At 42.9% G+C, this 115343-nt stretch carries 91 protein-coding genes, 1 tRNA gene, 1 other RNA gene and 2 pseudogenes (1 of these 95 running past the window's edge); 15 read left to right on the top strand and 80 right to left on the bottom strand.

Translation table 11 applies throughout. The features are described from left to right. The 10 genes from AC3E6G_RS07410 to AC3E6G_RS07455 form a co-directional block, all read right to left on the bottom strand. Positions 1-1254, bottom strand: a 1254-nt coding sequence (locus tag AC3E6G_RS07410) for an Ig-like domain-containing protein (RefSeq protein WP_490700747.1), incomplete at its 3' end; no start/stop codon positions are given. An 82-nt stretch (positions 1255-1336) separates the two neighbouring features. Continuing rightward, the gene (locus tag AC3E6G_RS07415) at positions 1337-7597 is read right to left on the bottom strand and encodes a G5 domain-containing protein (RefSeq protein ID WP_490700748.1); all 6261 of its coding nucleotides are present in this window, start codon (positions 7595-7597) and stop codon (positions 1337-1339) included. Positions 7598-7898: 301 nt separating this feature from the next. Continuing rightward, positions 7899-8102, bottom strand: a complete 204-nt coding sequence (locus AC3E6G_RS07420) for a hypothetical protein (RefSeq protein WP_490700749.1) — start codon at positions 8100-8102, stop codon at positions 7899-7901. A 316-nt stretch (positions 8103-8418) separates the two neighbouring features. Beyond that, entirely contained in the window at positions 8419-8913 is a 495-nt protein-coding gene (locus AC3E6G_RS07425) for a beta-class carbonic anhydrase (RefSeq protein WP_490700750.1), read from the bottom strand. 144 nt (positions 8914-9057) lie between these two features. Further along, positions 9058-9753: a TIGR00266 family protein gene (locus tag AC3E6G_RS07430; protein ID WP_006595479.1), complete on the bottom strand. Its 696-nt coding sequence runs from the start codon at positions 9751-9753 to the stop codon at positions 9058-9060. A gap of 79 nt (positions 9754-9832) precedes the next feature. Then, positions 9833-11197: a DNA repair protein RadA gene (gene radA, locus AC3E6G_RS07435; RefSeq protein ID WP_490700812.1), complete on the bottom strand. Its 1365-nt coding sequence runs from the start codon at positions 11195-11197 to the stop codon at positions 9833-9835. A gap of 13 nt (positions 11198-11210) precedes the next feature. Beyond that, a complete protein-coding gene (locus tag AC3E6G_RS07440) occupies positions 11211-11783 on the bottom strand; it encodes a histidine phosphatase family protein (protein WP_490700751.1) in 573 nt (190 codons plus the stop codon). Further along, the gene (locus tag AC3E6G_RS07445) at positions 11728-12174 is read right to left on the bottom strand and encodes a dUTP diphosphatase (protein WP_490700813.1); all 447 of its coding nucleotides are present in this window, start codon (positions 12172-12174) and stop codon (positions 11728-11730) included. Before AC3E6G_RS07445 ends, AC3E6G_RS07440 begins: the two co-directional genes overlap by 56 nt. 296 nt (positions 12175-12470) lie before the next feature. Further along, on the bottom strand, positions 12471-15419 hold the full coding sequence (pgfM1, locus tag AC3E6G_RS07450) for a glycosyltransferase PgfM1 (protein ID WP_490700752.1): 2949 nt from the start codon (positions 15417-15419) through the stop codon (positions 12471-12473). A 668-nt stretch (positions 15420-16087) separates the two neighbouring features. Further along, the gene (locus AC3E6G_RS07455) at positions 16088-16777 is read right to left on the bottom strand and encodes a gamma-glutamyl-gamma-aminobutyrate hydrolase family protein (protein WP_490700753.1); all 690 of its coding nucleotides are present in this window, start codon (positions 16775-16777) and stop codon (positions 16088-16090) included. A gap of 202 nt (positions 16778-16979) precedes the next feature. On the opposite strand from AC3E6G_RS07455, the gene AC3E6G_RS07460 reads away from it, so the two are divergent. Further along, positions 16980-17996: an NAD(P)H-dependent glycerol-3-phosphate dehydrogenase gene (locus tag AC3E6G_RS07460; RefSeq protein ID WP_048691428.1), complete on the top strand. Its 1017-nt coding sequence runs from the start codon at positions 16980-16982 to the stop codon at positions 17994-17996. A 61-nt stretch (positions 17997-18057) separates the two neighbouring features. Continuing rightward, entirely contained in the window at positions 18058-18969 is a 912-nt protein-coding gene (galU, locus tag AC3E6G_RS07465) for a UTP--glucose-1-phosphate uridylyltransferase GalU (RefSeq protein WP_195550584.1), read from the top strand. A 360-nt stretch (positions 18970-19329) separates the two neighbouring features. Here galU and AC3E6G_RS07470 read toward each other — a convergent pair whose 3' ends face one another. The 14 genes from AC3E6G_RS07470 to AC3E6G_RS07535 all read right to left on the bottom strand — a co-directional run bounded on the left by AC3E6G_RS07470 (position 19330) and on the right by AC3E6G_RS07535 (position 34349). Continuing rightward, positions 19330-21939: a C69 family dipeptidase gene (locus AC3E6G_RS07470; RefSeq protein ID WP_195550583.1), complete on the bottom strand. Its 2610-nt coding sequence runs from the start codon at positions 21937-21939 to the stop codon at positions 19330-19332. 242 nt (positions 21940-22181) lie between these two features. Next, positions 22182-22856: a rhomboid family intramembrane serine protease gene (locus AC3E6G_RS07475; protein ID WP_195550582.1), complete on the bottom strand. Its 675-nt coding sequence runs from the start codon at positions 22854-22856 to the stop codon at positions 22182-22184. Then, entirely contained in the window at positions 22840-23379 is a 540-nt protein-coding gene (locus tag AC3E6G_RS07480) for a 5-formyltetrahydrofolate cyclo-ligase (protein WP_125374620.1), read from the bottom strand. The genes AC3E6G_RS07475 and AC3E6G_RS07480 overlap by 17 nt, the downstream gene beginning before the upstream one ends. Before the next feature lie 12 nt (positions 23380-23391). Then, positions 23392-24525 carry an N-acetyldiaminopimelate deacetylase gene (locus tag AC3E6G_RS07485; RefSeq protein WP_195550581.1) on the bottom strand — a complete coding sequence of 378 codons (1134 nt, stop codon included), beginning with the start codon at positions 24523-24525 and terminating at the stop codon, positions 23392-23394. A gap of 62 nt (positions 24526-24587) precedes the next feature. Then, a complete protein-coding gene (gene dapD, locus AC3E6G_RS07490; RefSeq protein ID WP_195550580.1) occupies positions 24588-25286 on the bottom strand; it encodes a 2,3,4,5-tetrahydropyridine-2,6-dicarboxylate N-acetyltransferase in 699 nt (232 codons plus the stop codon). A gap of 106 nt (positions 25287-25392) precedes the next feature. Next, entirely contained in the window at positions 25393-26373 is a 981-nt protein-coding gene (locus AC3E6G_RS07495; protein WP_195550579.1) for a hypothetical protein, read from the bottom strand. A gap of 21 nt (positions 26374-26394) precedes the next feature. Further along, complete coding sequence (locus AC3E6G_RS07500) at positions 26395-27132, bottom strand: hypothetical protein (RefSeq protein ID WP_490700754.1); 738 nt, start codon at positions 27130-27132, stop codon at positions 26395-26397. A 10-nt stretch (positions 27133-27142) separates the two neighbouring features. Further along, positions 27143-27874, bottom strand: coding sequence for a hypothetical protein (locus tag AC3E6G_RS07505; RefSeq protein ID WP_195550577.1), 732 nt, complete (start codon positions 27872-27874; stop codon positions 27143-27145). Positions 27875-28224: 350 nt separating this feature from the next. Next, complete coding sequence (locus tag AC3E6G_RS07510) at positions 28225-29028, bottom strand: hypothetical protein (RefSeq protein ID WP_195550576.1); 804 nt, start codon at positions 29026-29028, stop codon at positions 28225-28227. Positions 29029-29049: 21 nt separating this feature from the next. After that, positions 29050-30258, bottom strand: coding sequence for a hypothetical protein (locus tag AC3E6G_RS07515; protein ID WP_195550575.1), 1209 nt, complete (start codon positions 30256-30258; stop codon positions 29050-29052). A 184-nt stretch (positions 30259-30442) separates the two neighbouring features. Continuing rightward, positions 30443-31792, bottom strand: a complete 1350-nt coding sequence (locus tag AC3E6G_RS07520; protein WP_195550574.1) for a glucose-6-phosphate isomerase — start codon at positions 31790-31792, stop codon at positions 30443-30445. 405 nt (positions 31793-32197) lie between these two features. Beyond that, positions 32198-32283: signal recognition particle sRNA small type (ffs, locus tag AC3E6G_RS07525), an RNA gene on the bottom strand. A 41-nt stretch (positions 32284-32324) separates the two neighbouring features. Continuing rightward, on the bottom strand, positions 32325-32837 hold the full coding sequence (gene tadA, locus AC3E6G_RS07530; RefSeq protein WP_049474207.1) for a tRNA adenosine(34) deaminase TadA: 513 nt from the start codon (positions 32835-32837) through the stop codon (positions 32325-32327). A 219-nt stretch (positions 32838-33056) separates the two neighbouring features. Then, the gene (locus AC3E6G_RS07535; RefSeq protein ID WP_490700755.1) at positions 33057-34349 is read right to left on the bottom strand and encodes an adenylosuccinate synthase; all 1293 of its coding nucleotides are present in this window, start codon (positions 34347-34349) and stop codon (positions 33057-33059) included. Positions 34350-34645: 296 nt separating this feature from the next. Here AC3E6G_RS07535 and gshAB point away from each other — a divergent pair, with 296 nt between their 5' ends. Beyond that, positions 34646-36901: a bifunctional glutamate--cysteine ligase GshA/glutathione synthetase GshB gene (gene gshAB / locus AC3E6G_RS07540; RefSeq protein WP_023024633.1), complete on the top strand. Its 2256-nt coding sequence runs from the start codon at positions 34646-34648 to the stop codon at positions 36899-36901. A gap of 252 nt (positions 36902-37153) precedes the next feature. On the opposite strand, the gene AC3E6G_RS07545 is transcribed toward gshAB, so the two are convergent. Further along, positions 37154-37282 (bottom strand): hypothetical protein, encoded by a 129-nt coding sequence (locus AC3E6G_RS07545; RefSeq protein WP_003002006.1) that lies wholly within the window; start codon positions 37280-37282, stop codon positions 37154-37156. A gap of 111 nt (positions 37283-37393) precedes the next feature. Here AC3E6G_RS07545 and hslO point away from each other — a divergent pair, with 111 nt between their 5' ends. Then, positions 37394-38266, top strand: coding sequence for an Hsp33 family molecular chaperone HslO (gene hslO, locus AC3E6G_RS07550; protein ID WP_490700756.1), 873 nt, complete (start codon positions 37394-37396; stop codon positions 38264-38266). Next, positions 38253-39233, top strand: coding sequence for a tRNA dihydrouridine synthase DusB (gene dusB, locus AC3E6G_RS07555; RefSeq protein WP_490700757.1), 981 nt, complete (start codon positions 38253-38255; stop codon positions 39231-39233). Before hslO ends, dusB begins: the two co-directional genes overlap by 14 nt. A gap of 319 nt (positions 39234-39552) precedes the next feature. Here dusB and AC3E6G_RS07560 read toward each other — a convergent pair whose 3' ends face one another. From AC3E6G_RS07560 to AC3E6G_RS07605, 10 genes and pseudogenes are all read right to left on the bottom strand, one after another. Next, positions 39553-40350 carry an NUDIX domain-containing protein gene (locus tag AC3E6G_RS07560; protein WP_195324221.1) on the bottom strand — a complete coding sequence of 266 codons (798 nt, stop codon included), beginning with the start codon at positions 40348-40350 and terminating at the stop codon, positions 39553-39555. Continuing rightward, positions 40351-41133 (bottom strand): nicotinamide riboside transporter PnuC, encoded by a 783-nt coding sequence (pnuC, locus tag AC3E6G_RS07565; RefSeq protein ID WP_490700758.1) that lies wholly within the window; start codon positions 41131-41133, stop codon positions 40351-40353. It lies immediately after the preceding gene. Positions 41134-41145: 12 nt separating this feature from the next. After that, positions 41146-42204: an AAA family ATPase gene (locus AC3E6G_RS07570; protein WP_490700759.1), complete on the bottom strand. Its 1059-nt coding sequence runs from the start codon at positions 42202-42204 to the stop codon at positions 41146-41148. 202 nt (positions 42205-42406) lie between these two features. Then, positions 42407-43141 (bottom strand): hypothetical protein, encoded by a 735-nt coding sequence (locus AC3E6G_RS07575; protein ID WP_485762163.1) that lies wholly within the window; start codon positions 43139-43141, stop codon positions 42407-42409. 161 nt (positions 43142-43302) lie between these two features. Beyond that, a complete protein-coding gene (locus AC3E6G_RS07580) occupies positions 43303-43707 on the bottom strand; it encodes a DUF4430 domain-containing protein (RefSeq protein ID WP_490700760.1) in 405 nt (134 codons plus the stop codon). Continuing rightward, complete coding sequence (locus tag AC3E6G_RS07585; RefSeq protein WP_490700761.1) at positions 43688-44176, bottom strand: ECF transporter S component; 489 nt, start codon at positions 44174-44176, stop codon at positions 43688-43690. The genes AC3E6G_RS07580 and AC3E6G_RS07585 overlap by 20 nt, the downstream gene beginning before the upstream one ends. Positions 44177-44187: 11 nt before the next feature. Then, positions 44188-46617 carry an ATP-dependent Clp protease ATP-binding subunit gene (locus tag AC3E6G_RS07590; RefSeq protein ID WP_490700762.1) on the bottom strand — a complete coding sequence of 810 codons (2430 nt, stop codon included), beginning with the start codon at positions 46615-46617 and terminating at the stop codon, positions 44188-44190. Between the two features lie 7 nt (positions 46618-46624). After that, positions 46625-47083, bottom strand: coding sequence for a CtsR family transcriptional regulator (locus AC3E6G_RS07595; protein WP_125335067.1), 459 nt, complete (start codon positions 47081-47083; stop codon positions 46625-46627). 231 nt (positions 47084-47314) lie between these two features. Beyond that, positions 47315-51004 carry an alpha-L-fucosidase gene (locus AC3E6G_RS07600; RefSeq protein WP_490700763.1) on the bottom strand — a complete coding sequence of 1230 codons (3690 nt, stop codon included), beginning with the start codon at positions 51002-51004 and terminating at the stop codon, positions 47315-47317. Positions 51005-51109: 105 nt separating this feature from the next. Then, positions 51110-57892, bottom strand: a pseudogene (locus AC3E6G_RS07605) (Ig-like domain-containing protein). Between the two features lie 269 nt (positions 57893-58161). Here AC3E6G_RS07605 and AC3E6G_RS07610 point away from each other — a divergent pair. Beyond that, positions 58162-58632 carry a COG2426 family protein gene (locus AC3E6G_RS07610; RefSeq protein ID WP_490700764.1) on the top strand — a complete coding sequence of 157 codons (471 nt, stop codon included), beginning with the start codon at positions 58162-58164 and terminating at the stop codon, positions 58630-58632. An 83-nt stretch (positions 58633-58715) separates the two neighbouring features. Here the strand turns inward: AC3E6G_RS07610 and tsf are convergent, their stop codons facing one another. Both tsf and rpsB read right to left on the bottom strand, forming a co-directional pair. Further along, positions 58716-59756 carry a translation elongation factor Ts gene (gene tsf, locus AC3E6G_RS07615; protein WP_125335075.1) on the bottom strand — a complete coding sequence of 347 codons (1041 nt, stop codon included), beginning with the start codon at positions 59754-59756 and terminating at the stop codon, positions 58716-58718. 79 nt (positions 59757-59835) lie between these two features. After that, complete coding sequence (gene rpsB, locus AC3E6G_RS07620) at positions 59836-60618, bottom strand: 30S ribosomal protein S2 (protein ID WP_048716695.1); 783 nt, start codon at positions 60616-60618, stop codon at positions 59836-59838. Positions 60619-60930: 312 nt separating this feature from the next. Between rpsB and AC3E6G_RS07625 the strand changes: the two genes are divergently transcribed. Both AC3E6G_RS07625 and AC3E6G_RS07630 read left to right on the top strand, forming a co-directional pair. Beyond that, a tRNA-Cys gene (locus tag AC3E6G_RS07625) sits at positions 60931-61001 on the top strand. A gap of 120 nt (positions 61002-61121) precedes the next feature. Beyond that, on the top strand, positions 61122-61841 hold the full coding sequence (locus AC3E6G_RS07630) for a hypothetical protein (RefSeq protein WP_490700765.1): 720 nt from the start codon (positions 61122-61124) through the stop codon (positions 61839-61841). Positions 61842-62088: 247 nt separating this feature from the next. Here the strand turns inward: AC3E6G_RS07630 and nusG are convergent, their stop codons facing one another. The 3 genes from nusG to rpmG all read right to left on the bottom strand — a co-directional run bounded on the left by nusG (position 62089) and on the right by rpmG (position 63150). Then, on the bottom strand, positions 62089-62625 hold the full coding sequence (gene nusG, locus AC3E6G_RS07635; RefSeq protein ID WP_006595435.1) for a transcription termination/antitermination protein NusG: 537 nt from the start codon (positions 62623-62625) through the stop codon (positions 62089-62091). A gap of 186 nt (positions 62626-62811) precedes the next feature. After that, a complete protein-coding gene (gene secE, locus AC3E6G_RS07640; protein WP_048716699.1) occupies positions 62812-62988 on the bottom strand; it encodes a preprotein translocase subunit SecE in 177 nt (58 codons plus the stop codon). Positions 62989-62997: 9 nt separating this feature from the next. Next, positions 62998-63150, bottom strand: coding sequence for a 50S ribosomal protein L33 (gene rpmG, locus AC3E6G_RS07645; protein WP_006595433.1), 153 nt, complete (start codon positions 63148-63150; stop codon positions 62998-63000). A gap of 125 nt (positions 63151-63275) precedes the next feature. Between rpmG and ypfJ the strand changes: the two genes are divergently transcribed. Then, on the top strand, positions 63276-64196 hold the full coding sequence (gene ypfJ, locus AC3E6G_RS07650; protein ID WP_490700766.1) for a KPN_02809 family neutral zinc metallopeptidase: 921 nt from the start codon (positions 63276-63278) through the stop codon (positions 64194-64196). Positions 64197-64524: 328 nt separating this feature from the next. Here ypfJ and pbp2a read toward each other — a convergent pair whose 3' ends face one another. Continuing rightward, the gene (gene pbp2a, locus AC3E6G_RS07655) at positions 64525-66756 is read right to left on the bottom strand and encodes a penicillin-binding protein PBP2A (protein WP_490700767.1); all 2232 of its coding nucleotides are present in this window, start codon (positions 66754-66756) and stop codon (positions 64525-64527) included. Positions 66757-66939: 183 nt separating this feature from the next. Here pbp2a and AC3E6G_RS07660 point away from each other — a divergent pair, with 183 nt between their 5' ends. Then, positions 66940-67815 carry an RluA family pseudouridine synthase gene (locus tag AC3E6G_RS07660; protein WP_490700768.1) on the top strand — a complete coding sequence of 292 codons (876 nt, stop codon included), beginning with the start codon at positions 66940-66942 and terminating at the stop codon, positions 67813-67815. Between the two features lie 698 nt (positions 67816-68513). Here AC3E6G_RS07660 and AC3E6G_RS07665 read toward each other — a convergent pair. From AC3E6G_RS07665 to AC3E6G_RS07815, 31 genes and pseudogenes are all read right to left on the bottom strand, one after another. Then, positions 68514-71547: pseudogene (locus AC3E6G_RS07665) on the bottom strand (pneumococcal-type histidine triad protein); the annotation flags it as partial. 8 nt (positions 71548-71555) lie between these two features. Further along, on the bottom strand, positions 71556-72491 hold the full coding sequence (locus AC3E6G_RS07670) for a metal ABC transporter solute-binding protein, Zn/Mn family (RefSeq protein ID WP_490700769.1): 936 nt from the start codon (positions 72489-72491) through the stop codon (positions 71556-71558). A 180-nt stretch (positions 72492-72671) separates the two neighbouring features. Continuing rightward, a complete protein-coding gene (locus AC3E6G_RS07675; RefSeq protein ID WP_490700814.1) occupies positions 72672-72770 on the bottom strand; it encodes an LPXTG cell wall anchor domain-containing protein in 99 nt (32 codons plus the stop codon). 105 nt (positions 72771-72875) lie between these two features. Beyond that, positions 72876-76043 carry a GBS Bsp-like repeat-containing protein gene (locus AC3E6G_RS07680; RefSeq protein WP_490700770.1) on the bottom strand — a complete coding sequence of 1056 codons (3168 nt, stop codon included), beginning with the start codon at positions 76041-76043 and terminating at the stop codon, positions 72876-72878. Between the two features lie 115 nt (positions 76044-76158). Further along, positions 76159-77214, bottom strand: a complete 1056-nt coding sequence (locus AC3E6G_RS07685; RefSeq protein WP_455166536.1) for a glycosyltransferase — start codon at positions 77212-77214, stop codon at positions 76159-76161. A 10-nt stretch (positions 77215-77224) separates the two neighbouring features. Further along, entirely contained in the window at positions 77225-78217 is a 993-nt protein-coding gene (locus tag AC3E6G_RS07690) for a stealth family protein (RefSeq protein ID WP_490700771.1), read from the bottom strand. Beyond that, positions 78214-79314 carry a UDP-galactopyranose mutase gene (gene glf, locus AC3E6G_RS07695; RefSeq protein WP_490700772.1) on the bottom strand — a complete coding sequence of 367 codons (1101 nt, stop codon included), beginning with the start codon at positions 79312-79314 and terminating at the stop codon, positions 78214-78216. Before glf ends, AC3E6G_RS07690 begins: the two co-directional genes overlap by 4 nt. A 10-nt stretch (positions 79315-79324) precedes the next feature. Beyond that, the gene (locus AC3E6G_RS07700; protein ID WP_490700773.1) at positions 79325-80740 is read right to left on the bottom strand and encodes a flippase; all 1416 of its coding nucleotides are present in this window, start codon (positions 80738-80740) and stop codon (positions 79325-79327) included. Then, positions 80737-81891 carry a polysaccharide polymerase gene (locus tag AC3E6G_RS07705; RefSeq protein WP_490700774.1) on the bottom strand — a complete coding sequence of 385 codons (1155 nt, stop codon included), beginning with the start codon at positions 81889-81891 and terminating at the stop codon, positions 80737-80739. Before AC3E6G_RS07705 ends, AC3E6G_RS07700 begins: the two co-directional genes overlap by 4 nt. 33 nt (positions 81892-81924) lie before the next feature. Next, complete coding sequence (locus AC3E6G_RS07710) at positions 81925-82995, bottom strand: glycosyltransferase family 2 protein (protein ID WP_490700775.1); 1071 nt, start codon at positions 82993-82995, stop codon at positions 81925-81927. After that, entirely contained in the window at positions 82995-83960 is a 966-nt protein-coding gene (locus AC3E6G_RS07715) for a DUF6625 family protein (protein ID WP_490700776.1), read from the bottom strand. The genes AC3E6G_RS07710 and AC3E6G_RS07715 overlap by 1 nt, the downstream gene beginning before the upstream one ends. Further along, positions 83957-84598, bottom strand: a complete 642-nt coding sequence (locus tag AC3E6G_RS07720; RefSeq protein WP_490700777.1) for a DUF1919 domain-containing protein — start codon at positions 84596-84598, stop codon at positions 83957-83959. The genes AC3E6G_RS07715 and AC3E6G_RS07720 overlap by 4 nt, the downstream gene beginning before the upstream one ends. Before the next feature lies 1 nt (position 84599). Next, a complete protein-coding gene (locus AC3E6G_RS07725; RefSeq protein WP_490700778.1) occupies positions 84600-85748 on the bottom strand; it encodes a glycosyltransferase family 4 protein in 1149 nt (382 codons plus the stop codon). 2 nt (positions 85749-85750) lie between these two features. Then, the gene (gene cps2T / locus AC3E6G_RS07730; protein ID WP_490700779.1) at positions 85751-86923 is read right to left on the bottom strand and encodes a beta 1-4 rhamnosyltransferase Cps2T; all 1173 of its coding nucleotides are present in this window, start codon (positions 86921-86923) and stop codon (positions 85751-85753) included. 37 nt (positions 86924-86960) lie between these two features. Next, entirely contained in the window at positions 86961-88334 is a 1374-nt protein-coding gene (locus tag AC3E6G_RS07735) for a sugar transferase (RefSeq protein WP_490700780.1), read from the bottom strand. Between the two features lie 19 nt (positions 88335-88353). Continuing rightward, positions 88354-89049, bottom strand: a complete 696-nt coding sequence (locus AC3E6G_RS07740) for a tyrosine-protein kinase (RefSeq protein WP_490700781.1) — start codon at positions 89047-89049, stop codon at positions 88354-88356. 12 nt (positions 89050-89061) lie between these two features. Then, a complete protein-coding gene (locus tag AC3E6G_RS07745; RefSeq protein ID WP_061564484.1) occupies positions 89062-89757 on the bottom strand; it encodes a Wzz/FepE/Etk N-terminal domain-containing protein in 696 nt (231 codons plus the stop codon). A gap of 42 nt (positions 89758-89799) precedes the next feature. Next, positions 89800-90531 carry a capsular polysaccharide biosynthesis protein Cps4B gene (cps4B, locus tag AC3E6G_RS07750; protein WP_061564485.1) on the bottom strand — a complete coding sequence of 244 codons (732 nt, stop codon included), beginning with the start codon at positions 90529-90531 and terminating at the stop codon, positions 89800-89802. Further along, on the bottom strand, positions 90524-92002 hold the full coding sequence (gene cpsA, locus AC3E6G_RS07755) for an LCP family glycopolymer transferase CpsA (RefSeq protein ID WP_048690230.1): 1479 nt from the start codon (positions 92000-92002) through the stop codon (positions 90524-90526). Before cpsA ends, cps4B begins: the two co-directional genes overlap by 8 nt. Positions 92003-92173: 171 nt before the next feature. Then, on the bottom strand, positions 92174-93040 hold the full coding sequence (locus AC3E6G_RS07760; RefSeq protein ID WP_061564486.1) for a hypothetical protein: 867 nt from the start codon (positions 93038-93040) through the stop codon (positions 92174-92176). A 150-nt stretch (positions 93041-93190) separates the two neighbouring features. Next, complete coding sequence (gene cls, locus AC3E6G_RS07765) at positions 93191-94726, bottom strand: cardiolipin synthase (protein WP_490700782.1); 1536 nt, start codon at positions 94724-94726, stop codon at positions 93191-93193. Between the two features lie 265 nt (positions 94727-94991). Further along, complete coding sequence (locus AC3E6G_RS07770; protein ID WP_490700783.1) at positions 94992-95456, bottom strand: SP_0198 family lipoprotein; 465 nt, start codon at positions 95454-95456, stop codon at positions 94992-94994. Positions 95457-95577: 121 nt separating this feature from the next. Beyond that, a complete protein-coding gene (locus tag AC3E6G_RS07775; protein ID WP_490700784.1) occupies positions 95578-96825 on the bottom strand; it encodes a bifunctional folylpolyglutamate synthase/dihydrofolate synthase in 1248 nt (415 codons plus the stop codon). A gap of 176 nt (positions 96826-97001) precedes the next feature. After that, a complete protein-coding gene (locus tag AC3E6G_RS07780) occupies positions 97002-97313 on the bottom strand; it encodes a DUF1292 domain-containing protein (RefSeq protein WP_006595405.1) in 312 nt (103 codons plus the stop codon). A gap of 17 nt (positions 97314-97330) precedes the next feature. Next, positions 97331-97750 (bottom strand): Holliday junction resolvase RuvX, encoded by a 420-nt coding sequence (gene ruvX / locus AC3E6G_RS07785; protein WP_023027379.1) that lies wholly within the window; start codon positions 97748-97750, stop codon positions 97331-97333. Beyond that, entirely contained in the window at positions 97750-98016 is a 267-nt protein-coding gene (locus AC3E6G_RS07790; protein ID WP_006597020.1) for an IreB family regulatory phosphoprotein, read from the bottom strand. Before AC3E6G_RS07790 ends, ruvX begins: the two co-directional genes overlap by 1 nt. A gap of 141 nt (positions 98017-98157) precedes the next feature. After that, entirely contained in the window at positions 98158-98709 is a 552-nt protein-coding gene (locus AC3E6G_RS07795) for an SP0191 family lipoprotein (protein WP_490700785.1), read from the bottom strand. A gap of 11 nt (positions 98710-98720) precedes the next feature. After that, positions 98721-99314: an SP0191 family lipoprotein gene (locus AC3E6G_RS07800; protein WP_490700786.1), complete on the bottom strand. Its 594-nt coding sequence runs from the start codon at positions 99312-99314 to the stop codon at positions 98721-98723. 184 nt (positions 99315-99498) lie between these two features. Beyond that, positions 99499-99897: a transcriptional regulator Spx gene (gene spx / locus AC3E6G_RS07805; RefSeq protein ID WP_006595399.1), complete on the bottom strand. Its 399-nt coding sequence runs from the start codon at positions 99895-99897 to the stop codon at positions 99499-99501. Positions 99898-99984: 87 nt separating this feature from the next. Beyond that, positions 99985-101127 (bottom strand): recombinase RecA, encoded by a 1143-nt coding sequence (gene recA / locus AC3E6G_RS07810; protein WP_006595398.1) that lies wholly within the window; start codon positions 101125-101127, stop codon positions 99985-99987. 120 nt (positions 101128-101247) lie between these two features. Further along, positions 101248-102516: a competence/damage-inducible protein A gene (locus tag AC3E6G_RS07815; protein WP_006595397.1), complete on the bottom strand. Its 1269-nt coding sequence runs from the start codon at positions 102514-102516 to the stop codon at positions 101248-101250. Between the two features lie 376 nt (positions 102517-102892). Between AC3E6G_RS07815 and AC3E6G_RS07820 the strand changes: the two genes are divergently transcribed. Next, complete coding sequence (locus AC3E6G_RS07820) at positions 102893-103930, top strand: S66 family peptidase (protein WP_490700787.1); 1038 nt, start codon at positions 102893-102895, stop codon at positions 103928-103930. A 54-nt stretch (positions 103931-103984) separates the two neighbouring features. Here AC3E6G_RS07820 and AC3E6G_RS07825 read toward each other — a convergent pair whose 3' ends face one another. The 3 genes from AC3E6G_RS07825 to mutL are packed head-to-tail and all read right to left on the bottom strand — an operon-like array spanning position 103985 to position 107121. Then, positions 103985-104548, bottom strand: a complete 564-nt coding sequence (locus AC3E6G_RS07825; protein ID WP_314836924.1) for a DNA-3-methyladenine glycosylase I — start codon at positions 104546-104548, stop codon at positions 103985-103987. A 9-nt stretch (positions 104549-104557) separates the two neighbouring features. After that, entirely contained in the window at positions 104558-105151 is a 594-nt protein-coding gene (ruvA, locus tag AC3E6G_RS07830) for a Holliday junction branch migration protein RuvA (protein ID WP_314369308.1), read from the bottom strand. 20 nt (positions 105152-105171) lie between these two features. Further along, a complete protein-coding gene (mutL, locus tag AC3E6G_RS07835; RefSeq protein ID WP_314836925.1) occupies positions 105172-107121 on the bottom strand; it encodes a DNA mismatch repair endonuclease MutL in 1950 nt (649 codons plus the stop codon). Between the two features lie 252 nt (positions 107122-107373). On the opposite strand from mutL, the gene AC3E6G_RS07840 reads away from it, so the two are divergent. Next, positions 107374-107811, top strand: coding sequence for a LytTR family DNA-binding domain-containing protein (locus tag AC3E6G_RS07840; RefSeq protein WP_048691882.1), 438 nt, complete (start codon positions 107374-107376; stop codon positions 107809-107811). Next, positions 107808-108266: a DUF3021 domain-containing protein gene (locus tag AC3E6G_RS07845; protein ID WP_314836926.1), complete on the top strand. Its 459-nt coding sequence runs from the start codon at positions 107808-107810 to the stop codon at positions 108264-108266. The genes AC3E6G_RS07840 and AC3E6G_RS07845 overlap by 4 nt, the downstream gene beginning before the upstream one ends. Positions 108267-108611: 345 nt before the next feature. Here AC3E6G_RS07845 and mutS read toward each other — a convergent pair whose 3' ends face one another. Further along, positions 108612-111155 (bottom strand): DNA mismatch repair protein MutS, encoded by a 2544-nt coding sequence (gene mutS / locus AC3E6G_RS07850; RefSeq protein WP_314836927.1) that lies wholly within the window; start codon positions 111153-111155, stop codon positions 108612-108614. Between the two features lie 106 nt (positions 111156-111261). Next, positions 111262-111705 (bottom strand): arginine repressor, encoded by a 444-nt coding sequence (gene argR / locus AC3E6G_RS07855; RefSeq protein ID WP_048789902.1) that lies wholly within the window; start codon positions 111703-111705, stop codon positions 111262-111264. Between the two features lie 102 nt (positions 111706-111807). Between argR and argS the strand changes: the two genes are divergently transcribed. Together argS and AC3E6G_RS07865 are read left to right on the top strand one after the other, a co-directional pair. Beyond that, complete coding sequence (gene argS, locus AC3E6G_RS07860) at positions 111808-113496, top strand: arginine--tRNA ligase (RefSeq protein WP_006595387.1); 1689 nt, start codon at positions 111808-111810, stop codon at positions 113494-113496. 166 nt (positions 113497-113662) lie between these two features. Further along, entirely contained in the window at positions 113663-113908 is a 246-nt protein-coding gene (locus AC3E6G_RS07865) for a hypothetical protein (RefSeq protein WP_006596982.1), read from the top strand. 87 nt (positions 113909-113995) lie between these two features. Here AC3E6G_RS07865 and nrdI read toward each other — a convergent pair whose 3' ends face one another. From nrdI to glgP, 3 genes are all read right to left on the bottom strand, one after another. Continuing rightward, a complete protein-coding gene (gene nrdI, locus AC3E6G_RS07870; RefSeq protein WP_123160721.1) occupies positions 113996-114463 on the bottom strand; it encodes a class Ib ribonucleoside-diphosphate reductase assembly flavoprotein NrdI in 468 nt (155 codons plus the stop codon). A 55-nt stretch (positions 114464-114518) separates the two neighbouring features. Continuing rightward, positions 114519-115031, bottom strand: a complete 513-nt coding sequence (locus tag AC3E6G_RS07875; protein WP_006595384.1) for an ABC transporter permease — start codon at positions 115029-115031, stop codon at positions 114519-114521. Positions 115032-115204: 173 nt separating this feature from the next. After that, on the bottom strand, positions 115205-115343 hold the 3' portion of the coding sequence (glgP, locus tag AC3E6G_RS07880) for a glycogen/starch/alpha-glucan family phosphorylase (protein WP_006595383.1). 2120 nt of this gene lie beyond the right edge of the window; only the last 139 of its 2259 coding nucleotides appear in the window; the start codon falls outside the window, past its right edge — the gene reads right to left on this strand; the stop codon is at positions 115205-115207.

The raw sequence follows: 115343 nt of genomic DNA on the forward strand, positions 1-115343 counted from the left end.
GGTTGCTTCTTCGCTTGATGAAGTAGTTGTAGTTGGTTCCGGAGTTGTAGTTGTTGTAGTTGTTGGTTCCGGAGTTGTGGTGGTTGTAGTTGTTGGTTCCGGAGTTGTGGTGGTTGTAGTTGTTGGTTCCGGAGTTGTGGTGGTTGTAGTTGTTGGTTCCGGAGTTGTAGTTGTTGTAGTGGTTGGTTCCGGAGTTGTAGTTGTTGTTGTAGTTGTTGTTGTTGTAGTCGTTGTGGTTGTAGTCGTTGTGGTTGTAGTTTCCCCTTCACCTTCACCAGACGCAGTATAGATGAGTGTTTTAGCAGGGTAGCTACGTTCGTTAGGGAAGTTTTCAGCTTTCCACTTGATGACGTTGTTAACTACATCACCTTTTTTCTTAGCTTCAGTCAACTCAGTAGTGTACTCCAAGTACATTGGCCAGTTCCAGTTGTCACCAAAGTTGATAGTGAAACCAGTAATTTGACCTGCAGCGTTCTTAGTATATACAGCTTTCTTAGAGAAGTTGTCAGTTGGGTCAAGTTTTGTAAGTTGTTCTTCGCTTTCGATAGCTTTAGGTTGAGTTGCGTAACGTACAGCACGAAGGCTTCCTTCTACCAATACTTGTCCGTCAGCAAGCTCATCTGTGATAACCATCTTGTTCAATTTGTCTTGACCAGCGTTCAAGATAACTTTCCACTTGATACGTTTTGGATTTTGTGGATCTTGGTATCCATACTTGTATTCGTATTGACCAATTGCAGTAGAATCTGGATCATATGTCAAATTATAAGTTTGCTCACCATACTTGAATGTCTTTTTACCAGACTCAGTTACAGTACTAGCATTTACAACCACATCGTATTTCAATGACATTCTCTTATTGTTAGGATTTTTAGAGAAATAGTCAGTGAACGTTACTGTTGTTTTACCAGTAGCTGGGTCAGCAACTGCATTACCAATGATTTCAGATCCGTTTTTGATTGGGAATTCTGACTTAACTGGCCAGTTCAATTCTTTTGGCAAGTCAAGAACAAGTGTATCACCTGCATTGATTGCTTGAGAATCTGGGAAGGTAATATTGTTTGTAGCTTCCATGGCTTGACCTCTGCCTACTTTTGTATCAGCAGTAATGGCTTTACCATCGAGGGTAATAGTCGTGTTGTTGGTATAGTTTGTAACTTCGTCAGCAAAAATCGTTGTTACGACTGTCAAAGCCAAAACTAGTACACTAAAAAACGCTAAAACTCGCTTAATGCTCGTTTTTGTGGTTTGCATAATAAACTCCTTATTATTAATTTTTTATCATTGTAACATAATTGTTTCACTTTGCAAAGTATTTTTTATCTTTTTTCACTTATCATTCGTTTTTTTGACGATTGAAAAAACCAAGAGTGATAATTGAGAGGATAAAGCCCATGATAGAAAGGATCCAACTCTCTTCTGCACCTGTATTCGGCAAGCGATTTTCTTGGATTTCCCCACTATCTTTTTGGCTATTTATTATAGATTCAACTTTGGTTTCCGCTTTTGGATTTGTTGAAACATGATTGAGCTCCTCAACTTTATGACCAGGTTGATCCTGAGATTGGTCGTTTTTCTCGTTCTTCTTCACTACTTTTGTACCAAGTTCAGTAATTTCATGAACGGGTTCTTCGATTAGTGTCACTTGGATTAATTCCTTCTTGATGACACGACCATCTTGAATAGTCAAACGGTATTTGTATTGACGCTTACCTGTCTTGCCTTCTTGCAAGAGGGAGACTGTCCCTTCTGCTTTATTAGGATTCTCGACGATCCTCTTTTCAAAGGCGACGACTTCTATCTCAATTAGCTCCTCTGTTGTAATAGTAGGAAGTTGTTTAGTTCCAACTAAGATTACACGAGAAACTGCCTTTCTGATAACCTTGGTATCTACCAATGTAGAAGAGAGTTCTTCATCATTGAAGTAGTGTTTTTCAAAAGTCTTATGGATCAGTCCATCTTGGCCTTCTTGGAAGACTCTAGTTTCACCTTCTGCTAAGCTTTCGTCATTGCGATATTCTGTCTGATAAGTAATGACCTCATCCTCAGTCACCAAGACTGTACGCTCAACTCCAGTACCCACTACAACAACTTTGTTAACAGGTTGAGTCGTGATGACAGTTCTTAGATGCTCACGTTGAGTTTCTTTACCATTGACATAGGTTACTTGATAGTAGTCAGTTTGACTTCCTTCTTGGCCTTCTACTTCGACCAAACGATAGGTCACAGGCTTAGACTTATCTTCCCGAACGATGGTGTTGTATGGGATTCCACTTGTGAAGCTGATCTCCTTGGTTTCAGTAACTTGAGAACCGATATGGATAATCTGTTCGAGTGCTGGACGCAACTCTTTGACGCTAATCAAGTCCGTCTTGACTAAGATGCCATCTTTATAAGTAAGCTGATAAATTTTTTCTACTAAGCCAGCACGACCTTCTTGAACAAGCTTACGTTCACCTTTTGGCAGGTTTTCATCAATAACAGTAACTGTTCTAAAGTTAGTCTCTTCAGTTCGCGTTTCCTTCTTCACTTTAACATTTGGAACATGTTTTGTCCCTACTAAAATGATGGTCGGAACTGCTTCTCTGACAGTTTTACTTTCGATCAATTTTGAAGAACGTTCTTCGTCATTGAAGTATTGTTTCTCGATCGTCTTACGGATCAATCCATCCTGACCTTCTTGGATGATCTTTGTTTCACCCTCTGGAAGAGTGTCGTCATTACGGAACTCAGTCGAACTTGTGATTCGCTCTTCCTGAATTTCAAATATTATACGCTCGATTCCAGAACCTTCAACTAAGACTTTATTGACAGGCTGAGCTGTAATGACTGTTCTAAGGTGTTCACGCTTGGCTTCCTTACCATTGACATAAGTTACTTGATAGTAGTCTGTTTGAATTCCTTCTTGCCCCTCTACTTCAACAAGGCTGTAGCCAACTGGCTTGGTCTTGTCCTTACGAATAATGACATTGTAAGGGATTGGACTTGTCGTGTTGATTTCTTTGGTTTCAGTGACTTGAGTACCAATATGGATAATCTCGTCTTGGACTTTCTGAATTTCCTTGCTACTGATCAAGTCTGTCTTAATCAAGACACCGTCTTTGTAGGTTAGTTGGTAGACTTTTTCAATGAGACCAGTTCGTCCTGCTTGGACCACCTTCGTTTCACCTTTTGGTAGGTCTGGATCTTCGACGCTTTGAGTCTTATAGGCAATCTTCTCAGTCTGAGTATCCTGCTCTACCTTGATGGTCGGTACATGTTTTGTACCTACTAAGATGATCGTTGGAGTTGCTTCTTTGATCAGTTTGCTTTCTACTAATTTCGTAGAACGCAATTCGTCATTGAAATATCGTTTTTCGATTGTCTTACGAAGGAGTCCTTCCTCGCCAACTTGGGTAATCTTCGTTTCACCTTCTGGAAGTGTGTCATCGTTGCGATACTCAGTTGTACTTGTGATCTTGTCTTCTTGAATTTCAAAGAGAGCACGTTCTACTCCGGCACCTTCGACAATCACCTTGTCAACGGCTTCTTTAACGACTGTTGTCTTGAGGTGTTCACGTTTGGTTTCAGTACCATTGATGTAGGTTACTTTATAGAGGTCTGACTTCTCACCATCTTGACCTTCTACCTCAGTCACTCGGTAGCCAATTGGCTTCGTAGTGTCTTTACGAACCTTAATGGTAAATGGAATTGGACTTGTCTCGCTTGCTTCTCTAATTTCTTTGATACGAGTTCCAACTTGGATGATCTCATCTACTGGATCTGTAGTGATGTTAGATTCTACAAATGTACGAGATGTCTCTTCTCCATTCACTTTCGTTACAGAGTAACGATTTGTTTTCTGACCTTTCTTACCTGGTTGGATAACCTTAGTTGTTCCTGCAGGAAGTTGATCCGAAAACTCTTTGAGAGTATTGTAATCGATTGACTCTGTCTCATCTACAAGCTCAGTTGTTTCCACGATAGGTGTCGCATTTCCGACACGAACGACACGATTGACAGCATCTGTAATCTTGTGCTCCGATACAATAGCACGGCCAATCTCATTACCATTCTTATAGCTTACCAAGAATGTACGGATAATTTGTCCTGGACTTCCTTCTTCCTCGACAACACTTTCTCCTGCTGGAAGTGTCTTGTCAGCGATATAGACTGTCTTGAATGGAACATCAATCTGCTCGTCCACTGTACGTTCTGTCATCTTAGAAGTACCGATTACTGTGATTTCATCAACAGCTTTTGGATCTTCCACTTTAGAGATTTCTTTACGAGCAACTTCAACATCATCCTCATAGGTGACTTCATAAGTTGTTGTTATTGTACCTGGTGAGCCGACCTGAGTAATCTTGTTGTAACCCTCTGGTTGGGTTTCATCTTTTTCAATAACCTTGTTGAAGTCTTTTTCTTCGACGACAACTACAGATCTCACTGATACAACCACACCTAGGCCTTTAACAATGATCTTATCCTTCTTCTCTTTAAGGATATTTTCATTGACCAAGCTACGGTCAACAAGTTCATCATTGAGGTAAGTCAGTTTGTATTGCTTTTCAATTCGACCTTTCTCACCGTCTTGACGGACTTCTTCGTAACCTTTTGGTTTCGTATAGTCATATTCGATGACTGTTTCAAAGTCTACATCTTTGATTTCAGTAGTGTATTCTACTTTTTCTACTGCACTACCAACTGTGATAATGCGTTTAACTGGCTGGTCAATCACTGTTTCAGACGTCAAAGTCTTACCAGCTTCCTTACCATTCAATTTTCTGATTTGGTAAGTTTTTTCAACAGAACCATTCTTACCAGCTTGATTTTCAAATTGATAAGTCTTTGGTTTTGTTGGATCCGTTCTGATCTCTGTTTCGTATTCAACAGTTTCTTTCTCAGTAACAGTTTCAAATGTTTCTGTCGCTGTACCAATCAAGATAATCTCTTTTGTAGGCTCTAAGATTGTTTCTTCAGAGATAATCTGACGTCCTACTACTGTATCACCAACTTTGGTAATCTTGTATACATTAACTTTCTTACCAGCGACACCTTTTTGAACAGTCTCCTTAAATCCGATAGGAAGTTCATCTGTCTCACGAGTTTCGATGATGTACTCTGTTGTTGTCGTTGTACGAAGTGTTTCAACCGTTTTATCTCCAACGATATCCACTGGAGCTAATGGTTTGCCATCTAGAGTGTTACGTCCGAGGAAGACATTATGACTCTTGGCATTTAAGTTCACCCACTCACCATTATATAGTCTAAAGAAACCATTTTTGTTTGGTGTATCTGCGATGAATTTGTTATCTGTAGCTGTTACTTTAACACTGTCGTTGAGACGGTTGATACCAAAGAAAGCTTGCATCAAGTCTTTAATAACTGCTCCGTCTGTTTTACGAGTGACATCGTAACGTTGCCATGGCTCATTGTCTTTATACTTGAAGGTATTGCTATTAACATCAATAGTAGCTGCGTTTGTGCTTTCAATAGCGACCGCATTCTTCCATCTTGATTTGATTTTCGATACAGTCAACTCATTGTTGTCAATATTGACACTTCCTCTAGTCTTAGTAAATGGTACTTTTATAACCTTGTTGACACGTTTTCCAGTAGTACGGTCAATAACACTTGCTACATAAGTTGTATCATCATTGATGTAAATCGGTAACTGCTTGATGTCATCTACTTCAATCTTGTTTCTTGAAATAGTGATGTCACCTGAACCGCCACCTTCAACACCTCTAGATGCTTGGGCTGTATTATTGTTAACAGAGATGATATAGTCTGTCGAATCACCAGTGATAGTGTTTCCTTCAATATTTAGACTATAATCATTTGAACTTTCGTTGTTTCTAAAGAGAATACCAAATGTTCCTAGTTGTCCATTTTCAAATGATTTTGTTAAACCTTCAATGGTGTTATTTGAAATGACATAACGACCTTTATCAAGAGGTTTGGTCCATTTATGGTTTTTCTCATTTGTCAGGATAGAGATGGCTGTGTAACCACGGTAACGAGCTGGATCATCATCATCGTTTTCCAACTTAGAGTTTGGATCTTGTGTTACCTTGTTGTTACGGATAATGACATCCGTCATTGGATTGGCACGGTTATAGACCTCAATACCATTCAAACGGTCTCCGAGCGAAACGTTGTTTTCGATGAGGATCTTATTCCCGTCATGGATATCCAATCCTTTACGGTAGTTGTAGTTGGTATAGTTTCCAGTATAGGTAATACCATCATTGTAAGATCCTGCCATTGAGGCTGCACCATATCCGGTACCACCGTCCAACACATGACCATTGTAAGATAAGATATTATTGTCTACAACGAAGTTTCTTTGGTAACCGAACATAACACCCGCAACACGGTTGTTATGAAGGAAGGAGTTGGTTACCTTGTTACCGTCCATGATTGGAACATCTGGATCTCCGATAGACTTGACTTCGTTTGAAACCTTTTCAGAGATACTGCTATAACGGATTGGTCTTCCATTGCTATCATACTCTTGCGCTGTTGCCTTGCTTGAACTAAAGAAGACACCGGCTCTGTTGAATTTCATGGCACGAACATCATTGATCGTAACATTTGAAGAATCGTTTACATAGATACCGTTTGATCGTCCAAAGTATGATTTCCCTTTACGGTAAAACTCATTATCTTTGGTGTAGTCTGACGAATCATAAGCATGCTCAACTGTTAAACGACCTACAGTAAAGTTATTCTTATTTTGAATGAGCACTGCAGACTCGTAACGGTTGTCCGTCAAGTTTGTTTCAGGATCGTGTTCTCCGTCTTGCTTCTTATTAAATAAGATTTTTGTGTTGTTACGACTTGGACCACTACCAATCAAACCTTTTACATTGGCATAGTTTTCATCAATAACCAAGGTATTCTTCAGCAAAACTGTCCCTGATAGCATAACAGAAGCGCCACCCTCAACCTCGTTGGCCGCAGAGAGCGCCTTTTTGATTGCTTCACTCGCTTCAACTTTTCCTGTCGTATCAAGACCAAAATCTGTTGCTTTTACATATTTACCGTAATCCGCATCATCGTATACTTTTGTATTGCTAGCTGCAGCTCTTCTACGACGAACTTTAGGAGTTGCTGCCGTTTCAGCTTCATTTGTACTTGTATCGGAAGGTGTAACCGAAGCAGGAGTTGGAGCTTCCTTCTTTTCTACACTATTAAGAGTTAGATCGGCTTTACTATCTTTATTAAGACTTGTTTCGGCTTCACTGTCTTTATTAAGAGAAGTTTCGGCTTTACTATCTTTATCAGAAGAAGAGGCTTCCGTCGAAGTGTTCTTAGCATCCTCCTCAGAACTTTTTGTTTCCTTTTCTGTTAATGCTGGAGCTACATATTTCTTATCTCCCTGATCAACTGCCGGCTTTTCTTCTGAATTTGGCTCTGTAACTGCTCTAGTTTCAGATTCTGGAATAGAAACTGTCTTATGCAATGCTGGCTGGTTTTCATCTTGATTCTTAATAAGACTTTCATTTGAATTTTCAAAAGAATCCGCACTGGCTTTTACCTGGCCTAACTGAAATGTTGTTAACACCCCAATTGCTAACAAAGAGTACTTGGTTGTTTTTTTAATATTCATGAAACCTCCTCTTTCATTTAATTCTTCCCACTTTTCTCAGTCTATACGTTTCAACTTAACCAACCCTTTGATAAAGATTCAATCACTTATAAGGTGGATAGAAATGGATTTTACTTTAATAATACTTATTGTTTGATAGAAAGTCAACTATTTTATTCTATAAATTTTTACCCAAAAGACTTCCTTTTCTATTTTCCTTTTATCCTCTATAAAATGGAAGAAAGTTCACTATTTAGCTTCTATCAACCTCCTATTAAATAATATAAAGCTGCCGTATATAACCGACAGCTTTATTCAAATGTCATTTGAGTTGTAAAAGCATAAACCATAGAAATGGGTAACTAATGACAACCCCAATAATTGTCCCAACAATTCCTACTTCTCCTAATTTTAGAAAGAGCGCTTCAGTCGAAAATCTAAGCAAATTAAACAAAACGACAATAAAGTAGGATCCTAACAGCAACCATAAATAGTTCATGTTGGCTACATTCTTGATTTTTTTCATTTAAACCTCCCGTAATTATAAAATGATTTACCATAAACTGAAGAACTTGCCAATTTAAATATAATTAAAGGAGATAATTTTCGACTGCAGATTTCTCTTTAGAATCGATTAATAAAAAAAGAGTCTGGGACAATAGTCCTAGCCTCTTAATTGTTTTTGGATTGTTGAGCAAGACGCAGTGGCTGAGTGGACTCTACTACGCCGATTTTATCAGCTTTTACAGCCCTACTCAACTGTGCGGAGGTGGGACGACGAAATCGAATTCTAACGAATTACCCATTTCTGTCCCACTCTCTCCCATAAAAAGATAAAATTCTTATGTCACCTCAGTGATCAATCCCGTATCGACATCATAGACAGCTCCTGAGATAATGACATCATCTGGAATGAGTGGCGAGGCTTTCAATAGTGCGACATCTTCTCGGACGCTCTCGTAGATATCTTGAAAAGGCAGGAAATCTTGATTCCCAACATCAACTCCCAGTTCCTTCTTCAGATGCTGACGGAATCCTTCATTCTCAAAGGTTTGCGCTCCACAGTCTGTGTGATGTAAGACGACGATTTCTCGGGTTCCCATCTGTTGCTGAGAGATGACCAAAGAGCGAATCATGTCCTCTGTCACGCGCCCCCCTGCATTCCGCAAAATATGGGCATCCCCCAAAGCAAGTCCCAGTGCTGGTGCGACGTGAAGACGAGAATCCATACAGGTCACAATGGCCACTTGCGTTTTCGGTTTGATGGGGAGATGGAGATCCCCGTGTAATTCAACATAGGCTTGATTGGCTTTTAAAAAATTCTCAAAATAGGACATAGGAACTTCCTTTCTGGTCGATAAATAGTTTGAAATCCAAATTATTTACTCTCTATCTTACCATCTTTTTCCCAGATTGTCAGTTGGTAGCCTACATGAAAAAAGAGAGTAAAAGCAAACCAACTTCTACTCTCCTTTCTTATCCTATGATCGTTTTGGTAAATAGCGGTTCAGCAGGCCAGCAAAGGTTTGAAGGTTGAGACTTTGAACATAAATCTCACCAGTCCCTCTAAAGGTATTGACCACTCCCTCACCTGTTCCAATGGATTGCCAGAAACCATTTTCCAAGTGGATATTATAATCCAAAGACTGGCTCCAAGCAACGACATGGGCATTATCGATGGTAATTTCTTGATTGTTTAGCTCGATTTTTTTAATAGAACCGTAAGCATTCACCAAGAGAGTCCCTTGACCTTGAGTTGTCATGACGAAGAATCCTCCCTGGCCACCAAAGAGAGCCTTACCGATCGATTGGGTTTCCATTGTATAGTAAGCTGTACCATCAAGTGCAAGGAAGGCACCATCGTTCAATCGATACTGCTTTTCGCCCAAATACAGTGGTACAACCTGACCTGGTGAGTCGGGCGCCAACGCTAGATAAGCATTATTAGACTGGGCGAATACCTGGGTAATAAAGGTACTTTCACCCGAAACCATTGACCGCCCAACGGCTTTTACAAAGCGTCCCACACCGGAGCCACTTGCATTTAATTTGGTGTTGAGGGTCACATTAGGTGTATGGTAGACCATACTCCCTCGCTGAATATAGACAGTCTCACCTTGATTGAGAGATAGCTCGACCAAAGGGAACTGCACATTGTTATCTGTAAAAAATTGCATGATCATTAACCCCTATCCTTAAGTAAGTATAGACAAAGTATAGCACAGGAAAAATCTTTTCGCAAACGGTTTCAAAAAATCATTGAGAAAAGACTTTTTTCAAAACCTCTCCTACAGTGGAGACCGACATCACTTGAATGCCATTTGGGATCGTGATGCCTTGGAGAGAATTTTTTGGCGCATAAATCTTAGTGAAACCAAGTTTGGCCGCTTCGTTAATCCGCTGCTCAATCCGAGTCACGCGACGAATCTCCCCAGTCAAGCCAATCTCACCGATAAAGGCATCTTGGGGATTGGTTGGAAGCTCCTTGTAGCTAGAAGCAATGGCCACCGCTACGGCTAAGTCAATGGCTGGTTCATCCAGTTTAACACCACCAGCTGACTTGAGATAGGCATCCTGATTTTGGAGAAGAAGTCCGCAACGCTTCTCTAAAACAGCCATAATGAGACTGACCCGATTAAAGTCAAGACCTGTCGTTGTCCGCTTGGCATTTCCAAATACGGTCGGAGTCACCAAGGCCTGGACTTCAGCCAAGATTGGTCTACTTCCTTCCATGGTGACGACAATGGCAGAGCCCGTCGCCCCATCCAGGCGTTCTTCTAGAAAGACCTGACTCGGATTGAGAACCTCAACCAGCCCACCTGATTGCATCTCGAAGATCCCGATCTCATTGGTCGAGCCAAACCGGTTCTTGACCGCTCTCAGGATCCGGAAGGTATGGTGGCGTTCCCCTTCAAAGTAGAGCACCGTATCCACCATGTGCTCTAACATCCGAGGACCTGCCAAGGTTCCTTCCTTAGTCACATGGCCCACGATGAAGATGGCGATGTTATTGGTCTTGGCCAGCTGCATAAGCTCAGCGGTTACCTCTCGCACTTGAGAAACCGATCCTTGAACTCCTGAAATCTCAGGAGACATAATGGTCTGGATAGAGTCGATGATAAGGAAGTTAGGCTGGATGCGTTCCACTTCTGCTCGCACGCTCTGCATATTGGTCTCAGCATAGAGATAAAACTCACTGTCAATATCCCCCAAGCGCTCTGCACGGAGTTTAATCTGCTGAGCAGATTCCTCACCACTGACATAGAGGATCGTTCCTACTTGAGACAGCTGGGTCGAAACTTGTAAGAGAAGGGTAGATTTCCCAATCCCTGGATCTCCCCCGATGAGGACGAGACTTCCTGGTACTACACCTCCACCAAGAACACGATTAAACTCCTCCATCTCGGTCTTGGTTCGATTGACGTTGATCGAAGTCACCTCAGCCAGTTTCATGGGCTTGGTTTTCTCACCTGTCAAGGACACTCGTGCATTCTTAACCTCTGCGACCTCGACCTCCTCGACAAAGGAAGACCAAGAACCACAGTTGGGACAGCGCCCTAGGTACTTGGGTGAGTTATAAGCACAATTTTGACAAATAAATGTCGTTTTTTTCTTAGCGATACGATACCTCTTTCTAAATCTCTATCTCACACTCAATTACTTGGCAAAAATCGATCGTTTCATTCGGTACAAATTGGCGGATGAGCATGCGATGCGTGACCACTACAACCTTCTGATAGTCGCTGTACTTAGCCATAGATTCGATAAAACGAGCTCTCATCTCCTCGGCTGTTTCATATTGAATCGGGCTATGTGGAAGGAGCTTTCCATTATTTTCTAGAAAGAGAGTCCGGGCTTTTTCAAAATTCTCTACTCCACTTTCTAAGACCTGCCATTCGTGCAATAAAGGCTCTACTCTCAAAGGTAGACCAGTAGCACAAGATACGTAAAAAGCCGTTTCTAATGCTCGCGTCACTGCAGAAGACACCAGTATATCAGCTGAGCCAAGTAAAGGATTTTGACAAAGTTCCTGAGCTTGTTGTCTTCCTTTCTCAGATAAGGGTGCCAAATCCATTCCGAATCCAGTATAGAAGCGTTCCTCTAACTCGCGATAATCTGGCTCTCCGTGACGCACAAAGATAATCTTCATCTTAGTGCCCTGTCGATCCAAATCCACCAGTACGAACTCCGTCTGCCTCGTCGCCATCTGCGATTAAGAAAGGGGCAAAGACAGCCTGAACCACACGTTCACCAACTTCAAGAACAACTTCCTGGTCGGTAATGTTTTTCATCTGAGCAAAGATATGGCCTTCATTGCCTGGATTGCCATAGTAGTCTCCATCAATAACCCCCACAGAGTTGATCAAGACCAGGCCTTTTTTGCGAGGATTAGACGAGCGGTCGTAGAGATAAAGCACCTCCATCGGCTGCATATAGGCCTTGACCCCAGTTGGCACGAGGACAATCTCCCCTGGTGCAATCACCGTGCGCTCTGCTACCTTTAAGTCATAGCCAGCTGCATGGGCTGTCTCCCGTTTTGGCAGCAAGTCCTGATTGGTATAGGTTGATACAAGTTCAAATCCACGAATTTTTGTCATCATAATTCCTCTTTCATTCTAAATAGTTTTTATCTCTTCTATTATACCATCACTTTTTTGAAAAGCGTTCCTCCAATTCTATTATTCGTAATGTTTCAATAAAAAAGTGCATAGATATTAGGCCCTCCACCCACAAAAATGAGACACAAGAAAAACACTCCTGTTAAAAATCTAGTAAACTAGAAATGAACTGCACCCCAAAAGTTAGATTTTTTCTGTCTAACTTTTGGGGTGCAGTTCAAAATGTGGTGTTTATCTGAGCCTAACATCAATGGCTTTTTCTGTCTAGCTTAATTTTACAAATTGGGGGTTTTAAAAATAATGGAACTTCTTTTTAGTAGCATCTCTCTTTTCTTAATGAATAACAGTACTATTAGACTTAAAACGGTCATCCCCAACCCAAGGGTGGACCATTTTTGCTTGAAGACAAATTCTACTTTATGTTTGCCTGGTGAAATTGGAAAAGATAGAAAACTATCCCATGATTTTTTCGTTTTAATAGGTTTACCATCAACCTTGACCTTCCATCCTTCATTGTATGGTATAGAAGTCATCATAATAGTACTCCCATCTGTAATGTTCACCTTACCAACTATGTGTGTGCTATTGAACTGCTCAACATTCAATTCTTGATTTTTTCTAGAATGAAGTGTTTCATTTATCTTTTCAACATCAGCTCTATATATTCCCAAATGAGATAAATCGATATCATCAAACTTGAATCGGAATTCAATAACCGATTCCTTTTGTGAGGTTCGATCTGTGATCTGCCAAATTTGCCTTTGAGAGAAAACAATTAAATTACTTATCAAATCACCGTTTACTGAAACTGTATAGCCATTTTTACCAGTTAGTGTTTGTGGAGAAAATAAATAATAAGTATTATCAGTTTGAGGTGTAAACTTATAGCGGATTACTCCTTCTTTCGTATTATCTTTTCTCCTATAGACGTATTCTCCGTTGTCCTTATTTTCTTTGACAACTTCTACATTTTCCACCTCAATATTAAAACCTAAAGGTGTAAAATAATCAACATAACCAGGACTTTCAACTGAAACACCCTTCATCGCATTTAAAATTCTATTTTGGTTGTTTATAGCATCATTTTTGTTGAATTTTAAGTCACCCACAAGGTTATTTGTTCCATATGCAATAGAAAAAGAATTTGGATTTTCACGAACGATGTACCGTTCATCCTCATAAACCTTTTTAGTAAAATATCGGTCCATATCATAACGATTCGTATATCGAGTGAATTTCATTTTCCCAGATTGAGTTTCGTTCTGCTTATCAGCTCCATCTTTGAAATCCATATAGTATCGAACACCATACAGTGCATCTGTTAACGGAGTTCCATTCGCATAAATTGTTGAGAAATATCCCCCTATATTTCCCATATATGAAAAATGATCAATTGTTGATTTTTCAAGAGTTGAACTAAAGTTCTCTAAACCAGGGTATGTTAAAAGTGAAGGACTTGTCCTAGAATATGCAAAGGTAGAGGCCATACGATAGAATTTATTATCAGCATTTTCTTTAACATGATCCGTCACTCGTTTCACTGAAGTAGTTGCATCTACAAACTGATCAATTTCATTATAGTAAAAACCAACTTGAGCTAAATATGCATTATAACCTAACTCAAAAAATGTCATTCCATACAACAAGATAACCACTACTTTAGACATTTTAGGCTTAATGGAAAAAATTACAAAGACATATGTGCAAAGTGTTAAACAGATTTGTGAGAATAGGAAACCTTTCATGGCCAAGATAGCTGAAATTAGGATTAACACACTCGTTACAATAACTCTTGTTACCTTCTTTTCCAAATTATCTTTTGACAACTTCCAGTTTAGATAAAATATTACACTAGCACTCATTATTACAAACAATAAAATTAATTGTAAGTGACTAGATATAATCAGAGTAACACTCTCAGGTTGCAGTTGTTTTATATAATTGAAAGTTGCATTGGACAAGTAGGAGCACGCAGCCACCAAAAGAATAAGTGAAATCACTTTTCCTTTTTTAGAAATCTCAACTCCTTCTTTTAGTGCTTGAAATGCCAAGACTAGCATAAAAAGCGAAAACAGCCAAGAAAAACGATAAAAGAATCCTAATGGCATTTGGCCCATATGCCAAATTTTATTTACAAATTCATTTACAAATGAGATAAAGAAAACAAAAGTAACGACACCCGCAGACCATTTCTTTATACTACTAATTTTTTTACATAAAAAATATAAAATAAATCCGACGAATCCAAAGGCACCTATATATATATTCGGTAGGCTTGGCCCCATTACCCATGCTCCCGAATCAAATCCACCAATTGTTAACTTCGATAAAATATCCAGAGGCTTAATCATTAAATCTAATGAGAAAGTCATTCCTGGGTTATAACCACCTCTGCTTTCGAGAAGACTTGATAAAATAGGCAGTAAACTTACAGAAGCCAAACCACCCCCAATAATTGAATAACCCAATGCTCTAATTAGTGGGCGAAAATAGTTCAATATCTTTATCTTAAAAGATCCTTCTACACTTAATTTAGGTGATACATAAAAACAAGCATACAACACTATAAAAATAGAGGACATATATCCCATATAGAACTGGAAGAATAGCATCAACCCTAGCAAAATAGAGTATTTAATGCCCCGACCTCCGTCTAGCAGCTCTTCCAGATAAGCGATGACTATTGGAAGCATAATCATAGCATCATAAAATATTACATTCATCTGATAAGCTACTAACATACCAGATAAAGCATACGCTGTAGATAGCAAGGGAACAAGATACTTCTTCGAACTCAATCCTTTGTATCGCTTAATCAATAGAAAAGCAAATGCTAAACCTATTGCTCCGTATCTCAGCCAAATAATGAGGAATATGGCAAGTCCATAAAATTGAAATGGGGTAATAATAAAAATCAGATTAAAAGGACTCAGCAAATAATATCCAACTAATCCTGCCATTGGTCCCCCAAGTGACTGGGTAAACGAATAGCTCAGATTAGAGAAATCTCCCGATAAAACTGAATTCTTCAATAATCCAAAAAAACTAATGTACTGTTGTCCAAAATCAACAGACATTAAGCTCCTGTTTCCAAATGGATACAATCCAATTATGGCCCATACAATAAGCATGATTAGCATAGGAAAAAAAGCACTTAAAAAATACAGTACTTTTTTAGGATGCTTATCCATGAATCGTCCAAGATAGTTAAATAATGATAACATCTTACATTCTCCTAATTTTCATAATAACTTCATTCATTTAACAAATAAATCAATTCACTCCATTGCTCCCTAATATGATGGAAAAACAATAATATATCTCTCATTTCACCTCAGTAATTGATCTTATATCGACACATAGACAACTCCTGAAATACTGAATTCTTTTAGAACCAAGACTTTTAAAAGTTCAGATTCAACAAACTGTGTGGGATAAAACTATGCAAGAAATAATCATTGCTTACATTTCTAGTTTAATTGAGAGATAGAATTTTCTGCGTAATCGGCATATAATTGATCTACTTTTAAAAACTTTCAAAGTAAAGTACAGAAACGTCCTTTATTGTCAGTGAAATAGTTTGCTTGTCAAAATTTTCACACTTTATCTTACCATTTTTCCCAAAAATTGTCAGCTGTTTTAAATCTGCCTATCCAAAATACTCCTTTTAAACTTCACCAATACTTATATCTCCAATTAAGTCATCATTTTGAACTAAAATATTCCCGATACTACTATTCGTATTATTTCTGACAAACACACAAAAGCCCCCTCAAACGAGGAGACTTTTGCAGGAGATTATATGAAAAAAGTAAACTGTATCAAACAAAGTTAGGAGGTCTTTGTTGATGAGACTAGTTTACCTCTTTCTCCTTAAAAAATCCTAAAGAGTTTACAATTCTTGTAAAAGATAGCGGAAGAGTTCGAGATTGCCTTTTTCTTCTTTAACAAGAAACTCTGGATGCCACTGCAAGCCAATGATGCGATGACCATCTACTGCTTCGATGGCTTCAATGGTCTGATCGCGTGGGTCAATGGCTGTCACTCGAAAGTTAGGCGCCAAGTCCTTGATGCTTTGGCGATGAACAGAATTAATCTGGCTGGCTTGTCCAAAGAGACGCTCCACCACGCTACCTTTTTTGGTCTCAATGGAATGAGAAGTGCCAAAAGGAAGACCTTGCCAGTGCCCTTCCACTTCTTGATGGAGAGTCCCACCAAAGGCCACATTGACCAACTGAACTCCTCGGCAGATGGCTAGGACCGGCTTATTTTGACGGACTGCTTCTTTTAGTAAGGCCAATTCAAACTGATCGCGCTCGAGATTGTAGTCATCACTCTCGATAGCGATCTCTTCTCCATAAAAGCTAGGATGGACATTTTGCCCCCCACTGAGGATAAGCTTGTCCACTGTTTCGATATAATCTTTTGCAAAAGATGGGTCTCCCACTGGGATGATCATAGGAAGGCCACCTACTTGCTTAATGGTTTCCGCAAACTTACAAGATACAGACGAATGGATATTTTTTCCATCTGGATCCACTGCACATAGATTGGCAGAGACTCCAACAATCGTTCTACACATGGCCTTCCCTCCTTTGATATTTCTATTCCCTATTTTATCATCCCGCCCTTAGAGCGTCTAATATGTATTTTTTAAGGGCCTGATAAAATTTTTTTATCACCGAAATCATAATTGTTTTCCCTTAAAATCTTCCTATGTCAAGTGAGTTTTTTTCCTTTTAGTATGGTAAAATAGAAATGAAATCTTCACGAAGGAGAATACTATGGATAAACAAACCGTTGCGGTCATCGGTCCTGGTTCTTGGGGAACTGCCCTTTCTCAAGTCCTCCACGATAATGGCCATGAAGTGCGGATCTGGGGAAACGTCTCAGAACAAATCGACGAAATCAATCAAGAACATACCAACAAACGCTACTTTAAGGATGTCCTGCTAGATCCAGGGATCAAGGCTTACCACAACTTGGATGAAGCCCTTTCTGGAGCAGATGCTGTCCTCTTTGTCGTCCCAACCAAGGTGACCCGACTCGTTGCCAAGCAAGTAGCTGAACTCTTGGACCATCCTGTTAAGGTCATGCACGCATCCAAAGGATTAGAACCAAACAGTCACAAACGGATTTCTCAAATCTTAGAAGAGGAAATTCCTGCTTCTCTACGTAGCGAGATTGTGGTCGTGTCTGGTCCAAGTCACGCTGAAGAAACAATTGTTCGCGATATCACTCTGATCACAGCAGCTTCTAAGGATTTAGAAACAGCTCGTTACGTTCAAGAGCTCTTCAGCAACCATTACTTCCGCCTCTATACCAATACAGATGTAATTGGGGTAGAAACGGCTGGAGCCTTGAAAAACATTATCGCAGTCGGAGCTGGAGCCCTCCACGGACTCGGATTCGGAGACAATGCCAAGGCTGCCATCATCACGCGCGGACTAGCTGAAATTACCCGTCTAGGAGTGAAACTTGGGGCTAGCCCATTGACCTATAGTGGACTATCGGGAGTTGGAGACCTGATCGTGACAGGAACTTCGATCCACTCTCGGAACTGGCGAGCTGGGGATGCCCTTGGTCGCGGTGAAAAACTAGAAGATATCGAAGCCAACATGGGCATGATCATCGAGGGGATTTCCACCACTAAGGCTGCCTACGAACTGGCCCAAGAGCTTGACGTCTATATGCCGATCACACAAGCCATCTACCAAGTGATTTATGAAGGGCAAGACATTCGTGAAGCTATTAACTTCATGATGAACAATGAATTTAAAGAAGAAAATGAGTGGAACTAAGGGATCGTTCCTTACCAATTAGATTACCAACCAATTATTCTTTAGTTAGAAAGGAATTATTATGACAAAAGTTAGAAAAGCAGTCATTCCTGCGGCCGGACTTGGAACTCGTTTCCTACCTGCAACCAAAGCCTTGGCCAAAGAAATGTTGCCAATCGTGGATAAACCAACCATCCAATTCATCGTTGAAGAAGCCCTTAAGGCTGGCATCGAAGATATTCTCGTTGTCACTGGTAAGTCAAAACGTTCGATCGAAGACCACTTCGACTCAAACTTCGAACTTGAGTATAACCTCAAGGAAAAAGGAAAAAATGATCTGTTGAAACTGGTCGATGAAACTACCAGGATGCGCCTCCACTTCATTCGTCAAAAACATCCGCGTGGCCTTGGAGATGCTGTCCTTCAGGCCAAGGCCTTCGTTGGGAATGAGCCTTTCGTTGTAATGCTGGGTGATGACCTCATGGATATCACAGATGATACAGCTACTACTCTCACCAAGCAATTGATGAATGACTATGACGAGACACATGCTTCAACCATTGCCGTCATGAAAGTTCCCCATGAAGAGGTTTCTGCCTACGGAGTCATTGCTCCTCAAGGGGAAGGCATCAACGGACTGTATAGCGTCGAAACCTTTGTCGAAAAACCGTCACCTGAGGAAGCACCAAGTGACCTTGCCATTATTGGTCGTTACTTGCTAACTCCAGAGATCTTCCAAATTTTGGAAAACCAAAAACCAGGCGCTGGAAATGAAATCCAATTAACAGATGCTATTGATACCTTAAACAAGACCCAACGAGTATTTGCCCGTGAGTTTAAAGGCAGACGCTACGATGTGGGGGACAAGTTTGGTTTCATGAAAACATCTATTGATTATGCCTTGAAACACCCACAGGTTAAAGATGATCTCAAACAATACATCATCAACCTTGGAAAACAATTAGAAGAAACAGGAAAAGGTACCGAGGAGTAAAAGATCCTCCCCCCGACTTTTCGACTATAAAGCAAAGAGACCGGACTAGATGTCCGGCTTCTTTCTATTTAGTACATAAAAAAACTCAGCTGATTCTTCAAAAAATAAGAAAAATTTATTTTTTTTTGAGTCATTGAAGAAGGAACTGGAACTTTCCGCTGTGAGAAAAGTACTTGAACCATTGGTGTTTCAAGTACTCGGGAGTTTTGGAACCTTAGATCCAAAACTAAGTCATGGAATTTCTTCGAAGTTCGCTGACGTCCGTACTCACCTAAGGAAAGTTTCTAAGATCACTTTATATTCAATTTGAAAGACCGGACAATACGTCCGGCCTCTTTTCATTTCTTAAAAAGTTGCTTTTTAGGCTTTGTTCTGTTTTCGTTTTTCTACATAGAAGGCAAATCCAAGTGCACTAATCAAGACACCTCCGATGATACCAACCATTGAAATGGTTTGTCCAGTAGATGGCAATTTCTTGCTTTCTGTCTTTTCTTCTACCTTGGCTGCTGTTTTGTAAACAACTCCATAAGATGAGAAGTGATTGGTTGTGAAGGTTACCTTGCTCTTGTCTTCATTCAGGCTGAACTGGTAAGTCTCAACCTTGCCATCTTCTCCAATGCCTACAACAGATTCTACTTCTTTAGTAGGATCAACTGGCATGGTCACCACAGTTGGGCTGAATTGATGAACGGCTCCATTTTGATTTGACAACTGAATGTCATAAATCTTATAATCTTTACCTTTAAGAGCTTGGACATCCTTCAAAACAGCAACTGCCAAATTAAAGCCACCTTGGGCAAAATCTGGGTTTTGCAGGGTGATTCCAGTAACAGGATCTACTAAAATATAGGAATTCGTCGGAAGAACTGGACGATTGTTTGTTGTTGGAGCAGGGACAATCTTAGTTGATGTGTTTACATTCTTGTTTGGATCGGTACTTGGTTGTGGTGGCTTGATTTCGTCCTTGCTTGGTTTAGTAGTTGTAGTTGTTGTCGTGGTTTCTTCCTTACTTGGATCGGTAATTGGCTCACTTGTCGTAGTTTCTTCCTTACTTAGATCGGTAATTGGCTCACTTGTCGTGGTTTCTTCCTTACTTGGATCGGTAATTGACTCACTTGTCGTGGTTTCTTCCTTACTTGGATCGGTAATTGGCTCACTTGTCGTGGTTTCTTCCTTACTTGGATCAGTAATTGGCTCACTTGTCGTGGTTTCTTCCTTACTTGGATCGGCAATTGGCTCACTTGTCGTGGTTTCATCCCTACTTGGATCGGTAATTGGCTCACTTGTCGTGGTTTCTTCCTTACTTGGATCGGTAATTGGCTCACTTGTCGTGGTTTCATCCCTACTTGGATCGGTACTTGGAGCTGTTGTCGTGGTTGCGTCCGTTGGATCCTTGTAATCATCTGGAAGAGATGCCCGATATGGATCATCCGTTCTACCTGCTTCTTTCAAGGTAGCTGAAAGTTCAGCTTCATATTGTTTAAATTGTTTGAACAGACGTTCAGAACGCGCTATTGCTTCGGCAGTCACTTGATCCTCTGCCCCTTTTGCAGCTGCTTCATCAGCTTTCAAAGCAGCATATTTTGCATCACTCACTTTTTGTTCAATAATGAGCTGTTCTTCTAGTGCTTTCCAGTGATTTTGGATAGATTTTCCAAAGAGATCTTGGTTATTGATGGCCATTTGGTCGATGTGCCAAACTGTCCAATACCATGAATTTGGATCATAAGTAGCTGTTTGAGGTTTAAAGGCTTCGTAAGTATCTTTTACGTTTCCATAGAACGGAACATAAGGGGTATTCCGTGAAGGACCCATTCCTAGCCAAACTGTACCACCAAATGATTTTGGAAGGTTTGGATTGATTTGATAGACATGGGCATCGATAACATTTTCGTTTCCTAAAGCATATTTATATTGGTCTTTACGAACAGTATCGTTGCTACCATCATCACCTTGCTTCTTAACACCAATTTGATCATCTGGTACAAAGCGTCCATTCAAGTGTTCAAAACGATTCCGTTGCAATGCAAAAGCATCTTCTAAGGTGTATTTTTTGTTTGGATCGGTTGGCGAACGGAAGAGCTCATACTCATCATCCTCATAAGTAACTTTAGAGTCTGGATCTAGCAAGGTGATTCCTGCATAGGTCCGTGAGCGGTCTCCTTCAGCATATTTCTCTGGGCCATAAGATTTAGCAATATGGAAGTTGCCATCTTTATCAGTCTTGTAGTTGCCAGATTCCTTGGCTACTTTTTCAACATCTTTAGAGGCAATGACATTTTCAGTATCATTCAAATCAACATGACCTAGGTAGTAGGTATTTGCAAAGACTGCGTACTTATCTTCTGGCACCTTCACCGCTACATATTGGTGACCAGAAAGAATTTCCATATACCAAGTTTCATTTTGGTCTGCAAAGACCACCACGTTTCCTTCAGCTGAACCTTTTTCTTCGATAACTTTAGCCAGTAATTCAACCCCTTCACGGGCAGTTTTAACACGTGGTAAGATAACATCTAGCATAGCTGATTCTGGAAGTCCGTCAGCTTTCAAAGGATCCGTTGTCAAGACCTTCTTATTTGGGATAGCTGTCACTGTCGCAGTCATGGATACTCCGGCCTCATTAAAACCGTGTTCCCCGAAAGCACCATTGCTACCGTCACCACGAGCAGAGTCATAAGCAGCTGTGTATTTCATTTCGTTGGCAGCATGCGGGTAGGTGAATCCGTTGGATTCATCCTCGATTTTATCTCCCTCATTATAGTTCTTGGCATCGACAACAACATAGTTTTTGTTGTGTTTTCCGCCATTTGGATAATAAGGATAGTCCTCAGTCCGACCAAAAAGGGTGGTACCATCCTTGGTTAACTGGCGACCAATAATAAACCCACAGCAGGCCTGAACGGCTTGAATTGGTAGGAGTAAGAACGTCATCGCTACCAAAGCTAGTTTAAACAACCATTTCTTCATCGCAAATCTCCTTTTTGCTTATTTTATGTCCTCAAGCGTTTTTTGGACACAAGAAGGTTTTATATACCACCAGTCTACTCCTTTCCAATCAACATTGCAAGCGCTTTCTTTTTTACATTTTTATTCATTTATTTGTGATATTTCTAGCTTTCTATATCATTTTTAAGAGATATATACAAAAAAACTGAGACTTCACTCAGTTTTCAGATAATTTACAAATGTGCTACAAATCCTTGGAAAGCCTAAAATATAAGAGCCCAAGCATATAGAAGACCTGCAACAGCTGTATAAAGGAACAGAGCTCCCAAGCGCCAGCTTTTTTTCACACTATCTCGCTCACCATAGACAGGAAAGACAAAGGCTAGAATCCCTCCTCCTACCAAGCCCCCTAAGTGACCTGCTAGACTAATCCCGGGCATAAAGCTAAAGAGGATATTGATCAGGATCAAGGAAGTATAACTTTGGCTCAGATACTGAATGTAGGGACTCCGAGCAATAAAACGTAAACTGGCAATGGCCCCAAAGATACCGAACAAGGCGGTAGAATCCCCTGCTGCGACGACTTCTGGAGAAAAGACCAGGACAAAAAGATTGCCCATCAAGCCGGATAAGAGGTAGAGGGCTAAGAAGGCCTTTGATCCAAATAAATCTTCTGCGATTCTTCCGAGGAAATAGAGGGTAACCATGTTTAAAACAAAGTGTTGCAAGCCAATATGAACAAACATGGCAGCAAGCAAACGCCAGCTCTGAATCGGGTCTACTTGGATTTCATCTCCTAAGACACCCCCAAAATCATAAACAGTTTGGACAGATTCATAGTCAAAACCACGAAGTAGCAACATGGATAGAAAAACGCCAGTTGTTAATAGAAGCAAGCTACTGGTCACTGGGTATTTCTTATCAAATAGTTGATTCATCCACAAGAACCTCCTTAACAGGGACATCATGGGGAGCAGGTGTAAAGTCTACTTCTTGGCAAGCATAGATGGTGCTGACGGTCGCCCCGTCATAATCTGCCAAATAGCGATCGTAATAGCCTCCTCCATAACCCAGCCGATAGCCATCCTTTTGAAAGGCTACTCCAGGAACATGGATCAAATCAATCTCCGACTTATCGATTGCTTGGCTCCCATCCTCTGGTTCCAAGAGGCCAAAAGATGTTTGTTTCAACTTCTGCGAATCATAGGCCACAAATTCCATGCGTCCTTTTGGATAGGTTTTTGGAATGACGACCTGCTTGCCATCTGCTTGAACTGCGGCAATCAGAATACTCGTATTCACCTCATGCGGGAAGGACAAATAGGTCGCTATAACACTTGCTTCTTGGTAAGCTGACAAAGAGCGTAAACGCTGGATCAAGGCTTGATCGGCCCTTCGCTTGGTCTCCGACTCCAAACCTCTCATCTTCTTCAACACACTTTTTCGAATACTTGCTTTCATTTCCATCTTTCTTTATTGGTTAGCTTTCATTTGTAAGAAAGGACTAATGGCCTTTACACCGAAGGACAGGGCTTCTTCCTTGGGACTCATCTGAGGGTGGTGGAGGGCATAAGGACTGTCCACTCCCAACCAGAACATGACCCCATCCACTTTTGACAAGAGGTAACCGAAATCCTCTCCGGTCATCGCAGGCAGGATATCAATCAAGGTGACATCTTCTGCTTGATCAAAGAAGGTCATCAGTTCATCTGCCAAGTCTGGATTGTTTTCCACCGGCAAATAGCCCCCTTGCTTGAGTTCTAGCTCTAAGTCCATATCAAAAGTCGCCGCAACCCCTCTCGCAATCGTCTCGAGTCGCTTCTGGGTCAAGAGGTTCATTTCCTTGGTCAGAGTCCGAATCGTCCCATGCAAAAAGGCCGTCTCTGCAATGACATTATTGGTCGTCCCCGCATGCATGGAGCCGAAAGTCACAACTGCTCCCTCGATAGGATCGACATTGCGGCTAACAATGGTTTGAACCTGGGTGACAAAATAGCTAGCAGCGACCAGGGCATCCTTAGCTTCATGTGGAAAAGCGGCGTGTCCACCTTTTCCTTTAAAGGTCAGCTTCACTTCACAGGTCCCTGCAAAGAGCGTCCCCCGATTGGTCGCAATCTCACCTACCTTTAAGTCTGGTCGGACATGGAGGCCGTAGAATTGATCAGGCAGCCAGTCTCCAAAGGCACCATCTTCATACATGAGCATGCCTCCGGCTTCATTTTCCTCGGCTGGTTGAAAGAGGAACAAGAGATTGTTCTTAGGCTGTTCTTGAACCAGTTGCTCCAGCAAGCCCAAGGCTAAGGTCATATGAACATCATGGCCACAGGCATGCATCCGACCTTCGTGACGAGAGGCAAAGTCAAGACCAGTCTGCTCAACAATGGGCAGTCCATCGATATCCGTCCGCCAGCCAATGGTCTTTTCGGGATTGGATCCCTTCAGAAAAACCAGGATCCCCGTCCGCCAGGTCCGCTGCTCGACGAACTCTTTTCCCTCGGTGATTTCTGCGATGCGCTCCAAGAGATAGGCTTGTGTTTTAAATTCTTCTAGTCCAATTTCTGGGATTTGATGCAGGTCCCGTCGAATCTTTACTAAATCAAGTGTCATATCCGTCTTCCTCTTTTGAGAAGAAGCCGAGGTATCCCCCAGCTTCCTACTTCTATACTCTCTTAAAGGTTACGCAAGGCATCCTCAAGGGCTGTTTTTTGTTGCGTCTGCTCGTCAATAGTCTTAATCACGCGCGCAGGTACACCAGCTACTACCACATTTTCAGGGACATCCTGGGTAACAATCGCACCCGCCGCTACGACAGAGCCATTACCAACTTGAACTCCTTCGATGACGACAGCATTGGCTCCCACCAAGACGTTATCCCCGATTCGGACTGGTTCTGCAGAGGCTGGCTCAATGACCCCAGCTAGGACCGCTCCTGCTCCGATGTGGCTGTTTTTACCAACTGTTGCACGGCCACCAAGAATGGCTCCCATGTCGATCATGGTCCCTGCACCAATTTCAGCACCGATATTGATGACGGCTCCCATCATGATCACCGCATTGTCTTCAATAGTCACCTGATCTCGAATGATCGCACCCGGTTCAATCCGAGCATTCAAATAACGCTTGTCCAGCAAAGGTACCGCCGAATTGCGACCATCTTGCTCTACGATATAATCTTTATTTTCTGTTAAGTTGACAAGAAGGGGCTCAATCTCTTTCCAGTCTCCAAATAGGACATTGCCTAGTTTCACAACGGATGCCGGAAGATCTCCTGCCAGTTCCCCTTCAAAAGTTACTTTAACATTGGTTTTCTTCTCTGCATTGCCGATAAAGGCGATAATCTCTTGTGCAGTCATTTTTTGTGCAGTCATGGCAATACCTCTTGTTCTATGTAGTCAGTCCTCTAGGAAGATAGGCTCCTTTTGAACTCTTTGATTTTACTATTATAGCATAATTTAACGGACACATTAAATCACGCTATGGTTTCTTTTTAACAGCTATTCCTTTTAGATACCACTGCTCGGAGTTTTCCTCGAAATTTAGGGAAACTAGTTCATTGTCTACTGTTGAATAGGAGAGGGTGCAGGAGTATACTTTCTGAGAAGATGAGATGGAAAAATGTGTGACTTCAGGAGTTCCCATTTGAGAAATAACGTCATGAATTTCCTGTCCATCTTGAGAAAAGAGAGCTCTAAATTCTTCTGTTGTTTTGGTCGGTTCTCCTAAAGAATTACCGTAATATCCCATATAGATATTAGTGACCCTATACTCATTGTCATGTCCCATTAGATTAAAACTGACATTTCCACGATTATCCGGTAGTTCATATTGTAAGGTAATTCCCCGATTGTCTGCACTTACATTAGAAAAAAAACCTCTTTTGGCTTTTCCATACTGATTCACAAGTTCTTCTGCGGTCACATTGGATAATTTATTTTTTTGACTGAGAACTAATAACTCGTCAAAATTAAAGTCACGAATCCCATTATCTCCATCTATATAGGGGGAATTATCGGCAGTCAATTGTCCCGATTTCATATCTGACTCACTCTTCTCTTCCTTTGTTGAGCTAGAAGATTCTGATGTTTGGCTAGAGGAGGCAGATGATTGTTTAGAGGATGTCGAACTGAAAGAATGACGGTCCTGTTTCTTACTTACTGGGGTATCCTGCTCTGTCTTTTGGGAAGATTGACTCACATAGCCAATTACCCCAATTATAAAAGTAAAGAGAAGAACCACCCCCACGCCAGCTACTAGAAGAGAACCGAAGTGAGGCAAGCCTGATCCACGAAAAGCGTCCTCACGGACACTTCTCTTCACTCCTTTTTGATAGCTCCGAAGACTGGGACTTTCAAAAGCTTCTCCTTCAGGTCCACGATCCGAAAAGACTTCAGACACTTCCCGATTCCTACTTGGGAACCTAGACCATTCTCTTTGAATCTGTCTATCTTTTTCCATTCCATTTTCCCTTTTATTTACTTACATTTGTTTTTTAGGATCTAGTTGACTCTTACGCAACAAGTAATAAGAATCCTCTACCTGTTCAAGCTCCAATAAATATGTTTTTCCCTTCTCATCCTGATAGGACAGTTGAAAGCCTTCCCGATCAGGGCCGATTTGGCGTCGGACAAGGGACTGCAAGCCCATATAGCTACCTAGAAGTGCCTTCAAATCTATCTTTTCTCCAGGTTCTAAGCTCTGATAAACTCTTTCTGAAAAAACTTTTTTCCCATCCCGATTGAGATTGGCCAGACTCGCATCGATCTCTTCTAACAGATAGCTACCATCAACCCCCTTGCTAAAAAGCAAACGGATGGATGAGCCCTTCCCTCTGTCGTCCCATCGATAGAGCAAGGAGAGACTGGGTTGCTTGCTTGCTGCAGATTGAATGAGGACTTTCTCTTGCGGATGTCCCATCTCCTTCAGAAGGGTCTCCAGGCGACTTCCAGTCTGCTTTAGGCTATCGTTTTGGTTCTTTATCGATAGAGGGAAATGCTCGATCTGATCCAAGGTCCATGGCGAATCCTTTTTTTCATTCGTTTCTTTCAAGAGTCGCTCCCCTTGAAATTCTTTCGCTTTAAAAGTTGATAAGTTCCTTATTTCATTTATGGCTGTAGAATTTTTCGGCGGATGACTAAGGACCTCTAGACCCATCCCTAAGAGGAGCGCTAGCAGCAGGAGACCAGGAACTTTTAACTTCTTGATGACTGTATCCATTTACTCCTCCTTATTCGACCTTGACTAGATGATAGCGAGCATCTTTTTGGGGTTGCAAAGTGAGAAAGACCAGACCCTCTTGTGCACGGTAGGTCAAAACCAAAACTGTCTTTCCATCCTTATGATTCAAAAGCAATGATTGTGGCAAGCCGACCTTTTGTAAAATGTCTTCTAGTTTCATGCCTGTTTTCTCTTTCCCACTAGCAAGACTGGTCAGGACCGCCTTTTTCAGCTGTTTACTTTCTAAATTGTGCTTAGAGCTTGGTTGATAGCCCTGAATAGCGGTCAGATAGTAACCATCCCTCATATGGGTAAATTCAAATTGGTATCTATCTCGACCATCTTGTGTCGTCCCATAGCTGAGCCGAAGGAGCTGCGTTCTAGCTTTTGATTCAAGCCGAGCCTGCTTGGCTCCCCCTAATTTTTCGACCAGGGTCTCTGGGGTCGTCCCCTTGGTGCTTGGCACAAGAGTCGCATCTCCTATTTTAAACTCCAGCAATTTCTCCAAATTCACCCCAACTTCTGGGAGATCTGATTTCGCTAGGAAGTCCTTCAGATAGACTTCTTCCTTACTAAAGGTCACTTGCCGGTCTGGACTTAGCTGGTCTTGTGGTCTCCCAGAAGCAGCGAGTCCATAGCCTACTCCCAGCATTCCGAGAATCCCTATAATAATCCCTCTTTTTTGGATGAAAGCTAAGAGGGTCTTCAGATGTTTTCTTGTTATTTCCTTTACATTATCCATTCTGCAATCGTATCTGTATCCCTTTCCTTCCAACTGTTTACCCCTGTTTCCTATGGTAACATATCCTACTATACCATAAATAGCCCGTCCTCGCTAGAATAGAGAAGAGGCTGGGACAAAAGTCCTAGCCTCTCAATTGTCTTTGGATTGTCGAGCAAGACGCAGTGGTTGAGTGAGCTCTACTACGCTGATTTCATCAGCTTTTACAGCCCTACTCAACTGTGCGGAGGTGGGACGACGAAATCGAATTCTAACCAATTACCGATTTCTGTCCCACTCTCTTTTTCTAGCATTAAGAAAGTTGATTTTTTCTCTTCCCCTACCATTATGAGGCAGAAAAGCGACCGATCTTAGTCATCGCCTTTTTTAGCAAGAAGGAAATCTCCATCTGATTGTTTCACAAAAGTCAACTTATATTGGTCTGTCGTTGAGGATTTAAAACGGATTGTCATGGTAGTAACAATATCGTGAGTTTTATAGTCTTCATCAGCAGACAAAGAGAGAGAATAAATAGTATTATCTTTCAAAACTTCCTTGTAAGAAACGCCATCCTTACCAGTTTTGGTATCCCCGACTTTAAGCTTGTCATAGTAAGAAGAGGTCATGAAATTGTCCTCAGCTTCGTTATAATCCCCTGAATAATAGAGGTCCTGTAAATAATAGGTATCTCCCTCTTTCTTAAAGGTCAATCTCATATCACGAACGGTATGGTATTGAGAATAGGTATCATCCTGATCTTCTTTTAACTCGCCCCACTCTAGATCAATGAGATCTCTTCTAAATGAACCTTGTAAGGCTTTTCCGTGTTTATCCACAACATCTTCAATGGATGTTCCCAAATTTGAAGTTGAGTAAGTACCAAGCTCGAGATCAGCCAAATCAGTAATGTTCCATGTAAAATCAGTATCTTCTGGATCAATATACTTTCCAGACTGATCGCGTTTTGATTCCCCTGCATCAGCTTTCGGATGAAGGGCAGGATAGGAACTTTTAGCACTATTTGCTGCACCCATAGAATGGCCGACGAAGAGACCGATAATGACTCCTAAGACAGCAAAACCACTAATACAAGCAATTAACAGACCTTTCCCTGGCTTCTTCTGATCACCAGTTTCTGGCACACCAAATGGTGCCTGTGATTGATTCGTATTCATCTTTCATCTATCTCCTCTATATTAAAAACGTTCTGGACCAATGTATAAGAAGTCCCCATCTGGTTGTGCTAAGAAGCGTAATGTCTTATAATCGTCTCCCACTTTAAGGTTGATCTTTGCAACCACTCGAGTAGAGTCATACTCTTCTCCATCAGCAGTGATTTTTGTCTCTGTACCAATTTGAACATTTTGTTTATGTTTTTTCAAAACTTCTAATAAGGAGGTTCCACCTTTACCAGTTTTCTTATCTCCTTTTTTCAGATTTTTGAATTCTTTCGTGCTCATCTCACGTTCGTTTGAAGTATCTTCATCTTCATCGTCTTCACTAGCATAGACTTCTTCCAAGTTAAAGGCTTCTACAGATTTCAAATAATAGTTACCATCCACTTTTTCAAATCGGAAATAAATATTTTGGTGAGAGGCGTTCTTTGCACGATCCCAAGTAAGAGTCATGCCTTTCTTTTCATATTCGACACTAGTAGCCAATCCATACGTATCAACAATCTGATCAGCAGTCAAGCCATAACCGTCCTTGTTGCTGTAACTTAATGCTGCAAGGTCTTTAAGGGTCCAAGTAAAGACAACCTCATCCTTTTCTGTGGTGAAGCCCTTCTTTGTCTTCTTTGCTTCTTCGCTGGCACGATCTAATCGTTTGGTACGTTTAGCATCTGCTTGAGGTTTAGATGAATGTCCCCAGAAATAACCAGCTCCGCCACCAATCAAGCCACCAAGAAGGAGTGCAAGAATAGAAAAGACAACAAATTTCGTCCATACACCCTTCGGATTTGGCTGAACATTCCATTGCGATTGGAAGGCTTGAGGGGTCCCTTGTTGATAGAAAGGATTGTTTTCTACCTGAGGAGCTTGGTTTTGGAAAAATTGTTCCTGTCCTCCAGTTTGTGGTCCTTCTACTGGAGAAGACTGTTGGAAGCCTTGCGCTCCTGGTGCACCAAATGGCTCATAAGCTGTTTGGCCATTTTGTACTCCAAAAGGGTCTTGGAAGTTTTGGCCCATTGAATCTTCAAGAGGTTCTTGAGCAGCCTGCCCCCCTTGTGCTCCAAAAGGGTCTTGGACGGTTTGACCCGTTTGGGCTTCAAGAGGTGGTTGAACAGTTTGTTCGTTTTGTGCTCCAAAAGGTTCTTGAACAGTTTGTCCCTCTTGTGTTCCAAAAGGCTCTTGAACAGTTTGTCCCTCTTGTGTTCCAAAAGGTGTCTTGTCTTCTGTTGTCATAATCTCTCCTTTACTAACAACCTTCGCTCATCGTTCTTTCTACTTTTTTGTGATCATAGTTTGACGTGCAAAGTATAAATATAGTAGTTCTACTATATCATAAAACAGTCTATTTTTCCACCTCATTCTGAGATATGGAAAGCGATTAAAAAACGACCTCTTTCGAGATCGTTTTGTCTGTCTATTAAAGACGAGCGTTGAGTTCTTTGCTCAATTCTTCAAATCCTGGTTTACCAAGAAGGGCAAACATGTTACGTTTGTATGCTTCAACACCTGGTTGGTCAAATGGGTTGATCGCATTCAAGTAACCTGAAAGGGCGATAGCCAATTCGAAGAAGTAGATAGTGTATCCAAGAGTGAAGGCATCTTGCTCAGGAAGAGTCACGTACATGTTTGGTACGTCACCGTCAGTGTGGGCAAGAAGAACACCATCAGTCGCTTTTTTGTTAACGAAATCAACGTCTTTTCCTTGGAGGTAGCCAAGTCCGTCAAGGTCTTCTTCCAAAGTAGGGATGATCACATTCTTACGAGGTTTGTCAACGCGGACAACTGTTTCAAACATGATACGAGTTCCTTCTTGGATAAATTGACCCAATGAGTGCAAGTCTGTTGAGAAGTTAGCTGAAGTTGGGTAGATACCTTTTTGATCTTTCCCTTCTGACTCACCAGCCAATTGTTTCCACCATTCTGAGAAGTATTGAAGAGATGGCTCGTAGTTTACCAAGATTTCAGTCGCATAACCTTTACGGTAAAGGATGTTACGAACTGCTGCATATTGGTAAGCTTCGTTTTCTGAAAGTTTGTCTAAAGTGTAGTCTTTACGAGCAGCGTTCGCACCTTCCATAAGGGCTTTGATATCTGCACCTGATGCTGCGATTGGAAGCAATCCAACTGCTGTCAATACTGAGAAGCGTCCACCGATATCATCTGGAACTACAAATGTTTCCCAACCGTTCGCATCTGCTTCAACCTTAACAGCACCTTTTTGGCGGTCAGTAGTTGCGTAGATCCGTTTGTTAGCTTCTTCTTGACCGTATTTCTTCACCAAGAGTTCTTTAAAGACACGGAAAGCGATGGCTGGTTCAGTTGTTGTACCTGATTTAGAAATCACATTGACTGAGAAGTCTTTATCTGCAACATACTCTACTAAGTCAGCAAGGTAAGTTGATGAGATTGAGTTTCCAGCATAAAGGATTTGTGGAGCTTTGCGTTCTTCTTTTGTTTGCAAGTTTGCAAAGTGGTGGTTCAAGAAGTCAATGGCAGCTTTCGCTCCAAGGTATGATCCACCAATACCGATAACGACCAAAACATCACTGTCTGCTTTGATTTGCTCAGCAGCTTTCAAGATGCGGTCAAATTCTTCGCGGTCGTAGTTTTCAGGAAGGTCCAACCAACCCAAGAAGTCGCTACCAGCACCAGTTCCTTTACGGATCAATTCGTCTGCTGCTGTAACTTGTGCTTGCATGTATTCCACTTCATGTGGTGCAACAAATTTGTCTAATACTTTTGAATAATCAAATTTAATATGTGACATAGTATTCCTCCAATATTTCTTCTCCTCTATGATATCGCTTTACAGGGATTTAATCAAGGGAAACCATCTTGTAAAACGTTTTCATTTGCTAATTTTTTATTTTCACAAATCAAGAAACGACGCAATAGCAATCGTTTGCATATACGGACTTATTTTAAGCGGAACAGACAAAAAAGAAGCTTCTTCCGAAACTCCATTTTCACGCTATTATTCTTTGAAACCGCTAATGAATTTCAAGATGACGCTAGTGAGTGATCGGCTACAGGTCTCGTAAATCCTATGGGTCAGATCTCCTCCTGCAGACTTGACTCTCTATATATTTCGGAACGTAGTTCTCGCTTTGCTCGAACTGCGTCAATGTACCTAAGTTCATCCGCGTCCGTTGGACTTGATTCACTAAGGTACATAGAAAAAGAGCACACAGTTCACTTCGCTTAGGGCTGCTGGATTCCTCCCCTGACCCGCTTCACGCAGAACTGTTGCTCCGATAGGTATTATAACATAATTTACTGAATTTGCAAAGGTCCGGTTTTTATTCTTGTGTTTCGGCCTTAGCTGCGAGCTTGGCTTGTTTTTTTCGTTCTCGGCCTTGGCGGAAAAAGGTCTGCATAATGGCTGCACATTCTGCTTCCAAGATTCCTGTTTCTACTTCCACCCGGTGATTGAGACGTTCATCTGTCAAAATGTCGTAGAGACTCCCTGCTCCACCAAACTTCTGATTGGTCGCACCGTAGACTACCTGAGGGATCCGGGCCAGCCCGATGGCACCACTGCACATGACACAGGGTTCAATGGTCACAAATAGGGTGGTATCCAGCAAACGCCAGCTCTCTTCGTGCTGATTGGCTTCTTCGATCGCCATTACCTCCGCATGCATGACCGCTCGCTGCAATTCTTCTCGCGCGTTGTGCCCACGTCCAATGATCTCGCCGTCTTTGACAATGACACAGCCAATAGGAATTTCCTCATGGGCCAAGGCGATCTCTGCCTCTTTTAAAGCCTCTCGCATAAAAGCTTCTTTCTCTTCTAGGGTATAGTCTCTCACTTGTACACTCACTTACTTTTTATGTTCTTGTTCTATTATATGATGAAGCCAGAAAAAAAGCCACCAATGGGTGACTTCTTATAGGGAGATATTATGAAAAAAAGTTTGGATTCTAAACAAAGTTGGGAGGTCTTTGTTTATGGTCTTAGTATAGACCTTGTGTCTTAAAGTAAGCTTAAGACTCAAAAAAGTTGAGAGAGACTCCCAACTTTTATTGAATTATTTACTTGACCAGACACTTTCAAGGATATTGGTTTGGTCACGATCTGGTCCGACTGAGAAGGTTGAAATGCGCACACCAACCAACTCACCGATACGGCGGACATAGTTGCGGGCATTTTCTGGAAGCTCATCCAAGTGACGCACACCGGTGATGTCTTCTGACCAACCTGGTAATTCTTCATAGATTGGTTTGCAACGTTTGAGTTGCTCCAAGCTTGCTGGGTAGTAGTCGATGCGTTCCCCATCCAAGTCGTAGGCTACACAGATTTTTACCGTGTCCAATCCTGACAAAACGTCGATCGAGTTCAAGCTAAGGTTGGTAATTCCTGACACACGACGGCTATGGCGCATCACAACTGAGTCAAACCAACCCACACGACGAGGACGACCTGTTGTCGTACCATACTCATGACCGACTTCACGGATCCGGTCACCCACTTTATCGAAGAGCTCCGTAGGGAATGGTCCATCACCAACACGGCTAGTATAAGCTTTACATACACCGACCACCTTATCAATCTTGCTTGGGCCGACACCTGATCCGATCGTCACCCCACCTGCGACTGGGTTTGAAGAGGTTACAAATGGATAGGTCCCTTGGTCGATATCCAACATAACCCCTTGGGCTCCTTCAAAGAGCACGCGCTTGCCGTTGTCCAAAGCATCGTTCAAGATGACGGAAGTATCGGTTACATATTGTTTGATTTGTTGACCATATTCATAGTATTCTTCGAAGATATCGTCAAAGGAAAGAGCCTCTGCTTCATAGAGTTTGGTAAATTGACGGTTCTTTTCTTCCAAGTTGATGCGCAGGCGTTCTGCAAAGACGTCGCGGTCCAAAAGATCCGCGATCCGGATTCCCACACGCGCAGCCTTGTCCATGTAAGCTGGTCCAATCCCTTTGATGGTCGTTCCGATTTTGTTGTCCCCTTTTGACTCTTCTTGGAGACGGTCCAATTCGATGTGGTAAGGAAGGATGACATGGGCACGGTCAGAAATGCGAAGGCTGTCTGTTGATACCCCTTCTTCATGGAGATAAGCCAACTCTTTGACCAATGATTTCGGGTTGACAACCACCCCATTTCCAATCACAGAGATCTTTTCAGGGAAGAAGATACCAGAAGGAATCAAGTGCAACTTGAACTTTTTGCCATCAATCACGATGGTGTGACCGGCATTGTCCCCACCTTGGTAGCGAGCAATGACTTCTGCATTGGCTGATAGGAAGTCTGTAATCTTCCCTTTTCCTTCATCTCCCCACTGGGTTCCTACAACAACTACTGATGTCATATCTTTGTCTGAGCTATATAGCTCGTCCTTTCTTGAAAAGCAGGCAGGAATCTCACCTGCGATTATGTTTTATACCTCATTATATGAAAAATTTGTCAATTTTTCAAGGAGGGTTCATCATTTCATTTGTTTTTTCTCTTATGTAGACGAATTACATTTTTACAAAATATGTATTTTCTGAATTTTAGTACTTAATTTAAAATAAAAGTTCGGAATTTTTGTAAAATCGTAGCGGAAATTTGCTTTCTTTTTCCGTTTGTAATAGACTAAAATAACTACCATAGGACGGTGAAACGATGACGATTAATCAATTACTGCAGAAACTGGATACATCAAGCCCTATTCTCCAAGCGACCTTTGGTCTGGAGAGGGAAAATCTGCGAGTGACAACTGATGGACACTTAGCTCAAACTGCTCATCCGAGTCAGCTTGGTTCCCGCAATTTCCACCCGACCATCCAAACAGACTTCAGCGAACAACAACTGGAACTAATTACACCTATTGCTCACTCTACTAAGGAAGCGCGGCGCTTACTGGGAGCTATCAGCGATGTGGCAGGCCGCTCAATTGACCAGAGTGAATGCCTGTGGCCTCTGTCCATGCCACCGCAGCTGACTGAAGAAGATATTATCATCGCCCGTCTGGAAAACGAATACGAACGCCACTACCGAGAGGGTTTAGCGAAAAAATATGGCAAAAAACTACAGGCCATCTCTGGCATCCACTACAACATGGAGCTAGGGAAAGATCTGGTCGCTGCTCTCTTTCAAGTCAGCTCCTATCATTTACTCAAGGACTTTAAAAATGACCTCTATCTCAAACTGGCTCGAAACTTTCTGCGTTTCCGATGGCTCTTAACCTATCTCTACGGTGCTGCTCCTCTGGCAGAAGCCGGCTTCTACAGTCAGGAATACCCGCAGCCTATCCGCTCTTTTCGCAACAGCGACTATGGCTATGTCAATGACGAGAATATTCAGGTGTCCTACACTTCTTTGGAGCAATATGTAACCGATATTGAAAACTACGTTCAGTCTGGCGAGCTCAGTGCTGAAAAAGAATTTTACTCAGCCGTTCGCTTCCGTGGACAGAAGCACAATCGCGCCTATCTGGAGCAGGGTATCACCTATCTGGAATTCCGCTGCTTCGATCTCAATCCTTTTGACCATTTGGGCATTAGCCAAGAGACCTTAGATACTGTCCATCTCTTTTTACTGGGCCTGCTCTGGCTAGATGATGTAGAAAATGTTGATGCAGTATTAAAAGCTGCCCATGATTTGAACCAGAAAATTGCTTGTAGCCACCCGCTGACTGCCCTGCCAGATGAGGCAGACAGCTCAGCCCTTCTCCAAGCCATGGAAGAGCTCATCCAGCATTTTGAACTGCCAACTTACTATCAAACTTTGCTGGACCAGATGAGAGAGGCTCTCTTACATCCTCAGCTGACACTGTCAGGACAGCTCCTGCCCCATATCCAGCAAGATTCCTTAACAGCTTTTGGTCTAGAAAAAGCAGAAGAATACCACCGCTATGCCTGGACTGCTCCTTATGCCCTCAAAGGCTACGAAAATATGGAGCTGTCCACCCAGATGCTACTCTTTGATGCTATTCAAAAGGGGCTAAATGTCGAAATTTTAGATGAAAAGGACCAATTTCTCAAGCTTTGGCATGGTAGTCATGTAGAATATGTCAAGAACGGCAATATGACCTCCAAGGATAACTATGTCATCCCTTTGGCCATGGCCAATAAAACAGTCACCAAAAAGATTTTGGCAGCAGCTGACTTTCCCGTTCCGGCTGGAGCAGAATTTTCTTCTCTAGAAGAGGGACTGGCCTACTACCCTTTGATTAAGAACCGAGAAATTGTTGTCAAACCCAAGTCAACTAACTTCGGACTGGGCATCTCTATCTTCCAAGAGCCAGCTAGCCTGGAAGCTTATCACAAGGCTCTGGAGATTGCTTTTTCAGAAGATGTCGCCGTCTTAGTGGAGGAATTTATCGCTGGAACGGAGTACCGCTTCTTTGTCTTAGACGGACAATGCCAAGCAGTCCTCTTGCGAGTGGCGGCCAATGTCGTCGGAGACGGTCAGCATACCGTGAGAGAATTGATTGCCATCAAAAATGACAATCCTCTGCGGGGCCGAGATCATCGTTCACCGCTTGAAATCATTGAACTGGGGGACATTGAACTGCTCATGCTGGACCAGCAAGGCTATGGACCAGATGATATCCTGCCTGCTGGAGTCAAGGTTGACTTGCGGCGCAATTCCAACATTTCTACTGGCGGAGACTCGATTGATGTCACAGACAGCATGCACCCATCTTATAAGGAACTCGCTGCGGACATGGCAAAGGCTATGGGAGCCTGGGCCTGTGGCGTTGATCTCATCATCCCTGACAGCTCTGCTATTTCCACAAAGGAAAATCCCAACTGTACCTGCATCGAGCTCAACTTCAATCCTTCTATGTATATGCACACCTATTGTGCTGAGGGGCCGGGACAAAGCATTACTCCGAAAATACTAGCTAAACTTTTCCCAGAAATGGACCTATAAAGTAAGAAAACGCAGAAGATGTCTCTGCGTTTTTGTTTTGTAACCGAGGTAGAGTTTTAAATGATAACCTAAAAAGATTAAGCATGGTCCTCCTACAAGTTTAAAATAGCAAGTCATTTGCTGTAAAATCATCCTCTAACAAGCAAATTTCAAACCTCTCCTGCATATAGCAGAGGAAATCTTCCCTTTTTCCCAAAAAGAATCATAGGCCGCGAATACAAGGCTAGTATCATCTGAACAAGTTCCAGCCAGTTACTGTTGGCTTCCATAGCCCACCATCTCAATCGCTTTAAAACTGCCTCGGGTTAAAAATTCATACGGAACCCCTAATGCATCAGCTACCGCCAAACCATAGACTGCCGCTTTCAAAGATTGGTTCATGCTAGCCTCCTTTGTTTTATTATACTATTTTTGGTCTTAAAATTCTTCCTAACCCCAAAAAACAAGCGCAGGCCTGCGCCTGTTTTTCTATTTTGTGTTAAAATAAAAGATATGGACAAAATTATCAAAACTATCTCAGAAAGTGGCTCTTTCCGTGCCTTTGTACTAGACAGTACAGAGACCGTGCGAGCAGCCCAAGAATACCATCAGACACAAGCAAGTTCAACAGTGGCCCTTGGGCGCACCCTGATCGCTAGTCAAATTCTCGCAGCCAATGAAAAGGGAAACACCAAGATAACGGTGAAAATCCTCGGTACTAGCTCACTGGGTGCTATTATCACCGTGGCAGATACCCAAGGGAACGTCAAAGGCTACGTGCAAAATCCTGGAGTGGATATCAAGAAGACAGCGACCGGTGAAGTCGTGGTCGGACCATTCGTCGGAAATGGGGAATTCTTAGTCATCACCGACTACGGCACAGGCAATCCTTACCACTCCATGACGCCTCTCGTCACTGGAGAAATCGGTGAAGACCTAGCTTATTACTTGACTGAAAGCCAACAAACGCCATCTGCAGTTGGACTCAATGTCCTACTTGATGAAGAAGACAAGGTCAGGGTAGCCGGTGGTTTCTTGGTACAGGTCTTGCCAAATGCCAAGGAAGAAGAAATTGCCCGTTTCGAAAAACGGATCCAAGAAATGCCAGCCATTTCTACCCTTTTAGCATCTGACGACCATATTGAAGCCCTTCTTGCTGCTATCTACGGTGACGAACCATACAAACGTCTCTCAGAAGAAGAGATCCGCTTCCAGTGTGACTGTAGCAAGGAACGCTTCATGAATGCCTTGGCAAGCTTACCAGCCAAAGACCTTCAAGAAATGAAGGACGAAGACCATGGTGCGGAAATCACTTGCCAATTCTGTCAGACAACCTACCACTTTGATGAAAACGACTTGGAGGAACTCATTCGTGACAAATCTTAATACACCTTTTATGATTGGGAACGTCGAGATCCCAAACCGGACGGTCCTAGCCCCCATGGCCGGTGTGACCAACTCAGCTTTCCGAACCATTGCGAAAGAACTCGGAGCTGGCCTTGTGGTCATGGAAATGGTCTCTGACAAGGGGATCCAATACAATAACGAAAAGACCCTGCATATGCTCCATATCGATGAGGGAGAAAATCCAGTATCGATTCAGCTCTTTGGTAGCGATGAAGACAGCCTGGCTCGCGCAGCTGAATTTATCCAAGAAAATACCAGAACTGATATCGTGGATATCAACATGGGCTGCCCCGTCAATAAAATCGTCAAAAACGAAGCGGGTGCCATGTGGCTCAAGGACCCTGATAAGATTTACTCTATTATCAACAAGGTTCAATCCGTCCTTGATATCCCCCTCACTGTTAAAATGCGGACAGGTTGGTCGGACCCTTCTCTAGCAGTTGAGAATGCCCTCGCAGCCGAAGCTGCAGGTGTCTCTGCCCTCGCTATGCACGGACGGACCCGGGAACAAATGTATACAGGTCATGCGGATCTTGAGACCCTTCACAAGGTTGCACAAGCTTTGACCAAGATTCCATTTATTGCTAATGGTGACATCCGGACGGTGCAAGACGCTAAGCAACGGATTGAAGAAGTTGGTGCAGATGCGGTCATGATCGGCCGTGCTGCTATGGGGAATCCTTACCTCTTCAATCAAATCAATCACTATTTTGAAACAGGAGAAATCCTGCCTGATTTGACTTTCGAAGACAAGATGAAGATTGCTTATGAACACTTGAAGCGCTTGATCAATCTCAAGGGTGAGCACATTGCCGTTCGTGAATTCCGTGGACTTGCCCCTCACTACCTTCGTGGCACCTCAGGCGCAGCCAAACTCCGCGGAGCCATCTCGCAAGCTAGCACTCTAGCTGAGATTGAAGAACTTCTTCAATTAGAAAAAGCTTAATGACAAAAAAACAGCATCGAAATATTGATGCTGTTTAAAATATGTACTAACTATTTTTAACATAAAATAGCTAGCTGGTTTTTCAAAAAAAACTGACTTAATTTTTTTAGTCAGTTAAGTAAATCTAAAACTTTCCGCTGTGAGAAAAGTGCCTGAAACACAAATGTTTCAGGCACTCGGAATTATTGAGACCTTAGGCTCAATAATTAGTCATGGAACTTCGAAGAAGTTCGCTGACGTCCGTACCCACTTAAGGAAAGTTTTTAGAAGAACTTATCTTCATTTGACAGCATCAACTTTTTGATGCTGTTTTTGTATCTTATTGATCCGCTTGAGATTCGCTTTCTTTCCAGCGATAGGTCTTGCGTGGTTTTTTCTTAGGTACCCGCTTGACACCCACTTCTTCAACGTAAGAGCCATAGGTCACAAGGAAATTATTGGTCAAAATTTCTTTATCTGGATGGATTAAATTCACCAACTCGGTTGCTTCGTATACGGTGAAAGGCTCTTCTAGAAGATGGAGGAAGGTTGGATTCCAAGCCAAGCGCCCTTGGATCCGCTTGATGGATTCTTGGACAATCTCATAGTGGTCAAAGGCGAAATCTTCAGCTGTCAAGACACGGCCATCTAGAGAACATTCCCCATGTTTGAAGTCCACATCGAGAAAGAGAACTTCTTTGGCATCATCTCCAGCTCGGACCATATCTACTGCTTCAGCTGGCAAATAAACCAAGTGAGCAATGGTAATGACCCAACCCCGAGGGTCCCGACCAGGAGTAGAAACTGTCATTAGTTGCTCGACCTTTTGAGGGGTCAATTCTAGTCCAACTTCTTCCTGGACTTCACGGATACAAGCCTGGATAGCATCTTCATGCTTTTGCAAGAATCCTCCAACCAAGGCCACCCGATGCTGACAAGGATGCGTTTTCCGACGAATCACTAAGAGTTTTAGGCGCCCCTCCACAAAGCAGTAGGCCACCATATCTGCTGTCACACTTGGATTTTCATAGGTGGGGTGATCCTGCTCCTTATACCAACGAAGGAATTCTTCCTCGCTGACGACCGTCTCGTAGTATTCCTTTTCATTCATCCCTTCCGGAATGCTGATTGTTGCCATCTAAGCAACCTCCTTTTTCACTGCTTTACTCCATTGGTACCAACCAACCAAACTATTGAGGGTGTAGACCCAATACATTCCCTGAATATGGATACTTTCTCCCCACCAGAGGTAGATACTGAAGAGGTTGGTCGCAATCCAGAAAATCCACTGTTCGCGATAGAGACCGGTCATGAGAAGTTGACCGACTCCATTGGTCGCATCTGTCACACTATCACGGAAAGGTCGAGCGCTGTGGATGCTTTTATAAGCATAACCCATCCCTATCCAAATGAGAGCAGTTAGGACCAAATACTTGATCCATTCCATTAAGGTTAATTTCTTGGCCTCAAAGTGAGACTCTTCTGCTCCTCCTTGGTCATTGATCCGATTCGACAACCAGACATAGAGACCGATTGGTTGCATCACGAAGAAGTACAAGGTTGTCAGAACTTCTCCATAGAAGTTTTTGTTCAAGGCTAGGATGAGGTAAATCGCTGAGTTAACTGCTCCAAAGAGATAGTTACTAGCCCGACCTTCTGCTACTAGTATAACACAAACGATTCCTGTCCAGGAGGCAAAGAGCCCTAACCAATCGTGACTTGCTTCCTGATTGGTAAACTCTAAGACAAAGGGCACGCTAGATAAAGCAAGCAAATAGAGCCATTGTGTCAAAGTGCGACCAGCGAATAGGTCTTTCCAAAGGAGTTTCATAATCCCTACGAAGCCACGTTTGCCAGCTTCTCGATGGACATTTTTTAAATGCTCCCCAAATGTTTGAATTTTTTCTTGTAGTCGTTTCATGCTGCTTCTCCTTTAATCAGCTTGATAAATCGTATCGATGACACGTTTCGCTTCTTCATAATTCCCCAAGTAGTCTTGCCCGAGATAGGCTGTAGGAATATCCGAGAGGTATTGATGGCGGAGCTGATCCAGGTGATTTGAAAAACTGTTGCGAATTTCATCATCTGCCATGGTCATATCACGGAAACCATCATTGACATAGGATCCAATGGGTTGAACAAATAAGATTAAATCCCACTTTTCCTTAGCTAGGATACTGACGAATAGGTTGTCAAAGGTATCCGTCATACTGGTCTCTTGGCCTTCTACTGCCATATAGTAGTCGTAATAGCCCTTGGTCACTAGCGAATTCGTATCCGCAATCACTAGCCCTCGATTGGCGCTACTATCGATTAATTTAGAAGTCTGATCGTATTGCCCCAACAAGAGGTAATAGTAATCTTTTGGTGTTAGTTCATCATCCCGTACATTGTTTCTAATTTGATACTCACGAGCATATTCTAAGCTCACTGGCGCATCATAGAAACGGGCCAAATCCTTTGCCAAGGTCGTCTTCCCGTTACTGGCACTCCCCATAATGAGGACTTTCTTCGTAAACTGACGACGGAAGGGTTGGGCAATGTATTTCCAATACTTGCTCGGGTTCTCTCTGATGAGGGTTCCTGAAATGCCAAACTGACGCTCCTGCAGGCGAGCTTCAAAACCTCGCGCTTCCAGTTCTTCTTGGTAAGTCTTCTCTCCAACAAAGAAGATCAGTTCTTCTTTCTCAGAATCATATTGAATCGTTTCTAAGGCTGTTTTCAACCAAGGTTCCCATCCCAAGGGATAGCGAGGAAGGTCTGTCTCGTCTAATTTATAAATTTGGGTAAGTTCATCATTTGAAAAACCTTCTCGAATATAGCGAAAACGTTTCTGCAAAGGAAGGCCAACTTCTTCTCCTCGGTCACCTTTGTAACCAGAGACTATCACACAAACGCGGTCGCATTGGCGTTTTGCCCGTTGAATTAAATCAATATGCCCTTGATGAAGGGGGGCAAACGTTCCAAATACTACTGCCACTTTTTCTTTCATCTAACTGGCTCCTTTATCATAATGTCAAAACATGTTTTGCTTATGATTTTATTATAAACTATAATTTCAATCTGTCAATACCTTTTTATAAAAAAATATATTTTTATAAAATAAAAATTAAAAAGATTCAACTCTGTATGTTATTATACAGAATTGAATCTCTGATTTCAATCATTTTTTTAATTTTCTCATTGGCGAGCCATTATTCCCGAACCAAGGCATGCGCATGGCCATTTTCTGTCACTTGAACACTTGCCACTTGACCATCTTGACCGACAACTATATCCAAGCTAGCCGCAGATCCATCTTGGGCGGAAATCAAGCCAGCATGGTAATGGCCTTGATCCAAGTTGTATTCATAGCTTCCAATTGTATAGCCCACTGCATCGCCACCCGGAGTTTGAATGGTTACTTGTCCACCTTGTCCGATGCTTACGCCTGTATCACGACCGTCGGTCCAACTACCTGCTGCTCCTGAATAATCTCCTGAGGCATAGCTCAAGACACCTTTATAGCGTGGGTTCTCTGTCTTAGAGGCTTGCTCTTTGGCAGTTGTGCGACCTTCCTCCAAGCTAGGACGTTTTGGTTTTTCAGGTGCTGGGGTCACTGCTGGTTTTGTTTCTTTGCTAGGACTTGGGGCCAGGCCTTGATTGGCTTCTGGAAGTCTTGGTGTCACCGGAGTTTCTTGGCTCGCTTGTGTTTCGCTCGAAGCGATGGCAGGAGTTTGTGCTACCTCAGCGCTTTGTTGACTTTGTGTGGTTTTGCTTGTGGTCTTTTTCTCTTCCTTTTTACTAGTAGAGCTTTGTTTCACTTGCGCAATTTTACTAGTTGAAGATGGACTGGTTTCCTTTTTCTTTTCTGATCCACAGCCGCTTAAGAGAAGAGCAGCTGTTAGAGCAAGGGTAGATAGACTAAATAAGGTTCCTTTCGTTTTCATGGCAATACCTCTCTTTTGTAACATTTGTTACATTTTGTAATATAATTGTAACATTCATCTATAGGGAAGTCAAGAGGATTTACAAGTCTTATAAAAATAGAAACTAGTTTCAAAAAAAGAGTGAACAAATGGAGCCCTACTCCAAGCATTCACTCTTTTTCTTATTGATAAACTTCTTGATAAAATTCGATGGTATCTCCATCTTGGACAGTCGTTTCTGCTGCCCCTTTTGGTGCCATCTCTCCATTGATCTTGTACATCCAATAGAGTCCCTTGCTTTCATCCTGGGCTACGCCATCGATCGAGGTGATGAGGCCGCTCTTCTCCTCAATCTTGTAGTTAGCTTTCAGGACTTCCATCAGGTTGGCTTTTTCAGCAACCTTCAAGGTCTTGCTTTGAGCTTCTTGCCCTTCAGGGGCGATACTGACCGTAATGGTAATTTGTTTTTCTTTGGCTACTTGTGAGCTAGAAGATGAGCTTTCCGTAGTCGATGGTGTACTTTGTCCGCAACTGACCAATACAAGAGCTGCTAGGACAGCAAAGAAGCTATAAAGTGTTTTTTTCATGATACAATCTCCTAAATACTACATAAAGTAGAGGGTAAAAACAGGCGGTGGAAAGGGCGTGGGCTAGGTTAAAGCTAAAGCCATTCACCAGTGCGTAGGTCCACCAAGGCATGTGATAGAGGACAGCATAAACACTATCAATCAACATCCCGTAGAGAAAGGATAAAATGCCGGCCACCAGGGTTTGGACTTCCAAAGACAAGTGGCGATAAAGCCCCCGCCAAAGAGTCAAGAGGAAGGCAAAGGCCAGTATCTGAGCGAGCACCACTGGACTCATCCCCAAGAGAAAAGCCGAGGTAAACATGGTGACCGCCATCACCAAACAGGCAAATTGCCAATCTTCAAATAGCACCAGTAAAAAGAAAATGGCACTAATGGGTTGGACATTGGGCAAGAAGGCAAAGGCTTGTCTCAGTACCACACAGAGGGCTGCTAAGAGGGTGATTCGGGTCAAGCGTTTGAGAGGCACTGCATATCCTCCTAGTCAATCGTGAAGTTAAGCTGACCAGACTTGACACCTACCTTGAGGGTTTGCCCTTCAGCCACTTCTCCTCTCAAGAGGATCTCTGCCAAGTAGTCTTCCACCTGGGTCTGAATGGTCCGGCGCAAAGGACGTGCTCCCATCTCTGGATCATATCCGTGAGTCGCCAGCCATTTAAGGGCAGACGCTTGGAATTTCAGAGTAATGCCTTTCTCTGCTAGAGATTGAACCAATGGTTTCACCATAATCTTGACAATCTCATGCATTTGATCACTGGTCAAGCTATGGAAGACAACCTTCTCATCAATCCGGTTGATAAACTCTGGTCGATAGGCCTTCTTCAACTCTTCGAAGATGCGTTTCTCCATATTGGCTTGGTCAAAGCGAATACCCTTGGCTCCAAAGCCAACTGTCTTATCATCTCGTAAAGCGGTAGCTCCCAAGTTTGAGGTCATGATAATAATAGTATTGGAGAAATCTACTTTGCGTCCCTTGCTGTCGGTCAAGACACCGTCATCCAATACTTGCAAGAGAACGTTAAAGATATCTGGATGGGCTTTTTCCACCTCATCAAACAAGAGGACTGAATAAGGTTTGTTGCGGACTTTTTCCGTCAACTCGCCCCCTTCTTCATAACCGACATAGCCTGGAGGGGCACCGTTGAGACGACTGGCCGCAAATTTCTCCATGTATTCACTCATATCAAAGCGGATCAAAGCGGACTCGTCATCAAAGAGGACTTCAGCCAGCGCCTTCGCCAGCTCGGTTTTTCCGACCCCAGTCGGACCGAGGAAGAGGAAGGAACCAATTGGCCGTTTGTGAGACCGAATTCCCGACTGATTACGGCGGATCGCTCGGCTGATACTTGAGACAGCCTGATCCTGACCGATCACGCGCTTATGAAGTTCTGCTTCCAATTCAAGGTATTTCTTAGCTGCTGTTTGGGTTAGTTTCTCCACAGGAATGCCTGACAATTGACTAAGCGTCTTTAGGATATCCTCTTCCTTGACTTCTAGCTGGTAGCCTTTTGGACTGACATCTTCTTTTAGTAACTGAGCAACTTTTTTCCATTGCCCCTTGAGTAAGGCTTGATCAGCAGCTGTCAAGTCGGACTGAAGACCGGCTTGAGGCCCCTTGTTTTGCACGGTCGCTGCCGCCTCATCTAAGAGGTCAATGGCGGAGTCAGGCAAGAGGCGACTGGTTAAATAACGATTGGCATAGACAACAGCTGTCTCAATAGCCGCATCCGTAATATGAACACGGTGGTGACGTTCATAGGTCTTCTTGAGCCCTTGCAAAATCGCAATGCTATCTGCAACAGAGGGTTGCTCAATCAAGACCTTAGCAAAGCGGCGTGACAGAGCAGCGTCTTTTTCAATGTGTTTTTGGTATTCTTCTTGCGTAGTGGCTCCTACGGTCCGTAGGGTTCCACGGGCCAAGGCTGGCTTCAAGATATTGGCCGCATCCAAGGTGGAGTCAATCCCAGAGCCAGAGCCCATAATAGTATGGAGCTCATCAATGAAGAGGATGATATGGCCATCTTCTTCGATATCATTGATGATGTTGTTCATCCGCTCTTCAAAATCTCCACGGAACCGCGTCCCTGCGACAACATTCATCAAGTCCAACTCTAAGACCCGCATCTTAGCCAGCTCCGTCGGGACATCTCCGCTGGCAATCCGTTGAGCCAAGCCCAAGGCTAGAGCGGTCTTTCCGACACCAGCATCCCCGACAAGGACCGGATTATTTTTCGTTTTGCGGCTCAAAATCTGAATCATCCGCGAGATTTCTTGACCTCGACCAATCACCGGTTCCAAACTGCCATTGCGAGCCATTTCTGTCAGATCTCGGGTATAGTCTTCCAAACCACCGCTGGTAGAGGCTGGCATGCCCATCATATTTCCCATGGTTTGACGATTGGGTTGCTGGGCCCGATAGAGCGAACGAATGGCCTTGACAGCTTCCTTGTCCCAACCTGCTCGTTGTTCCAAACTCTTCCGAAGCTCGACGATTTTAATGCCCTCTTCCTGATCATCATAGCGGAAGCCGACATACTCCAATACTTGAGAAGCCAAGGCTCCCCGTTCTAAAAGAAGCGCCAAGAGGACATGCTCTGTTCCAAGACTTTTGGCATGGACTGCCTGGGCAATCTCTTGGGAACGTTTCATGATTTCTTCGACACGGAAAGAAAAAGGAAATACCTCATAGCGGCCATCCCGTTGGTAGACTTGACCCGTAATGTGCTCAGCCGCATCTTGAAAATCATCAATCTGCATAGGATAGTCACTTAAGACGGAACCAGCTACACTATAAGGATTATTGGCTAAGGCTACTAGGATATGCCAGGTATCTAGCGTTTGGGACTCAAAATGACCCGCCAAGATTTGAGCGGCTTCAATCGTTTCTAATAGGGCTTTTGAATAGTTCATAAGGAGATTACATTCCCTTTCTATCGACTTGTTGGATAATTTTTCGTAGGATATTGGCTCTTAAGCGATGGGCTTCACTTCCCAGAACCTCGTCTGTTGTCGTCACTGACAAAAGCTCTGCCTCTCTCTTTGTAAGGAGTTTTTCTTCAAATAGCATTTGAAGGATATCGCCAAAAACAGTCTGACTGATTTGTTCTCCGATGCTTGCGCCAAGCTCTTCTAGCATCTGGTGTTGATCTGAAAATTGGACCTTGCCAATCCGGATGTAACCTCCGCCTCCACGCTTGCTCTCTACGATATAGCCTCGACTTTCGGTAAAGCGGGTCTTGATCACATAATTGATTTGACTAGGAACAACTTGGAAAACATCCGCTAATTCGCTTCTCTTGAGCTCTGCGATGCCTGCTTGAGCCAGTAGCGACTTGATATAGGCCTCAATGCTATCTGATGTATTTTTACTTGCCATGATGCTCCTTTCTAACCTTTTCATTCTAGATAAGCTCTCTGCTTTTCAGAGTATCAAAAATGGTCTCACCATCCATGATGTCATTCTTGACCTTATCTGACTATTATACAATTTTTGCGCCTGTAAATAAAGCAAAGACTACGTCGAGATAGAATCTGAAGACCCCTTGTTGCTAGCCAGAAGGAGGCAAAAAAAGAGGCTAGCTATTGCTAACCTCTTGTAGAAGGGACTTTAGGATTTCCGACGAGCGTATTTCACTCTTCCGCCTAAGAAACCTAAGCCGAGTAGTCCGATCCAAGCTAAGAAACTTGCCTTCTCTGATCCTGTCTGTGGCAGTTTTTCTTGGGACTGCACAGGGTCTGGATTTACGGCTTCTACCACAGGAGAAGGAGGAGTCTCTTTCGAAGCAGTCGGTTTCAAAATTGGAGCAATTCCACTTTCTTTTTTGTCTTCTGGAGGAAGGAGCTGTTTTGTTTCTTGTGAATCTTCACTAGGACTTGTTGGTAGCGGCACTTCGGGAATCATAGGAGCTTCTTCTACTTCCTTCGTCCCGACTTCCGTAATCTGATCCTGGGCCCCCACTTCGACAAAGGCATCGACTTCTGTCCGAATTTCTTTGCCTTCTTCTTGTCGAACCTCAATCAATTTCAATCGGCGTCCGACCTTCCCTGCTTGAAGGATCCGGCTTTCGCCCTTGGCCAAGTCCTTGTTCTCACGTGTTTGACTTTCAAATGGAATTTCTTCTGCTTCGATGAGAAGTTCTGGCTTTTCAAGAACCAAATCCCGAACACCTTCGTCTGGGCGTGTCTGCGTCAGCGGTTCATAATTGTGAACATCTCCTAAGATGGTTTCAAGGGCTTCGACTTGATTAGCTGCAGCAACCAAATCTGGTCGCTCTTGATCCAACAACTGAGTCAAGTCCGTCAATTGTCCTTGAACCGTCGGTTTGAGATCTGCTTTCAAGCGATCGAGAGAAGTAGCCTTGATCTTTTCTACTCCTTCTCTGATGATCTGTTGCAGCTCTTCTTGACTGAGCAACTGACTATCTTTCCCTGATAGGATAAATCGGTCTACCTGGATGGCTCTGGATGATTGAGGGTCATTGAGGGCTGGATCCAGATGCAGACGTAGCTGGTGGTAGCCTTTTGCTAGACCTTGTAGATTGACCAAACTCTGGTCGAGCTTGCGTTGATCTCCGTAGCCACTGAAATAATGATCGCCTTCGATCTCATAATCATGACCACGCCCTTCTTCGAAGGCTATTTCTTTTCCATCCAGAGTGACGCTGTAGAGACCATGGCTTGGATCGACCACTCCTCGGACCTCCACGCCTGTTCCCTTAAAGGTAATGGTCACTTCAATGTGTTTCTTGCCTTCTTCATCGGTCACTTGGTTAAAGCTGGACCAAGATTCTGTGCCATTTGAGAAGTTTGTATTGTCTGTCTCGTGCTGCCAACCCTCACTGTAATGCAGTTTCGGATCTTGGTCATCTACTTCCTTGCGATTTTCTGGCAACTGGTCCTCGTTCATCACTTGGACTGTCAGTTCTGGAATAAAGCCGACCAGACTTCCTTGATCCGGATGGAGCAATTTGACCTTAAAGTCATAGACGTCGGTCGCTTTCCCTGCAAAATCAAGGGTTGGAACTTGGACTGTTTTTTCTGTCTCGCCATCTGCGAACTCAAGGGTGACGTTGGTATCTTTGTAGACCTTGCCATGAACCCCTGTTCCTGGTTCTGTGATCAATTTAAGACTGGCACTTCCTTTAGAGCCACCTTTTCTCTTGACGACGACTTGCGCTGGGTCGCCTTTCTTAACAGCTAGGGTTGGCTGAGCAAACTCAAAGAGACCCTTTTCTTGGTTGTTAAGGGCATAAATCCCTTCCGTTGCGATCGCATCCCCCTTGCTATTGACCAAGGTCAAGGTATGGGATCCTGCTGCCAAGTCCGGTGTTTCATAGACCTTTTGACTGCGTTTGCGGCTTGGGCTTTGGGTATTGACCGTCGCTAGTTTTTGGCCATCGACATAGACATCCATTTCCCCATGACCAGGATCGACAGTTGCGACGACATAGGCCTTGGTGCCTTCAAATTGATAGGTCACCGAAGCTCCTTTCTCCTTGGTCCACATAGAGGTGCCTCGAACGCCTTCTCCCTCTTCATTCCATTGGCCATTGGCCCGCTCAGCAGTCCGGTCAGAATGATAAGTCAAACCAAGCGGATAACCATCGGTTTCTTCAATGCTAGCTGGCGTCTTATAGACAGAGACTCCGTTCAAGATTGGAGTAGCTTGGGCATCGGTGATGGACACCCGGATATAGCGACTATCAACTGGTTGCCCTTTGATCAAACGGCGATATCCTACGGTTGAACCAGCCCCAAAAGGAACCCATTGACCATTCACAGCCACATCAATGTTGAAACCAGAAATCCGTTGGCCTTTCTCGATCGTTTCCTTGAGCTCTACCACATCAAAGTGTTGCTCTTTTCCAAGATCGAGGACAAAAGAGCCGGTCTTGGCATCATCTGCAGGTGCCCAACTGGTCTTTTCATCCCCATCTGTCAAATGGCTGGCTGAATAATGAGCATTGCGTCGTGTCGAGTCAGCTTCGACCAAAGCTCCTGCCGCATAGTCCACACTGTAGAGCTGGTCCAAGGTCTGACGGAATTCTTTCAAACGGGCTACATCGGCATCCGCAAATTTCCCATCTTGATTGGGTGGAATATTAAGCAAGAGCGGGGTTCCACGGCCGACTGATTTGAAGTAAATATCCATCAATTCGCGCAAGGACTTAGGCTCTTGATTGTCATGGTAGAACCAGCCGGAGCGAATAGAAACATCCGCTTCTCCCACTGAGTATTGCTTCCCTTCCGGATCCCCGTGATTGAGATAGCTATTGGATGGATTGTTGCGGATCTTATCTGGATTGACCTTATGCCAAACTGGATCTCCAGCAATTCCCTTTTCATTTCCAATCCAACGAACATTGGTGGGCTCAGCTGAGAAGATGGCAATGTCCCCTTGGGCCTTACGAATGGCATCAAACCACTTATCGAAGGTATAAGTGACTTTTTGAGCCCCATCGCCCCGCGCTCCATCCATCCAGACTTCTACGAACTTGCCCTTGTTTCCATATTTTGGATCTTCAAGGATTTCTTTGAGCTGGTTGAGATAGTATTCATTGTATTGGTCCTCTGTATCCACATGGTAGAGCGGGCTGTGAGCATCCCAAGGCGAGAGGTAGACCCCCATATCCATGTCATACTTGCTGGCAGAAGCAGAAACCTCGGCTAGGATATCGCCTTTTCCTTCCTTCCAACCGCTTTTAGCAATGGTATGGTCAGTGTATTTAGAAGGGTACAAGAGGAAGCCATCGTGGTGCTTGACGACCATGATGGTTCGTTTAAAGCCAGCATCCTTGAGTGTTTTGATCCACTGATCGGTATCCAGATGCTCTGGATAGAAATAATAAGGGTCTTCTTTCCCATCTCCCCACTCACGATCATAGTAAGTATTCATCCCAAAGTGGATGAAAGCTGCTAGTTCTTCGCGGTGGTATTGCATCTGAGCCTTGCTTGGAAGTGGTCCATAATCCGCAATATCAGGCTCCTCATCTAGAGAAGTGGCTGGTTGGCTTGCTTCTGTCCCTTGGCTAACTGCGCGATTTTCTTTCTCACTAGTAGCTGGTGAGGGCTGTTCTGATTCTTCTTGGTGCTCGTTCACAGTTTTCTCCTCCTTTCCTTGATCTCCTGCATTGCTCGTTTCGACCCGTTCTTCGCGAGTTTCACTCCTCTCAGCTTGTTCCTCTGCGTAACTGGTAGTCACTCCTAAAAAACAAGTCGCTACGACTACAGAGCAGACGCCTACTGAGAGCTTGCGAATGCCAAATCGATTTTTCTTATCAACTAATCTTTTTCCCATACTCTATTCCTTTATGTCATCAGGTAAAGAGGGTGGAGACTTTCCCCATCCTCTTTCTGTTACCTGTGAACTTTTCACCGTTTTTTACTAGTTTCTCTAGCTGTTTTATTTGGCCTTATTGGCTCTTTTTTTCTGATCGTCCAGCACAGCACTGGCAAGGCCTGCCGCTAGGATTCCAGCAACGAGGCTTGCGACGCTTTCTTCCGTTCCCGTATTTGGTAATCTACCTTCGGAAACTGAAGTTGCTGAAACTGCTGGTGTTTGAGCTGTTTTCTCGACTTCCTTCCCTGCTGCATCTGTCCCTTCCTGACGCACTGCTTTGACCTCAAGAGATGCTTGAGGAGTTGGGGTAGCTACTGGTCCTTCAGAGCCATGAGGATGTTCTGGGTTCGGAAGCGGTTGTGGTTCTGGTTGTGGCTGCGGTTGTGGTTCTGGCTGCGGCTGCGGCTCTGGTTGTGGAGTATCTGGAAGCACTTCTTTCGTGCCCACCTCTGTGATTTCTGCCACTGGATCTAGCTCTACAAAGGCATCTAGTTCCTTCCGGCTTTCCACACCATTTTCTTGAGAGACTTCCACCAAGCGCAATTTGCGGCCTTTTTGACCTTCTTGAACCACACGTTTCTCACCTTTTGGAAGTTCCGCATTTGGACGTTCTAAGCGTTCAAAGTCCATCTCTTCTGGCTCAATCACCAACTCTGGTTTGGTGTGGACCAGATTCTTGACCCCTTCTTCAGGAATGGCTGAGCCTGTAGGTGCTTTTGCGGAGAGAGAAAGTTGATATACTTTTTCGAGCTTGCCATCTTCTGAGACAACCTTGACAAGCACAGGGGCATTGGCACTTTTAGCATCTACGACCGTAACGGCTGTTCCATTCTTACCTTGTGCCGAAACGATTGGACGTTCTCCCTCATACTCTAGATGATATTCTGTCACATCTGGGTTAAAGCCTTCTAGGTCTTTGCCATTCACTTGGATGGTGACATCAGTTGTTGCCTGGGCCTCTTCTGTTGGAGCATAGGCGCTCAATTCAACGATTCCAATTCCTTTTAGATTTTCATCACGGACCATTCTTAAACGGATGGCTTTGGTTCTAGTTTCATTGAAGCTGAGGTTAGAGATATAACCAGGCTCAAAGGCATAATCCAAGCTATACGGGATTTCTTCCCAGTTAGAGGCCTGGTTAAATGGATGATCTGGAAGATTCTTCAGATTGCCGTAATCATCTGGGACATCAAAGTCTGGACCAATGTAGCGTTCAAGAACAGTTTTCGTTGGCAGACCTGTTTCCTGATCTGCAAAGAAGTCGACTGCTACTTTATTGACTAAGCGCTCTGTTACTTGACCATTTTTCTTGAAGATGAGACCAGCAAACACTTCTGTTTGATCCGGCTCTCTCTTCCAGTTGGTCCAACGGTAGTACTCGTTGTAGCCACCATCATTGATGTAATCGATATAGTCGATTTGATTTGGATCGAGATCGTTGGTTTCACTAGCAAATGCTCTGGTATCCTCTGCATTGTAGTCACGGTTCACAGAGAGGATTTCTCCTGTCTTTTCGGACACCCGGACGGTCAGCTGAGCTGTCAGATCATAGCCAATGACTTTTCCTTCTAACGTGAAGCTGCCTTCATGAGAAAGTGCATCAGCTGGGATAGCCTGCCAGTCCACCGTAAGTTCCTTGCGTTCATAACCTGTGTCCCCTTTGAAGTAGACACCTACTGTAGATGGTAGAACCAGATCTTGACCGACTTTCACAAAACGTCTGCCTGCTTCTACTGCTACTGGAGTAGCTTGTTTCAGTTTTTCTGCATCACTTGTGAGATAGAGGCGGTATTCTTGTAAGATAGTACCATCTTCTGCTTTATGGATGACACGGATTGGCTCACCTTCATGGACGCTTGGCACAACCGTTGCAAGACCGTGATGGCTAGCTGTCGCTTCCACTTGTGGATAAGCCCGATCACGCGCATCGATGTAGTAATCGGTCACACTTGGATTAACTCCTGGTAAAACCTCACCGTTGACACGAATGGTCACCTGGCTCTTTTCTTCTGCCGCCACCTTATTGGCAAAGATCTGAATCTCTGAAATAGAGCTTCCACGCTTGCCTTCTGGTGTCTTCATGCGGATCCGAACGGCATAGGTGTCGACTTTATCAAAACTGAAATGATTCATCTTGCCAGCTGCTACCGGTTCTTCAACGGTTAGGTTGCTGACTTCTTTCCAGTTGGCTGGATTGTTAAATGGATGGTCTGTTTCGTCTTTAACACGATTTGGATTGCTTGGAACAGTTGGGATTTGTTCCCCTGTATAGTACTCAATCACATATTCACTTGGAGCCCCAACGCCGTGGTCTTCATGGAAACCAACATGGAGGTTGTCCACTGCTCGCTTGGTCAAGATACCAGAATCCCCAAACAAGATACCAACAGAATCTTCCGCATTGTCACGGCCCCAGTTGGTCCAACGGTTAGCTGGAGCATCGGTAAAGGAGATGACCTTATCATTGACCTTAGCAACTGGATCCGCATCGTTAGAGTCACTTGCAAAAGCGAGTGGCAAGACTGATCCTGTCCATTGCTCTGCTACGTTGGCCCCCTTGACTGTGTTTGCGGAAACACGAATATGAAGACGGGTTGGAAGATCCGTTCCTTCTACACGACCAGAGAGGACAACTTCTCCTTCTTTGGCCAAGAGTTGCGGATCGACCGCATCCCATGCCACCTTAGCAGTATAGATCTTACCATTAGAGTGATAGGTCCGCACGCTTTCTGGAAGGGCTGGTTTTTCTCCGACTGGAGTGGTGGTGCTGACTTCTTCTACAGCGATAATGCCTTCAACTGTGACTTGGGCTTGGGCTTCTTTTTCCACACCTTCTACATGACCTGTGATTGTAAAGCTATGGTAATCCTTGACTTGATCTGCTGTCACGGCATCCCAGGTCACACGTTTTTCTTTCGGGAATACCTTGTCATACTCGACCAAGACTGTCTCTGGAAGAGCTGGCAAAACATTTCGATCCGTACTAATCCGTACAGGACGCACCTTGACAACCGTCTTTTCTTCAGGATTTGGCGTGATGGTAAAGGTGACTTCTCCCGTTTGTCCTTGGAAGCTAGCTTCTAAATGAACCAATCCTGCTTCCCGTAGTTCCAAACCTTTCTTGCTTGCGACCGCTTTTCCTTGGCTACCAGCTCTTGTCTTCACATCGATTTGATCTGCTTTGAGACTTGCCTGGCTACCATCTTGGTAATGGGCAATGACTTCAAGTGGTACCGTTTGGTCTTCCTTGAGTTCCTGTCCTTCTGGCAGACGCAATTCTAGGCGCTGGATCTGTGGACTTTCTTCTTGGAATTGGATAGCATAGGTCTGGACAGCTCCCGTATCCTGAGCAATCACAAAGATTTGAGCTTTCAAACCATTTTCACGGCTAGCTTGTAGGACCGTCACTTGGGCATTTTCTGCACTTGCTGTGACTTGACCAGGCTCTTGCCCATAAGTCAATGGGCGGAAAATAGTATGGTTGCCACTACCAAATTTTGGAAGGGCTACTCCATCTAGTTGCACGGTTGGTTTCTTAGCCTTGCTGACTGTTCCACCTGCAACCACTAGAGTCGCTTGGACGGTTTCCCCATTGCCTAGGTGTCCTTTCGCTTTCAAGCGAGCACCTGGTGTGGACAACTGATCTTCTTGACCAGCTTCCAAGGTCCATTGATCAACTTCATAGCTAACTGTCCGGCCATCTGTGAAGACCAATTGCACAGTCTTATCCACTGTCGCTAGATCTGCTCCCTGTGGGATTTGTTTGATAACTGGAAGGACTTGTTCCACGCCGATCACATCGACCAGAGCTTCGACCGTGCGTCCTTGAACATGACCTGTCACACGGACTTGGCCAGCACGGCTATAGTCTGCCGCATCCCATTCGACGGCTTCTTCTTGGGCCTTGCCATCGCTATAAACAACAGATACGTGACTTGGAAGTTCAGGATTTTGTCCCAAGTACACTTGAGTCCGAACCGGTTCGACTCCCAAAACAGAGCGTTCTGCTTGGTCCTTCTTACCTGTAAAGAGGCTGACTTGGTCTGATTGCAAGCGGTCTGAGTCTGCATACAGGGTAAAGGCACCTGCTTGCTCAGTCGATTTGACAATGACAACCCCTTTGCCGTTAAAGGCCCGACGTTGCCATGAGCCATCTTCCTGCGCTTTGTAGCGTTCACGGCTGGCTTGTTCCCCATTATCGACACCGACAATTTGGCCTTGGCCATGCAAATGGAAATGCACCAAATTATTGGCAGTTGGGACGACACGACCTGCTTCATCGACGATTTCATAGGTAATATAGGTCAAATCTTTACCGTCTGCCGCAATGGCGTGTTCTTCTTTCAGCAGGCGAACACCGGCTGGCTTCCCAGCTGTCTCGATCTGATCACGTGCGATTACTTCGCCTGCTTCGTTGCGCGCAATAGCTTCTACTTTACCTGGTACATAAGGAACCAACCACTCTAGATAGAGTTCATTCGGATTTGCCCCTTCTTGGTAGGTCCGGCCATCTGCTGTGGTCTTCTTGGTAAAGGTCTTGACCCCTTGTGATTCCCCATTGACAATCAATTCCACACTGTGGGCATTGGAGAAGGCACGAACAGGAATCCGACCTTCTTCATCCATGACACGATTGGCTAATTCTGGATTGTCCCAGTTCCAATGTGGTAAGAGATGAACCATTGGATGTTTCTCAGCCGATACCCATTGACTTTGGTAAAGGTAAAAATCATTCTTTGGAAGGCCGGCAGTATCGACAATACCGAAATAAGAACTTTTCACAGGTGTGTCATTTTGGTTGTGCCATGGTGTTGGCTCGCCGATATAGTCCGTACCTGTCCAGATAAATTGTCCTGCATAGCCGGCATGATCGCGGTCAAAGGTCCAAGAGGCTGTCGCTGTCCGACCCCAACCAACCCGGTCATTGCCATAGTCTGATTGTTCATAATGGCGGTCTTCTTGGTTGCTTCCGACCCACTCTCTTTCAGGATGGTAGTAAGAGCCCCGCGTCCGCGTTGCAGAAGAGGTTTCAGAACCATAAATGAGCCAGTTTGGATGTTTAGCGCGTAGGCTTTCATAGTTGGCCTCTGAGTAGTTAAATCCAACCGCATCGAGCTCTGCCGCTACCTTTTCATGTCCTCCTGATCCATCACCAAAGCGGAATTTATCAGCTCCCATGGTGACATAGCGAGTTGCATCCACTTCCTTGATGGTCTTGACCAGACGACGAACGGTTGCGACAGACTTATCAGATCCATCTGCTTCACCGACTTCGTTACCGATTGACCACATCACAATAGAAGGATTGTTCTTGCCTCGCTCTACCATGGTCCGAAGGTCATAGTCAGACCACTTATCCCCTTTTCGAGCTTCTGGATGCGTTGCATCCTTTTCAAAGAATCGACCGTAATCGTATTGTTTCTTGCCACCATACCAGGTATCAAAGGCTTCTTCTTGGACCATCAAGCCCAACTCAGCCGCAATTTGCAGGGTTTGTTCACTCGCTGGGTTGTGGGTCGTCCGGATCGCATTGACCCCCATGTCCTTCATCTGTTTGAGACGGCGGTATTCAGCCTTGTAATTTTCCTCAGCTCCGAGGGCCCCATGGTCATGGTGAAGGGAAACACCGTGGAATTTCGTAGCCGCTCCGTTAAGGAAGAAGCCCCCTTCTGGTGTCCAGTTGAGATAGCGATAACCAAAACGTTCCTTTTGCACATCGACCAATTGCGAATCCCGATAGACCCGTGTATACAGAGTATAAAGGGCTGGGTTATTGGTTTTGACATCCCAGAGAGTTGGTTTTTCAACATGAAGGGTATGAGACAGGTTGATCTCTTGACCAGCCAAAACGGATTGCACTTCACTGCGCACCTTTTCACTGACCACTTGACCATTTTGATCGACGATTTCGTATTCCGCATACACACTGTGGGCTTGATCATCTTGGTTGACAATACGACTCTTCACAAGAGTATCGACTGCCCCATTCTGTTGTTCTTCTAACTTTGGACTAGTGATGGTGGTCCCATACTTAGCCACATGAACCTTATCCGTCACACTGAGTTTGACATCACGATAAATCCCACTTCCAGAATACCAACGACTACTTGGCTGTTGGTTGACCACATGAACCGCGATGGTGTTTTCACTTCCATCCGCATTCAAATAAGGGGTAATATCATAAGAAAAGGCATTGTAGCCATTTGGATAATGACCCACAAATTGTCCGTTTACATAGACTTTCGAATCCATGTAAACTCCACCAAATTCCAAACGCACCTTCTTATCTAGATCTTTGTCATCCAAACGGAAGGTCTTGCGATACCAAGCATCCCCACCGTTTAATTGTCCCCCTTCATTTTGAGCCGGAGAATTGTGATCGAAGTCAAAGAAGATTGACCAATCATGTGGCAAATCTAATTTTTTCCAGTTTTTGACATCCACCTGGCGACCTTCTGCACCAGGAGCTGCATTTAACTTGAAATACCAGTCCTTATTAAAATCTCGTTCGCGATCTTGCACCATGTCCTCCGCTACTTGTTTTTGATCCTTCGCAGCCTCTTCAGTAGCCCCAGCAGAACGTTCACTTGTTTGAGGTTCCACCTGTGGCTGTTCTACTTCTTTATACTCCTGCACAGGAATACCAACAACAGAATTCTACTGGGTGACTACTACTTTTTCAGCAATCTCATCACCTTCCTCTTCTGCCACTCCTGCTTTTTCATTCACTTGAGCCAGGGCTCCCTGTACTCTGAAAAAAGAAACACCGATGAGGACCGTAAAAGCTCAAACCGTTAGTTTTCGAATACTACATACACTACACTTCTTAAAAAACAACTTAGTCAACAATACCTATAATTTAATAATTGATACAGTAAATATCTTCAAAGTACTCAAAAATGTACCGAATCTCACATTATAACTATACCAAATAATAAAGGTTAAACAAGGGATGTAATGGACAGTCTTTAGTTTGATCAAAAAGAACTATAATTTGTAGAGAATAGATAATATTCTTCGTTTTTTAATTCTGAAATACTAGATTTTTAACTTGAATAGTTGTGAATTTATATAAGATAAGGTAGAATGGAAAGGATGAATTGAAAGGATGACACATGAACTACATTATTACTTTTTTGATCTCCATGATTCCTCTGGTAGAACTTCGTGGAGCTGTTCCCTACGCCATCTCTAGCGGAATTCCTCTTTGGCAAGCCCTCCTGATTGGGGTCGTTGGCAACATGCTTCCTGTCCCTATTATTTTCTTTTTCGCTCGCCATATCCTGGAATGGGGGAAAGATAAGCCTGTTATCGGGAACTTTTTCACTTGGTGTCTCAACAAAGGCCATCGTGGAGGACAAAAATTAGAAGAAGCTGCAGGGGATAAGGGAATCTTTTGGGCCCTACTCTTGTTCGTCGGTATTCCCTTACCAGGAACTGGAGCCTGGACTGGAACCCTCGCCGCATCTATTCTGGACTGGGATTTCAAACGGAGCGTCCTTGCTGTCATGTTGGGAGTTGTCCTAGCAGGCCTCATTATGGGATCTCTCTCGCTCCTCTTCGGACTAGATACCTTTGCGCATTAATAGCAAAAGGACTGAAACATCTGTTTCAGTCCTTTTCATCTTACAAAAAAAGAGGTTTCCATCGAAACCTCTTTTTTTAATTCTTAGTTGTTAAGAGCTGCTGCCATTGTAGCTGCAACTTCTGCTTCAAAGTCATTTGAAGCTTTTTCAATACCTTCACCAACTTCAAAGCGAACAAATTCAACAACTGAAGCATTTACTGATTCAAGGTAAGCTTCCACTGTCTTGCTGTCATCCATGATGTAAACTTGTGCAAGAAGAGTGTAGGCTTGGTCAACTTTCGTGTTGTCCAAGAAGAAGCGATCCATTTTACCTGGGATGATTTTATCCCAGATTTTTTCTGGTTTACCTTCAGCTGCCAATTCAGCTTTGATATCTTCTTCAGCTTGAGCGACAACTTCGTCAGTCAATTGAGCTTTAGAACCATACTTCAAGTGTGGAAGAGCTGGTTTACCAACCATTGCACGGCTTTCGTTGTCTTGGTCGATCACGTGGTTCAATTGTGCCAACTCATCTTTCACGAATTGCTCATCCAATTCTTTGTATGAAAGAACGGTTGGTTTCATTGCAGCGATGTGCATTGAAATTTGTTTAGCAAGTGCTTCGTCTCCACCTTCGACAACAGAGATAACACCGATACGTCCACCGTTGTGTTGGTAAGCACCAAAGTGTTGTGCATCTGTTTTTTCAAGCAAAGCAAAACGACGGAATGAGATTTTTTCTCCGATTGTAGCAGTTGCAGATACGTATGCTGCTTCAAGAGTTTCACCTGAAGGCATTGTCAATGCAAGAGCTTCTTCGTTGTTAGCTGGTTTACCTTCAGCGATGACTTTCGCAGTTGCGTTTACCAATTCAACGAATTGAGCGTTTTTCGCAACGAAGTCAGTTTCAGCATTTACTTCAACTACTGCTGCAACGTTACCATTCACATAAACACCAGTCAAACCTTCAGCTGCAACACGGTCAGCTTTCTTAGCTGCTTTAGCCATACCTTTTTCGCGAAGCAATTCGATTGCTTTTTCGATATCGCCTTCAACTTCAACCAATGCTTTCTTAGCGTCCATGACACCAGCACCAGATTTTTCACGCAACTCTTTAACAAGTTTAGCTGTAATTTCTGCCATTTTGTTTCTCCTATATTTTTTTAAAAATAGGAGAGCCGGGCTAAGCCCCGCCCTCCTAGGTAATTACTATTTATACGAATTAAGCGTTGTCGCCTTCAACAACTTCAACGATTTCTTCGATTGAATCTGCTTGAGTTTCAGTTGCTGCCAATTCAGCTTCAACTGATGCAACTGCATCTTCACCTTGACGTCCTTCGATAACAGCGTCAGCCATTTTCGCAGTGATCAATTTAACAGCGCGGATAGCATCATCGTTAGCTGGGATGATTACATCGATATCGTCTGGGTCAGTGTTAGTGTCGACCATCGCTACAACTGGGATACCCAATTTCTTAGCTTCTTTAACAGCGATTTGCTCTTTGTGTGGGTCAACAACGTACATTACGTCTGGGATACGAGGCATATCTTCGATACCACCCAAGAATTTTTCAAGACGAGCGCGTTGTTTGTTAAGAAGTGCAACTTCTTTCTTAGGAAGAACGTCGAAGATTCCTTCTTCTTCCATGCGTTTGATTTCTTTCAAACGAGCGATACGTTTTTGGATTGTTCCCCAGTTAGTAAGGGTACCACCCAACCAACGGTGGTTGATGTAGTATTGACCTGAACGAACAGCTTCTTCAGCAACAGCTTCAGCAGCTTGTTTCTTAGTACCAACAAACAATACAACTGCGTCGTTTGCAGCAGCTTCACGCATGAAGTCATATGCTTGGTCAGCGTATTTTACAGTTTGTTGCAAGTCGATAACGTGGATTCCGTTACGCTCAGTGAAGATGTACTTAGCCATCTTAGGGTTCCAGCGACGAGTTTGGTGACCGAAGTGTACACCAGCCTCAAGAAGTTGTTTCATTGAAATTACTGCCATGAGTAAATTCTCCTTTTTGTTTTTTCTCCTCTCCCAGACGTCAGCTTGCAACACGACCACAAGGGCAACGGTGCCACAATGGTTCCAGGATGAGTATTTATTGCTTTACGCAACTTTATTAGTATAGCAGATTTAGAAGCTTTTTGCAAGTCATTTGAGAGAAATTCCTAGACTTTCCTGCTTTTCTTCAGGGCTCTCCCTCCTTCCTTTATGTTTTTCTGCACGATTCTCATTCTTTCCCTTTCATAAGCCTTTTGTCCGAAATTTTTTCTTGACCTTATCTGATTTTTAAGATAAAATAGAATATGTTGTGGCGGTATAGCCAAGTGGTAAGGCACGGCTCTGCAAAAGCTTGATCGTCGGTTCAAATCCGTCTACCGCCTTCACAAACAAATATCAACGAGCCCAGCAATGGGCTTTTTTGATACCATCACTTGATTGGACCGTACCAGCGCTTCTTTGCGAGCGATTCTGTTCTCCACTCATGAAAGGAAAAGATAATTATGAAAAAAGTTACCTTATATGCTCTCAGCATCCTCTCATTGGCCATGCTGGCTGCTTGCCAACCGGCTGCACCAGAGACTCACCAAAGAAAACCTCTTGTGAGCAGTTCTAAAAAAACCTCTAAAAGCTCTAAGAGTTCTAGAAGTTCATATTCTAAAAAGTCAACCAGCAAAAAGGATTTTTCATCAGGCTTCAGTAAGGATGATTCTTATAGCTCTTCAGACTCTAACACGCGCGAGGATCCTAATTATACAATGAGCTTGATGGACCAAGGAGAGTCACTGGAAGCTATCGGGGATATCCCTGAAATGCCAAAATGGGCCGCCTTCAAAGAGATTAAAGTGGAAATCCTTGTCGGGAATGAAGCCCTTGCCCCTACTACAAAAGATGAAGCCATCAGCAAGTTAGGTCCTACTGATTCCTCTTCTGGCAATGATGGTTACTGGCATGGAGATGGCTCTGCTATCTTGATTGATTTTAATGAAAAAGGTCAAGCCACTAACAAAATTGCCACCTTGCCTAACTCTAAAAAGGTGACGAATCTCAAGGATATTCAACCTGGAATGACGGCTAAAGAAGTAATTGAAAAGCACGGCCGTCCAGAAACTGTTTTCGTCTTTGGCTACGCGACTATCTTTACTTGGAAAGGTGAAGACGGGAAAGACTACTCTGTCGGTTTTGACAAAGAAACAGTCTTCCAAGTCTCTGAACCTGCATAAGAACCCCTTCTCAACAAACACAAATCCTCCAAGACCAGCGTCTTGGAGGGTTTCTTTGAATAAGGGGATGGGACAAAAGTCCTAGCCTCTCAATTGCCTTTAAATTGTCGAGCAAGACGCAGTGGTTGAGTGGGCTCTACTACGCTGATTTCATCAGCTTTTACAGCCCTACTCAACTGTGCGGAGGTGGGACGACGAAATCGAATTCTAACGAATTACCGATTTCTGTCCCACTCTCTTTCATTCCTTACAATTCTGCGATTTGATTGAGGTTGACTTCTGCCACAGTGTCATTTCCAAACATGGTGATGATCATTTTCACCTTGTTGTTATCGATTTCTGTGATCTTACCAGTGTAATCTGCAAAGGCCCCATCGATAATGCGTACAGTATCTCCCACCTTCACATCAATGTTGAAATCTTGAACTGTTTGTCCCATCGAAATCAAGATGTTGCGGATTTCATCTTCCAAAAGTGGAGTTGGTTTTGAACGGTTCCCGTGAGATCCCACAAATCCAGTAACGTTTGGTGTGTTCCGAACGACAAACCAAGCTTCATCGGTCATGACCATTTCTACCAAGACATAACCAGGGAAGCGATTTTCTTCGATTTCTTTTGTTTTCCCATTCTTCTCAATTTGCACAGTTTGAGTAGGGATTTCCACACGCAAGATGTTTTCCAACATATTATATGTTTGTGCGCGTTGAAGAAGGTTTTCCTTCACTTTGTTTTCATATCCTGAGTAGGTCTGTAGGACAAACCAGCCTTTGTCAAAACTATCCATTTTTGTTTCCTTTCTTATCTACCAGAAGGTAATCGTTTCATCACGATACTAAAAAAAGCCCTCTGGCTCTTGTTTTCCTAGCTCCATTATAACATAAAACCGGAGAAAGCAAAGAAGTTTCTCTTGTTTTTTCTTTATCAAGGCAAGAAAAAAAGCATCCACATGGGACGCAGATTTGTTTCTTTTTTAGAACATATCGATCAGCTTCAAAATACCTTTAGCCACTACTTGGTCAAACAAATAAATCAAGACCACGAAGAAAGCTGTGTACTCAATCACAGAGATAAAGTTTTTCCATCTTTCTTTACGAGTAGGCCAAGTCGTGTTTTTCAGCAAGACAAAAATATCTTTAAAAAATTTCACAACATTCTCCTATCTGGTTTCTTTATGAATTGTATATTTACTACAATGTTTACAAAACTTATTAACTTCTAGACGTTTTGGTTTTGGCGTCGCACTCAACTTGATTGAGTAGTTGCGTGACCCACAAACCGTACACGCTAGACTTGCTTTTTTTAATGCCATAACGCCTCCATTCACACTATTATAGCAAGTTTTCTACTATTTGACAAGCTCTTCCACTCTAAGGGAGCGCATTTATTTGGCTTTTCTCTATGATTTGGTACAATATAAAGGATAAAGGAGAAACTATGAAAAGCGATCATCTGAAAGAAAGTAAAAACATTGAAGACCGTCGCGGACAAAGTGGCGGGAGCTACTCATCTGGCCGGTCTGGTGGGAATTTAGGGGGTGGTATTTTACAGATCCTCCTCTCGCCTGGAAGCTTTAAGAGCAAATTGATCTTGATCCTCGTTCTCATCTTTTTGAGCGGGGGCGCTGGATTGAGCGGGCTCTTTGACCAGGGGCAGACCACGCAGAACTACAACTCAGGACAAGTCACGCGCCAAAGCAATACCCAGGTGAATGACGGAGATAGCAAATTCGTCAGTCAAGTCCTTGGAACCACTGAGGATTTCTGGGGGCAAACCTTCCAAAAAGACGGGCTGACCTATCACAAGCCCACCCTGGTTTTTTATACCGGCCAAACTCGTACTGGCTGTGGTGTAGGTCAAGCATCTGCCGGTCCCTTCTACTGTCCGACAGACCAAAAGATCTATTTGGATATCAGCTTCTACAAAGAGTTGACCACCAAATATAAGGCTAGCGGAGATTTTGCCATGGCTTATGTCATCGCTCACGAAGTCGGCCACCACATCCAAAACGAACTGGGGACTCTTCAAAGTTACCAGCAAGCCATCCGAGGAAAAAGCGAGACAGAAAAAAACGCCCTCAATGTCCGTTTGGAACTTCAAGCTGACTACTATGCGGGTATGTGGACTCGCTACATTGAAGTGCAAGGCCTCATGGATACAGGCGATATTGAAGAAGCGCTCAACGCTGCACACGCCGTGGGAGATGATACCCTTCAAGAACAAGCCTATGGTTATTCCGTCCCTGATAGCTTCACCCACGGGACGTCTGAACAACGCATGCGCTGGTTCAAACGGGGCTACCAATACGGTGACTTTGAACACGGAGATACCTTCAGCGTCTCCGACGAAGACTTGTAATGAAACTAAAAACAAAAGCCTTTCAGATCATCATCTGAAGGCTTTTTTAGCATCCTATCTACAGTGATCTAAGCTTTATAATGGCTGGGGGTATTCAATAAATATGTTTTCTTTTTTATGGAGTTGTTCAACTCTATCTTGAAACTTTCCGTCGTGAGAAAAGTGCTTGAAACATTACGTTTCAAGCACTCGGAATTATTGAGACCTTAGGCTCAATAATTAGTCATGGAACTTCTTCGAAGTTCGCTGACGTCCGTACTTACCTAAGGAAAGTTTCTAAGAAGACTTTGAATGGAAAGAACCTTCCCATCTTTTAAGCATCTATTTTTTAGAATCCAAACCAACCTTTAAAAGTATCCCAGGCATTTTGTGCTTTTCCAGGAATATCTGCTTCATCGATGGCTTTTTTGGCATCGTCTACGATACCTGCAGCGCGTTCTTTGACAGTATCAAAGAAGCCCTTGTCCTCTTCTGGACTCTCAGTTTCTGTTTCTTGACCGACAGGGGCAATGCCATTTTCCTGGTAAGAATTTTCCTCATTGTCAAAGCTAGTTCCTTCTGTATAAGGAAGGACGCTATTGGCTACATTTCGGAAGATCACTGAGGCTGTCTCTGCACTAGTCCCTGTCAAATAGTGGGTTTCATCCGTCTTAGGGAAACCTAGCCACTGACTAATGACCACATCTGGCGTGTAGCCAATGACCCACTGGTCACCAGAGAGATCCGGGTTGAAGTCTGTTTCAGTCGTTCCTGTTTTACCAGCCATGGTATAACCATACGGTGCTGCGTTGACACCCGTTCCGTTGGTAAAGGTTCCCAACATCATATTGGTCATCTTCTTATTAGCTGAGCTGCTAAGCACCCGTTTTGATTTCTGACTGTGACTTTTCACCACTTGACCGCTGGCATTTTCAATCTTCGTAATGAGATGGGCATCGTTCATCACTCCGTCGTTGGCAAAGGTTCCATAGGCCTGAGCCATCTGAAGAGGGTTGGTCGTCACACCAGATCCCAGAGCTACTCCGAGAGATTTGTCCACCTTGTCCATATTGAGACCAAATTTTTTCCCATAATCAAAGACAGTATTGAGCCCTAACTCATTGGCTGTCGCTACAGCTGGCAGGTTGAGAGATTCTGCCAAGGCTTGGTACATGGGAACGGTCGGACTACCTTGGATGCCACCATAGTTATCAACTGTATAACCGCCGTAGACCTTGGTCGCATTGTCCAATTCTTTATTGGTTGACCAGCCGTTGGCTACAGCTGGACTATAAACGACCAGGGGTTTAATGGTAGAACCAGGACTTCTAGCAGATTGAGTCGCATAGTTGTAGCTTCGGAAGCCAGCATCTTGGTCACTAGCCACGCGTCCAACGATCGCCCGCACTCCTCCGGTCTTAGGATCCAGGGCTACACTACCAGATTCTGCCCGCGTGCCATCTTCGGCAACAGGAAAGAGATCTACATTGTCGTAGATGACCTGCATGCTGGCTTGGTAATTCTGGTCCATCTCTGTGTAGATCCGGTAACCATTCTTGATGATATCTTCTTCTGTTAGACCATATTCGTTGACAGCCTCGTTGATAACCGCATCGAAATAGGACGGGTAGCGATAATCTTCTGACTTGCCTTCATAGGCATCCACCAGTTGTCCATGAATGTCGACTGCGGCGGATTGATCTGCTGTAGCTTGGTCGATATAACCAGCTGCGACCATATTTTGTAGGACCGTATTGCGACGATTGGTTGCGTTCTCGACTGAATAAAGGGGGTTATAGATTTCTGGTCCCTTGAGCATACCGGCAAGGACAGCTGACTGATCCAGAGTCAACTCACTAGCGGATACACCGAAATACTTCTTAGAAGCATCTTCAATCCCCCAAACCCCATTGCCAAAATAGGCATTGTTGAGGTACATGGTCAAGATTTCTTTCTTACTATACTTTTTGTTAATCTCGAGGGCTAGGAAAAACTCCTTAGCCTTCCGCTCAACCGTCTGGTCCTGAGAAAGATAGGCATTTTTGGCCAACTGTTGGGTGATCGTCGATCCCCCACCTGAGCGGCCGGCAGTCAAAATCGCCAGGAAGAAACGACCATAGTTAATCCCACTATTTTTGTAGAAACTCCGGTCTTCTGTCGCAACAACTGCATTTTGCAAGTTTTCACTAATGGCATCTAACTCAACGTAGGTTCCTTTTTGCCCCGTTAGGCTTCCTGCTTGGTTCCCATCTTTATCATAGATGATCGTGGTCGCCTTGAGGGCGTTTTGCAGATCTGCTACATTGGTCGTCTTGGCTATGTAGAAAAGATAACCTCCGACGACGAGACTAAAGGTCAGCCCAATCAGTAGGAAGATCTTGGTCAAGTGATACCTGCGCCAAAAGCGTCTGATCGGATGTTGGGAGTGAGATTTTCTCCGTGAATTCTCCGACCGGCTATAGGTTGGAGCTTGCTCCTCCCCGTCCGTTGATAATTCAACCTCTTCCGCAATCTTCCTTGGTTTTTTCTCTCGTTGGAAATGACGAATCATTCCCTCCATTAATTCTTTTAATTTGTTCATAGTCCCTATTTTATCACCTTCCTAACGTCTAGACAAGAAAGACCTTCGCAGAAACGGATGCTTTTAGTTTTCTTTAAGGTTGCCATCCAGTCCACTCTAGAGCGGGTTTTAGCAACTTGTTCCTCCTCTCCTTTTCCTCCTTCTCATCTTTTCTTTCCCCTTGCTTTCTGATACAATAACACTATGCAGTATACTATAACGATACCAAGTGCCTTGCCCGCTATGACGGTCAAAGAGGCCCTTGAAGATTATTTTCTCATCCCACGAAAGATTCGTCATTTTTTGCGAACCAAAAAACATGTCCAAGTCAATGGGGAGACCGTCCACTGGCAATCGATGCTTGAAGCGGGTGACCAACTCACCCTCACCTTTGATCCGGAAGATTATGAAGAAAAAGATCTCTTGACAGGGGATGCTAGCCTGGTCGAAACCCTCTATGAAGATGAGCACCTCATCATTGTAAACAAGCCGGAAGGCATGAAAACACACGCCAATCAACCAGATGAAATCGCCCTTCTTAATCATGTCTCCACTTATGTTGGGAAGACCTGTTATGTCGTTCATCGCTTGGACAAGGAAACCAGTGGAGCTCTTGTCTTTGCCAAGAATCCTTTTGTTTTACCCGTCCTGAATCGACTGCTAGAAGACAAGAAAATCCAACGAGACTATTGGGCCTTAATCCTAGGCAGCTTACCCAAAAAGAAGCTGGTTTATAAGGACAAATTGGGACGAGATCGCCACGATCGACGCAAACGCATTGTTGATCCTCGAAAGGGCCTCTATGCAGAAACCCATGTGACCAGCTTAAAGACTTTCAAACGCACCAGCTTGGTCAACTGCCAGCTCCAGACAGGTCGCACCCACCAGATCCGCGTCCACCTCTCTCACCATGGCCATCCGATTGTGGGAGATCCGCTCTACAACCCCGAAAGAGCTCCTCGCCTCATGCTCCATGCCCACCGCTTGCGGCTCACCCATCCCTTCACCTTAGAGAAAATTCAAGTCGAGGCTCCTTCTGCAAGTTTTGAAAAGGGATTAAAAGAGCAGACATCTCCATAGAGCCAAGCGACTGATGTTTCTAATCTAGTGGACTAGAAGAAGCTTTCAGTGTGAAGACAAAGTCATTTTAGAAACTTTCCTTAGGTGAGTACGGACATTAGCGAACTTCTACGAAGTTCCATAACTTATTAAGATACAAAGGGCGCCTGCGGATAAAGTCAAAATAGGAAGTTTGACGCAGAATCTTTCGATTCTAGGAAAACTTATCTTTTTGACACAATCCGTAGCCCGTGTTCAATTAGTTTTGAACCCCTTCGCTTTTCAATTTTTAGGCTCAGGCTAAAACAGTTCCCCGAACTGTTTTACTTTCAAAACTCCCGAGTGCTAGAAACACTATTGTTTCTAGCACTTTTCTCACAGCGGAAAGTTTTAAATCTTCTTAGATGTCTATAAATAAAAGTTTTTTTGAAAAGTATCTAGCTGTTTTAATGTAAAATAATAGTTTGTCTACATCTAAAAACACAGAATCGAATTGATTCTGTGTTTTCTGTTATTTCTGCATGCGTCCTAGTCCGTCGTTTCTTCACTTGCGACTGGGCTGACTTCTGTGTTTTCTGACTCTGGAGATGGAGTCTGAGCAGGATCTGAAGCTTCTTCCTTATTCAGGTTAGGATCACTCGTAGCAGGACTTTGAGGGGCTGGGGTTGCTTTGTCTGCTTCTACTGTCACTGCTGTCGATTGCGTCGCTAGCAAATCATCTCGAAGAGCTTGAATCGCCTGTAACAAGGCTTGCTTGTCGCTCTTTGGATCAGCTAGTTGATCAAAGAGGGCTTCTAAGCGTTCAAACTGAGCATCACTGGCTCCTTTTTCGACCAATTGTTGGTGGAGAGCGATCAACTGGTTATAAATCTCTTGATAGAGGGCTACGTCTCCAAGTTTAGGTTCTTCTGTTTTCTTTTGCTTTTGTTGTTCAATCGTTTCACCAACTTCACGCAAAAGAGTTTTCCCAGTTGTCAAAGCCGTGTCAGCATCTGGCTCTTGGCGCACCTGTTCCAAACGTTCTTCAAAAGCAGGACGTTTGCTTTCTTCTACTTGTGGCAAAAGAGTGGAGATTTGATCGAAAAGGGCTGTTAAGAGATTAGAGCGTTGACGAGACTCTGTCTTTTCATCCAGATCACCGTAGACCCCCTTGAGGAAGTCGTAAACAGCTATATTATAGGATGGAGCATCTGCCCCCTTTTGATCCAGAACTGTTTTTTCAATTGGATAGGTTGGAGCATTTTCTTGGGACAGTAGCTGGTCAATCGCTTGTTTAGCTTGGTAAAGCTCCATGAAATGGGCTTTTGAGTCCCAAGCTTCTTCAAAGGCCTGAGCCCGGTAAAGTTTCAAAGCAAGGTCTGCTGCTGTCGCCCGCAATTCCGGTGTTAAGCGCGCATCGCTTAAACTTTGGTAGAAATACTTGAGGTAGTCTACCGAAGTCACACCGGTCCGATCTTGCATCTCCTGAATGGCATGTAGCAATTTTCCTTCTTGCTCCAATCGTTGACTATCCTTGGCTGTATAGACTTCCTGCAACTGAGAAACGAGGCTCTCTTTCTTGAGTTGGAAGGCTTCGGTATCTAACAAGCGAACTTGTTCCAACAATTCCTGATAGCGACGGTCCAAGGCTGTTTCTTCTTTTGGTTTGACTTCCTGGGTCGCATGGATATATTCCTTGTCAACTTGCTCAAGACTTGCCAAGTAGCCTGCTGTTGAATTGCTTGGGAAGTTTTTAACAGTTTCTAAGAATTGACCCAAGTTCAACTCAATCCGTCTTTGTTGCAGAGGGTCTGAAGCGTATAAAGTCCGACTTTCTGCTAAGAGTTGGTTGACTTTGTCCTCTACAGCTTTCTGATCCAAGTCACCTTTCTGGTAAGCTGCTTGGATGGTCGGTAGACGGTGAGCCAAGTAGTCCGTCAAGCCTGCTGAGCGCACCTTGATATAGTGGTTATGGTCCCCATGCGGAATGACAAACTGACCATTCTCGATTTGCATCGTATATGGGGAAATACCAGAGCGAAGCGCTGTTGCATAGAGCTCATTGATAAAGTCTAGCTCAGGATTTCCTGTTTCAAGCGGAATCCGAACATGTTCCTTCCGAACTGCATAAGGGTGGATATGGGTTGGATCGTATTCTTGGTCTGGATTGTTAAAGACAAAGAAACCATTGGAAATCTTGATAGCTTCCCGAGGAACGCCGTAGGTCTGGCTAATGTATTGGATTTTTTCTTCATCCGAAGCATCGCGCGAATAGGTCGCCACATCATCCGTCAGTGGTTGCCCCTTGTCCTCTTCCTTCTTACCAGCTAGCACTGCCTCTGCAGCTGCGATTTCTTGAGGTGAGAGATCCTTCTTGTAGAAGTAATGGGCATGGTCTCCGTGAGCGACCATATAGCCCTCGTCATCCTTGCTGATGACCTGATCTGCATGGAAACCATGATCGTGCTCATGGGCCTGTTCATTTTCATGATGATGATCATGATCGGCTTCATGGTCCTCATGGTCATGCTTGTGATTAGGATCCTCCTTCTCGTGGTCGTGGTCATGATCAACTGGTTTTGTGTCTGGGCTTGAAGGTTGAGTTGGCTTTTCTTCTGTTGCGACAGTCCCAGTTTGAGAACGAAGGACTTGATACTGGCGTGCCAATTCCCGCTCTAAAGGCGAAAGCACACTATAAGGGATAAAATGGAAGTGATCCCCATGCGGATACACCACTCCTTGCTCTGTCCATTTGGTAATTTTGCTTGGATCAAAGACAGAGCCATCCGACTCAACATGGCGCTCTGAAAGTGGGGTATGCTGCAACTCTTTCTGTAGGCTTTCCAGGCTTCGCCCTTCTGTCGTCACTGTTGGATGAGGAAGAGGAGTTGAAATCGCTGGAGTGACAGGTGCTGGAATCGGTTGATTCGGATTAACCGGTGCAGTCAACTGGATAGAAGGGGGCAATACAGGTTTTACCTCATTTTTCCCTCCCCTACCATTTAAGATAGATAAGGCAGCAGCTAATTCTCCAGCTGATAAGGCGCTCTTCGGAATAAAGTGGTAATGGCCACCATGAGGCACAATGAAGCCATCCCCGGTATCAGAAATCACATCCCCAGGATGGAAGACATAGCCATCATCTGTCCGGTAGCCACCTTGACTTGGCTTAGCACCTGCTGTTAGACTTGCTACTGTTTTCCCTTCACGTAATGCCTGACTCGGCTGGCTGAAATCACGAGTTCCCCCAGATTTTTGGGCATTCTCTTTCGAACCTGAAACCAGCTCTCCTTTTTTCTGTTGGGCAATTTCCTCCACCGAACGGACATTCAGCGTATGTTGTGGATCGGTTAGATAAAGGTAGTAGGTCCCATCCTTCTTGATAATATAACCATCTCGTACCTGTGTGACAATGTCTGATTGTTTCAGTTGGTAAGTGGGGTCCCGTAAAATCAACTCCTCACTAAAAATCGCATCGTAAGGAACCTTGCCATTGTAGTAATGGAAATGATCTCCATGGGAAGTCACAAAGCCCTCATCAGTAATTTTGACCACAATCTGCTCTGCCTGGATCTTTTCCTTCGAGTTGACGGTTTCAATGCTTTCTTCCTGCCTGTTTGAGCTGCTAGCTGATTTTTTCTTGTCTCCTTGTAAATACTGCACCTGATTCTGATTCTGTTTGTCTTCCTTGACTGGCGCTTGCTGACTTAAGGCATAGGCGCATAAACCCAAACCTAGGGTTGCTACTAATCCAATCGTTGCTTTTTTCTTCATTCTTCTACTCACTCCTGTAATTCTTTGGCTAGACTCGCCATATTTTCTTCTAGGTTCTCCAAGAAATCTTTGTTATTTTCCGGATCTGCTTCGAGAGGATCCAAGACCTTCACCTTTGCCCCTGTCGCTTTGGCAATGCTATCGGCCACCTTAGACGAGGTATGCTTCTCAACAAAGATGGTCTGAACTTGATAGTCCTGGACAAACTGCTGAATCTCAGCCAACTGACGGGCTGTTGGTTCCTGCTCCGGCGAGATCCCTGCAATTCCTAATTGTTTCAAACCAAAGCGCTTGGCTAAATAAGAAAAGGCTGTATGCTGGGTCACAAAGGTTTTTTGCGTCGCTTTTTCAAAGAGAGGTTGGTATTTGTCCACCAAAGCCTCACAGCGTTTTTCAAGCTTTTGGGCATTGGCCTCATAATAACTTCTATTTTCTGGATCGATGTCTCCTAACTCTTGGGCGATGATCTTCCCTTCTTCAGCAATTTTCAGTGGATCCATCCAGGTATGAGGATCATACAAGTGTTTTGCATCCTTCCCTTCCGTATCCTCAATATCTTCTAAGCCAGCGACCTTATCCAATTCCATTCCCTTGCTGGCTTCGATGACCCGCAGTTTCGAGTCTTGCAAGCTAGGATCCAGACGTCCAGCCCAAGATTCGAGTGTTTGAGAATGGTAGACGAAGACATCCGCATCATAGATCTGGGCTGTCTCCTTGGCCGAAGGTTCGTAATCATGAATCCCAGCGCCCGACTGAACCATCCAGACCTCGTTGCGATTGCCTGAAATTTCCTTCACCAGCGAATAGACAGGATAGAAACTCGTCACAATTTTGAGCCCCTTTTTAGTAGAGCCAGCTCCCGAACTTTTCTGGCTCCCACAAGCCACTAACAATAAGAGGCAGACGAATCCAATTCCTAAGGCTCTTAGCTTCCTCCCAAACATATATAAATCCTTTCTTTTTCTTAATCGGTTCATTAAACGGTTAATTAACTAGTTAATGATAACGCTAATTTTTTAGTTTGTCAAGGATTTTTTTGTATTTTTTATCACACAAAAAAAGAGGCCCCTAAGGGCCTCTTCAATACTCTCGATTAGTTAGACAAGATTAATCAAGCCTTGCGCTTATTTTTTCTTCTTTTTAAGGAGATAAGCTGCACCGCTTGCTACTACAAAGGCTAATACCAAGCTAATCAAGGAGATGGTAGGACCAGTGCTTGGCACTCTTGTCAAGTCCGCAAAGAATACAAAAAACCAGCCCTCTTTCAGAACTGGTTGTCTTTCTATTATAGAAAAGTACTTAGGCAAAAATGCTGAAAAGCTTGTATGTTATTTATAACGTGGTGTCGCAAATCCACGAATATTGCCGTGTCCGATACGGTATACATTGCGTTTGACAGTTCCAACATAACCGGAATTTCCTTCGATTGTATGAATCAGTCCATTTTCAACGTATTCAACAATTCCAATATGATCCGCAAATCCATTATTCGGTTGAGAATCTTGGTCCCAGTTAAAGGTAATGATATCACCTGACTTCGGTGTAGAAGCCCCGTTTTCATTCCAAATACCAAGATTTTTAAAGATTTGGATATGGCGTTCCACTCCACACTCACGACCAATCAAATGACTAAGCCCTTCGCGTTGGAAGACTGTTGTGACAAACACATCGCACCAATCATCCGTATTCTTCACAGGATAGCCTACTGGCAACGGATGGACACTATTGTAATCTCTGACCAATTTAAGGTGCTCTGGAGATCCAGTCTCAACGCCAATCAAGCTTGACGCTGCCTTTAGAACTCGACCTAACTGACCATCTGCATCTTTTGCAGAAAGATGCTTCAGATAGAGCTGATTTCTAGTTACAAAGTTCCGGTTTTCTACCTGCAGCGTTGTGCCACCAACACCAACCTGACTACCATCACCCTGGATATAGTACAAATGGACATGGTAAGTACCTGTCGAAAACTTATGGTCAGAAGCCTTCACGCTTACCTTGTAAGTCCCATCGGATTGACGAGTCGCTTCATACCAAGTCAAATCATCCTGACCATTTACCTCAGACCAAGTTGGTACTTGAACAGTACGTACACCTTTAGGACTATAGACATTACTGATAATGACATCGAAAGTGCCAGTGTCTTTATTGTTATTAACTACTGAAATGGTGCCAACTGGCTTATTATGTTTCACATCTACAATCGTTTCGGTGACATAATGACGTTTGTTTGCATTATCAACGATATAAACATCTGCACGGTAATTACCTAGAGAATTCTTATGCTCGCTAGTCTTGATTGTTACACGGTAACTACCGTCAGATTGGCGACTAGCCTTGTGCCAAACAAGATCATCTTGTCCATTAACGAGACTCCATGATGGCACCAAAACTTCTTTGACACCATTTGGTGAAACGATATTGCGAATAACCGCATCAAAAGTACCTAAATCAGCATTATTATTTTCAATAGAAAGTCTTGCACTAGGAAGAGTTTGCGTAACTTCTACCACTTTTTCAGTGAGGTAGAAACGTTTGTTTGAATCATCTACGATGTAGGCGTCGGCACGGTATTTACCAGTTGAATTCTTATGATCCGTTGCCTTGATCGTCACTCGGTAAGAACCATCGGATTGACGAGTTGCCTTATGCCAGATGAGGTCATCCTGACCTCCAGCTAAACTCCATGAAGGAACAAGAACCTCTTTCAAACCTGTAGGAGCAACAATGTTACGGACAACTGCATCAAAAGTACCCGCTACAGTATTGTTATTTTCAATCGTAAGAACACCAGTTGGTCGAGCATAATCAACAGATACTACTTTTTCAGCAATGTAGTGGCGATTGCTAGAGTTATCCACGATGTAGGCATCAGCACGGTAATTTCCTTTATTACCCTTATGCTCACTTGCCTTAATAGTTACACGGTAGCTACCATCAGTTTGCTTAGTCGCCTTATGCCAGACAAGGTCGTCTTGACCTTTTTCAAGACTCCATGATGGAACTAACACTTCTTTAACACCTAATGGTGCTGAGATGTTAGTAATAACGGCATCAAAGGTACCATTCTTAGTATTATTGTTTTCAATAGCAAAACTTGCTTTTGGTTTCAACTGCTCAGATGTCTTGCCAATGAAGACTTGTGTGGTTGTTCCACCTACACCCGTCATCTGTCCATTATTCTGAACATAGTAAAGGTGGATATTGTAAAGACCGGTTGAATTTTTATGGTCCGTTGCTTTTACGTTGACGGTATAGGTCCCATTTGCTTGACGGTTCGCTGTATACCAAACAAGGTCATCTTGACCACCTATTTCTGACCAGATTGGTACAGACACTATTCGAACCCCGTTTGGCGCCTTAACATTTGATATTACAACGTCAAAGCGACCCGCCATGGTATCGTTATTGACAATGCTGATCTTACCACTTAAGGTGCCTTCTGTCGGGTCAGCTGCGGGTTTTGCGTTCGCTGTAAAGCGACCTGTATAGTCCACACTATGGTCAAAGAGGTGTTTGCCTGGAAGCAATTCCGCTTGAGAAGTGAACTGCCATGCTCCAGCTTTTCCATTGTAACGCAAGCTTTTCGCATCATTAACAGATAGTTTTGGAGAAGGATATTGGGCAACCCAGAAATTTTGAAGACCAAATTGAGCGGTGTTGACAGGACCTTTCTTTCGAAGATTGTTTTCATCCAACCAGCTGGCACTAGTATAGAACATCAAGTTGGTGTAGCCATTCTTGCGCATTTCATCCACCCAAGCTTGAGTATTGCGGTTGATATTTGACTGCATCTTAGCATCCTCAAAGTTATTGACCATGAGGGTATTTTTTGGAAGATTCAAGCGTTGTGCTGCTGCAATATAGAATCGCGCTTCTGCACGCGCTGCTTCCTCAGAAGTATAGCGTGAGAAGTGGTAGGTCGATACTTGCAGACCCGCCGCTTGCGCATTGCGAATTTGATTTTCAGCATTTGGATTCTTGTACCAGATGTCTTCTGTCAATTTAACAACGACACCGCCCACACCTTTATTAGCAAGAGTACGATAATCTTCAATACTAATATCTCCATTATGGCTACTCACATCAACGAATGATTTTGGCTGAACAGCCACATCCGTCGAGCGACTAGCTGGAGCGTTTGAATCCGTATTGAAAAAAGTAGTACTTCCTGTTACAGGTTTCGCAGTTGACTCAGAAGATGGGACAGATTCCCCTGCTGAAATAGGCTTTGTTTCTACCTGTGGCTCTTCTACCTTCGTAACTTCTGAGCTAGTGACTGGAAGGTCTGTTACTGGGGCTGGTGCCACATATTGATGAGTCCCTACTTCTTGCTTTTCCTCGACTACTGGTGCTGAGTTAGCTGGTGTCGTTACTGCTTCACTTTCAGTGACTGCCGATTCTTTCACTCCCACTTCATCGGCATGGGCAACTTGAACAGACGCAGCTAGCAGTACAGCTGCACTGGCAAAATAAATGAAATCCTTTTTTCTCATTTTCATTCCTTAAATCATATTTTATACTGTTTCTATTGTAGCACACAGACCTGCATTCGAAAAGGTTTCTAGGCGTTTTTTCTACGGAATACAAAAAAGAAGCCTTTTCAGGCTTCTATTTTACAATTTTATTCAAGGCATTTGTTAAATAACTTCCATTACGAATGTTTTGACCAATACTTTTTGCATTGACAAGCAAGTCTTGATAGTCCTTATCGTCTAACTGTTCAATCGCTTGAGAGAGGTCATGTAGCGATTCTACTGCAATCCCGCAGCCCTTCTCAAGCACAAACTGAGACAAGGCTGACTGTTTCCAAACCACAAGCGGGAAGCCTGAGGCCAAGTATAGTGACGCCTTGTGAGAGTTGTTGTAGCGAAGATACTCGCCAAAGACACCACTACAGGTTTCTGCACTATCCCCATCCCAGACCAGTCCAAAACCACCCTCAAGGGCTGCAGGCAGTTCATCCGGTAAGAAGGAACCAAAGTAAGTCTCATTTTCTAGTGCCCTACTCTCGTCAAAACCTACACCATAAAGGTTATATGCAGGTTCTACAGGAAGAGCATAAAGATAACCAGCTTTTTCCTTTGCCAAATTACCAGCTACAATAATGGGCTGGTCTTTTGTTTGGTCGCTCTTTTCTTGGAAATTTGGAATCAAATAGTCAAAAATGCCAAGGCTAACAATCTTATCTTCCTCAATTCCCTTATCCACTAAAACAGATTTCATAACCGGGTTGTGAGCAATAATTCCTGTAACACTACGGAACGTATCACTTTCAGTTAGTTTCATCCGTAACTTCATTCTAAATGGTAAGGTTTTATCATTCACAAAACGCAGTGTTTCCAAATCATGAACTAAAAAATAGACATCTGTACCCCTGTTTTTAAGTTTTTTTAGTAAATGGTTAAGAAATAAAGAATGATGTAACAAAGGAAATTGAATTATGATCTCATCATTTTTCTTTAGGTCTTTGAAAGCTCTAAAGAGAGCTCTATATTTATGAATCTGTGCCCTAAGAACATTCATTTGATACCAGTCATCCACCAAAACTTTCAACGGAGAATAACCTAATTTATTTAAAATTGCTTCAACGTCATTACGTGCTTTATTTCCCGCATTTTTAGAATTATTGTCGTGTAAAAATTCTTCTTTTAAATAGTATTTCATCTTTTACTTCTCATTTTTCATACGCTGATTTTTTAGGATAATATTCATTTAAAATTTGCTTGAAATTAATGATATTTTCTTCCCTAAAGTCACCATCATCATTGACACAAAGCAGTTTTTTACGTCTATCTTTAAAAATAGATTCCAGCTTATCCACTTGATTTAAACCAATTGTTTCTCCAAAATTTTTAGACATAGGATAAAACTGATTACTTTCAATTTGCCAGTTAGAACAAACGTATTGATTGACATCTACCCCATAATCTCTAATCTTATTTCTGGATGTTCTATCCAAAGTTTCACCTTCGATGTCCCACAAATGTGACAAGGTACTCTTCTTCATCGGTACAGGCAAATGCTGATTCACATAGCCTGTCGGTCCCCATGGTAAGAGTAACAAGTTTTTCAAAACCAAGGAACCATAACGAAAATTAAAGAATTTCCAAGGGGAGGATTTCATAGCCTTCTTATTAGGAAAATGGCGATAAATCAACTCAACATTATTGTGATAAGTATTCGTAAATGGTGACCAAGGAACCAAAGCATCATAAACCGCTAAAAGCTTAGGTTGCTCATTCTTATAAAAATCTGAAGGTTGACTATCTCTGATTAAGTACATATCATCATTGAAATAGAGATAGTTTTCCGACAAGCCTTCAATCCGATGGAGGTTAAGCTCAATAGCCGCTGAATTATAAGTAGGTAGATACTCTTTAGGGATAAATTCCTTATGAGTGACCAACTTAAGTTTTGGATGCTCCAAGTTTAACCATTCCGGTTTTTGTCCATTGGTGACTAAGTAAACATGATTTACCCAAGGAGCATGCTTTTCAATCATTCGAAACCAATAATTAAAAATACCATAATCACGATAACGTTGCTCACCATCGATTTCTTGGTCTATTTCTGCTATTTGACCTGTCACAGCTTGTTTCTCGCGGATAAACTCTGGGTCACTTCCATCGACCCAAAGAACCACGATATCAATTTTGTCTTGTGTCATTTAGTAAATTCTTTCTCAACGACCTCTAGAGCACGCTCAATGACCACGTGCATATCGTAGTATTTATAGTCTGCTAGGCGTCCACAGAAGATGACCTTGTCATTTTTAGCAGCTTCTTCTTGGTACTTGGCAAACATAGCATTATTCTTTTCATCATTGATTGGGTAGTAGGGTTCATCCCCACGTTTCCAGTCAGCTGGGTATTCACGGGTGATGACTGTCTTCGGTTGGGTTCCATACTCGAAGTGCTTATGCTCAATGATACGAGTATAAGGAATCTCACGTTCTGTGTAGTTGACCACAGCATTACCTTGATAATTTTCCTCATCCAAAATTTCGTGTTCAAAACGCAGGCTGCGGTACTCCAACTCCCCGTGCTTGTAGTCAAAGTACTGGTCAATCATCCCTGTGAAGACTACTTTTTCAGCTGATGCTTCCAGCTCTTCACGATTGGCAAAGAAATCAACCCCAAGCTCTACTTCGACGTCCACCAACATGTTTTCAATGATGACGTTGTAGCCTCCGATTGGAATCCCTTGGTAACGGTCGTTAAAGTAGTTGTTATCAAAGGTCAAGCGGACTGGAAGGCGCTTGATGATAAAGGGTGGAAGGTCTGTCGCAGAACGGCCCCATTGTTTTTCCGTGTATCCTTTGATCAACTTTTGATAGATATCTGGACCAATCAACTTGATAGCCTGTTCTTCCAGGTTCTTGGGCTCAACATCCTTCATATCCGCCGTTTGCTGAGCAATCTTATCCTTGACTTCTTGTGGTGTTTTAGTTCCCCACATAGCGTAGAAGGTATTCATGTTGAAGGGGAGATTGTAAAGGCTACCCTTGTAATTAGCCACCGGTGAGTTGATATAGTTATTAAACTCAGCGAACTGGTTGACATAGTCCCAAACTTTTTTGTTGGACGTATGGAAAATATGGGCACCATACTTATGAACATTGATTCCTTCAACTTCTTCACAATAGATATTTCCACCGATGTGGTCCCGTTTGTCAATGACTTTTACTTTTTTGCCACGCTTGGTCGCCTCATGAGCAAAAATTGCCCCCGATAAACCAGCACCAACAATCAGATAATCGTACATAGTTATCTCCCTATTTTTTTATTAATTGCTGTTTCAACTCTTTCACATTCACTACTTTGAAGAGCAAAATCAAGGTTCCATAGATAACTCCTCCTAGACCAGCATACAGAATGACATTCAGAGTCGGCGAAAGATGGACAATGGATTTGACTAGTAGCAAGAGGCCATACATGAGGCCTGAAGCGAGCACAATCTTTATCATTGAACCCATAATCGGCACTTTTTTAAGATACGTTCGTGTGAAGTAGAGTTGAATCCCCCATACCAAGGCTTCTGTCAACACTGACACAATTGCAGCCCCAATAAAGCCCAGTTTTGGTAGGAAGATCAGGTTCAATCCGACACTGACAATGGCAGGAACAGTTGTCGAAATCATAAATTCTTTGTTTTTATTATGAGGGATTAGAATTTGAATCCCCATGATATTGGTCCATCCGATAAAGAACATTCTAAAAATCATGATGGCAATGGCATAACGCGCATCCTGGAAATCCTTCCCTAGGAAGAATTGAACAAAGTCATCATTGACAATTAGCATGCCGGCAATAATCGGGAAAATGACCAAATTATAAATCAAAAAAGACATTTGGTGCATCTTGTTGACGACCTTGTGGTCCCCTGAGGATAAGAGGCTCGATACACGAGGCAACATGACGCTCCCCAGTGAGGTCACCAATGTCAACAAAATATTGACCAGTTTTAAGGCCTGGTCATAAATCCCTACATCCTTTGTAGATGCAAGAGCTCCGAGCATGGTTCGGTCCAAAGTGACATACAAGGAAATGGCAATTTGCGGTAAAAAGAGTAGAATGACCGGTTTTAAATGCACCCGTGCATAAGCCAAATCAAAATGGGCTTTCCCAATAAATTCACGAGCGGGTAGCCACATACTGAGCTGGCCTAAGAGCTCAAAAATCGTTAGTAAGAATACATAGAGATAAAGATCATTGGCAGATCTTACAAACAAGAAGATGGAGATGACTCCAACCAGTTTGACCGTGATATTCCGAATCGTAATCTTGCGGAAGTCCTCTAACCCCTGAAAGAGCCAGGAAATATCAAGCCCTTTTGATACTAAGCTAAGACCTAAGATATAGGCCACAGGATTTTGCATGGAAGATAGGGTCACACATAAAAGAACATAGAGGGTAAGGGATAAAACCGTAGCCCCCAACTGGAGAGTATAAATCCCCCAGAAATTCTTTTGGATGTCTTTCCGGTGTCCTGAGATCTCCTTGGTTCCATAATTAGCCACTCCTAGGGTCGCCAAAAGAATAAAGTAGGTGACAATGGAGTTGAAATAGCCGTAAGTCCCTAAGTCATCTGAACTAAAAACCCGTGTCACATAAGGGGTGGTGATAATCGGCAAGATAATCACCAGTAACTGGTAGGAGAGATTATAGGCGTAATTTTTAAGAACTTTCATGATAATTCAATTCTATCTTTTGTTTTGTATTGAATTGGCAAAAGACTAGCAAAAAGTGTAAATATAAAAATATTATATCCTGGTCTTATCCAAAAAGCTTCAATCATACAATTGATTGTAATAAGAGACAATAAGGCCAAGAATAAAAACATACCTTGTTTATACAACCTTTTTGATGCAAAAACATAAATAAATACCAGTAATACAACAGGAACAACTCCGTAGTAGAACAACATTTGGATATAAGAGGAATCTACATAATTGTAACTGTATACTGACTCTGTGCTACCGCCATATCCAATAAACTTAACTCCAGTTGTTCCAAATAAATGTATGCCATAGGTATCTATTGCATTTTTCCCTAAAAACAACCTCATACTGAATAAGTTGTTCAAACTCACAAATAACGAAGAAGACCAGGTAAAGAAATATGTCAAATAAAACATTAGGAAAGAAAAAACCGCTGCAGAATAAGGTAGAATCCCATAAATTTTTAATTTTCTTTCTTTAGTAACATACATTACAATAAAAATGACAGTTGCCACAAGTACAGAAAGGGCATTTAGCCTAGCATCACAAAATTTGATAATGAAAAATGCCAAACTAAGGCCTACCAAAGTTCGTAGTACGATGAGCCTCTTACGTAGTACATATCCCCAAGCAATAAATAAATAAAAACAGTGAGACGCAAAGTCAGTTGGATAAATGAAGCCAAAGGAATTTCTAATCACAAAGCCTGACGAACGGATCTGGGCAAACTGTAAATTTGGAACAACTCCCAAAATTGAAAGTAAGAAAACTCCTAACACTATCGCTCCTGATACAATAACGTATGTTTTTAATATAACATCAATATCTGCATCATATAATAACAAAATCAATAATGAATAAAGTAGGAAATTAGTCCCACCTGTATGCATAAATACGATAGAACTTGTTACTAGTAATAAAATAACAGTTAAGATATAAAAGAAAGTGAATTTTTTTATATATAAAAATCTAAAACATAATAATAATGAAAAACAGATTAATAAAATAACCGGAAGATTTGGTATCGTTCTGTTTAACATTGTTGTCATAAGAGTATCGTACCCAACAATAAGGGTCAATACTAGAATAACCAAAAGGTTCTCAAACTTAATTTTTAACATAATACCCTTTTACTATTTTTAAGAAAAGCTAATTTATTTAAAAGCAATTTTACGTAAAATTGGATTCATTTTCATTTTTTCAATAAAGATGACTGCCCGAAATTTTTTTTTGGTGAGAAGATCAATACTCAATCTTCTAAGAAAAGAAGAAATATTTCGCTGTCTCAATAACGTCTTATAAGACCCAATAATTTGATTCCTGTTTCCTGAAAAAATATCGTAAAAAGCTTTATTATCGATAATAGATCGCAGTAATTCTATCTTTTCTTTCCTTCTCGCATTTAAATTAGAAATTTGAAAGGTTGCACTTACAATGATTTTTGTCTTAATTTCTTGAATTAATGTAGCCTCTTCTATTTGGAACTTCTTTAGTAATTTTTGCAATACTTGAAGTTCATCTAATTGTATTTCGATTCTTCTAGGATGAAAACTGGTCAATGCTGAACCCCTTCTACCAGCAATGTAATTATAGAGTGTAGAATCAATAAATAGAATGGTATTTAAATGTCGATAAACTTGAAAATTGAATAAAGTATCTTCTCCTATTTGTTTACTAGGAAACTTAATATCGTATTTTAAAATAAATGTCTTGTTATAGATTCTTGACCAAACATTATACATCATATCAGTTTTGAATAACTCAATAAATTCATTTCTAAACTCATTTTTTCCAAGAAGACCACAATGCGTATAAGAATGAGGGCGACAAGACAATATAGTGTTCTTGTTTTCTTTAATTTCATTGTAGCCAAAACAAAGAACATCCCATTTTTGTTTTAGATCAGAAGATATCTTTTCAAAGAAATTATCTGACAAAAAATCATCCGGATCCATAAAATATAAATAATTTCCCCTTGATAATGAAATACCTAGATTCCTAGCTTCTGCCACTCCGTTGTTTTCAATGTGACTAACAAAAACATTCGGAAATTTTTTTTGGTACTCATCACAAATCGTACCACTTTTATCACTTGAACCATCATCAATTAGCAGAATTTCATATGTGATTGATGACGGTTGCAAAAGTATTGAATCTAGCCCTCTTCTTAAATAATTTTCAACATTATATACTGGAACAATAATGCTCAAATCTATATTATTCATTAACTCTTCATCCTAAATTTATGACGAATAAAATCTAATGTCCATTTTTCTCTCTTAAATTTCTTAAAAAATGTTGATTTAACATAATCCCAATAGAATTTATTCTTTGTTAGTTCTTCAATCTCTTGTATAGAAATTTTATCTCCAACAACTAGTCGGTTAGGTATAACATAAAATGAATCGGCGACCTCAAACTCTGGACATTCAATTACTCTTTTTTGAAAATGTGCATATAATGGATGTTTGACGACTAGCTTTTTGTCTTTAATTTCAATACTCTCAAGGCCATTCTTTTCTGACCAAAAATAATAACGTTTAGGCTCAACTTCACCATATTCTCTGAATGAAAAATGACTAATATCAATATCATCAAAGAATTTATCTTGCAATTGATCAAAACCTGATTTTTCAAACAGAACTTGAATACCGTCTGCCTCATCAAAAATAAAATTTTGCTCATTAGCGAAGACATTATGATAATCTAATCGATAGTTTAAACATTGACCAGACATAAATACATGATTAACTTCTTGTGAATTTTTAAATATTTGTAGATGACCTAAAAGACCATATCGAGCATAGTCATTCTTAAAAAAGCTATGTTCTTCTAGAAATTGAAAAATATCACCAAGTAAGACATCTGTATCACAAAATCCCCAGTAGTCATATCCCTTCAACTCTTCTTCAAAGATAAGCCCATAAGCAACTTTATAGTCACATAATTTATAAGGCGTTTTGAGAGAGATTTTAAAATCAAACTTAGACTGGACTTTTTTTCTTAAATCATCAAACGAAAGAGTCTTAAATGCAATATTATCAGCGTTCAAAACTTCAAATTGGTCAACATTTTGATCCGTATAAATTAAGAAATCAATTTTTTGATTACGTTTAGCAGTCAACAAAAAATAAGGAAAAAAGGTTGGAAGTTTTCCAAAATATGGAATAATTAGTCTTATCTTTTTCATTTAGTTAAATCCTCTCCACCCTTATTCAACCAAGTTACAACATTAAAATAGCGATGATACGTTTTCAAGTCGATGCCAACGTGTCCTTGCTTTTCAGCTGATTTGAAATGAACTAAGGAAGGTAAATCACTATAATTCTTTGAAGAGAAGATAACCTTACTCTTATATGGAAGCTTTTCGAACTCTTTCATCAATTCATAAGTACAAGCATCATTATCATTGAACTTGAAATACAAATTATCCCAATGAATTCTTTCCAAACGGCGGTTCCATTTCTGAGTTGCTTCTTCCTCATCTTCATAATGCAGAAAATGAAGTTCGATATCATCAAGAAGTGCTAGAGGATAGGCATTATCAAAGTCTTTGATATATTTTGATTCCTTTACAAATTTCAAGGAGATATTTCCACTCAAATAATGTTTTAAATTCTTGAGGATCTTTATGTAATCAGGAGAGAAGACAAACATCCCTACAAATGGTGTTTGGTAAGGCAGGCCCAATTCTTGATAGACTTTTCCAGCCCAACAATTATCACATATGATCGTAAAATTTTTATTCTTGAGTCTTCGTCTAGGAATAAAATTAATAATTGGATAAACGATTGGTTTTAATTTATTCTTAATTGTTTCAGTATTCATCTTAGTATTTCTTATATAGCTCTGAGAAATTCCGAATATAACTTTGTAATGAGAAGAATTCTTTTTGACGTTGAACAGAGGCCTCACCAAATTGCTCTCTCTTCTCGGTATTGTCAGCCAATTCTTGAATAGCTTTTGACAACTCTTCAGGTTCATTTGGTGTGGCGAGAAGGCCGTTTTCACCTTCCTTGACCATTTCACAGACACCGCCATGACGGTAACCCACTACAGGTTTACCACAAGCCATAGCTTCTAGTACGACTGTTGGTAGAGGATCTGGATTGGTACTTGGCAAGACAAAGATATCAAACATATTATAGAGATCTGTCGTCTTGCTATAATAGTCGATACGCTTGATTTGTCTAGCTACTGGTGAGGCTGATATAGTTTTTTCCAGCTCATCCACGCGCCACTCTTCCCCCTCAAATGCACTACCTGCTAAAAAGACCACTGCTTTTGGATTGGCCTGTAAGATTGGAGTAACAGCTTCTAGGAAGTCGCCTTGCCCTTTCCAAGCATTCACCCGACCAACCATACCGATAACCAAAGCATCCTGTGCAATTCCAAATTGATCACGAACAGCGCTAGCATCGATTTTATGATAGACGGCATTGTCGACCCCATTATAAATAACTTGAACTTGGCCATCCTTGACATAGCGAGACTGTTTGACATGATTAGCAACGGCATTTGAAACTGTCACAATCTTATCCGCATAGCGCCCCATCAAAAAGTTGATAAAATCTGAAATAGCTTTTGGTTTGACGATAATTTCGTGCACATGCCAAATCAAAGGAAGTTTTAACTTCCGCTTGAGGTAAATTCCTTCAAGAACCGCTGTGGTGTTGTTGTGAACAAGGGTAATCCCATTTTCTTTAGCATATTGAACAATCTGTTTGGAGTAACGGTTATAAGAGCCAAAGTACTCAAGAATCCCTTTTGGATTAAAATATTTACGGCGTAAGATTGGGTAATCAATGACCTTAACCTTAGCTCCAACCTCTTCCAATGCACCAACTAAGACACCATTATTGGGTAAGATCACATGTGTCTCAAAAGCATCTTTATCCAATCCTTTAATAAGCTCCAACAAAACCTTGTCAGCGCCGTACATTTCAGCACCAGCGTGAAGGTATAAAATTTTCTGCATGTTTATCCCTTAAACTCTTTCTCATAATCAGCTACGATCTTCTCCCAAGTGAAGGCTTTTGCGATGCGTCGGCTTGATTTCTCATTGAGGGCTTCAATTGCTTGAGCGTCTAATTGCTCAGCCTCATTGATGACCCTTGCCAACTGGTCTTTGGCCCAATAAAGAGCCCCGTCTTCTCCCACTTCTCGGTTGAAACCAACATCTAACAACAAGTTGAGCTTGGTTGATTCCAAAGCTTCAAGAAGTGAGGGGTTGGTCCCGCCTACCTCATGACCATGGAAATAAGCAAAAGCATTCTCACGAATGTATTTGAGCAATTCTTGATCATAGACAGTCCCTACAAACTTCACTCGAGGATCTTGATCAAATCCAGTATCTTTACGCAACTGTTCATAAAACTTGTTTTGTTCCACATTGGTAATCAGGACAAAATCTTTCTGAGAGTTTGACCGCATAAAACCACGAATCATGGCCTCATAGTTATTTTCAGGTACAAAACGTCCCACGACAAGATAGTAATTTCCTTCGGAGACTTGCTTATCTGCAAACCATGTCCGTACTTTCTCGTCCTCTTTGTTCAGGATAGACTTGCTTGTATCCGTTCCATAGGCGATATAGGTCGTCTGTGGCTGATACTTAGCGTAATCCTTCTGAATATAAGCCTCGATATTCTTGCTATCACAGATCAATAAATCGGCGTGTTTAACCATGAGTTGTTCAGAAAACTTCCAGTATTTACGGACTGGAAGACTCCATTTCGCACGAAGCCATTCATGTCCGTCCGGATTGACCATCAGAGTCCCTCCGATTGCCTTGATTTTCTTTTTTATCCTTGAAATAAAGGGACCAATTCGACATGCCAAGACATAGAAGATTGGTGCTTGATCCTTGTTTTCTTTTGCGATTTCAATAGCTTTATTGAGCGCTACAATATCATAAGCAATAGCACGTGCAGGACCGATATTAGGGACATCAATGTTGTAGCAAATTGCACCGTTATGTTCAAAAGTATCTGCAGTAATCCCTGATTTTGCAGAATTCTCCCGCATACATGCCACATAGTACTGAATCTCTTGATCCTGTTGGCACTCTGTCAGCTTTTCGACAAAAGTTTCAAAACCACCATATTTCGCTGGAATTCCCTTAGAACCAACGATATAAACTGACTGTTTCATTTTTCTCCTTACATGGAAAGGACGAAGCAGGAATTTCCTACTTCGCTCCATCTCGTTTAAATACAACTTTGATCGTTTTCAGCAAGATTTTAACATCTGACCAGATGGTCCAGTCATCGATATAGGACACATCTAAGCGAACCACTTCATCAAAGTCTGTAATTTCGCTACGTCCACTCACTTGCCAAAGCCCTGTAATTCCAGGTTTGAAACTCAAACGACGTTTTTGTTCTGGAGTATACTTCTCATACTCATCCACTGTTGGAGGACGGGTTCCAACTAGGCTCATATCACCTTTTAGGACATTAAAGAATTGGGGCAGCTCATCCAGACTGGTCTTGCGGATAAAGCGGCCAATCGGCGTAATCCGAGGATCATTATCCATCTTGAACATCCCACCGGTCATGGTGTTTTGATCCATCAATTCTTTTTTCCGTTCTTCTGCATCGACATACATGGAACGGAACTTATAAAACTTGAAATAGCGGCCATTTTTCCCGACCCGCTTTTGGGCGAAAATAGCCGGTCCTCCATCCTTGCGAATCAAAGGCACCAATACAATCGCCACCAAGCCGCATAAGAGCAAGCCCACCAAAGAACCACAGATATCAATCACACGTTTTGCAGTCACGTGGCTCGGTTTGTAGAAGTTGGTCGAGAAGGTGACGACATTGAGTCCAGCCACTTCTCGAATCCGTTTATTGCCGGCAAAGTTTAAGTCAAAAGCATTGAGGTTGACAGTAACATCGATCCCCATGGTCTCAAACTGTGAGACATACTCCCCAATATCATACTCTTCACTCGGAAGATTAATAAAAACTTCATCAACCACTTCATAGGTCGCATAGGTCAACAGCTCTTCCTTTGGAACAACCCGAACAGAGGGGTGCTGAAAATCTGGCCGGTCCAATACTGTCACCGCGACCACTTCCCCACCGCTATCATTTGACGAAAGAAGTCGATCCAGAACTTTATCCAGACGAGAATGAGCTGTAATCAAGAGAATCTTGTGACTTCCTTTGAGACTGTAATAGAAGCGACGCCAATACCGTTTAATGAAGTAATTCATTAAATAAAGGACAAGAGTCAGAAGAACTAGAAAATAAACCATCCCCCGGCGGGAGAGGGAGAACTTCTCCTCCAAAAAGAAGCTCGAAAAACTGATGGCTAGCGCGAAGCACAAGCTGTATTTCAAAGTTTGTAAGAATTCAACTAGATGCCCACGTTTGAAATAATCTTGGTTGTAATCGCTGACGTAGAAAGCTACGAAATGCAATAAATACAGATAGAAAATTGTATTAGAGTGGATTTCTGTCTCTGTCACAAAACTAAACAAATAAGCCACAACTAAGACTGGTAAGCTTTGGACAAAGGCCAAAGCAAATTTGTGAAATCCCCTTCCTTCTGTCATAATATCCCGATCCTATTCTTTATCTTTTTTTCCCGTAATTGCCATAGTTCCCGTAATTACCGTAGGAACCATATTTTTCTAATTGAACATCAAATTTATTGAGGACCACGCCTAGGAATGGTGTTCCTGTCTGCTCCAGTTGTTCTTTAGCTTTTTGTACTGCCTTGCGACTCACAGCTCCTGATGCCGTCACGACCAAGCTTCCATCACAGCGTTGAGCGATAATAGCCGCATCAATGACCATCCCAATCGGAGGTGTATCAACGATGATGTAGTCGTAGTGATTGCGAAGCGCCTCAATGATGACTTCGAAGTTTTTACTTTGCAAGAGACCCGTTGGATTTGGAGAAACCTGCCCTGACAGGAGCACATCCAGTTTTGGATAATCTGTCGTCGCAATTGCTTGCGAAATCTCACTCTTCCCAGAAAGTACTTCTGTCAAACCAGCAACACGACCTTGGCTCTTGAAGACACCTGTCATGACCGAGTTACGGATATCCGCATCGATCAACAAGGTACGATAGCCCGCACGCGCAAAGGCTGTCGCCAAATTCGTAGAAATGGTTGATTTTCCTTCGTTTGGTTGCACAGATGAGATGGCAACAACCTTAATATTGGTCCCACTCAACTGAATATTGGTACTCAAGGCATTAAAATACTCTTCAGCCTGAGTCATCGCTGCTAATTTGCTTTTTACAATTTCTAAGGTTGCCATGAATTCTCCCTCTTACAGTTTCTTCACACTAGGGATCACACCTAATAGAGTGATGCCCATCACTTCTTCGACATCTTCTGGTTTCTTCACACGGTCATCCAATACCTCTGACAAGATCACCAGGATGGAAATCAAGACACCCCCAAGGACAAAGCCAATAACGACATTTCGCTTAATATTTGGTGAAGAAGGGTTTTGCGGTACGACAGCCTCATCCAAAGTCGTCACGTCAGATACCTTGGTTACAGCGATAATTTTTTCGGCCGCTACATCTTTCAATCCATTCGCGATCCGAGCTGCTTCTTGTGGATCTGGGTCTGATGCTGTGATGGACAAAATCCGAGTATCCGCTGGAACTGCCACTGAGACTTTCTTAGCAAGCTCTGCTGGAGTCATTTCCAACTTCAACTCTTCGATGGCTTGGTTCAAGACATTTTGAGAAAGGATGATCTCGCGATAGTCTTTAACCAAGTAGGATCCCGCTTGAAGATCTTGGTTGGTCAAGGCATTGTTTTCTTGATTCTGACGGCTGACTACGTAGATACGGCTGGTACTTTGGTAGATCTTTTTCGCTACAAAAGCGCTGTAGCCTAGGGCTCCAATCGCAAACAACAAGGCCGTAATGATAATTGAGAATTTACGACGCCATAAGGTTTTAAAGAGGGAGACCACATCCAATTCGATCTCTTTGCTCTCTTGGTTTTTCATATTCACTTTCTCCTTTTCAATCTCCGTGATGGAACTTGATGATTAAAACAATTCGTCATCCAATAATGTTTGCTGATTTTCAACAAAAAGGGCACGCGCCCGGTCACTGCCGTAGCGTTTTTCAATCAACTGATAAGCCTGGTCCATGTATGGAGGGCGCTGATCAACATTGTGCATATCGCTGGCAACAAAATGGACCAAGTCCTTGTCCAAGAAATATTGGGCACGATGTTTCATGAACTTATAGCGATCACCAAACAACTTCGGCTTGAGGACACTCGAACTATTGATCTGGGTATAGCATCCCATTCGGATTAATTCCCGCACCCGTTTTTCATTTTTTTCCAAACAGTGGTAGCGTTCAATGTGGGCAACCACCGGAGTCACTCCTAAGCGCAAAACTGCACTTAAGGCCTGGTGAATCTCCTTGTAGGGGGTCGCCATACTAAACTCGATCAAGGCAAAGCTGGTTTCAGCAAGCGTTGGAATAGTCCCAGCTTCCAGTTTTTCAAGAATATCTCGCGTATAATAGATTTCTGCTCCAAAATGCAAGGTCATTTCCGGTAGATAGGTCGCCACCATCTCTTTTACTGCTAAGTAGTTTTGATAGATCTTTTCTTCTGGGGTTTCAAACATCCCTTTCCGACGATGGGACGTCGAAACGATGGTACGAACCCCCTGACGGTAGCTTTCCTCGATGAGGAGTTTGCTATCCTCAATCGTCTTTGGTCCATCATCCACATCAAAGACAATGTGTGAATGAATATCAATCATTGTTTTTTCCTTCCATGGTTTGGTTTATCTTTTCTTTGGCTTGTGCCACGCTATCAGCATTCAACTCCATCATGTAAAGAGCAGATCCTGGCATCGCATATGAAGGCAAGTCATTTCGTCCTTGTCCAGTGACAGCTTGTGAAGTCACCTTGTAGCTTCCACCAGTCTCCAACTGTGTATTGACCAAATTCATAATGGTTGGCAAGGGCATATTGGTTTGCAAGGAATCTTGTAAACCAGAAACGATTTCGTTGTAATTGCTCAATGCTTTGGTCGATGTTAATTTATGGATAATGGCTGCGATGACTTTTTCTTGGTTCTTCCCACGGTCGTTGTCTCCACCTTCGAGAGAGTAGCGTTCACGGACAAAGCCAAGAGCTTGTTCCGAATCCAAGTGGACTTTTCCTACAGGGAAGTGGTAGTTCCCGTGTAGACTTGTAAACTCTTGATCATTTTCTACATCAATCCCTCCGACGAGGTCGACAAGCTTTAAGAAAGAAGTGAAATTCAAGCGGACATAGTAGTCAATCTTGATGTCGTACAGATTTTCTAAGGTATGAATAGACGCATCTACTCCGTAAATCCCAGCGTGGGTCAATTTATCCCCTTGGTTGTTCCCACCATCTGCGATCGGTACATAGGCGTCACGCGGAGTCGTGGTCAGCAAGACTTGCTTGGTCTTTCGATTGACCGTCATGATAATATTGACATCAGATCGAGAAACCGAAGTGACTGGGCCATAGGTGTCAATCCCACTGACATAGATGTTAAAGGTATCCGCATTGGCATCCGCCTTTGCCTTGGTTTCCACTTGGCGACGGATCTTGTAAGAATAGATTTTCTTTAATTTTTTCGCGTAGTCAGCATCCACACTGGCAATGGTATCTTCAAAGGTACTATTCAAAGCAATGGCTTGTGTCTTATCTTCTTGTAGGGCCTGGTAGGCTGCCACGTAAGATTCCACATCTTCGATGGTCAAGTCATGCTGGCGCGTTTTCTTCACTTCCTCTACCAAGGCTAGAAGATCATCTGCATTATTATTCCCCGTAGGCGCTGCTACACTGCTGATTTCTTTGATATCTTGGATTGGACTATCTGCTTTGACATAGACAGCCATTTCAAATTCCGTATAGTTGGCATTTCGGTTCACATTTCCAGCGACATCGACCAATTGCTGGGTAACAAATGTCCCCACGGAGGTCCCTAGCAAGCCTAAAACCAATAAAAATAGCGTCGTCTTTTTAGCCTTGCCTGCAAGGATCAAACCCAAGGTTAAAAAAAGTCCGCCAATTAACAATACCGTCACAAGAATATTCAAATAACGGAAAGCTAGGATATTGTAGCTAAAGACATTATAAAGAAAGAGCCCAGCTACAAGTAGCGTTAAAACCCAGAGACCACTATTTACAATGCGTAGCTGATCCCAACCGCTTGTTCTATTTGAATGTTTGTTTTTTCTACTTCGATTCATTTTATCCCCCATACTATTTTCTTAAATATTATAACATAAAATTGGCCTACAGATCAGAATCTATGCCCATTTCTCCACTATTAATTTTATACTATTCCTAACTTTCTGTACAGTAACATAAGAAAAAATGAGCAAATAAAAAAGGTGAGTTTCCTCACCTTTTTTATAGGTTTATACTTTATCTTTTGAGGTTGAACTTGTATCTGAATCCTTGCTAGTCGAAGAATCACTCTTTGAAGAATTGCTTCCTTTACGAGTTTCAGCTCCATCAGCAGAGTATTCGTTTACAAAGATTTCCTTACGTAGTTCAAGGAAGCTTTCATCACTAAGGATATAACGCCCTTCTTTGGTTTTTGTCAATTCCAAAGTGTACTCACGTGGTTCGATGTACCCAAAATCTTCGTTCAAACGATCAAAGGCATAGTAGAACAAGAAGTTGTTCAATAAAGACAAACGTTTTTCCAGATCTGGATCTGTGTTGTCTTCTAATTTTTTAACATCTTCAATTCCGTTTTCAAACAGACTAGATTTTGCGCGGTTGATCAAGTTAGCCAAGTCACGTGTTGCAATTGCACGAGATTTGAAGGTAACCGTCGCAATATCTCCTTCGTCTTCAACCTTGGTGATTTCATAGTCATCACCGATCGTTGCTAACACTTTGAAACGAGCTTGGTCAAACAATTCCAAGATTTTTTCTGGAGTGAATGTTTCAGTTGTGAGTTCAAGTGTGTAGTTTTCTGCTGGTAAATATTTTGATGCATTTTCATCGACAAATTTTTCGGTGATTTGTTTTTTCCACTTGTCAACTGATGTACCCATCAAAGTTGTGAAACCAGAAGAATGATCTGTAAAGATGGCACGAAGAATAATATCCCCATCTTTTTCAATTTGTTTTTTTGTCTTTTCTTCTTTTGATTCACTAGATTGTTCTACTTTATCCTCTTTAGTTTGAGGTTTTTCAACAACTGGTTTTGATGAACAAGCTACTAACATCAATAAACAGGCTGGTAAAACACCATATTTTACAAGCTTTTTCATAAGTTCTCCTTATTTTTTATAGATTATGTTCATTATATCAAAAATTACCCTTTGAGAATTCTCAGATAAGTGTATGTAAACAAATTGTAATATTTCATTACACACTTCACACCAACAAGCCCTCCTTCCCCTAAGAAGGGCTCAATTCGCCTATAACATTGGTGCAAACAACTGCATAATCTCTTTGATCAAATGCTGGTACCAGGTAATCCGGAAAGTGTCTAGCTTGATTTGCTGAGATACAGAGAAAATCTCTTCAAAGTCTGATCGTATCTTGATCAATTCTGGACTTCGATACATCCAGACAGCATTCTCATAGTGGTGTACTAGGCTCCGATAGTCAAAGTTGATGGTCCCGACTACTGCGACTTCATCGTCGGCCAATACTTGCTTGCTATGGATAAAGCCTGGGGTGTATTCATAGATTTTCACCCCTGCTTCCATCAGGTCTGGATAAGCCCCTCGTGTAACGATTTGGATCAATTTTTTATCCGGAATGAAAGGGGTCACGATGCGTACATCGACACCACGGAGAGCCGCATTTCGAATATCTTCCGTCAAATCATAATCAATGATTAAATAAGGGGTCGTAATGTAGACATAGTCTGTTGCCTGATTGATGATATTCTGGTACACAGACTTACCAACCTGGGACTTGTAGATGGGTTTCGGTCCACTCCCAAAGGGGATATAGAAGCCTTCTCCATCTACCGCTTGGTTTTCCATATGGTATTTATCGAAATCTTCAATCTCTCCCTGGTTGATGTACCAGTTCATGAGAAAGAGTCGCGTCAAGGCCTTGACAGCTCGACCGTCCAAGCGCACTGCACTATCCTTCCAATGACCGAAGCGTTCTCTCTGGTTGATATACTCATCCGCTAGGTTAACGCCACCTGTATAGCCAATCTGGCCATCAATGACCAAGATCTTGCGGTGGTCTCGATTATTATAAGCCACCGTCAATCGTGGCACCACCTTGTTAAATTTATGGGCATCAATGCCTAACTTGCGCAAGCGTCTGGTGTAGTTTCCCTTCAGGGTCGCCATACAGCCAATATCATCGTAGAGCAGCTTCACTTCGACCCCTTCTTTGACTTTTTCAAGTAGGATATCTAGGATACTATTCCACATCAGGCCTTCCTCGATGATGTAGAATTCGAGAAAGATAAATTTCTTAGCTGAGCGCAAATCCTCCAACAATTGCGGGAGCATCTGATCCCCTAGCGGGAAGAAAGTCGAAGCCGTCCCGTTGTACAGGTCTGCATTGTGGTCCATGGATAGAATAGACTTGACCATCCCATAGACGCTCTTACTCTCTTCTTTCAATTGCAGGCGAAGCTTGTGGCTGTTGTCCTCACGGAAATTCATGGATTCCATATTTTCCAACTGGACCATTTCTTTTTTGGACAGGCGCCGCTCCCCAAACATGAGGTAAAGAAGGGAACCAAAAACGGGGATGACGGCAATTAAGAGCCAGGTCACCTTACTCTCTGGAGGCATATTCCGGTTAACAATCGCCAAAATGGTCGAGATATACAAGAGGACCATGATGGTGACAGACATCCAATTGGGGAACCATTCATTTAGCCAAAAGAAGGCTGCAAAGGACAACCAGAGTTCAAACCCCATAAAGAGGATACTGAACCCATATTTGGACATTAACAATCGAATTTTTCGAAAACTCACCCTCGTTCTCCTTATTTTCTAATCCCTACTAGTATACCAGTTCTAAGAAGAGAGCGCAAACCCGATAAAGCGAAAAAAGAGGCTGGGACAAAAGTCCTAGCCTCTCAATTGTATTTGGATTATCGAGCAAGACGCAGTGGTTGAGTGGGCTCTACTACGCTGATTTCATCAGCTTTTACAGCCCTACTCAACTGTGCGGAGGTGGGACGACAAAATCGAATTCTAAAGAATTACCGATTTCTGTCCCACTCTCACTTCTGCTATTTTATTGCTTGGTCAAAACAATCGTATCATCATCATAGAGCCCTTGGTCAAAGTCTTCCAGAGTCAATTGTTGCCCCTCTAGTCGATAGCGGTAGGCATCATCTCCAATGATAATCGACTGGTTGGCAGCATCTAGTTTCACTGGCTTGATTTCTTGTTCTCCGTCAGGCTCCACAGCTGTCCAAGTTCCTGTATTTCCTGTGACAACTAAGGTAATCTGGTCCGCTTCATCTACCCCTTTGTAGGTTCCATCAATATTACCTTGAGTCACTTGAGTGTTTGTAGTATTTAAACTAGATGAATTTGAGCTTCCATCAGAAGAACTTCCTTGTGTATTTGTTGTCTTTGCTTCGGAATCAGTCACCTGAATATTAGACTGTGAAGAAGATGGTGTTTGCTGATTCGAACACGCTCCAAGTAGGAGGACTGTAGCTGTTGCCAATAAAGCAGTCACTTTCTTTGCCATTGATGGTCTCCTTTCGCGCCTACCTTTTAAGGGACTTCCCCGTTTATTTGTGGCTCACCTTTAGTATACGATAGAGTCTGTTTTTGGTCAATCTTTATGATTGGGCGTTGAATACCATCGCCTATAAAGGGTTCTTTCCTTGCTCCAATAGATAAGCGCGAACTTCCGAAATAAAGTAGAGAGATCCAGTGACAAAGAGCACCTCTTGATCATCTTGTCGGCTATAAAAATCTTGCAAATAATCTCTGAAATCCGCCACATAAGGATAGCCTAAGCCATCCGCCTCTTGGACCACTTCCCCATAAGCAAAGGTCGTCACCGTCAAGTACGCCTCCGGCAATTCTCTTGCAAAAATCTCCAACATCCCTTGGTAATCCTTACGTTTTAAAGCACCAAAGAGAATCTTCACGCGCTTATCTGAAAAGGTATGGGCATATTCGACCAAGCGATTGATGGCATGGGGATTATGAGCGCCATCTAGATAGACGCCCTGGTCAAAATTCTCCAGACGTCCCGGCCAGCTAGTCGCTTGCAAAGCCTCCCGAACACCGTTTTCATCGACCGCCAGACCTCTCTGCTCCATGAAGAGGAGAAAGGCTTCGAGAGCCACCGCAGCATTCTCTTCCTGATAAGCTCCATTGAGCCCAATTTTTAGTGAGTCAAACCGATGCTGCGCATCTTGAAAGACGCCCTTCACCAGTTGGAAATCTTCTCCATAGCGAGCTAGCGAACAGCCTATTGCTTGGGCCTTTTCTATGCAGACTTGCTCAGCCTCTTTAGCCAGTGGACCGATAACAGCCGGCTTCCCAGCTTTAAAGATCCCAGCTTTTTGCGTAGCAATGGACTCTAGGCTTCCTCCCAAGGTTTCCTGGTGATCCAGCCCTACTGAGGTGATCACTGCTACCTCTCCTGTGATGACATTGGTCGTATCAAGGAGGCCTCCGATTCCAACCTCGATCAAGGCCAGATCTACTTTTTGTTCATGGAAATACAAAAAGGCCAATAGGGTGATAATCTCAAAGTAAGAGAGTTGGTCGTGGGTCTCGAGAAGCTGAGACTCCATCGCTTGGATGCTCTGACCCAAGCGAATCAGATCCTGATCCGAAATTGGTTGCCCATTGATACAAATCCGATCATGCATACTAACGATATGTGGAGAAGTAAAGGTCCCTACTTTCAGACCATGCTGTTGGAATAGTTGGCGCATAAACGCAATGGTTGAGCCCTTCCCGTTGGTCCCCGTCACATGGATCATCGGAACAGCTTCATGAGGCTCCCCTAAGAGCTTTACAGCCTGTTGCATCCGCCCTAAACCTGAACGAAAATTGAGTCCAATTCGACTATTCATCCATTCTTCAATTTGATTCATTTCTTTCTCCTAAAAGAAAAGAGCGATCAAGCCTTGTTGCTGGCTCACGCTCTGCTATTTCTTTGGTTTCTTATTTCACTTCCAATATTTTTAAAAGCTGGGCTAAAAACATCCACTGGATATTTCAACTCTTTCTATTTTCTAGGAGTTGAGGTGATACAGTCTCCCAGACTGTATCACTCCTCCATAAAGCTGTTGAAGACTTCTTCAATCATGTTCCATTCATCATCTGAATCTTCTGGGATTGGTTGAAGGTCGCCTTCTGTTCCGTCTTCGTTTTCAGTAAATGAGTAGGCTTGGATTTCTACTTCACCGTTTTCATCTTCTTCTGCATTTGCAGGAATCAAAAGAACATAGTTTTTACCAAATTCTTCTTTTCCATCAATGGTCAAAAGGATTTCAAACAAGGTTTCGTTTCCTTGCTCATCTACCAACGTAATCAATTCGCGTTCGTCATGGTTGTGGTCATGATCATGATTGTGTGCCATCTTATTTCCTCTTTTTTCTAAAATTTTCGATCTAAATAATTTTGCAAAATCAACTGGGCAGCCAATTTATCAATTACTTTTTTACGCTTATTTCGGCTAATATCCGCTTGCTCAATCAGCATCCGCTCTGCGGCAACAGTCGTCAAACGCTCGTCCTGATACTCAACCGGCAAGTTGAATAACTCTTCAAGGCGCTTTCCATAAGCTTGACTCGCTTCCACTCGAGGACCGCTTGTGTTGTTCATGTTTTTCGGCAAACCAACGACAAAACGATCAACCCGGTATTCCTTCACCAGTTCAGAGAGACGGTCAAAACCAAACTCTCCCTTCTCCTCATCAATCTGAATAATCTCCAGACCTTGAGCAGTAAAACCTAATGGATCACTGATGGCTACTCCGACAGTCTTCGAGCCAACGTCTAGTCCCATAATTCTCATTAGAGATCGATCCCTTGCCCTTTCAAGTAGTAACGAACCAATTCTTCAACAATTTCATCTCGTTCGTACTTACGAATTTGGTTGCGAGCGTTGTTATAACGAGGTACATAAGCAGGATCACCACTGAGTACATAACCAACGATTTGATTGATTGGATTGTAGCCCTTCTCATCCAAAGATAAGTAGACATCCTTTAATGTATCACTAATTTCTTTACGGTTTGAATCGTCAAGATTAAAACGTACTGTTTCGTCTGTAAATCCCACAATACCACCCTCTTTCTTTATATTCATACTATTATATCATAATTTCCATACTTTCTCAAACGAAAATTACTGATTTCATGGGCTTTCTTGGACTTTTCATCACTTGTTTCCGAAAGCAATCTTCTACAGTTTTCAATGACTTTATTTTACTTCTTTGAAACCATTTTTTTCCATGTTTTTGATAAAGAGCGTTGGAGAGTAGGTCTTAATCATTTTGCAAATTTCTCCCCAGTCTTCGCTGTTTTTAATGTCATCGAAGTCTACTTTATCAGGGTCAATCTCAATCTCAGAGACCATTGCTTCACCTGTCCAATCTGATGTCACGGTGATTCCATCGTAGTCTCTCAATTCATCAATGCCACCTTCTCCTTCGTAACCTTCGATCAAGGCTTCTTTGGCACCTTCTTTATCATCCTCAGCATCAATCATCTTCTTGATTTCAGCTTTGAATTCATCCGACACATGAGTTGCTAGTTTGATGGAAACTTTCTTGTATTTCTTTCCTTGGTAGGATACGGTTACTGTGATTTCCTGTTTACCTACCACGTCAACTTCATCAGCATCTCTGTCAATCTTAAAGGTCCGAGTGACGACGCTATCTTTCGATAGGGACTTGCCCCCTTTTGATTGAGAATTCCCACAACCTACCAAGATAAGCAATCCAGCAACGACTAGTAATAGAAATTTTTTCATGTTTTTTCTCCTTATTCTTCTTTTGCTCCATTACGGAGTAGATTATTCATATATTCTGTCGGTGTCAGTTTCAACAAATCTTCGATATTGGCTGATTTGAAGTACTCTAACTCGACCGCTTTTTTAGTATCCAACTGGGTGAAATCATAAGTGATGACCGTTTGGTATTCATTTTCATTTGGCAAAGTCAGTTCAATGGTAAATCCTTGGAGAGTCCGCGCCTGTTGAAGTTTTTCATCCTTACCCATCGACTCTACCATCAATCGTTGGGCCTCTTCAAGACCAACTTCCTGAATAGCATTTTTCAATTCATCACTGACAGGAGTGGTATTGGTCATGACCAATTTTTGAAATTGTTCCCCTTGATAAGTGATGGTCTGCTCCTGGCGAATACCACTTTCATCTTTTGGAAGGACAAAGTGTTTAGTGAAAATTTGCTGTTCTTCCGCCTTCTCTAACAGATTTCGATTTTCTTTATTAAACGATTCAATTTTAGCACTGTTGGATTTTTGGACATTGGAAGAATCAGTTTTCCCATGTTTCTTCTGTCCACAAGCTGTCAGCGTCAGGAGCAAGACACCCAAACAAATAAGCTTCTTTTTCATGTTTTCTCCTTTGATAAGCTTCTATAAAGGGATTTCCCCCACAGAAGTATTGTACCATAGAATCCTCCTCAAAAACATTCTTACAAGCATTTTTTCGTGGATTCTTTGGCCGGATACAAAAGAAAAAGTCGAGATCCTGACATCTCGACTCTTCTCAGTAGCTAAACGATTGGCTACTTGTTTCTTATAGGGCTGCTCTTAAGCGAGCCTCCGCATTTTCAACATTTCGTACAGAACGTGGTAAAAAGGCCCGAATATCATCTTCCTTATAACCAACTTGAAGTCGCTTGTTATCCACTAGTATAGGACTTTTCAAGATTCGTGGTGTTTCTAAGATGATATCGATGACTTCATTCATGCTGAGGTCTTCAATATCGACACCTAGATTCTTAGCGTATCGATTTTTTGAAGAAACGATACTTGCAATGCCATTTTCTGTTTTGGTCAAAATATCGAGTAATTCTTCTTTTGTAATTCCTTCTTTACCAAGGTTTTGTTCTTTATAGATCAACTGATGAGCATTTAGCCAAGTTTTGGCTTTTTTACAACTCGTGCAACTTGAAACTGTGTAAATTTTAATCATGTATGCACTCCTTTCGCCACACGATAATAACATTGTAGTATATTATACCATAAAAACCATCAGTCTTTCGACCTATTTTGAAAAAAATTACTCTTCAATCTCAATGGCATCATCAAGATCTAGTGTTACTTCTTCAACAAGTGGGCTTTCAGCTACTTCATCTTGTGCAACTACAGCAGTGTCATCATCGATCAAACCGAAGCGCACGCGCACTTGGTGATCAATCTCATCAAAAATTTCTGGATGGTCTGCCAAGTACTTCTTAGCATTTTCTGAACCTTGGCCAATCTTCTCACCGTTATAAGAATACCAAGCTCCTGCTTTTTGGATCAAATCAAGGTCTGTCGCGATTTTCAGCAATTCGCCTGTACGTGAAATTCCTTCTCCATACATGATTTCAACCATAGCTTCCTTGAATGGTGGAGCTACCTTGTTTTTCACAACCTTGATCTTGGTTTCTTTACCAACGTTGGTATCTTTTTGGTCCCCAGTACCCTTGATTTGAGTATTTCCACGAACATCTAGACGAACCGAAGCGTAGAATTTAAGGGCACGACCACCAGGTGTGGTTTCAGGGTTCCCAAACATAACCCCAACTTTTTCACGCAATTGGTTGATAAAGATAGCAATGGTCTTGGTCTTATTGATCGAAGCTCCAAGCTTACGCATAGCCTGGCTCATCATCCGTGCTTGCAAACCAACGTGGCTATCACCGATATCTCCATCGATTTCTGCGCGTGGGACCAAGGCCGCAACAGAGTCGATAACGACCAAGTCAACGGCACCAGAGTCAATCAATTTACCAGCAATTTCAAGTCCTTGTTCCCCTGAGTCTGGTTGAGACAAGAGGAGTTCATCAATGTTAACACCAAGAGCTGCAGCATAGGATGGGTCCAAGGCATGCTCGGCATCGATAAAGGCGGCAATGCCTCCTTCTTTCTGTGCTTGCGCTACTGCATGGAGGGCAACGGTTGTTTTACCTGATGATTCTGGACCATAGATTTCGATGATCCGACCTTTTGGATAACCACCAGCACCCAAGGCAATATCAAGCGCCAAGGAACCAGAGCTCATAACTTGAACTTTTTGCTCTGCGCGTTCGCCCAGACGCATGATCGATCCTTTACCAAAGTCTTTTTCGATCAACTTTAGGGCATCATTGAGAGCTTTTTCACGCTCGTCTCCAAATTTCTTCGAGATATCATCTAATTTTTTCTGTTTTTTCGCCATTCTTTTCTCCTATGTTTTTGCTATACAGGAAATGCATGCAACTCACTGACGTTTTCCGGTCTTTGAAAGGCACATTTCCTATCCATTTTTAGAATTATTCTTCATTTGGCACGAACTTCATTATACCAAATTTTCACCATTTAATACAGCCAAGCGTACCAAATTAAAGGCATGAAGGACTGCAATTTCGCGGACATCCGCCCGGCTACGTCCAGCGATATTGACTTGGACACTATCCACTCCATTTGGAGTCGCAAGTCCGATAAAGACAGTCCCTGCTGGGTGCCCTTCTAGACTATCTGGCCCCGCAACTCCGGTCAAGCTAACACCATAATCGGATCCTGTTAACTTACGGGCCTGTGAAGCCATGGCTTGAGCTGTAAAGTGAGACACCACTCCATGTTGCTCTAACTCTTGAGCTGGAATAGACAACATCTTGCTTTTTTCTTCCAGACTATAGGTGACAAAACCACCCGCGAAGATGCTGGACGCCCCTGAAAAATCTGCCAAAGTCGCTTGGAAAAGGCCAGCCGTCAGGCTTTCTGCAGCTGTAATGGTCTTACCAGTCCCTTTCAAGAGATCAAAGGCCACCTTGGCCATCGAATTGTCATCCCCATAACCGTAAAACAGTTCATGCAAGGGTTGATGATCCAGGGTGTGGCGTGATAAGATTTCCTTTTCTAAGACATCGAGCTTCGCATCCGCTGAGGCTTGATCCTTCGCCTTTGTAGACAGACGCAAGGTCACTTCTCCTGTCTTGGCATAAGGGGCCACCGTCGGATCACTCTGCTTTTCAATGATATCTGCTAGGATCGTAACCAGCTGGCTTTCCCCAATCCCAAAGAAGCGCAAGACTCTTGAAAAGAGCTGCTCCCCTGTTGTCAAATGAGGCACCAATTGTTCATTGACCATGGGTTTTAACTCACTTGGTGGACCAGGTAGAACGACATAGGTCACACCATCGACTTCAATCAAACCTCCAACCGCGAGACCTGTACGGTTTTGAAGGGGGATTGAACCGGCAATCAATTGTGCTTGTCGCTCATTATTGGGCGTCCGTACATAATCAGGGCGACTGGCAAAGAAGGTGTCGAGTTTGGCAAGCGCTGTTGGATCAAAAACCAGTTCTTTCCCTAAAAACTTAGCAAGGGTTTGCTTGGTCAAATCATCCTCTGTTGGCCCAAGTCCACCACATAAAATCACCAAATCACTGCGTTTTGAAGCTGTCTCAATGGTCGAGAAGAGACGACCTTCATTATCTCCTACCGCCACATGATAATAGACATCAATCCCTAAACTAGCCAATTTTTCAGACAAGAACTGAGCATTGGTGTTGACAATTTGTCCTGTTAGAATTTCTGTTCCAACTGCAATAATTTCCGCCTTCATGGTGCCTCCTACTTATACTATTCGTAATTTTCATTTCATTTTAACACAATTTCCTAAATTATTTAAAAAACAGATTGAAGATAAAGTCCATTTTGGACAACTTTCTTCAATCTTTTTCTTTTAGAGTATAAAGTAAAAAATTCTTAGAAACACTATTACATCAACATTCCCAAGAGTTTTAACTATGTGGTAATCAACTTCTAAAGGGCTATTTTCTATTGTTGATAGAGTTTATCTATATTCTGAAGCAACCATATCGAGCGGTTGCTTTTTTACTTCTTTCTTGATCTAAAAGCCTTCTTCTGGCTCTAATTCTTGTTGTTTCCCCTCATTTTTTGTGATACAATAGCATCAATTTTTTCTAGGAGGATGAGATGTGGTTTCTACTATTGGTATTATAAGTTTATCTAGTGGGATTATCGGAGAGGACTTTGTAAAGCACGAGGTGGACTTGGGGGTCCAACGACTCAAATACCTCGGACTCAATCCTATCTTTTTACCTCATTCACTAAAAGGCTTAGACTTTATCAAAGAACATCCCGAAGCTCGTGCGGAGGATTTGATTCAGGCATTTTCTGATGATAGTATCGACATGATCCTATGCGCCATCGGTGGAAACGATACTTATCGCTTGCTACCTTATCTTTTTGAAAATGACCAACTACAAAAGGTTATCAAGCAAAAGATTTTTCTTGGCTTCTCGGATACGACCATGAACCATCTCATGTTGCATAAACTAGGAATCAAGACTTTTTATGGGCAATCCTTTTTAGCAGACATTTGTGAATTAGACAAAGAAATGTTGCCATATAGCTGCCACTACTTTAAAGAATTAATTGAGACTGGTAGAATCTCAGAAATCCGCCCTAGTAACATTTGGTATGAGGAACGGACTGATTATAGTCCCGAGGCTCTGGGAACAGCTCGTGTCAGCCACGCAAATACAGGTTTTGACTTGTTACAAGGCAATGCTCAGTTTGAGGGAGAAATCCTCGGTGGTTGTCTTGAGTCTCTCTATGATATTTTTGACAACTCTCTACACGCAGATAGCACAGACCTCTGCCAAAAATACAAACTTTTCCCTGACTTATCCGACTGGGAAGGAAAGATTCTATTGCTAGAAACAAGTGAAGAAAAGCCTAATCCTGAAGACTTCAAAAAGATGTTGCGGACTTTAAAGGACACTGGTATATTCGAGGTCATCAGTGGACTCTTGGTCGGAAAACCTATGGATGAAACCTTCTATGACGACTATAAGGAGGCTTTAATGGACACCATTGATAGCAATATCCCGATTGTCTATAATCTGAATGTCGGACACGCAACTCCAAGAACAATTGTTCCCTTTGGAGTCCACGCGTATGTAGATGCAACGGAGCAAGTCATTCGCTTTGACTATAACAAAGAAAGCTGAGATGAATTTCTCAGCTTTTTCTATATTCTCAAATACTTTCGCTATCTGTACTCACTACTTGCCACTTTTCCATTCACAATCATTCTCATGGTCATCAACCAGGCCTGCTGCTTGTAGGTAGGATAAAACTGCGACTGGTCCGGTGAACTTAAAACCACGTTTTTTGAGGTCCTTGGATAATTTCTCAGATAAAGGCGTCTTAGCTGGTGCTTGACTGTAGTCCGAGACATCATTGACGATGGTTTTCCCATCTACAAAAGACCAAAGATAGGTGTCAAAAGAACCATACTCCTTCTGAACTTGTAGAAATGCTTGAGCATTGGTGCGCGTCGCAAATATCTTGGCACGATTGCGGATAATTGCTGGATTATTCATCAGATCTTCCAGTTCCTCATCAGTCATGTCTGCAACAGCTTGAATTTGGTAACCATGAAAAGCTTCACGGAAAGCCTGCCGCTTATTGAGTACCGTTTCCCAAGATAATCCAGCCTGATAGGTCTCCATACAGAGCAACTCAAAAAGTGCTTGGTCTTCATGGAGAGGCTGTCCCCATTCCTCATCATGGTAGGCTACATAAAGCGGGTTGTTCATTTTAACCCAGCCACAACGTTTTGACATAGATTTCTCCTATTTCACCAACATCTTAAGGGCAGACTTGATATAGTTTTCTGCTGTATCCGTCGTGCCTTCGAAGAATTTCTTGATTTTCTTGAGTTCCGTTGCCTTGTAGCCCAAGGCTAACATGGCTTCCATAGCTTCTTCCAAGGCTTGGTTTTCTTCTGTTACTTTGGCTTTGGACTGAGCCGGTACATCTTCTAGATCAAGATTGATCTTACCTTCCAAGTCCAGCACCATCTGTTGGGCTGTTTTCTTGCCGATCTTCGGAAACTTGGTCAAGTAAGTGATGTTCTTGCTTTCGATAGCTTGGACAAGGCCTGCATTGTCATCTGCAGCAATGATAGCCAGAGCTGAAACAGGTCCAATCCCAGAGACTGAGATCAAGTTTAAAAAGAGCTTTTTCTCTTCTTCGGTCGCAAAACCATAAAGAAGGTGGGCGTCTTCCCGAACCACTTGGTGCAGGTAGACCTGCACCTCTTGATTCATTTTGCCAGAGTAGGCATAGGGATTGGCCACATGCAAGAGATAGCCGATTCCAGCTGTCTCCACCACGATGTATTTGGCGGTGATTTTCGTTAAAATTCCTTTAATGTATTCGTACATAATCTTCCTTTATTGTTTGATTAATATTTGCCCAATTCCCGTAAACTGGTGTGATTCTCCTGAATGCGTCGGAACATCTTTTCCATATCCGACTTGGTGAAGTTGACCAAGACGGGACGGCCATGAGGGCAGTTATAAGGGTTGTCACATTGGGACAGTTGGTAGATGAGATCGCGTGCAGAGTAATCGTCCAGTGTATGGTTGGCCTTGATGGAGCGTTTGCAAGACATCATGATGGCCAACTCAGCCCGGTATTTCTTGATGGACACTTCCTTAGTCAAAAGGAGCATGTCACACATCTCATAGATGCCCGACTCGATCTCTTCTTCCTTCATCCAGATCGGATGCTCCCGTAAGATCAACTGGTTAGCTCCATACTCTTCTAAATAGACGCCCACTTCCTCTAGGAGGTGTTTGCGCTGTTGCAGGCGGATCAGATCGTCTGCAGGGAACTCAAAGATATAAGGCACCAGCAGCTGTTGCTGACTGCCGTCTACGTTCCCGATGCTCTCCCGGTATTCTTCGTATTTGACCCGCTCTTGGGCCGCATGCTGGTCAATGATATAAAGGCCCCCATTGCCTTGGGCAAAGAGATAGGTTCCATGCATCTGACCGAAATATTCCAACTCTGGGAAGGTCGAATGTTCTTCTCCTTCCAACTTGTCATAAGCCTTGTCTAGACTAGCTAGATCCAACTCTGGGTGGTCAAGTTGATCATACTGAGGCACCTTTCGCTCCGCGAATTTGATGGCTGGTGATTTAGCCTCCTGATTTCCCTCTTCTGGGGCAAAGAGAACCGTTTGCTCTGGGGTCAATTCACCACTTGGTTGGGATTCTGCAACCTCTGGACGGACAAAGAAGTCTCCCTTGTCTCGGTCGTAATAGAGGCTATTTTCTTTTAGAGGGAGGCTGGTCTGGACTGGCTTTTCTGTTCGACGAAGCGTTGACTTGGCTAGATTTTCCAAAGCATCTGGAATCAGATCCTGCTCTTTCAAAGCGGAGACAATGGCCTGGGAGATCAAGGCCATTAGTTCTCGTTCTTTAGAAATACGCACCTCTTGCTTGGTCGGGTGGACATTGACATCGGCTAGATAGGGGTCAATCTGGATATTAATCACTGCTATCGGGAAGCGTCCGACCATAAGTTTACTGCCGTAGCCATCCAAGATGGCCCGATTGAGCAAGAAATTCTTGATGTAACGACCGTTGATAAAGAGACTAATGTAATTGCGATTGGCCCGGGTCAATTCTGGCAAAGAGACGAAGCCCGACACTTCAAAGTCCAAATCACCTGTCTCGATGGCAACCATTTTCTTAGCGGTAGAGAGCCCGTAGACTCCTGCGATGGCTTGACGGAGATTCCCCGTTCCTGCCGTCCGTGTCATTTCATGGCCGTCATTGATCAAGGTAAAGGCAATCTCTGGATGGGCCAGACTCAGGCGGTTGAGAATGTCGACGATATGGGACAACTCTGCCTGTTGGCTCTTCATATATTTGAGGCGGGCTGGTGTATTGAAAAAGAGGTCCTCAACTGTGATTTTAGTCCCCACAGGGCTAGTCGCCGGCTCAAGAGAAGTGATTTCGCCCCCTTTAGCCTCTAGCTTGGTCCCATGACTAGCTCCTTCCTGAGCTGTCAGGATGGTCATGACACTGACAGAGGCAATAGACGGCAAGGCCTCGCCACGGAAGCCTAGTGTCCGAATGCGAAAGAGGTCGGCTTGACTCTTGATCTTACTAGTCGCATGGCGACGAAGAGCTAATTCCACTTCCTCATGGGCAATCCCTTGTCCATTATCCGTGATTTGAATGCTCTTTAAGCCAGCTTCTTCGATCTCTACGACAATCTGACTAGCTCCCGCATCGATGGAGTTTTCAACCAGTTCCTTGACCACACTAGCAGGGCGCTCAATGACCTCACCGGCAGCAATCTGATTGGCTAGAATTTCTGGTAATTCGATAATCTGTGACATAGCTTCCCCTCTTATGTTTTATACGCGCATAGGTAGAACTATTATACCATATCTACAAGGAAGCCCTCCCTTTATAAAACCTTGTGCTCCAGCTCCATTAAAGATACCGTCTTCTACCAGATAAACAGACAAACTGACCGAATATGCGAAAAGCCTTGTCTTGATGCCTGAAAAAGTGTTTAATAGACTTGTAAGCAAGAAGTCCTGCTAGCGGATCGCTTACTTGACGTCAATATGTTAGAAGGGATTTGTATGAAAGTAACAGTTACCATTGACCCCCATTTTCAAGAAGAAGGAGTAGCCATCACAGCGCCACAACCTAGCGAACGCATCCAGAAGGTCCAACAATTCATAGAGGAATTGGACCAGAAGGAACGCTTGCGAGCGAAAAAGGAGGGTGAAACCTATCTTGTAGAGACTCACTTGTTTCATCGGTTCTATATTGAAAACCGGCAAGTGGTGGGGGAAACAAAGGATAATCAATTCATCCTCACAGGTCCACTCTACCAACTCTCTGAAGACTTGCCCATCTACTTTTTAAAAATTTCCCAATCTGAAATTATCAATACCAAAGAAATCGATCACCTGCATTTTACCGGTAGCGGATCGGTTCAAATCTATCTCAAAAACGGAAGGATGACTTACTCCTCTCGTCGTTATTTAAAAGCTATTAAGGAGAAACTCTCATGATGAAAAACCATTTTACCAACGCTTTGAAAGGGATCTTGATCGGTCTCATCCTCTCTATCCTCTTTTCTTTTTTAAACTCCCCTTCCACTTATACGCCTCTCAGTCCTAGCTCAGCTGTCGGCCAGTGGATGCAAGCCCACGAAGTTCATGGATCCCTTGTTATGCTCTATTGTACCCTTATCTGGGCCGGTATCGGACTCCTCTTCAGCTTGGGGAATGTCCTTTTCAACAAAGATTGGAGCTTGCTTCGCGCGACCGTCAGCCACTACCTCTTGATGCTCTTTGGTTTCCTACCTTTAGCAACCTTGGGCGGCTGGTTCCCAATGCAAATCAGTTTTTATCTCTCTGTCATTTTTGAGTTTAGCTTCGTCTATCTCATTGTCTGGGCTGTCTCTTACTACCTCAATAAAAAGAAAGTGGATGACATCAACCGTCAGTTGCAAGGGAAAGCCTGAGGAATTCAAAAAAATGACTTTTATTTTTTAGTCATTCAAGAAGATGAAAAACTTTCCGCTGTGAGAAAAGTGCCTGAAACAACTGTGTTTCAGGCACTCGGAATCATTGAGACCTTAGGCTCAATACGAATTGAACACAGGCTTCGGATTGTGTCAAAAAGATAAGTCCTCCTAGAATCTAAAGATTCTGCGTCGAACTTCCTATTTTGACTTTATCCGAGAACGCCCTTTGTATCTTAATTAGTCATGGAACTTCTACGAAGTTCGCTGACGTCCGTACTCACCTAAGGAAAGTTTTTAAAATTACTTTGTCTTCAATCTGAAACAGTTCGAATGAACTGTTTTTTAAATTCTCTTTTTCATATCGGCAACTGCCATCATGACTTCCATCGGGGTCATGTTGTAGATATCGAGATTGTTTAATTCTTCTAGTACTGGGTGAGTGGTGTCTGCAACAAACAGAGATAACTGTTCTCCAAGCTCTGGAGAGGATTGCTGTGTTGGAGTCGCCATCGACACTTCGTGGCTTTGGCCTTCTAATTGACTCAAGATAGTATCTGCCCGCTTCAAGAGATCGCTTGGCAGGCCTGCAATCTTGGCCACATGGATCCCATAGGATTTATCCGCTGGTCCCTCTTCGATCCGGTGCAAGAAGGTCACTTGGCCATCCTTCTCCAAGGTAGCGACATGGACATTGCGCAAGCGAGATAGGGTCTGCTCCAAGTCGGTCAACTCATGGTAGTGGGTGGCAAAGAGCGTTTTGGCCCCTGTCCGGTCATGGATGTATTCGATGATGGCTTGAGCCAGAGCCATCCCATCATAGGTCGCCGTCCCCCGTCCCAACTCATCAAACAAGATAAGAGAAGCCGGAGTCGCTTGGCGAATGGCATTGTTGGCCTCCATCATCTCAACCATAAAGGTCGATTGGCCGGACACCAAGTCATCTGCAGCCCCAATCCGGGTATAAATAGCATCAAAGAGAGGGAGGGTCGCCGCCTGAGCCGGTACAAAGGAGCCAAGCTGAGCCATAATGACAATGATGGCCAACTGGCGCATATAGGTGGACTTCCCGCTCATATTGGGCCCCGTAATCAACTGGATATCACAGGTCTCATCCATGGAAATGCTGTTGGGGATGTAGCTTTGAACCCCCATCACCTTCTCAACAACTGGGTGACGCCCCTTCTCAATCCGGATATCACGCGCCTCTTGAAAGACTGGCCGGGTCAGTTGTTGTCTTTCAGCTACACAGGCCAACCCTTGCAAGACGTCCACCGTTGCTAGAGCTTGGGCTAGGGACTGCAGGCGCTGGATGTACTTGCCGACTTCCTCTCTGATCCGTAGGAAAATCGCATACTCTAGGCTAGTCGACTGTTCCCGAGCTTCTAGCATCTCCCCTTCAATCCGAGCCAGTTCCTCTGTCCCAAAGCGCTCAGAATTTTTCAAGGTTGCCTTGCGGAAGAAATGAGCTGGTACACGGGATAATTGGGAATTGGTCACATGGAAATAATAGCCATCTTTTTTATTGTAGTCAATTTTAAGTCCGGTGATGCCACTGGCTTCCCGTTCTTTGGCTTCGATCTCTGCAATCCAGCCGGTCCCTTCCCGGAGGACGACACGGTACTGATCCAGAGTTGGGTCAAAGCCGGTACGGATGATATTGCCTTCTGTCAGAACGATAGGGGCATCCGGGTCAATCGCTGCCTCGATAAGACGGCAAAGCTCTGGCAGCTCATCTAACTGGGCGACGAGGAGGTCTAGCACCGACTCTCCCATCTCGACCAAGAGCGATTTGATCAAGGGTACATGGCGCAGGGTTTCGCCCAACTGCAAGAGGTCCTTGGGAGTGGTCTTACCAAAGGAAACCCGACTGGCCAAACGCTCGATGTCATAGACACCCTTGAGACGATCTGCCAGATCACTTCGCTCAAAGAAATGATCCAAGAAGACTTGGATAATCTCTTGGCGTTCTTCGATCCGATGGCGATCCATCAAAGGCTTCTGGATCCAAGCCCGCAAGAGACGGCCTCCCATAGCTGTCTTGCTTTCATCTAAGAGCCAGTAGAGACTGCCATGTTTTTTGCCAGTCCGAGCATTTTCTGTCAAGTCCAAACTCGCCTTGGTCGCATAATCCATCTGCAAGAAATCACGGACTTCATAGTGATGGGCAGGCTTGATATGGTGGAGTTCCCGCTTCTGGGTTTCCTGGACATATTGGAGCAGGCCTCCTGCCGCTATTCTCTCCAAATGAGTCAATTCAGCCCCTAAAAGTTGGACATCCTCCGCCACTTCTGAAATAGGGGAGAGCAAGAGGTTCATTTGGCCAAGAAGGACTCTTTCTTCCATTTCTGACAAGGAGTAGGTCAGGACAATCTCCCGCGCCCGTAGGTTGCGGATCTCCCCACAGACCATGGCAAAATCATTCAGACTAGTGACCTGAAACTCCCCGGTCACTAGGTCCATATAGGCAAGGCCATAGTCCGTCTCATCATGAGAAAAGGCTACCAGGAAGTTGTTGGCGCTGTCTGGCTTGGTCGAATCGACAACGGTCCCCGGAGTAATGACTTGGACCACTTCCCGTTTGACCACACCGACGGCTTGCTTGGGATCTTCCATCTGCTCTGCAATAGCCACCTTATAGCCTTTTTCGATCAAGACATCGATGTACTGCTGGGCCGAATGATAGGGAACTCCAGCCATGGGAATCGGATTTTCTGCATTTTTATTCCGAGAGGTCAAAGAAATCTCTAAAATCTGTGCTGCATTGACGGCATCTTCATAAAAGAGCTCGTAAAAATCCCCCATCCGAAAGAGCAAAAAAGCATCCGGATAGTCTTTTTTGATATCTAGGTATTGCTGCATGCCAGGTGATATTTTTTCTGCTGCCATATCGTTCCTTTTCTATATCATTGTATTCATTCTGAGTGCTTACTCCAACTCTAAACTGACATAAAAGGAGGGCCGATCCCTTTCTGGACTGGTCCCTCGCCCTTGACTAGTGACTAGAATGTTGGAGAATGGTCTGCTGGACTGTTTGTGCTACTTCTTGATCCTTGCAAACAATTAAGAGGGTATTGGCCCCTGCGACGGTGCCAAGGATTTGATCATCCAAGATCTCATCGACTGCGTTGGCTAAAATAGCCGCTTCTCCCAGCTCCGTCCGAACAACCAGTGTGAACTCCGCTCTCGAGACCACTTGTGCATATTGAGCAATCAGTCTAAAAATATCTGTTCGATTCGGTTCGTCTGCTAATTTATAATAGAGGCCACCCTTTTCTTTTACCTTGATCAGGCCGATTTCTCGTAGGTCTCTGGATAAGGTTGTCTGGGTCACTCCCGCCCCTCTTTGATCTAGGCGGTCTTGAATGTCTTTTTGCGTCGATAACTTCTCATGTTGAATAATTTCTCGAATCAAAAGCTGACGTTCATCTTTTTTCATTTTTGCTCCACTTTTGAATAATTATACTTTGATTATACCAAAAAGTTTGAAGAAAGGCCGAATTTTGTGATAGAATAGTAACAAAAGACCAAAGGAGCTACTATGAATCATAAAGAACTTATTGCAAGTGAATTGGCAAAAGTCATTGAAGGCTTAGACCAAGAAACTATCTTAAATTTACTAGAGCAACCAAAATCTTCAGACCTCGGAGATATCGCCTTTCCTGCCTTTTCTTTGGCTAAAATCGAACGCAAAGCTCCTCAAGCGATTGCTGCTGATATTGCGGAAAAAATCGATGCCTCTCACTTTGAAAAAGTCGTTGCAACTGGTCCTTACGTAAACTTCTTCTTAGATAAATCACAAATCTCTGATCAAGTCATCAAAGCGGTTATCCAAGCAGGTGCAGACTACGGTCAGCAAGATGAAGGACATGGAGGAAATATTACCATCGACCTTTCTAGTCCAAATATTGCAAAACCTTTCTCAGTTGGTCATTTGCGCTCAACCGTTATCGGAGATGCTCTTTCAAATATCTTCCGCAAAATGGGCTACAACACCATTAAAATCAACCACTTGGGAGACTGGGGTAAACAATTTGGTCTCTTGATGGTCGCTTATAAAAAATGGGGTAGCAAGGAAGCTGTCGAAGCCAATCCAATCGATGAATTGTTGAAACTCTATGTCCGCATCAATGCCGAAATTGAAAACGATCCTGCTTTGGATGAGGAAGGACGTCTCTGGTTCAAGAAATTGGAAGATGGAGATCCAGAAGCAACTGAATTGTGGCAATGGTTCCGTGACGAGAGCTTGGTAGAATTCAACCGTATCTACAAACTCCTCGGTGTTGAATTTGACAGCTTAAACGGAGAAGCTTTCTACAATGACAAGATGGATGAAGCTGTCCAAATCCTTGAAGAAAAAGGCTTATTGAAAGAGTCTAAGGGAGCTAGCATCGTTGAGTTGGATGATGTCAACCTTCCACCAGCTATGATTAAGAAATCAGACGGTGCCACTCTTTACATCACGCGTGATATCGCAACCGCTATCTACCGTGCACGGACTTACAACTTTGTGAAAAACATCTATGCTGTCGGTCAAGAACAATCCAACCACTTCCGTCAGTTGAAAGCTGTTTTGAAGAAAATGGGATTTGACTGGAGCGACGATATGATCCACGTTGACTTTGGTTTGGTCACAAAGAATCGCCAAAAATTGTCAACTCGTAAAGGAAATATCATCCTGCTCGAACCAACCCTTCAAGAAGCGATCTCTCGTGCCAAAGCGCAGATCGAAGAAAAGAACCCTGAACTTGAAAACAAGGAAGAAGTGGCACATGCAGTCGGTGTTGGTGCCGTTAAGTTCTACGACTTGAAGACAGACCGTCGCAACGGGTATGACTTTGACCTTGAAGCCATGGTATCCTTCGAAGGAGAAACTGGACCGTACGTTCAATACGCATACGCACGTATCCAATCCATCCTTCGCAAAGCCAACTTCACACCATCTGCAGATGCAACATACAGCTTGAGCGATCCTGAAAGCTGGGAAATCATCAAACTTCTCCAAGACTTTGCTCGTGTCGTGAAACGTGCTGCTGAAAACTATGATCCATCCTTGATTGCAAAATATGCCATCAACTTGGCTCAAGCCTTCAACAAGTACTATGCTCACACTCGTATCTTGGATGAAAGCCCAGAACGCGATAGCCGCCTTGCTCTTAGCTACTCAACAGCAGTAGTCTTGAAAGAAGCGCTTCGTCTATTGGGTGTCGAAGCACCTGAGAAAATGTAATATCTTCCTTACTTTTTGATAGGAAACCATCTCTTTTAGGAGTGAGAGGAATCGCTAAATAAATCTTATTTAGTTCCATCTCACTCCTTTTCTTATGTTAAACACACCTATATTTTTAGGGATTATCGCTTCCCTTTATCCATTATCTTACCCTCTGGAGAACCCCATGAATCAAACTGTTTATATTCTTATTTTAGTTAGTCTGCTTATTCTCTTTTTAATCAATAAATACGAGAGAGAAAAACTGCAAAAGATTTTACAAGAGCAACTCTTAAAAGATGAAGCCTTCAAAGCAAGCATCAAGGAACAAATCCAAACGACGGAAAACATCAACGATGTCATCCACGCCATCAATAAGGACTATCGCCTCGGCCTCTTGCTCTCAAAAGAAATCACAGATCAATTAAAATAAGCCCTAAAAGAGGAGTCATACAAAATATGACCCCTCTCTCTTCAACCGCAACAAATAAGAACCAAGCATAGGCTTGGTTCTTTTGTTTTAAAGACGATACAAATCTTCTACAATGGCCGCTACTTTTTTGATATCCCCTAGCATTCCTCTCATCTCAAAGTCTGCTAGCATAGGGAAACCAAAGCGTTGGCTGTACTGCTTGGCCGTTAGGCAATATTGATTGTTGAAGTTGCGATTTCCTGATCCTACAACTCCCAAGCATTTAGTGGCATTGTCTCCATAGGCGATAAAGTCTGCTACATCGGTCGTTAAAATTTCCACATCTCCATTATCAACACCATTTCCTCCTTCTAGGTAGGTCGGCAAAAAGGCGATAAAAGGTGTATCAACTTCAAAGAAGGGCTTCCCTTCTTTGACTAGGTCTTTGACATGGATTTTTTCAATGACCAAGTCAGGGTACTGCTCCCATAGATAATCACTGAGACGACGAACAAAACTTTCAGTATTGCCACTTAAACTGATATAGACAAAACATACTTTCATTTTCTTCTCCAATCAGACCAGCTCCTCTTCTTTGTTCCAGACTTGAGGAGTTTTTTAATGCTATGATCTAAGCTTGAAGGTCGCTAGCTGGTCTATTTTTCAATTTGTAGAGGAGGATTCCCAAGTAAACAAGGGCTACAACCACACTCAAGACAAGTGCATATAAGCTAGAAGCCTGCAACAAGGTCCGCAATTTGTCTGACGTGATCACAGACATAGAAGAACGATAAGACAAGAAATTATGCAAGCTCATTAAGACAAAGGCACCAATCTGTCCCATATAGGCATAGGTCGCCTTAACAATATCCTTTTTAGACAGGAAGAAATAGGCAACTGCAATCAAGCCCCCAATCAAAAGAGATAGCAACAACCAAGCAATCGGTCCGCGTAAGGCTACGATTAATTTCTCAAGGAAGGCTTTGTATTCTTCCCGTTCAAGAGCAGTGGTTAAGTTCAAAGAAGCTGCCATTTCATCTGTGAGCTCCACTTTAGCCAATCCAAAGAAGGACTGAGCAGTTAATAGAGTTCCCATCGCTGATAGAGCTAGCAAGACATACATATAAATTGGATTTTTCTTCATTGTATTTCCTCGTTTCTAATATCCATAGTATTTATTATAACGTGAACCTTAGGGAAGCGCAAGTTTAGATTTTCCCAGCGATCCTGTTCTAAAAAAGCTCCCTCTAAATCAGGATATGATTCAAAAGGAGCTCTTCTTTCTAAGTATATTGCTTCTAGAATGTCGAAAACAAATTAGTTCAAGTGCCAGATATCTTCGTTGTACTGAGCGATGGTACGGTCAGATGAGAAGAATCCTGCTTTGGCAATGTTGACGATGACTTTATCCAACCATGCGTCACGGTCTTCGTAGTCAGCCAACATTTGCTCTTTG

The sequence above is a fragment of the Streptococcus sp. SCPM-O-B-23252 (M501) genome (genome assembly GCF_058200355.1).

Coding starts and splice junctions, on each gene's coding strand:
- pgfM1 (WP_490700752.1), bottom strand. CDS start 15,419: ATGTTATCATTATTTAACTATCTTGGACGATTCATGGATAAGCATCCT.
- AC3E6G_RS07595 (WP_125335067.1), bottom strand. CDS start 47,083: ATGGCAAGTAAAAATACATCAGATAGCATTGAGGCCTATATCAAGTCG.
- AC3E6G_RS07580 (WP_490700760.1), bottom strand. CDS start 43,707: ATGAAAAAAACACTTTATAGCTTCTTTGCTGTCCTAGCAGCTCTTGTA.
- argR (WP_048789902.1), bottom strand. CDS start 111,705: ATGAAAAAAGATGAACGTCAGCTTTTGATTCGAGAAATTATTCAACAT.
- AC3E6G_RS07825 (WP_314836924.1), bottom strand. CDS start 104,548: ATGTCAAAACGTTGTGGCTGGGTTAAAATGAACAACCCGCTTTATGTA.
- AC3E6G_RS07500 (WP_490700754.1), bottom strand. CDS start 27,132: ATGGATACAGTCATCAAGAAGTTAAAAGTTCCTGGTCTCCTGCTGCTA.
- AC3E6G_RS07720 (WP_490700777.1), bottom strand. CDS start 84,598: ATGAATACTGAAACAATTAAGAATAAATTAAAACCAATCGTTTATCCA.
- AC3E6G_RS07725 (WP_490700778.1), bottom strand. CDS start 85,748: ATGCAGAAAATTTTATACCTTCACGCTGGTGCTGAAATGTACGGCGCT.
- mutS (WP_314836927.1), bottom strand. CDS start 111,155: ATGGCAGCAGAAAAAATATCACCTGGCATGCAGCAATACCTAGATATC.
- AC3E6G_RS07865 (WP_006596982.1), top strand. CDS start 113,663: ATGAATCAAACTGTTTATATTCTTATTTTAGTTAGTCTGCTTATTCTC.
- gshAB (WP_023024633.1), top strand. CDS start 34,646: ATGACGATTAATCAATTACTGCAGAAACTGGATACATCAAGCCCTATT.
- AC3E6G_RS07875 (WP_006595384.1), bottom strand. CDS start 115,031: ATGAAGAAAAATCCAATTTATATGTATGTCTTGCTAGCTCTATCAGCG.
- cps4B (WP_061564485.1), bottom strand. CDS start 90,531: ATGATTGATATTCATTCACACATTGTCTTTGATGTGGATGATGGACCA.
- AC3E6G_RS07700 (WP_490700773.1), bottom strand. CDS start 80,740: ATGAAAGTTCTTAAAAATTACGCCTATAATCTCTCCTACCAGTTACTG.
- AC3E6G_RS07590 (WP_490700762.1), bottom strand. CDS start 46,617: ATGAACTATTCAAAAGCCCTATTAGAAACGATTGAAGCCGCTCAAATC.
- AC3E6G_RS07575 (WP_485762163.1), bottom strand. CDS start 43,141: ATGAAAACGAAAGGAACCTTATTTAGTCTATCTACCCTTGCTCTAACA.
- AC3E6G_RS07735 (WP_490700780.1), bottom strand. CDS start 88,334: ATGACAGAAGGAAGGGGATTTCACAAATTTGCTTTGGCCTTTGTCCAA.
- AC3E6G_RS07610 (WP_490700764.1), top strand. CDS start 58,162: ATGAACTACATTATTACTTTTTTGATCTCCATGATTCCTCTGGTAGAA.
- AC3E6G_RS07545 (WP_003002006.1), bottom strand. CDS start 37,282: ATGAACCAATCTTTGAAAGCGGCAGTCTATGGTTTGGCGGTAGCTGAT.
- galU (WP_195550584.1), top strand. CDS start 18,058: ATGACAAAAGTTAGAAAAGCAGTCATTCCTGCGGCCGGACTTGGAACT.
- ruvX (WP_023027379.1), bottom strand. CDS start 97,750: ATGAGAATTATGGGACTAGACGTTGGCTCGAAGACTGTCGGAGTAGCC.
- AC3E6G_RS07740 (WP_490700781.1), bottom strand. CDS start 89,049: ATGGCAACCTTAGAAATTGTAAAAAGCAAATTAGCAGCGATGACTCAG.
- AC3E6G_RS07440 (WP_490700751.1), bottom strand. CDS start 11,783: ATGGCGACGAGGCAGACGGAGTTCGTACTGGTGGATTTGGATCGACAG.
- argS (WP_006595387.1), top strand. CDS start 111,808: ATGAATCATAAAGAACTTATTGCAAGTGAATTGGCAAAAGTCATTGAA.
- AC3E6G_RS07680 (WP_490700770.1), bottom strand. CDS start 76,043: ATGAGAAAAAAGGATTTCATTTATTTTGCCAGTGCAGCTGTACTGCTA.
- AC3E6G_RS07845 (WP_314836926.1), top strand. CDS start 107,808: ATGATGAAAAACCATTTTACCAACGCTTTGAAAGGGATCTTGATCGGT.
- AC3E6G_RS07415 (WP_490700748.1), bottom strand. CDS start 7,597: ATGAATATTAAAAAAACAACCAAGTACTCTTTGTTAGCAATTGGGGTG.
- cpsA (WP_048690230.1), bottom strand. CDS start 92,002: ATGAATCGAAGTAGAAAAAACAAACATTCAAATAGAACAAGCGGTTGG.
- AC3E6G_RS07600 (WP_490700763.1), bottom strand. CDS start 51,004: ATGGGAAAAAGATTAGTTGATAAGAAAAATCGATTTGGCATTCGCAAG.
- AC3E6G_RS07710 (WP_490700775.1), bottom strand. CDS start 82,995: ATGAATAATATAGATTTGAGCATTATTGTTCCAGTATATAATGTTGAA.
- AC3E6G_RS07495 (WP_195550579.1), bottom strand. CDS start 26,373: ATGGAAAAAGATAGACAGATTCAAAGAGAATGGTCTAGGTTCCCAAGT.
- pnuC (WP_490700758.1), bottom strand. CDS start 41,133: ATGAAACGACTACAAGAAAAAATTCAAACATTTGGGGAGCATTTAAAA.
- rpsB (WP_048716695.1), bottom strand. CDS start 60,618: ATGGCAGTAATTTCAATGAAACAACTTCTTGAGGCTGGTGTACACTTC.
- dapD (WP_195550580.1), bottom strand. CDS start 25,286: ATGACTGCACAAAAAATGACTGCACAAGAGATTATCGCCTTTATCGGC.
- tsf (WP_125335075.1), bottom strand. CDS start 59,756: ATGGCAGAAATTACAGCTAAACTTGTTAAAGAGTTGCGTGAAAAATCT.
- AC3E6G_RS07455 (WP_490700753.1), bottom strand. CDS start 16,777: ATGTGTAGAACGATTGTTGGAGTCTCTGCCAATCTATGTGCAGTGGAT.
- AC3E6G_RS07775 (WP_490700784.1), bottom strand. CDS start 96,825: ATGAATCAAATTGAAGAATGGATGAATAGTCGAATTGGACTCAATTTT.
- AC3E6G_RS07505 (WP_195550577.1), bottom strand. CDS start 27,874: ATGGATAATGTAAAGGAAATAACAAGAAAACATCTGAAGACCCTCTTA.
- AC3E6G_RS07670 (WP_490700769.1), bottom strand. CDS start 72,491: ATGTTTGGGAGGAAGCTAAGAGCCTTAGGAATTGGATTCGTCTGCCTC.
- AC3E6G_RS07460 (WP_048691428.1), top strand. CDS start 16,980: ATGGATAAACAAACCGTTGCGGTCATCGGTCCTGGTTCTTGGGGAACT.
- AC3E6G_RS07840 (WP_048691882.1), top strand. CDS start 107,374: ATGAAAGTAACAGTTACCATTGACCCCCATTTTCAAGAAGAAGGAGTA.
- AC3E6G_RS07660 (WP_490700768.1), top strand. CDS start 66,940: ATGCAGTATACTATAACGATACCAAGTGCCTTGCCCGCTATGACGGTC.
- ruvA (WP_314369308.1), bottom strand. CDS start 105,151: ATGTACGAATACATTAAAGGAATTTTAACGAAAATCACCGCCAAATAC.
- glf (WP_490700772.1), bottom strand. CDS start 79,314: ATGTACGATTATCTGATTGTTGGTGCTGGTTTATCGGGGGCAATTTTT.
- nusG (WP_006595435.1), bottom strand. CDS start 62,625: ATGGATAGTTTTGACAAAGGCTGGTTTGTCCTACAGACCTACTCAGGA.
- AC3E6G_RS07445 (WP_490700813.1), bottom strand. CDS start 12,174: ATGACAAAAATTCGTGGATTTGAACTTGTATCAACCTATACCAATCAG.
- AC3E6G_RS07760 (WP_061564486.1), bottom strand. CDS start 93,040: ATGAAAAAGCTTGTAAAATATGGTGTTTTACCAGCCTGTTTATTGATG.
- AC3E6G_RS07470 (WP_195550583.1), bottom strand. CDS start 21,939: ATGAAGAAATGGTTGTTTAAACTAGCTTTGGTAGCGATGACGTTCTTA.
- AC3E6G_RS07780 (WP_006595405.1), bottom strand. CDS start 97,313: ATGGCACACAATCATGATCATGACCACAACCATGACGAACGCGAATTG.
- AC3E6G_RS07560 (WP_195324221.1), bottom strand. CDS start 40,350: ATGGCAACAATCAGCATTCCGGAAGGGATGAATGAAAAGGAATACTAC.
- AC3E6G_RS07685 (WP_455166536.1), bottom strand. CDS start 77,214: ATGAAATACTATTTAAAAGAAGAATTTTTACACGACAATAATTCTAAA.
- AC3E6G_RS07485 (WP_195550581.1), bottom strand. CDS start 24,525: ATGACACTTGATTTAGTAAAGATTCGACGGGACCTGCATCAAATCCCA.
- rpmG (WP_006595433.1), bottom strand. CDS start 63,150: ATGGCATTAAAAAAAGCAAGTCTAGCGTGTACGGTTTGTGGGTCACGC.
- AC3E6G_RS07770 (WP_490700783.1), bottom strand. CDS start 95,456: ATGGCAAAGAAAGTGACTGCTTTATTGGCAACAGCTACAGTCCTCCTA.
- AC3E6G_RS07795 (WP_490700785.1), bottom strand. CDS start 98,709: ATGAAAAAATTTCTATTACTAGTCGTTGCTGGATTGCTTATCTTGGTA.
- AC3E6G_RS07745 (WP_061564484.1), bottom strand. CDS start 89,757: ATGAAAAACCAAGAGAGCAAAGAGATCGAATTGGATGTGGTCTCCCTC.
- AC3E6G_RS07480 (WP_125374620.1), bottom strand. CDS start 23,379: ATGAAAGCAAGTATTCGAAAAAGTGTGTTGAAGAAGATGAGAGGTTTG.
- AC3E6G_RS07425 (WP_490700750.1), bottom strand. CDS start 8,913: ATGTCCTATTTTGAGAATTTTTTAAAAGCCAATCAAGCCTATGTTGAA.
- pbp2a (WP_490700767.1), bottom strand. CDS start 66,756: ATGAACAAATTAAAAGAATTAATGGAGGGAATGATTCGTCATTTCCAA.
- AC3E6G_RS07705 (WP_490700774.1), bottom strand. CDS start 81,891: ATGTTAAAAATTAAGTTTGAGAACCTTTTGGTTATTCTAGTATTGACC.
- hslO (WP_490700756.1), top strand. CDS start 37,394: ATGGACAAAATTATCAAAACTATCTCAGAAAGTGGCTCTTTCCGTGCC.
- mutL (WP_314836925.1), bottom strand. CDS start 107,121: ATGTCACAGATTATCGAATTACCAGAAATTCTAGCCAATCAGATTGCT.
- recA (WP_006595398.1), bottom strand. CDS start 101,127: ATGGCGAAAAAACAGAAAAAATTAGATGATATCTCGAAGAAATTTGGA.
- AC3E6G_RS07815 (WP_006595397.1), bottom strand. CDS start 102,516: ATGAAGGCGGAAATTATTGCAGTTGGAACAGAAATTCTAACAGGACAA.
- AC3E6G_RS07510 (WP_195550576.1), bottom strand. CDS start 29,028: ATGAATACGAATCAATCACAGGCACCATTTGGTGTGCCAGAAACTGGT.
- AC3E6G_RS07475 (WP_195550582.1), bottom strand. CDS start 22,856: ATGAATCAACTATTTGATAAGAAATACCCAGTGACCAGTAGCTTGCTT.
- AC3E6G_RS07800 (WP_490700786.1), bottom strand. CDS start 99,314: ATGAAAAAGAAGCTTATTTGTTTGGGTGTCTTGCTCCTGACGCTGACA.
- AC3E6G_RS07535 (WP_490700755.1), bottom strand. CDS start 34,349: ATGACATCAGTAGTTGTTGTAGGAACCCAGTGGGGAGATGAAGGAAAA.
- AC3E6G_RS07570 (WP_490700759.1), bottom strand. CDS start 42,204: ATGAAAGAAAAAGTGGCAGTAGTATTTGGAACGTTTGCCCCCCTTCAT.
- AC3E6G_RS07520 (WP_195550574.1), bottom strand. CDS start 31,792: ATGTCACATATTAAATTTGATTATTCAAAAGTATTAGACAAATTTGTT.
- spx (WP_006595399.1), bottom strand. CDS start 99,897: ATGATTAAAATTTACACAGTTTCAAGTTGCACGAGTTGTAAAAAAGCC.
- AC3E6G_RS07430 (WP_006595479.1), bottom strand. CDS start 9,753: ATGCAATTTTTTACAGATAACAATGTGCAGTTCCCTTTGGTCGAGCTA.
- cps2T (WP_490700779.1), bottom strand. CDS start 86,923: ATGAAACAGTCAGTTTATATCGTTGGTTCTAAGGGAATTCCAGCGAAA.
- ypfJ (WP_490700766.1), top strand. CDS start 63,276: ATGAAAAGCGATCATCTGAAAGAAAGTAAAAACATTGAAGACCGTCGC.
- AC3E6G_RS07515 (WP_195550575.1), bottom strand. CDS start 30,258: ATGACAACAGAAGACAAGACACCTTTTGGAACACAAGAGGGACAAACT.
- AC3E6G_RS07630 (WP_490700765.1), top strand. CDS start 61,122: ATGAAAAAAGTTACCTTATATGCTCTCAGCATCCTCTCATTGGCCATG.
- AC3E6G_RS07715 (WP_490700776.1), bottom strand. CDS start 83,960: ATGAAAAAGATAAGACTAATTATTCCATATTTTGGAAAACTTCCAACC.
- AC3E6G_RS07420 (WP_490700749.1), bottom strand. CDS start 8,102: ATGAAAAAAATCAAGAATGTAGCCAACATGAACTATTTATGGTTGCTG.
- AC3E6G_RS07690 (WP_490700771.1), bottom strand. CDS start 78,217: ATGACACAAGACAAAATTGATATCGTGGTTCTTTGGGTCGATGGAAGT.